This window comes from Moraxella sp. CTOTU48841 (assembly GCF_032061225.1).
Taxonomy (GTDB): domain Bacteria; phylum Pseudomonadota; class Gammaproteobacteria; order Pseudomonadales; family Moraxellaceae; genus Faucicola; species Faucicola cinerea.
In genome coordinates this window covers 227,985-343,327 of sequence record NZ_DAMBFQ010000002.1, presented here as the reverse complement: position 1 = coordinate 343,327, position 115,343 = coordinate 227,985, and the positions used below count along the sequence as shown (strand labels likewise).

Genomic DNA, 115,343 nt, shown 5'->3' with positions numbered 1-115,343 from the left:
GCAGGTGATAATAGTATCTATCGGCCTAATCGGTGTTATAATAGACAAGTAGCCCCATAGGGTGTGGTTCATCAAAAGTGAGATGAAAAAAAGCGATGAATAAAGTTCGACAAAAAAAATTAATGTGGGTGATGGCAACCTTATTTGGCGCAATCATTGCCGTCGTTCTTGTGATTTATGCGGTAGGACAACAAACCGACTATTATTTTGACCCCACAGCCATTAGTCAAGGCAAAGCACCTGAAGATACCCGTATCCGAGCAGGGGGCATGGTCGTGCGTGGTAGTGTCGAGCGAGATAGCACAGACCCGCTCAATGTCAAATTTAAAATCACCGATTTTAAATCCACCGTACCGGTATCTTATAAAGGCATCTTGCCAGATTTATTCGCCGAAGGTTCGGGCGTGGTAGCCACAGGTTCGCTTGAAGGCAATACCTTTGTAGCAAGCGAGGTACTAGCAAAGCATGATGAGAATTACATGCCGCCAGAAGTAGCAAAATCATTAAAAACCCAGCATCAAGCCAACGGCACGGATATCAATCAAGCGCAGTTTATGCCAGCTACCCCTGTTAAACAATAAAGTGAATTAACTAAAAAGTCACTTAGCTAAAAAATTAATTAGTTAAAAAATCAGCTGGCTAACAAAGCCAGGTAGCTGAAAAAGTGGGCAATTGACCCACTTTTTTAGTGTCTAGATGATGTTAAAAAATAATGTGAAAAATTTTGTGCCATACAAAATCTTTAACCATAAAATCTTTAAACATAAAAAAAGGAAACCGCTCGGGTTTCCTTTTTGTTCAGTTTAAAAAACTGATTATTTTGCAGCAGATGCAGAAGCGTCAGCAACAGTTGCAGCAGCAGAAGCGGCAGCATCAGCAACTTGGTTGGCAGCGTCAGCAACAGCAGAAGCTGGTGCAGCAGCAGATGCAGTGTCTACAACAACAGTAGAAGCGTTAACAGTTGCAGCAGATGCAGTTACTGCAGGTGCAGAAGCTTCAACAGTGGTAGTAGTAGTTGTTGATGAAGCAACAGTAGTTGAGGCAGTGGTAGAGGCAGCAGCTGGTGCAGCTTCTTCTTTTTTGCTACATGCAGTCATAGCTAAAGATGCAGCAACTAAACTTGATACAGCGATTAATTTAACGTTCATTACGTGTTCTCCTAAAGAAAATAACCCCGTATTCACTCGACGATACTCTAAATAAACGGTTTATTTAGAATTAAAGACACACGGGACATGAAACTGGCAATATTGTAGCGGAAACTTAGTCAAGATAGAATAACTTTCGCATAAAAAAATATAATAAATCTGATAAAAGGTTGTAACAAAATAACACCGCAATCACAAATACAACTTTTTAGATTTATTGATATCGCACGAAAAAGATATCTTTTTTAGCTTTTCGCGGAAAATGACGTATTATACGCATAAAAATATGGCAAAGATATCTTTATTTTTGTAAATTTACAAATTTTTTTTGTTTTAGCGGTCTATTGGATATAGTTAAGAAATAATTTTTTATGGTGATAATTGCTTAATCTTAATGAGATTTCTAAAGCTTTGATGGGTAGATAAGTTACATTAGTTGCATATTATTAGGGTTTATTTTCAAAAATCTGTATAAAACTACGATTTCACACAGTAATTTTTAGACAAAATGCTACAATGCCAAAATAAGCATACGATATATAAAAGCAAGACGAGATTTGAGGAGGTAGTGGTATGAAGTGGGAAGATCGTGGTGGTAGTTCGAATGTATTGGTCAGCGGCGGTAAAGCCGTGGGCGGCGGTATCGGTAGTATTATCATTGGTTTGATTTTGTGGCTAGTGTTTGGTATGAACCCTATGACTGCCATGCAAACAGGTTCTGCAATCACAGGTGGAAATAGTAGTGGGCAACAAACCCTTGACCAGCAAACGGCTGACCGCGACCAAAAATTTGTCTCAGTGGTGTTAAAAGACACGGAAGAAGTTTGGGGTCAAATTTTTAGTGAAAACAATATGCAATACCAACAGCCTAAATTAGTATTATTTAATGGCATGGTGCGTTCGGGTTGTGGTAACGCTTCTTCAGCGACAGGGCCTTTCTATTGTCCTGCTGACCAACGCGTCTATCTTGATACCAGTTTTTTCCAAGAAATGCGCCAAAAATTGGGTATTACAGGTGATCAAAATGGCTCAGGTGATGCACAAAACCAAGGTAAAGCAGGTGACTTTGCACAAGCTTATGTGATTGCTCACGAGGTGGGTCATCATGTGCAAAATCAATTGGGTATTAGCCAAAAAGTAGATGAAGCCAGTCGCCGTGCCACTGAAGCACAAGCCAACAACTTATCAGTGCGACAAGAACTACAAGCGGACTGTTTTGCCGGTGTTTGGGCAAACCGTAACCAACAACGTGTTCAATTTTTAGAGCAAGGCGATATTGAAGAAGCGATTAATGCGGCGGAGCAAATCGGTGATGACCGTTTGGCCCAAGCTAGTGGTCGAGCAGCGGTGCCTGATAGTTTCACCCATGGTACCAGTCAACAACGTATGACGTGGTTTTCACGCGGTCTAAAATCGGGTGATATCAACCAATGCGATACTTTTAGTGGTGCAATTTAAGTAGCGGTGTGATTTAAGCCCAAAGCACGCCAATAAAAAAGATGCCAACAAAGAGCTCAACATCAGGTTGAGCTTTTTTATTTTTATAAGTCAGCTAATTAACAGGATTAAGCGATAACACGATTAAGATTTATCTTTACGCGTCATTTGCTCAAAGAATTCATCATTGGTTTTTGAGTCTTTAAGTTTTTCTAGCAAAAACTCAGTGGCTTGTAGTTCATCCATGGGGTGCAGCAGTTTGCGTAGAATCCATACTTTGCGTAGCATCGCCTCATCCATCAACCGTTCTTCGCGGCGAGTGCCCGATTTTTTGATATTGATGGCAGGGAATACCCGTTTTTCAGCAATGTCACGCTCAAGGGTAATTTCTTGGTTACCTGTCCCCTTAAACTCCTCATAAATTACCTTATCCATGGTACTGCCTGTGTCAATCAAGGCGGTTGAAATAATGGTCAAGCTACCGCCTTCTTCGACATTACGCGCGGCACCAAAAAAGCGTTTTGGGCGTTCTAGGGCATTGGCATCCACCCCACCAGTCAATACTTTACCCGATGAGGGCAATACAGTATTGTAAGCGCGGGCAAGGCGTGTGATGGAGTCAAGTAAAATCACCACGTCTTGTTTGTGCTCAACCAAGCGTTTGGCTTTTTCAATCACCATTTCGGCGACTTGTACGTGACGGGTTGGCGGCTCATCAAAGGTCGATGCGACCACTTCACCACGCACCGTACGCTGCATCTCGGTCACTTCTTCAGGACGCTCGTCAATGAGCAGCACGATGAGATAACATTCTGGGTTATTTTTGGTGATGGATTGCGCGATAGATTGTAGCAATACGGTTTTACCCGCTTTTGGTGGAGCGACGATAATCGAGCGTTGTCCTTTACCAATCGGGGCAATCAAGTCAATGATACGGCCGGTTAAGTCTTCTGTGGTACCGTTACCAAGTTCTAAGCGAAGCTGCTGGGTAGGAAAAAGAGGGGTTAAATTTTCAAAAATCAGTTTGTGGCGAGAGCGGTCTGGGGTGTCGAAGTTGATTTCGTTAACTTTTAATAGGGCAAAATAGCGCTCAGAATCCTTGGGTGGGCGAATCGTCCCTGCGATGGAGTCACCCGTCTTGAGATTGAAACGGCGAATTTGGCTCGGACTCACATAGATATCATCGGGACCCGCTAGGTAAGAGCCTTCCGACGATCGTAAAAAACCAAAGCCATCGGGCAAAATCTCAAGCACGCCATCCCCATAGATAGCTTCACCGTTTCGGGCGTGGGTTTTTAAAATGGCAAAAATGATATCTTGTTTGCGACTACGGGCCATGTTTTCTAGACCCATTTGCTCGCTAATCAACAACAATTCAGCAATCGATTTTTTTTTGAGTTCAGTCAAATTCATAGGTAAATCATCAATAACTAATTTTGAACCACCTCAAAACGTGAGTCGAGTAAAGGCGCTGCATCGTTTTAAGACAGTAGGGTGTGAAGAGAATATAAAGAGAAAAACTAGAAACGTTTGAAATGATTAACTGAGCGTTGCAAACAGACAATACCAAATACTAGACTAAATAATAGTAGATGCCTGCTAACGTGACGTTAAGCATATCGATAAGATAGTTATTTTGTGAAACACACTATACGACTTGACATATTCATTTGTCAATGTATGGGAATAAAAAACCGCGATTTTTTTACTGATTAAGTATCAAAATCGCGGCGAATCTTATTGGTAACTATCAAAAAAGACACCGTTACCAATATAAAAATTCAATTTAACCTACGCTAGTGATTCTTACCCTAGCGATTATAAGTGTTTGTTGATAAGGGCAGTCAATTGGGCTTTTGGTTGCATGCCCATAGTGGCATCCACTTTTTCACCGTTTTTGAACATAAATAAGGTAGGGATACTACGGATACCATATTGTGCGGCTAGGTTTGGATTTTGGTCAACGTCGATTTTAACGATTCGCGCTTTACCCTCAAATTCTGAGGAAAGCTCGTCTAATACAGGGGCGATGGCTTTACATGGACCACACCATGTTGCCCAAAAATCGACCAATACTGGGGTGTCTGATTGTAATACTGCTTTTTCAAACGTACCTTCATCGGCATGAATAACTGAAGACATAGTAACTCCTACATGTTTACGTGTTGATGTTGTTAACTGTTAGGTTGTGGATCATGCTTAAGTAATGACCCAAACGCTTGTTTTTGCCCAGTGCTTGTTTTTGCCTAATAAAAAAATCTTAATATTGGATACAATCAAACAGTGATAGAAACAATGATAGGATAATGAAATCTATTAAACAGACACCCAACGGCAAATTACTTTATAGTGATTATCATGATAGGGTCATCTTAGCATAACACAACCCCAAAACAGGGTATGGCTATGGTTAATTGTTTTGATAGTTATGATAAGAAACATTAATGGTATCTAATTAATTGTATCTAAATGATTGTAACGATAGAAGTTTTTAGAAAATATTACAGTTAATTTTTTTCAATGATGGACAGGCATGGGGGGAGGCGAAAATGGCAGTTGCAATAAAATGGCTTTTACTCAGGGGTGAAAATGCGTAAAATGGTGTCTAATTGAATTATTGACTTTAACCAACACTAAGTGAAATATGCCTGACTTACTTGCTAACAATGAACTTATGGCCGCCATTGATATTGGCTCAAATAGCTTTCATCTTGCCATCGCGCGGTTGGACCATGGGGAAGTACGAAAATTAGCATCAATGTCAGAAAAAGTGCAGCTTGCCGCTGGACTTGATGAAAATAACTATTTGTCGCTTGAGGCACAAAAACGCGGGCTGGATTGTTTGACCCGTTTTGTCGGACGACTAGACGCTGTTTCACCACAGCGGTTACGGATTGTAGCTACCAATGCCCTGCGCCAAGCCAAGAATGCGGATGAATTTATTCGACAAGCCAATTTAATTTTACCCAAACCCTTAGAAGTCATTGCTGGGCGAGAAGAAGCCCGTCTAATTTATTTGGGAGTTTCTCATACCAATGCCAGTACCGATAAACGCTTGGTGATTGATATTGGGGGTGGTTCGACGGAGTTTATTATTGGCAAAGGCTTTGACCCGATTTTGACCGAAAGCTTACAGATGGGCTGTGTTGCTTTTACCAAATCCTATTTTGCCGATGGTGCTATCACCGAAAAAGCGTTTGAAAAAGCGATTGCTGCGGCGAGAAAAGAAGTGCTGGGTATTAGTCGTTTGTACCAAAAAACGGGTTGGGACAGTGTCACGGGCTCAAGCGGCACGATTAAAGCGGTCAATCAAATTTTGCTGCAACTTGGGCTTGCCGATGAAAATGCTCGGGTGACCTACAGCGGTGTCAAAGAAATTCAAAAATTACTGATTAAAGCAAAACATATCGACAATATTGATTTTGCCGATATTAAAGACACTCGTAAAGCAGTGTTGCCGGCTGGTGTCGCGGTGCTGTTGGCAGCGATGAATGTTTTGGGCATTGATACGATTTCTTATTCAGATGGTGCGCTGCGTGAAGGCGTCATGTACGACATGCTCGGGCGTTTTGCCAGTGAAGATGTGCGTGATCGCAGTGTACAAGCCTTGATGACACGTTATTCGGTCGATAGAAAACAAGCAAAACGTGTGGTACGTACCGCGCAGCAGCTGTTTGACCAAGTGAGAAATCGCTTGGGGCTTGATGAAGAGGACGCGGATTTACTTCGCCGTGGTGCCTATCTATATGAAATTGGTCTTGCCATCAGCCATAGTAGCTATCACAGGCACAGTGCCTATTTGCTAGAAAATTCTGATATTGACGGTTTTTCACAAGTGGATAAAACACGCTTGTCGCAGCTAGTTATGCACCATCGCCGTAAATTAAAACCTGATAGTTTTGATGAAGTCAAAATGGTGGGCGGTGATAATCTGGTGTATTTAACTTTGATTTTACGCCTAGCGGTACTGGTGCATCACAGCCGTAGCAAACATGATACCCTACCGATTCACCTATCGGCTAAAGATAACCATACTTGGGAAGTTTCGGTAAATTTAGCGGATGATAATGCAAGTCTTGTGCTATCAGATTTGCAAGATGAAATTGATATTTGGCAAAAGTGGGGCATGAGCTTATCCATTACCACTTATGAGCTAGCTATTGGGTAAGCAAATTGCTAAGTAAATAGCTAAGCAAATTTTTAAATAAAGTTAAGCGTTTAGGTCTGTCATACGATATTGAGATGACAACAGTTGTAATAAAACAAGGGAATAACGACAATGAGTGTTTGGGAAAAAGTACAGCTTGCACGTCATGCAAAACGACCATTATTTTTGGATTATGCCAACCAGCTGTTCACGGAATTTGATGTGCTGCAAGGGGATCGCGCGTATGCCGATGACAAAGCGATTTTGGGGGGTATGGCGATGTTTAACGACCAGCCTGTCATGCTGATTGGTCAACATCGCGGTCGCAGTACCCGTGAGCGTATTGAATACAATTTTGGTATGGCGAACCCAGAAGGCTACCGCAAAGTAGTTAGACTGGTGCAAATGGCAGAACGGTTTAAATTGCCGGTGTTTACTTTTATTGATACCCAAGGCGCATATCCTGGCGTAGGTGCAGAAGAGCGTGGTCAAGCCCAAGCGATTGCCCAAAGTATTGCGGTATTTTCATCATTGAATGTGCCTGTGATTGCCACGGTAATCGGTGAAGGGGGGTCAGGTGGTGCACTGGCGATTGGCGTCGCTGATCGTATCAATATGCTAGAAAACAGCATTTATTCGGTGATTTCGCCTGAAGGTTGTGCATCGATTTTGTGGAAAACGGCTGAAAAAGCGCCCCAAGCCAGTGAGGCGCTGAAACTCAGTGCAGCAAATTTAAAATCTCTTGGCTTGATTGATGAAGTCATTGGGGAAGGCGAGGGCGCGCATATCAACAGTGATGTCGCTATGACCAACCTTAAAGCCACGCTCGAACAGCAACTAGGACAGCTTGAAAAGCTTGATGAACAAACACGTCTGCAACAACGCTATGAAAAATTGATGAGCTTTAATTCTACGGTGTCCTTACCAAAAGCCTCTGCTTGATTGTCAGTGATTTAACCCATTTTAATGACCCATGGGCGTTTATTGAGGCGCCCATTATTTTATCTCATTTGTTTTATCCCACTGTTTTTCTCTTGCCGCATGAGCTTGAGCACTGTGTCTTCTATCCCTATGTCATCTGTCCATATGTCACCTGTCATTGAAGCGATTAAACAAAGTTATCAAACCCATATCAACCCGCACCCCAAGGCTGCCACTAAAATTTATATTGCGTGCAGTGGCGGGCGAGACTCGATGGCATTACTGTTCGCCTGTCAGCAGCTACAACTACCGATTCATGTGATTCATATCAATCATAAATTGCAAAAAGTCAGTGATGACTGGCAACAACTCGTAGAAGCCTATTGCCACAAGCACCACATCGACTATGACAGCGTTTGCATCGATTGGCAATCGCAGCAAGTTTATGCCGCCAATAGCACAATCAGCCCAGAACAACAAGCGAGCACACAACAAGTCAATGAACAGCAAGCCAGAACCGCCCGCTATCATGCTATCATACAGATTGCAGGCGAAAATGCCATTGTTGCCTTGGCGCATCACGCTAACGATCAGGTGGAAACCTTGTTGATGAACCTATGCCAAGGGACAGGATTGGCAGGGCTGACAGGCATGACGGCGTTTGGGGTGCAACACGAATTTGGCACACCCATTTGGTTATGGCGTCCGTTGCTTGGGGTAACGCGTGATGAGATTAGCGACTTTGTAGCGGCGCAACATATCCCTTATGTCGATGATCCTACCAATTTTGGCGTAGCTAATCAGCGCGCTTTTTTACGTAATCAGATTTTGCCACTCCTTGATCAGCGCTTTCATAAAGTAGTGCAAAATATTACCCGCACCCAGCAAAACCTAACCGAAGCGCAGCATATAGTCGAGGAGCAATATCAACAAGATTTGGCGCTATGCCAGTGGTCAAATGGCTGGACAAGTCATCAGCAATGTTTGCATATCCCCAATCTAAAATCATTGAGCCAAGCAAGACGCTTTAACCTATTGCATCATTGGGTCAAAGGCTCAGAAAAATTTGCCCCAACTCGGCAATGGATTGCACAAATTGAGCAGTTACTACAATCAGCGCAAACAGACCAGCAAGCGATTTTGCAGTGGCAGGGGATTGAAATTAGAAAATACCGCGATACGTTGTACCGCCTTGATGCCGATTATGTAAAGGCGATTCATAGCAAGTCAGATAGCAAGATATTAGCCAATTTGGCTGTTGATGTGGAATTATCTGTTGGATTATCTGTTGGATTATCTGTGGGGCTATCTCTAGAATTGGCGCTTGCTAGCAGAGCCGTGTTGCCAAATGAGTCTTTTCAATTATTGTCACAATCTTTTCACCAATCGTTTAAAAAACTGTGCCAACGATTTGATATTCCTAGCTGGGAGCGACAATTTGCCAAAGTGGTCATCCTGGATGACAACAAAGAAAAGGTGATCACGGCATCTCAAACTCAGCCACGGTTCGCTTTATTATTGCCGAATACCAGTGTTTGGCTGGCAGATGCCGGTGAGCTGAATTTGGCTACCCAAGCGCCTTGTCCATGGCAATTGGTTTGGACAGACAGTCTTGATAGTGAATCTCATTGATTTAAGACTGTCATGGACTAAGACTATCATGGATTAAGGTTATCAAACTGCCATGAATCCCTTGAATTTGCGCCATGCACACCAATTTACGCTGTAAATTTGTCATCAAAACTTGCAGTAGGTATGGTAGACTTATTTGCGAATAATAGCGAGGGCGAACCCTTTAACTACTTTCTTCTAACTGCTTTCGTCACCCCACAAAAAATGACTACAAAGGACATCTATGGCAACCACAACTTCTCTTAACATCGCTTTTATTGGTGGCGGTAATATGGCATCGGCACTTATCGCAGGGCTATTAGCAAAAGGTCAGCCAACTAGCTTACTGCATGTGGTTGAAACCGATGCCGAGAAGTTAGCGGATTTTCAAGCCCAAGGGTTAAATACCTACGATGCGAGCAATGTCGACAACACCAAACGCGCCATCGAAAAAGCTGATGTAGTCGTGCTCGCCGTCAAACCGCAGGTCATGAAAGATGTGCTACTACCAGTCAAAGACAGCTGGGGCGAGCAAGTGGTTATTTCAATTGCCGCAGGGATTGGTACCGATAGTTTAGCCGAATGGTTGGGGCCGCAAGTCAAGCTAGTGCGGGCGATGCCAAATACCCCTGCGATGATTCAAATGGGTGCCACAGGCTTGTATGCAACAGTCGGGGTGAGCGAGGCGCAGCAGCAACTCGCGCAGCAAGTGATGTCCGCAGCAGGACTGGTGTTATGGGTAGATGACGAAGAGCTACTGCACGCCGTGACCGCTATCTCAGGGTCAGCGCCTGCGTATTTCTTTTATATGTTAGAGAACATGATTGCCACGGGTGAAAAATTGGGGCTGACTCAAACCCAAGCAACGGCTTTGGCGATGCAAACGGCATTGGGCTCAGCGCAAATGGCATTGACCAGTCATGATACGCCAGCTGAGCTGCGTCGCAAAGTAACCTCGCCCAATGGGACTACCCAAGCGGCAATTGAAGTGATGGATGACAAAAAAATGCATCAAATTATTGCCGATGCCATGCTAGCGTGTGAGCAGCGCTCGCGTGAGCTCAGCCAAGCGTTTGGCAAATAACTCGATTTGGCTACAACAGCAAATTTTAATTAACTATCTTAACGGCTTATCGTTAACAAGTGTGTAAGCAGCAAATAAGGATAAACACAGGGCATGACTAATCTTTTGGCAGGGTTGTTTGATATCGTCGTCGCGGCGGCGATGATACTGGTTTTCTTTCGATTTATGCTGCAGTTTGCTGGCATTACTGCAAAAGATGCGTTTGCCAAACCTATTTATCGTATGACACGCATTGTCGATGTGTTTGGACGTATTTTCCCAACCATAGGCGATGGCAGAATCAATACCGCAAGTTTGGTGCTGCTGTTTTTGCTGCGGATGATTTTTATTTGGGGCGTGCTTGGCATGATGCGCATTGATAGTCAAAATATTGGACTGTTCTATATGCCAGAAGTGAACTTAGCCATGGTTGATTATCTATCGCGGCATTTTTCACCTGTCATGATGTTTTTTGTGGCGGCCGTGACCTTGCTGATTGATTTTTTAAGAATGTGTCAGTACATCATCATTGGCTCGTTTATCGGTGGTTGGGTGATGCTTTTTACCCAAAAAATGCCAGCGATTTTTGGACTGCTCACCCTGCTTAGTGAGCCAATTATTCAGCCATTTCGCAAAGTCTTACCTGCCACAGGTATGCTTGATTTGGCACCTATGCTGGGTTTTTTCTTGATTATTTTGCTAGAAACCTTGGTGCAAACCGTAGGTGTTTATCTATTAACCCTCTAGTCTTTCCCAAACGACGATTAAATGGTTAAGCTTTAAAGCAGTGGGCTAAACAGGCGAATAGCGTTGTCCAAGAATTTTGCCCCAAAGCTACGCTGCTGCCATCCATCGCGCTGTAATGGCTCACTTTGTTGCAGATATTCATGCTGGCAAGTGAGCATTTGCTGGGTCATGGTACGATTATAAATTGCCATACTCACCTCCATATTCAGATAAAAACTGCGCATATCCATATTGACGGTACCAAATAAGCAATAATCGTCATCCACGCACAAAATCTTGGCATGTAGCAAGCCTGCATTGAACAAATAAATCTGCACCCCTGCTGACAACAGCGGCTCAAAATAAGCCTGTGAAGCAAACCGTACCAATAGCGAATCTACTTTTTTGGGTACATTTAAAATCACCTTGACTCCACGCTTGGCAGCGGTAGTGATAGCGAGCAGCAGCGCATCATCTGGCACGAAGTAAGGCGTGGTAATAACCACTTGTTTTTTGGCAGCAAAAATCGCACACACCAAGGTTTCGTAGATGACATGCCCCGTTAATTCTGGCGCCGATGGAATCAGCTGCAAGCTGACTTGACTTACCGACGGGTAAGCTTGTAGGTTGCTTTGCAGCGACAAAATGTTTAACAAGGGCGGCTGGGTGACACGCGTGTTAGCTTTTTTAAGTACCCCGCTAGTGTTAGTCTCGTGTTGTAATTTGTGGTGATGCAGCTTTGAGGTGCCAATATACAGCGACTTGGTAAAGCGATTAACGATTTTCTCAAGGCCGGAAAAATTGGCGTTGGTTTCTGCGCTGATATCCGTGGTCGTGACAAGTGACATGGCTTTCACCGAATTGACGTTATCATGACCTTCCACCCGTATCATGACATCAATCCATTTGCCCACATGCTCGTTTTGTTTGAAAAAATCGGGGTCGATTAAATTAAAACTTCCCGTATAGCCATAGCAATTGTCAAAAATAGCCAGCTTACGATGATTGCGGATATCAATGCGTTTGACAATAGTCTTGAACAAACCCACGGGCAACGACTCATGCACAAAGACATCAGCATCTTTGAGTTTTTTCACCCACGAACTGCGAAAAAACGCATGACTGCCAACGCTATCAGCGAGCAAATGCACGGATACGCCGCGCTGGCTAGCCTCTATCAAAGCTTCTAATAACTCAATCACCCGGCCTTGTGGCGAGACAATATAAAACTCTAGCAAAATCATCGTGTTTGCCGCACGGATATCGGCTAATAAACTGGCAAAAATATGGTCAGCGTCTGTCATCAGCGTCAGCGTATGATGGTCATACACGCCAAGCCCAGTTTTTAGTAGGGCGATATTGCTCAGTTGCCGTGCTTCGGTGTCTAAATTTTTGGAAATTTCATTAAAATCAATCTGCTGAGCGTTGGCAAAGTCACGCAGTAATTTTTGCGCCATCAAACTCCGCTTACGGTACTGGTGTCCAATATTGATTTCACCAAATAACATATAACCGATGATGCCAACAACAGGCAGGGCAAATAACACCGCAATCCAAGCAATTGCCACGCTTTGGTGGCGCTGCTGTTGAATAACTCGCACCACTAGCCAAAGCGTGATGAGAAAATGGGCGATAACACCTAGCCGCAATAGCAACGTCTTAACAATCGACCACTCCAATAATAACCCCATACTAGCTTGCCTAACCCAGCATTGAGGTGTAATGAAAGCGCTTGGGAATTCGTTGACCATGAGGGTGGGCAATGTCAGCGACTTTGAGCACGTGTTGTATCCAAATATCTGCGCATTGTACCGCTGTCACAAGCTCATCACCCAGTGCCAAACGACCTGCGATATAACTTGCTAGACTACAGCCTGAGCCATGATATTCACCCGCCAGTCTTGGCAAAATCGCTTGGTATGCCAGTCGGCAGGTTTGGTTGTCATTAACGTATAAATACTGCTCGATACCAGAGGCTTGGCTATCGTGAGATGTCTTGACTAGCACTGCTTTGGCACCTTGTTGACACAAATCTTTGGCGGCAGCGTGTAGATTGTCGATGCCTGTCAAATCCCGCAGTTCAATGCTGTTAGGGGTCATTAGGGTCGCAAAAGGGGTCAACTGGGCAAAGGCAGCCACCAAAGTGTCTTTGTCACCTAAAGCACCGCCACTATTGGCCACCAATACCGGGTCAAGCACATACGGCGTACCTGTTGCAATACTGCCATCGGTAAAAAGCTGCGCGAGCATTGCAATATTGTCAGTGGTGCCAAGCATCCCTGACTTGATGGCTTTGACAGGCAAATCATTGAGCACTGCTAGTGCTTGCGCCCTTACCAGCTCACTTGCGCATGCCTCAAACCCAAAAACTTGCTGTGAACTTTGAACGGTCACTGCGGTACAAGCAATCGCTGCATGACTCCCTGCTTGTCCAATCGACTCAATATCCGCTTGCAAGCCTGCACCGCCTGATGGATCTAACCCCGAAAAACACAATACAGTGGGGCGCAGTGTCATGCTGGGTGCTAAAATAGGGGCAAGGGTAGCAGGGGTTGACATAAGATTCTCACAGGCTGGTTATCAATCCTTGTAAAGGATTGTTTAAATGGTTTTTTTAATCATTACTTTCAAACAGATTATCACATAACGACTGAGCCATAAACAGCGACTGGGTTATAGGTAGGCACGGTGTCGCTGCCAAGGTGCTGCAATTATTCTCACATAATTTTTTTAAAAAGTCTTGCAAATTTGGATTGGTTTGTTATAATGCCCACCCACAATACTTGAGGTTAATGGCGACATTGACTAAAATTATTGTACGGTGTTATAGATAAGTAAGACCAATTCGGTGACGTGGGTGAGTGGCTGAAACCACAGCCCTGCTAAGGCTGCATACGGGAAACTGTATCGAGGGTTCGAATCCCTCCGTCACCGCCATTTATTGAAGCAAAATTAGTTTTAAAATTATTTAAAATAAAGTTTGACAAAATAAATATTCTAACTTATAATAGCGCCCACTTCAAACGAAGACATTAGTTAAGCGCTTGTAGCTCAGTTGGATAGAGCATCAGGCTACGAACTTGAGGGTCGGGGGTTCGACTCCCTCCAAGCGCACCACTAATTACTTTGTTAAAATTAATCGCCACTCTTTGAGTTTAGGCGATTTTTTTTATGTCTTATTTTTTTATACCTCATATTACTCGGCGGGTTATTTTGCCGTTAGCTCTCCCTTGTTTGCCAAGGTTGCCTGTTGCCTAAGGCATTTTCATCCCATTTATGTTTATCTGAGCCATGCGCTGATGGGTCTCGAGTGAGTGTTTGAGTCATAGCCTTTTGGTTGTATTTAGGCTACAATTTCGTTTAATTACTACTATCATTCGCCCGCCATACCTATGCTTAAGACCAAAACCCCAATGTTAAAAACAGCTAAAACCAACAGCCAGCCGCAATCCATGCAATCAGTGCCATTGCAAGAAGAACCTGTGATGGCAAAAGCGGCTACTCGGCTGATTGCTATGCTGTATGATGGTATGTTGATTTTGGCGATGCTATTCTTTGTGCAGATGCTGCTTATTGTATTGGGGACTAAAATGCTAGGTTTGGCAGGAACGGATATGAAGCAAGCGGCGACATTACCGCTATGGTATCGTAATATTGTGCAAATCCCTGCGTTCGTGATTATCTTGGTCGGGTTTTATGGGGTATTTTGGCGTAAGGCAGGGCAGACGCTTGGCATGCAGACCTGGCGGCTTAAAACCATGAACCGTGATGGCTCATTGCTAAGTTGGCGTCAATCGATGATGCGGATATTAGCCGCCTGTTTATTGCCGGTGGTCTGCGGGATGATAGGCTATCTTATCCATCAGTCGGTGGGTGCGCTGTATTTTAGTATGTTTATCGGGCTATTGTTTAATTATTGGTTCGCATGGGTCAATAAGCAAGGACTGGCGCTACATGATTTGCTGTCAAACACCCTGACCATGAAAATGCCAAAAATTAACCACGAAGGCTTGTTTGCTGGGTTTAGAAAGAAATAATTACTTGTCTCTCGCCCACAACCAATCCGCTAAATCGAGCAAATAGTTATCATCGCCAAATTCAGCAATCACCGCATTTTTAGCGGTATCAAATAAGCTTTGCGCGTAGGTTTTGGCAGCACCCACACCGAGCATTTTTACATAAGTGGATTTATCTAATTTTTCATCACTACCCGCAGGTTTGCCAAGCTGCTTGGTATCGGCAGTCACATCCAAAATATCATCTTGTACCTGAAAAGCCAAGCCAATCTGCTCGGCAAAGCTATTGAGTGCTTGGCGCTCGCTGTCAGTCGCGTTGGCACAGATGGCACCCATCAATACTGACGCTTCAATGAGCGCGCCTGTTTTATCACGGTGGATGGCTTCAAGCTCAGTTTGGCTAAGCTGTTGGTGCTCGCCATTTAAATCCAGCATTTGCCCCATGACCATCCGCCGGGCTCGCGGCGCAAACGTGGCAGAAAGCGGAGTAGCAAACTCACTGTTTTCACCAAAATGCGTATGGGTCAGGGCTTCAAAAGCTAGGGTCTGTAGCACGTCACCGGCAAGCATCGCAGCGGCTTCACCATAGGCGATATGGGTGGTAGGGCGACCTCGGCGCAGCGCATCATCATCCATACAAGGCAAGTCATCATGCACTAGCGAATAGCCGTGTAGACACTCCACCGCCATCATGGCACGGCGCACGTCATTAGATAATTGATGGGATGGGTTGGCAAGATTGTTGCCGGTTTTTACCGTGGCAAAAGTTGCGGCAACCAGTAAAGGACGTACCCGTTTGCCGCCATTGGTCATCGCGTATAGACTTGCTTCATGCAGCGGCGACGGTAACTTGCAGGCTTGGAGGTAAGCGGGGATATCCGATTCTAGTTGATCAATGACTTGGCGAGAAAAAGCAGTAAATTCCATAATCAATTCTTTTGTATGTGTTAAAATTTTGAGCAATAAAAAAGCTGCCCCCATTAAGGTTGAGCAGCCCTTTTGCAAAATGGCGCAACAAGTTTAACCGATTAGTCTAGGAAATTAAAGCTATCTAAATCCATCGCCATTAACTCGCTTGGTGCCAACATGCTCTCTGAGTGACCTGATGCACGTGGCAATAGTTTTTCAAAATAAAACTCAGCGGTTTTGATTTTCGCTTCATAGAATTCTTTGGTTTCGCTGCCGCCATTTTTGAGTTTATCATACGCTACCGCTGCCATACGTGCCCAGTGATAGCCCATGATGACGTAGCCTGAATACATTAAGTAATCATCGGATGCCGCTGAGACGATTTCACGGTCTTTACGCGCTGTGAGCATGATACGTGTGGTAAGGGTATTCCACTCTGCACAGTATTTGGTCAATTCCCAAACGAATTTACGCATGCCTTTGTCTAGTGCGTACTCACTACACCATTTCATGATATTGGCGGTGTAATCAAGTAGCACTTTGCCTTTTGATTGGATTAACACTTTACGACCTAGTAGGTCAAGCGCTTGTACGCCTGTGGTGCCTTCATACAAGGTTGAGATACGCGCGTCACGAGCGATTTGTTCCATGCCCCATTCTTTGATGTAGCCATGACCACCGTAGATTTGCATACCATGTTTGGCACATTCAATGCTCAGTTCAGTTAAGAATCCTTTGAGTATTGGGGTATAAAAGCCCAATTTATCATCCCATTTGTGGAACTCAGCATCGTCACCGAGCATCGCTCCTTCAAACATTTTATCAGCATAGCGTGATGCATGATAAATCATTGAGCGCGCGCCTTCTGAGAAGGCTTTTTGGGTGAGTAGCATGCGCGCAACATCGGCATGATGGATAATCGCATCAGCCACTTGATTTGGCTCTTTGGTACCTGATAGGGTACGCATTGAGCGGCGTTCTTTGGCGTAGGGCAATGAGTTTTGGAAAGCCAATTCCATATGCGCTAAGCCTTGCATACCTGTGCCTAGGCGGGCAGTATTCATAAAGGTAAACATGGCTTTTAAGCCTTTATGCGGCTCACCGATTAAATAGCCTGTCGCATTATCAAAGTTGAGTACCGCAGTTGCTGATGCTTTGATACCCATTTTGTGCTCAATTGAGCCACAGTTAACCATATTACGCTCACCAATGTCGCCGTTTTCTGTGACCAAGAATTTTGGCACGATAAATAACGAAATACCCTTGGTACCTTCAGGCGCATCGGGTAGGCGTGCTAATACGATATGCACGATATTTTCCGTTAGGTCATGTTCACCGGCTGAAATAAAGATTTTGGTACCACTAATCTTATAAGTACCGTCTTCTTGTGGGATTGCTTTGGTTTTAACTTGACCCAAGTCGGTACCACATTGTGGCTCAGTCAAACACATGGTGCCCGACCAACGACCTTCTACCAAGCCTGGCATATAAGTGGCTTTTTGCTCGGGGGTGCCGTATTGCATGATGGTATTCATACAGCCCACCGACAGCCCTGGATACATGGCAAATGCCCAGTTTGCCGTGCCCATCATTTCACTTTTGATGAGATTGACTGACATTGGCATATTTAAGCCACCAAATTCTTCAGGAAACGGTATGGCTTGATACCCAGCTTCAACGAACATATCATAAGCTTCTTTAAAGCCTTTTGGCGTGGTGACAACACCCTTGTCAAAATGGCAACCTTCAGCATCGCCTGATTGATACAGTGGCATCAAGACATTGCTACAATAATCCGCAAAGCTCTCAAGCATCATATCCACGGTTTCAGGATCGGCATTTTCACCAGATTTTAAGGTTTTATAGTGTTCGGGGTAATTAAATACTTCATTGGTTAAAAAGCGAATATCACGCAGAGGGGCTTTATATGATAATGGCATATGCTGAAATCCTTTTAATAGGCTATTAACTAAGATAAAAAGGGAAAGGTAAAAATAAGTCCGCTCAGTATAAAGGTATTTGCCCCTAAAAGCTTCAAATAATAATAAATATTCATAAATAATACTAATTATCATAAAATTATTTTATGATTTTGTAGTGCAAAGCTTTGTATAGACAAGAATGCAACAATTACCAACTACCTTAAACGCACTCGTTTTATTTACACTTTGCCAAAGCTATTAAAAAACCAAACGTATTGAAAAATCATTTGTGAGCCACTCTTGCCAAATATTCCCAATCCGTCCCCTAATCCATCGCTCCCTAACACGTCGACACTGCCAGCCAAACCTGCACCGACATCACTCAACAAACGCGAACGCGGCGCCGTGCTGTGGTTAATTATCAAAAAATTATCCGTTTTTGCAAAACCTTATCACTCATTAATCATAGCGACGCTGCTACTTACGGTGATTGGTTCATTCGCGGCACAGGTTAATGCTTTTGTACTGCGTTACACGGTCGATCATTTGACCGAGATTCTCAAACTCAGCGAGCCGTGGCATGAAGGTGCAAAACTGCTCACGACTATCAGCATCGTGCTATTGCTCAAAGAATTGTTGTACGCGGCAATCAGCTTTGGACAGCGCTATTTTGGTGAAAAAATCCGTATTAATTTATCCCGAGATTTATCGCAAAAAGTCGTGGCGCGTATTTTAAGTTATCGCATGGGGTTTTATACCCACCCTGATAACGACAGTGGTAAGCTGCAGACACGCATTGATTTGGGTGTCAGTAGTCTGACGCGCTTGGTGCAAAACTTTTTTATTGATATGTTGCCGTTATTTGCCAATGCGATGGTAGCACTGGTAGTGATGTTTAGCGCCAATGTGTGGGTGGGAATGGTAGGGCTGGTTATTGTGCCGATTTATTTTTATATCAGTCAAAAACAAGCCACGCGCTTGCAAGGCTTTCGTCGGCAGATGCGCTACTATCGGGAGAGCAAAAGCGAGCAAATCATTTCGCTGATTAACGCTATTACCGTGATCAAATCCTTTGTCCGCGAGCCGATTGAAGCGCAAAAACATTTTGCCATTCAAAAAGAGATGACCGATAACCAACTCAAAACGCGCGGTATTGGCTTTGGCTATGATGCACTCAAAAGCTTTATCGAGCAGATTGGTGTGGTGGCGATTATTATTTTAACGGCGTATTTTGTGCTTGATGGGCAGATGACCATTGGCATGATTATGTTTCATGTATTGTTATTTCAAAATGTAGCATCCCCGATTCGCCAGTTGCATCGTATCTACGATGAGGTCAATGATGCGCTGACTTATGCCGAAGGGTTTTTTGATATTTTAGAAGATGATAGCCAAATCGAAGTGGTAGGCGGTGTCAATCCTGCGACGGTGCAGGGCGATATCGAACTTCAGCACGTGGATTTTGTCTATCCCAACGGCAACCAAGCCTTGCAAGATGTCAGCTTTCGCATTCGGCGCAACCGAATTACTGCATTAGTCGGGCTGAGTGGCGCAGGTAAAAGTACCATTATCAATCTGTTGGTAAAATTTTATCAGCCCACGCAGGGGCGAATTTTGCTCGATGGCAAGGATTTGCAAGATTATGATACCCATGAACTACGCCAACAAATCGGTTTGGTGTTGCAAAAAAACCATATTTTTGGCGGGACTATTGAAGAAAATATTCGTTATGGCGATTTAACTGCCAGCCAAGCTCAGATTGAGCAGGCAGCAATACAAGCCTCCATTCATGAACAAATCACCCAGCTGCCCAAAGGCTACCAAAGCGAAGCCAAATCCTTGTCAGGTGGACAGCAGCAGCGTATTGCACTGGCACGTATGTTTCTCAAAAATCCGCCGATTGTCTTTTTGGACGAGCCGACCGCAAGTCTAGATGCCATTGCCAGCCAGCAAATCAAGCGCAGTTTGGATTTAATCAAACAAAATCGCACGGTGATTATCGTGTCGCACAATATCGCGCAGATTATTGACGCTGATGATTTGGTGGTCATCGAGCAAGGGCGCGTGGTGGAGACAGGCACGCATGATGAACTGTATCGCAAGCAAGGTAAATATTATGAGATTTTTAATGCCATGTCCGATAGTTTAAATCTTGATAAAATCACCCAAACGTTAGACAGCCATTAATTTAGCGTTCATCATGCAGGCTTATCATGCGCACTGGTAGCGCTAAGCGGATTAACGCCGTAACCCTGCTGACTTAAATTTATGCTACCATAACTGCTTTGTCATATTCACCCAACTTCACCCAACAAGTTAGTCAATACTCATGGAATCTCAAGTCTTAAAAATATTTTTGGCACTGGTGGTACTGGTCAATCCCTTTGCCGCGTTATCGTTATTTATTGATATCACCAAAGACGCCAATCGACAACAAACTCGCAAAGTTGCACTGATTTCAGCCATTACTGTGTTTGTGACCATTGCGATATTTTCGTTGGCAGGCGAGCCTATCTTAAAGGTGCTGGGGATTTCGCTTGGGTCATTTCGTATCGCAGGCGGTATCTTGGTATTGATTATTGCCATTGGCATGATGAATGGCGCTGGTAATGTTGCCAAACCGCATGTCGGCAAATCCGGGGATTTAAATGGCGTGGCGTTTCAAGGGGCAGCATCTGCCGTGGTGCCATTGACGATTCCGATGGTGATTGGTCCAGGTGGAATTTCTACCGTGATTATTTATGCCGCGAGCGGGCATAGTTATTTTAATATGCTAGCGATTATCACCGCAGGTTTGATTATCAGTATTATCACTTATCTAAGCTTCATGGCAGCGGGGCAGGTGAGTCGTTTTTTAGGTGATACCGGGCTTAACGTGCTCAATCGTATCATGGGGATGCTACTTGCGGCCGTTGCGGTAGAGATTTTTGTTGGCGGCTTAAAAAGTGTATTTCCGCAGTTGTTGTAAGTTCACCGGGTCGCTAAATCGGGTCGCTAAATAATTTATCACAGCAACCCTTAAGCATTATGCATTGTAGTCGCTGTGTTAATATCATAAATTATGCTTGATTTTTACCGTGAAAGTCGCCATTTTAATAATCATGCAAGATGCCAAAACCTGTTAATAAGCTGTCAACAAGCTTTTAAAAAGATGCAAGCGTTAAACCATGCTAAGTTGATTAAAGCGATATGATAGGGTGACTAACAGGTTGCTTACCCTAGTTCATAAGGTAGTAACCAAAGTAGTCACTGGGGCGGATAAAAGATTGAGGAGCGACGATGCAAAAAGATACAAAATCAGATTACCAACGCCTACTGCAAGCGGCAAAGGATGCCAAAGCAGAAGCGATGATGCTAGAGTTTATCGAGCAAGCTGACGGCAAAATGGTACTACGTACCTCGAATGACGAATCAGAAAACTTGGTAAGTATTGAATTTTCTGACAAAGTGAAAGAACTGTTGGGGGAGGATACCCAGCTGATTGGTCAAAGTATGATTCATGCTGCCATTCAAACCTTAATGCAAAAGCAGCTCTCACAGTGGCATGCCAATGTGTATGACGAAGAACCCGTGCATTATAGTTAATGCGTAAAGCCTATTCATTGGTTTGTTGAACCTATAAGACTAAAGCCTTATGGGTTTTTTTGTGCTTGGATTTTTTATTTGTGGGCAAATCCTTTATAATTAGCCATAATTTTTCTTCTGTGTTTCACTTATCAAAAAGAGCCGCCACCATGCCTATGCAAACCGCCAATTTTTATACCATCAATCATTCCAATTATCCTGTCAAAACCATTGGGATTTTAGGTGGCGGACAGCTAGGTATGATGTTGGCGCAAGCAGCATTGCCACTGGGTATCCGCTGCGTGTTTTTGGAGGATAGTGCCAATTGCCCGGCACGCTTACTGGGCAAAGTGTTTAGTAGCGAGCAATTTGAAGATTTTGCCCAAAGCAGTGATATTTTTACCTTAGAATTTGAAAACACCCCGCTCAAACCTGCCCAGTTTTTGGAATCGACCAAAACCTTGTACCCATCGGCATTTGCGCTATCGGTGGCACAAGATCGGTTAAATGAAAAAAACTTGTTTAACCAATTAGATATCGCCACCGTGCCTTTTATGGCAGTGCATAACAAAGCCGATATCCAAGCCGCCGCCGATAAATTGGGGCTACCCTTGGTACTCAAAACCACACGCGGGGGCTATGATGGCAAAGGGCAGTTTGTGGTCAAATCCGCTGACCAAATCGACACCGCGTGGGCAGAACTTGGTGACGCAACCAAAACAGCGCCGCTCATTGCCGAAGGCTTTATTCACTTTGAGCGTGAAGTATCTATCATTGCAGTGCGCGCCCAAAACGGTGAAATCCGCTATTATCCGCTCGTGCAAAATGAACATAGCAATGGTATTTTAGCCAAATCAACTGCACCAGCACCGAACGTCGAGCAATTGACCGAACAAGCCCAAAGTAATATCAAAAAATTGCTCGAACATTTAAACTATGTGGGTGTGTTGACGTTAGAATTATTTGTGACTTCTGAAGGCGGCGCTGAAAAATTGCTTGCCAATGAAATCGCACCCCGCGTACACAACTCAGGGCACTGGAGTATTGAAGGGGCGGTAACCAGTCAATTTGAAAATCACATGCGCGCGGTGGCTGGATTACCACTTGGCGATACGTCCATTGTTAAACCATCAGTTATGTTAAATGTCATCGGCAAATACCCAAAACTGGACGAAGTCCTAGCCATCGCTGGCGTACATGTCCATAACTATGACAAAGAAGAGCGCGAAGGTCGCAAAATTGGTCATATCACTGTCATGCCAAGCGATAGCAGTCAACTGGATAACACGGTCGCGCAAGTGTTAGCAAAATTACCCAATAAATTGTCTGACTAAAGCCATGTGACTAAAGCTATGTGTCAGCAAAAACACCGCACTCATGGCGGTGTTTTTTTAGCCTAAAAAATACCTTATTTTTCAAAAACTTTGCTTTGCAAGAGTAGTCTTCACCAACTGACACTTTGATAGTTTTTGCTTGTTAGTTGTCATCAATTATCCTTTTATTATTACTGATAAAAGATAGTGATAAACAATAAAAGCCGCAATCATTCGTGAGGTTGCTCATAGTCAAATCAAACGGGGATTAAAGTTTGACATTACCCAATTTCTCCTCATCAATTTGCAGCTCGTTGGCAACCTCACTCACCGTTTGGCGATTGGTGCGGTCAAGGTAGGTTTGCGCGCGGTCAACTTCTTGGGTAAGTACATTGAGCGTTTGCTGCATATTGCCCAGTGCTTTAACTTTAAAGGCGTCAATGGCATGCATGGTCTCATAGATGTGATTAAAGGATTTTTGCAGTTTTTCCAAGTCCAGTGAGCTGCCGCTGGCTTGCTCATGCACTTGCGCGGTTTGGCGTTTGAGCATGACTGACGTTGATTCAATCAAGCTACTGGTCGTTGAGTTAAGCGCATTGATTTGGTCAAGCACCAGTTTTTGACTGCTCAGCGCTTGTGACACCATCACCGCAGTACGTAGCGCAGCAATCGTTGTCGTCGTGGCACGGTCAACGCCTTTGATAAGCTCTAAGTTGTTTTTGCGAATCATATCAAGCGCCAAATACCCTTGGATGTTCACCGCCAGTTGGGTCAAAAAATCCATGTTTTTTTGGCGGACATAAAACAGCAATTCTTCTTTGACCACGCGTGCTTTTTCAGGGTCAGTGGCTTCAAGCTCAACGATTTTTTGCTCTAGACGTTCATCAATTTTTTGACCGACATAAATATATTGACGGAGCGACTGCATGAGTGCCCACATATTGACCTTTTCTTGCTCAATGCTGGCATTGTCTTTCATCAGTTCATCTTTACCGTGATACAGGCTTTCGATGATGGCATTGATATGGGTTTGCGAAGATTGGTATTTACGAAAATAATCTTGTACGGATTTGCCCATCGGGATGATGCCCAAAAATTTGCGTGGACTTGACAGCGAACCTTGTCGGGTTGGATCTAGGTCTTCGACCACGCTGCGTAGCTCAGTCAAGGATTTGGCAATGGGGGAGTTGTCAAATAAGGCTTTATCCATGCTTTTGGCAGGACGATCAAGCATGCGATTTGCAATCTGCGCGGAAGCGCGAATTTCGGCACTACCCAGCTGATGAATGGCGTTGACTTTCTCATCGAATACAGACGTGTTGACAGGGGTTTGTAATACATGCATCACAAAATCGTTCACTTTGGCATCAAGCTCAGGCACTTTGGTTAGGTCAAGTTTGACCAGTTGGTCGGCTTCGTCTTGTGGCACAACGGCAACGGGTTGCGGCGCTTCAAGGGTGATGACAGGGCTGGTTTCTGGCGGGGTGAGTTCTGGCATGATATATCCTTGAGTTGTCTATATTGGTGTTTGTATGTTAACTTGCCTTTTAATTTGTGTTTGTATTTTAGCGGTTTGAGCTAACGCTAGTTTGATTATCTTGGTGAATTATTTCATTTGTTGTTCTATTTGGGTAATCATTTTTTCCATGCGCGTTTGACGAATGATTTTTATGATTTATCGCATGATGCGACGTCACTATGATAGCGTGACAAAAAATTTTCCAATCACCTGTTAAAAAAATAAAAGCCCAACAGTTAGTTGGGCTTTTATTTTTTCAAAATTCTTGGTAATAAAATATATTATTGTACCCGTGATAGATATTCACCAGTGCGGGTATCGACTTTGATTTTTTCGCCTTGTTGGACAAATAATGGCACACGTACTACTGCGCCTGTTTCAAGGGTTGCAGGTTTGCCGCCACCACCTGATGTATCGCCTTTTAGACCTGGGTCAGTTTCAGTAATGACTAACTCAACAAAGTTTGGTGCAGCAACGCTTAAAGGCACACCATTGAATAGGGTAATAGTACATTCTTCGTTGCTATTTTCTTTTAACCATTTTGCCGCATCGCCCATGGCGTTTTTGTCGGCTTGTAGCTGCTCAAAGCTTTCTGGGTGCATAAAGTGCCAGAATTCGCCGTCGTTGTATAGGTAGTTCATTTCAGTATCGACAACGTCAGCGCCTTCAAGGCTATCGCCAGATTTAAAGGTGTTTTCTAATACTTTACCTGTTCTTAGGTTACGCATTTTGACGCGGTTGAATGCTTGACCTTTACCTGGTTTAACGTATTCATTTTCTAAAATTGCAAAGGGGTTGCCTTCGTGCATGACTTTTAAGCCAGCTTTAAATTCATTGGTTGAGTAAGTTGCCATAAAATTTCCTAATAAGGTGTTGCGACTAAAAAATAACCGAGGTAAATCAAATCTTTGTATAATAGCCAATTTGCATAAATGCGCTGCCTACACTGTAACCCTATCCGCAACAGGCGTTATCAGCAAGCGGCATTGACAATTGGATAAACACTATATGATAAACTATTTGGCGACACAAAAAAACTGGCAAAATGCGTTTTCTGACACCATCACGAGCTTTGCTGAATTAGCGCAAGCGTTAGATTTGCCGATAGATAGTTTTGACAGTCAGGTTGGTCAATTTCCCCTAAAAGTGCCACGCCGCTTTGTGCAAAAAATGGTGAAAGGCGATATTCATGATCCGCTACTTAAGCAAGTGTTGCCGACGTTTCAAGAAACGGTACAAGTCACTGGTTTTGTCACCGACCCACTCGATGAACAACACGCCAATCCGGTCAAAGGCATCATCCATAAATACGCATCACGGGTGCTGATTCCTGTCACCGGGGCTTGCGTGGTCAATTGTCGCTATTGTTTTCGCCAGCACTTTGACTACCACGAGAATCTACCAACCCACAATGATTGGCAAGCCATCAGTGCCTACATAACAGCGCACCCTGCCATCAATGAAGTGATTTTAAGCGGCGGCGACCCGTTATCGCTGAGCAATCGTCGATTATTGGAGATTTTCACCACCCTTGAAGCACTACCCCAAGTGCAGACTATTCGTATCCATACCCGCGTACCTGTGATGATTCCTGAACGCTTAGATGAGCCGTTACTTGCGCGATTTGCCGACAGCCGCTGTCATATCGTCATGGTCATTCATGCCAATCACCCCAATGAAATCGATCAAGAAACACAAATATTTTTGGGTAAGGCAAAAAAAGCGGGTGTTACGTTACTTAACCAAACCGTGCTACTCAAGTCGATTAATGACGATGCAAATACGCTTGCAAGCTTGAACGAAAAATTATGGCAAGCGGGCGTCTTACCCTATTATTTGCATGTGCTTGATAAAGTTGCCGGAGCGAGCCACTTTTATATTTCAGATGAGCAAGCAGTCGCTCTGTACTGGGAATTACTCGCCAAATGTGCTGGCTACTTGGTGCCAAAATTGGTGCGAGAGTTACCTAATAAGCCATTTAAAACACCGATTGACTTGTATAACCACTAACATATTTTGAAACACAACAACTAAAATAACGGGTTATCTGTTACTTATCTGATAAATAGTACAATTATCTTAAATATCTAGCTAAAACCTGGCTTTTGTGTTATTTGTTGTTGTTAAATAAGTCGAAAAATGTTGTGCATTTTGGTGCAAAAAAATGGTTACGGATCTCACACTAGACGATTTCTTACAGCACATAAACGATATACCGACCAGTCCTATTGAACTCAAAGTTACTCAGGATTCGTTGCAGGATACGACCGATTGGCAGATACAATTTAATCGTATGTCGGCGTGTGAGATGTATAACGAATATAAGTTCGTGATAAACCAGTTGATGTTTGCCGATATTGATGATGTCAAACGCTTTGCATTATTTGATGAGGTTAATAAAGCCGTCAGCGTATTACTTGGCAAATTACGGGTGAATTACCAAACCCAGCCGGGGATTTTGGATGAAGAAAAACAGCAAGGCTTAGATACCGTGCTATCAGTACTTTATCTAGGCATCATGTTTTACCATGTCATCTGGCAACGGGCGGCGGCTCGACCTGAAGTGGCTGAGAAAAAAGGCATTATTGGCCTATTTCGCCAAACACCTCAATCACTTACCTCCACTCAAGTCATTCAGCGCTCCCTCTACAGTACCATGCTATTACTGCGCCAATCGCTGTTTGAAAAATATATCGGCTATCGTAAAGATACACAGGTGATTTGGCAATATCTGAATGCCTGCTATCGATTTGCGGTCACCAATGATTGGCAGTCTATCTCCTTGCCAATCAAACTGCATTCTGCCAATGAGTATAGCAAACAAGGTGCACCGCTATCGATTGAGGAAATATATTTTCATTGCTTGACGGTAGCGGTCACCAATCCGTATGCTTGCCGGCGTGCGGATATGTTAGCCATTCAAAAAGTAAGTACCCAGTTGATGGAAGAGCTCATTATTAGTAAAGATTTGGTTGAAAAACCTTACCTGTATATTGATTTAGAAGGTAAGCAGCCGCCCAAACTGCTAGAAATCGATGATACATTCAATCCCTTTGCAGCAGCCAGCAATTGCCTGTTTGTCATGTTTAGCCGATTATTTAAACACTTACATCAAACCATTAGCCAAGGTCAAAACAATAGCGAGGCTGAGATAAAAAATAATGCGCGTCAGGCCAAATTGGTATTGAATAATATCCAAGATGGGTTAAAACCAGCGGCAGACTATCATCAGAACCATTCAAAATGTGAAGTGGTACTTGGATTTAATAATATCCATTACATGCTTGCGAATAAAACCAGTTTGGGCAATCTCATTCATGCCAATGAGTTGCCTGAGCGGTTAAAACCCAAAACTCAACATACGGCGTATCTTAAAAAATCTACCGTTGTGGAGCTGAACAAAGAAAATCCCCAATCCATGTGCCTGTCGCACGTGTTTAACTACGCCAATCAAATCGTTGACCCATATCCAAGCAGCAGCCGTGGCGATAGCTATCATCCGCTGAGGCAATTGCAAGTCAATTGCTTAATTGCGCTGCGAAAGGTTAATGGCGCAAAAACTTGGCAGCTCGGCTACATTAAAGATAACCGTCAAGGTTTTATCGATACGCCAACCGGTCAACCCACCAACAAGACCTACTTAGAAATTGAGGCACAAGTGCGAGTGCATTGTCAAAATGCCATTCCCTGTGGCGTGCGCTTTCAAAATGCGGGTGGCCGTCAGCCACATTTTGTTGCGGCATTTATTATCCCTAGCGATCCAAACAACGCTGATACCCAGCCCCGTTTGCTGATGGCACGCTTTGGCTACCAAGTGGCAGACAAGCTAGTGGTGCGTATTGAGAGCAAGGAAATTAACGTGCGTCTGACTGAGCTACTTGATATGACGGATGATATCGAAGAATACGCTTTTGTAAGAATTCCGTAAACTTAACCGCTAAGAAATGGCAACAAAATCTGCCATTTTAACTCTAACTCATTAAAAATAAATGATTTTCATATCCTTGTAGCCGTTTTGAAAGATTAATCATATAATAAGAAATTGAATCTAATATTATAAATAATTTATCAAACAGTTCGCTTATAATAGCTTGCACATGGCTCTATAAACCAAGCGTTAATGGGCAAGCGTTTAATGGGATAGTGAATCGATGCAAAAACACAACCAACTCAATCTGTTAATCATTGATGATAACCAGCTGTATGCCGAGCAGTTGGTTGGGTTATTAGAAAAACATTATTATAGACAGGTTAATTTAGGATTTTTGGATGCCAAAGACGAGCTGATTAAGTTATTGCGCCAGTCTTGGGACATTGTTTTGGTGGGAAATGCGTATGATTTATCGTTTAAAGACGTCAAAGAGATTTTAAAAGCCCACCATGCTCACATCCCCGTCATTGCTCTGTTGCCTGATGACGCGACTGCTTACCCAGGCGCATTAACTGCCAATGAGCAAGCCCAGACCCAGCTTGTTAGCGACAATGATAAAACCCATGTTTTATTACCTTTATATACCTATTGGGGCGCAGCGGATGCTTTGCCCAAAAGTAGGTTATTGCGCATGGCTATTCGTATCTGCCATGAACACGAGCATCATAAACTAGGGCGCGAGCTTGAGCGGCTAAAAATGGTGTTGAGTGATGCCGAACAGCGTGCCAATATTCTTATCACCAACTCCAAGAGTGCGGTGGCTTATATTGAAGATGGTTTACATATTTATGCCAATGAGCCCTATCTTGAAATGTTTGGGTTTAAAACGCTCGATGAACTGATGGGGGTGCCGGTCGTTGACTTGATTGCGAGCAATAATATCCAAGATTTCAAAACGTTTTTAAAAGACTTTGAAAAAGGCAACCGTACAAACGTCGAATTTGAATTTGAAAGTGTTAGAAAAGATAATACCACCTTCGCCGCTAAGCTGCAGTTAGCGGCTGCTACCTATGACGGTCAGCCGTGTCTACAAGTCATTATCCAGCCCAATGAACAAGCCAATAGTGCTGAGCTTGCCAAAAAACTTGAGGCCATGGAACGCATTGACTCAATCACCGGGCTATTTAATCGTCATGGTTTTGAAAGCCTGTTTCACCGACTGCGTGACGCGATTGTTGAGAAAAATCTATCGGTGGGTTTGATGGCGTTACGCGTCGATAATATTGGTAAAATCCATGCCAGTGTGGGGATTGAAGGGATTGATGGGGTGGTGGTGGCCGTTGCCAATATTCTTGAGCAACATCTCATTGAGATTATTGGGGAAAAGCGGGTGAAAAATGGCTATTTGAGCCGCTTTAATGATAGCATGTTTATGATAATTATCCCTAATATGCAACAACAAGATTTGACAGCATTGGGACAAAAATTGGTTGCCGATATAAATAGCACCATTATTGAAATTGGTCATCGTACGGTTAAGATTACGGTAACCATTGGTGCAACCTTAGTCAACGCCAGTGCACCTGATACCAATAGTATTATTAACCGTGTCATCCAAGCCGTCGGCATGGCAGCCAAAGCCAATAAAGACAGCAACGACGATAAAGATTCATTCTATCTATATGACCCAAGTAGTTTTGCCAGCAGTGATGACAGCGCGCTGTACGAATCGCTACGTGATGCGCTGGAACACAGCAAATTTAAATTATTATATCAGCCGATTTATGACGTGGAAAACGATGTCAGTAACATGTTTGAGGTGTTTTTACGCCTGCCGCTAGCAGATGGCAGCTTAATGGCACCTGATAAATTCTTAGAAGTGGCCACCCGACATCAGTTGATGGATAAAATCGACCGTTGGATGTTGATTCAAGCCTGTAAAGACTTAAAACGTTACCGTCATGAGGTCGATGCCAGTGCCCGACTATTAGTGCATTTAAGCCCGATATCACTAGCCGATGCCACCTTGCCAAGCTTTATGAGTCGATTGATGCAAGCGTTAGAGACCAGCGAGCCGGGGGTGTTGACGTTGCAGTTTAATGAAACCATGGTAATTGATTATCTAGCGGTGGCAGCCAAACAAAGCAATGAGCTTAACCAAATGGGTTGTCACCTAGGTATCTATAATTTTGGCTCGGCGGTCAATGCGATGGAAGTATTGGAATTTGTCAAACCGCAACTGGTACGACTCGATCGCAGCTATATCAAAGATTTGAGCAACAATGACAATGTCAATACCGTGGCAACGGTGGTGCGCGAAATCACTGAGCGCGGCTCCAGTTGTTTGATGCCTTTTATTGAAGACCCTGCCGCCATGTCAGCGGCGTGGACAGTCGGTGCGCGTTATTTGCAAGGGGCCTATTTGCAAAAAGCCAGTGACACCATGCACATCGAGAATGAAACCAGCTAAATCCAAGCGCTGAATTTATAAAGTAAAAAAGAGTTAGCCAACATGCAGCAAACAATCATTCATAAATCATACCGATTGCCTATGCTAGGATTGGGTATTTGTATCGTCATTGCGACAGGTTGTCAACATCAGCCACCCGCTCAGCGCCCAGCAGTCACCTTGCCCGTTTATAGCCAAGGGGATGCCGATAACGGTAAAAAGCAATACGAAGAAGCCTGTCTCAAATGCCACAAGCTGCAGCCCGGAAATAACGAGAAAGGCCCGCAATTACTGCGTATTTATGGGGCAAAATCCGCCTTATTAACCGATTATCAATACACAGACGCACTAAAAAACAGCAATATGACGTGGACAGCGGAAAATTTGGATAAATATATCGCCCATCCGAAACAAACCATCCCAGGAACGCGTATGCGTTCTGACCCGATTGCTGATGCCAAAGTCCGCCAAGACATTATTGCCTATATTTCGACGCTTCGTTAAATCGCTTTGTGGCTATACCTTTAAGCGATATTTTTAGTGAACATGATTGATAAACAAAATTTAAACCTTTAAAGGACAGACCACATGGTGATGGGTAACTTAGACAATCAGCCGTTACAACAACGATTGCAAGCCATGCTGGTAAGTATAAATGATATCGTCTTGGATAAACCTGAGGTGGTGAAGCTGGCGGTCGCTTGTTTGTTAGCCAATGGTCATTTACTGCTGCAAGATTTACCAGGAATGGGTAAAACCACGCTGGCGCACGCGATTGCCAACCATTTGGGGTTATCATTTAATAGGGTGCAATTTACCAGCGATATGCTACCTGCCGATATTCTAGGGATTTCGCTGTATAAAACCGATACTGGCACATTTGAATTTAAGCCAGGCCCGATATTTTGCCAGTTGTTACTTGCCGATGAAATCAATCGCTCAAGCCCAAAAACCCAATCTGCGCTGTTAGAGGCGATGGAAGAGCGGCAAGTGTCGCAAGATGGGGTAACACGAAAACTCCCTGAACCTTTTTTTGTGATTGCCACCCAAAACCCGATGCAGCAATCGGGTGTGTTTATTTTACCTGAGTCACAGCTGGATCGGTTTTTGATGTGTTTATCGCTGGGTTATCCCTCGGTTAATGCCGAACGAGAGTTGCTACTGGGTAAAGATAGACGTCAAATGCTCAGCCAAATTACCCCCATGTTAGATACCCAATCATTGCAGCAGGCACAAGCGCAAGCCAAAGACATATATATCGCAGATGTTGTGATTGACTACTTGCAGCGATTGGTAGCAAAAACGCGTGAAAGCCGAGACTATCATGGTCTATCTACCCGTGGTGTGTTGGCATTAAAGCAAGCGGCACAAGCCTTTGCTTATTTAGGTGGGTACAATGAAGTGACGCCAGAAGATATCCAAGCGGTATTTGCTGCCGTCGTCGATCATCGCTTGGGGCAAGCTTTTATCCCATTTAATCATTTGGGCGGTGAGCAGCCCCAATCGATTGCGACCCAATTGTTACGCCAAGTGCCGGTACTGGTGTAAACCATGATATATAACGTGTTTTAGCGTTAAAAACTTTCTCATTGCTGTATTTTTGTTATCCGATTAAATTATCCCAATTAAGAGCCCGCGCCTATCATGTTTGCCATTCGCCAGCGACTTGAAAACTACTTGCAAACATGGTTTAAGCGTCGAGCGCCGATCAGCCGCGACATCACTCTGAACCTGCGCAACGTATATATTTTTTTGAGTAAAGAAGGGATGCTGTACGCTTTTTTACTCATCATTCTCTTTGTCGCAGGGATTAATTACGCCAATAATTTGGTGTTGGGTTTGTGCTTTTTGTTGGGTAGTCTACTCGTGGTGGCTATCCATTATACCTTTTCCCACTTGGCAGGTTTACAAATCAAACTGGTGGATATCAGCGACACGCAAGTGGGTGACAAAGTGCAAGTGCGACTGCAAATTAGTAGTGAATCAAGGCAACCGCATCGGCAAATTCGGTTAAGTTTTGCCAACAATGCCTTTGATTTTAAACAGCCGATACACCGCAAACCCAATGCACCGTCCGAACCAAATGATTGGCTGTTGGTCAGTCAAATACAAGCGCCGCAACAGGTGAGCTTATGGTTAACAGCCGACAAACGCGGCAAATTTGTGTTACCCAGACTTACGGTGAGTACTGTATATCCCTTAGGGATTCTGCAAGCTTGGTCGTATGTGTTTTTTGAAGGACACGCGTGGGTGTATCCTGCGCCACTGCGCTATGAGATGAAAGCCAGTCAGTTTGTGCCATCTGATGATGAACAAACCGCTGCCTTACACACCCAAGCAGGGCAGGAAGATTTTGACCAGTTGGATAAATATGTCCCAGGGGAATCATTGGCGCGTATTTCGTGGGCGCATGTCGCGCGCGGGCAAGGACTCATGTCAAAACGTTTTGTGGAGAGTGTGGGGCAGCAGCAATTACTTGATTACTATCAAATGCCTGCGGTGACGCATGAAGAAAAACTCAGCCAGCTGCGCTATGGTGTGGATAGTTTGACCCAAAGCCAAATCGCTTTTCAATTGCGACTGCCTGATGGTGAAGGCGCAATAGGTGAAGGACAAGCATTTCGTCAGCAATGTTTGCTAAGATTGGCAAAAACGCCATGAGTCGCCCCAACCCAAATCCCCCTAGCTTAACCTTATCTCAGCGCCTAAACCAAATCTCGGCGACTCAGTGGATATTGCTATCTCAACTGTTGATTGTGGCTTTTCACGTCAAAAATTTACCCATTTGGCTATCGGTGTATGCCTTTTTTATTATCCTCTTTCAATTGCAACCGCTGCGACGTTGGTTGCCCAACGCTTTGTATCGTCCGCGCTCATTACAGTTGATACAGTACACAGGATTTATTGCAAGTTTGGTGGGGCTGTATTTGACCTACCGTACTGCCTTTGGATTGGATGTCGGTATCGCGTTTTTGCTATTGTGTGCCGTCAGTAAGCTACTTGAATTGCATACCAGGCGTGATGGCTATGTGGTGCTGAGTTTATCACTGTTCGTATTGGCAGGGCTGTTGTTAATTAACCAAGATTTGATTACAACGCTACAAGTGGCGATTGGCACGATGGTCGTGCTGTTTGCCATGATTGCGCAAAATGATGATGGTACAGGACGCTACCGCACGCTTGGCTTATTGGTCGGTCAAGCCATTCCTCTGACCATTATTCTGTTTTTATTTTTTCCCCGATTGCCGCCGCTGTGGTCGGTGCATTTGAGCGGCGCGCAAGCAAAGACCGGCATGTCAGATAGTATGTCACCGGGCGATTTTGCCAACCTCAGTCAATCGACTGAATTGGCGTTTCGGGTGGAATTTGGCAATCAGCAGCCAAGCCAACAAAATTTATATTGGCGCGGTTTGGTGTTTTCTGATTTTGATGGCACCACCTGGCGAGCCAATCCTAGCACCTCGCTTTGGACGCCCGAGCAGCCGTTTGCTGATTGGTTGTTGCCGACGTTAAAGCTGAGTAAACGCTTTACCTTAGCCGTTATCCCTGACTATCGGGTAATTTTGGAGCAGACGGGACAAAATTGGTTGTTTGGGCTTGATTATCCGATAACTAACCAAAAAGGCATTGGGCTGACGTCGGATTTTACCCTGCGGTATTGGGACACTGTCAATCAGCGTTTCACTTATCAAGTGCATTGGTTAGATGATGCGCCTATCAATTTAGCCTTATCTACTCAGCAACGTCAGGTCAATTTGGCATTGCCAGTAGGCGGTAATCCGCAAAGTCGCCAATTTGCGCAGCGACTCTACCACCAAGCAGGCGATGACCCAATTGCCTATAGCAACGCCATCGCCCAGTGGATGCGTAGCCAGCAGTTTCGCTACACCTTATCACCCCCTATCTTGGGTAGTAATCGCATCGATGATTTTTTATTTGCTACCCGTGCAGGGTTTTGTGAGCATTATGCGTCAAGTTTTACTTACCTCATGCGAGCGGCAGGTGTGCCTGCTCGGGTGGTAGCCGGGTATCAAGGTGGGCAGTTAGGTCGTGATGGCAAAAGCTGGGAAGTACGCCAAATGGATGCCCATGCATGGAGCGAGATTTGGGTGCAAGGGCGCGGCTGGGTGCGTGTAGATCCTACGGGTTTTGTCGCACCCAATCGGGTCGAGCAGGGTATGGACACTGTCACCCAAGACGCTGGGGCAAAAATGTTTGGTGAGGGCGTGGCAGGGCAAATTAGCTATCAGCAGTTTCAAATGCTGCAGCAAGCGCGCCGTTTGTTTGACCAAGCTAGCTATTATTGGCAACGCGATGTGGTCGGCTATGACCAAGACCGCCAGCGGTCATCGCTGTTTAAATGGCTCAATATCCAATCTGTCTATCAGCAAGTGATGGTGATGTTTGTGACCCTTGTGAGCGTCCTTGCGCTATTGGGATTGTGGCTGTGGTGGCGTCGCCGCCGGGTGTGGGATAGGCATGATTGGATTATGGTACAGTTATCCAATCGCTTGGCAAAAAAAGACAAAATGCTCGCAAGGCAGGATAGTGAAGGGGTGCTGGCTTGGCTTACTCGACTTGAGCCAAAAGTCACTGATAGGGCAGCCCTTCAAGCACTTGCCGCGCTATATCGACAAATCCGCTATCAGCAGCCTACGGATAACAAACAACCCATACGGCAATTAGACAATTTGGCGAAAACCATCGCGCTAAAAAAACATTAATATTCAATATTTGTTTGCTATACTCTATAGGATATAAATAGATATAGGGCTCACTAAATATGAGTAATTTACGTACGCCACCGCTACAAACCGATAATAAAAACTCATTACCGCTGATTATCTTTGGTATTATCTTGGCACTCGGTCTCATCGCTGCGGCATTTGTACTGGGCACGCAGTTTAAGAATCTAAAACAGTCCGGCACGATTACCGTCAAAGGCTTGGCGGAAGCCCCTTACAAAGCCAATCTTGCCCAAATCCAAATGGGTGTCAGCGCTTGGGGACAGGACTATGCAGGGGCGCTCGCCAATGGTAAAAATGACTTTAAAGCGCTGCAGCAGTTTGTGGCAAGTAAAGGCTTTAGCGTATCTAGTCAAAATGTCACGCCCATAAGCGTTGAGCCGTATAATGAAGATTATGTGGATGAGCAGGGACAAACCCGCACCCGCCAAAATGGCTATAAAGCTACCCAAACGCTGTCAATTAGCAGTCAAGAACTCAATAAAATCACCAATATGCTCGCTCAAGTGCAAAATTATCGTATCAGCCATGAATCAGTGACGTTTGAAAAGCCGCAATATCTGCTCAATGACCTTGAGAAAATCAAGCATGATTTGATTGCCAAAGCCACCGATGATGCCAACAAACGCGCCGAAGAATTTGCCAAAACCGGTCATGCCAAAGTGGGGGTGATGCGCTCCGCGTCGCAAGGGTCATTTAATATCTTAGATGCCCATAATCCTGATACCGATGATTCGGATTATGGCGGCACGTATGATAAAGATGGCGTGGATAAATTGGTGCGGCTCGTTGTCACCATTGATTATGCGATTGAGCAATAATTATAGCGTGTATGAAGGCAGTTTTTATGAATAGCTTTGCTAAAATTATGGCATGAGGGTGTTTAATACTTTATCGTCCGCGAGTTTCGCCCATGACAATGCTAACAAAAAAGAGCGTTGTTATCTGTTTTACGATAATAAGTTGAAAATCACGCAAAGTTGGATTGTTCATACAGGTGGCGGTGCAAGGGTCACTTATACCACAATGATTTTGGGTAAAAACACACAGCCTAATGCCAACAATATGTTTTGGTGTGACAAGAGTAAAGATAACAAATGAGATATATGCGCTAATTAACACCAAGCGATAAAAAAACGACAACTCTACATTGTCGTTTTTTTAGCTTTAACTTTAACTTATAAATTCGGATTTAGCCACTTTTCTGCGGTAGCTTTATCCCAGCCTTTACGCGCTGCATAATCTTCAAGCTGGTCTTGACTGATTTTACCCACATTAAAATACTCACTCTCTGGGTGCGAGTAGTAAAACCCACTCACGCTAGACGCAGGGTACATGGCATAGCTTTCCGTCAAATAGGTGCCAATGGCGTTGGTGGTGTCGAGCCAGTCAAACAACTTGCCTTTTTCGGTATGGTCAGGGCAGGCAGGATAACCCGGCGCAGGGCGAATACCCACGTATTTTTCTTTAATTAGCTCTTCATTGGTTAGGCTTTCATTTGCTTGATAGCCCCAATACTGTTTACGAATCAACTCATGCAAATGCTCAGCAAATGCCTCAGCAAAGCGGTCGCAAAGCGCCTGTACCATGATGGCACTATAATCATCGCCTTTGGCTTTATAGTCATTGGCAAGTGATTCTGCGCCAAACAATGACACGGTAAAACCACCGAGATAATCGGTTTTTTCAGGGCTGATAAAATCCGCTAGGCTGTAATTAGGTTTACCACTGGCTTTATCAGACTGCTGGCGTAAATGCTCAAAGGTATGCATGACATTGCCTTGCTCATCGAGTACCTGCACCGTGTCTGAGCTTGGGCGTTGGGCAGGGCTCAGTTTAAACACCGCTTTAGCTGTGACCAATTTTTCCTTGATTAGTTTATCAATCATGGCTTGGGCATTGGCAAATAAGTCTTTGGCTTCTTCCCCGACGATGTTATCATCAAAGATTTTGGGATATTTGCCGACCAATCCCCAAGAGATAAAGAAAGGTGTCCAGTCGATATAAGGCAATAAATTTTGTAACGGATAATCCTCTAAAATGACTTGTCCCAATTGGTTGGGCTTAGGCGGCGTGTAGTTCGCCCAGTCGTATTGGAAACCTTGTTCAATCGATTCCGCATAAGATAGCTTCGCGGCTTTGGGTTGGCGATTGGCAAGACGTTCACGGACTTCGCCATACTCTTGACGTAGCTCACTGATAAAATCGACGCGTTTTTCTTTGGATAGTAAAGTCGTCGCTACGCCCACTGCGCGGCTGGCATCAGCAACATAGACAACCGCATCGTTTTGATAGTTGGGCTCGATTTTTACCGCGGTATGGGCTTTTGAAGTCGTCGCACCCCCAATCAGTAGGGGCAGATTAAAGCCTTGCTCCTGCATTTGTTTGGCGACGTACACCATTTCATCAAGGCTTGGGGTAATCAAGCCTGACAAGCCGATGATATCGACGTTTTCATCTTTGGCGACTTGTAGGATTTTTTCACAAGGCACCATCACGCCTAAGTCGATGATGTCATAGCCATTACAGCCGAGCACCACGCCGACGATGTTTTTGCCGATGTCATGCACATCGCCTTTCACCGTTGCCATGAGCACTTTGCCTTTGGTTTCGCCTGCAACTTTTTCTTTTTCGATATACGGATTAAGCCATGCCACCGCTTGCTTCATCACACGGGCGGATTTTACCACTTGCGGTAGGAACATTTTGCCTGCCCCAAACAAGTCACCGACAACATTCATACCGTCCATCAAAGGTCCTTCGATGACGTCTAGGGGACGGGGGAATTTTAGCCGTGCTTCTTCGGTGTCTTCATTGATATAGGTGGTTACCCCTTTGACTAGCGCGTGTTCAATGCGTTTTTCTACAGGCAATTCACGCCATGACAAATCGACGGTGCTGTCTTTTTTCTTACCGCTTAAATAGTTTTCTGCCACTTGCATCAAATGGTCGGTGGCGTCTTGACCGGACTCGCCTTGGTTACGGTTCAAAATCACGTCTTCAATAGCGTTTCTAGCGTCTGGCTCGATATCGTCATACAGCTCTAGCATGGCTGGGTTGACAATCCCCATGGTCATGCCGTTTTTGATAGCGTGGTACAAGAACACGGCGTGAATGGCTTCACGAATGGGATTGCCACGAAATGAGAACGACACATTGGACACACCGCCTGAGACCATGGCGTTGGGCAAATTGTCGGTAATCCATCGGGTGGCGTTGATAAAGTCTAAGCCGTAGTTGTTATGCTCTTCAATCCCCGTGGCGACGGCAAAAATATTGGGGTCAAAGATGATGTCTTCACTCGGAAAACCGATTTCATCAACCAAAATATCGTATGAGCGTTTGCAGATTTGGATTTTACGCTCAAAGCTGTCTGCCTGTCCGTCTTCATCAAACGCCATGACGATAATTGCCGCCCCATAACGCTGACATAGCTTGGCTTTTTGCACAAACTCTGTCTTGCCTTCTTTTAACGATATCGAATTGACCACAGCTTTGCCTTGCGTGCATTTAAGACCCGCTTCGATGATGTCCCATTTTGACGAATCAATCATCAGGGGTACACGGCTGATATCTGGCTCACTGGCAACCAAATTGACAAAGTGAATCATCGCCGCCTTACTATCTAGCATGGCTTCATCCATGTTGATATCAACGACTTGGGCACCGCCTTCGACTTGGTCACGAGCCACGTCTAACGCTTCGGTGTATTCTTCGTTTTTGATGAGACGCAAAAATTTCTTTGAGCCTGTGACATTGGTACGTTCACCGACATTGACAAACAGGCTGTCACGGGTGATGTTGAACGCTTCGAGTCCCGACAATCGGCAAGCTGGTTTGTAGTCTGGCAGTTGGCGTGGGGCAAAGGGTGACGTCATCTCGACAATTTTGGCGATATGTTTGGGCGTGGTACCACAGCAGCCGCCCACAATATTGACCAAGCCAGATTTGGCATAGTCGGCAACCATGGTGGCAGTTTGTTCAGGGGTTTCGTCATATTCCCCAAACTCGTTGGGCAAGCCTGCATTGGGGTGAGCGGAGACAAAAGTTTCGCACACATCCGACAAGGTTTTGATATGCGGCTTTAACGCATCTGCGCCCAGCGCACAGTTAAACCCAATCGAAATCGGCTTGGCGTGGCGGATTGAGTTATAAAACGCCTCGGCAGTTTGTCCCGACAGCGTACGTCCCGACGCATCGGTAATGGTGCCCGAAATCATAATAGGCAATTCAAACCCAATGGTCTCGAACACGCCCGTCACCGCAAAAATCGCTGCTTTGGCGTTTAGGGTATCAAACACGGTTTCTATCAAGATGATATCGGCACCGCCTTCAATCAAAGCATAAGTCGCCTCGGTATAGTTATCAACAAGTTCATCAAAGGTGACGTTACGAAAGGCGGGATCATTGACATCGGGTGAAATCGAGCAAGTGCGAGAGGTGGGACCAATCACGCCTGCGACAAACCGAGGTTTGTCTGGGGTTGTCGCAGTGACTTCATCACACACTTGGCGGGCAAGGGCGGCGGCGGATTTGTTAATCTCATAGACGAGATTTTCCATGCCGTAATCTGCCATCGAAATTTGCGTGCCATTAAAACTGTTGGTTTCAATGATATCTGCGCCTGCCTCAAGATACGAGCGGTGAATATCACGGATAATATGCGGCTGGGTCAGTACCAATAAGTCATTGTTGCCTTTGACATCACGTCCAAAGCCTGCAAATCGCTCACCACGGTAGTCTGCCTCGATGAGTTTATAGTTTTGGATTTCTGTCCCCATCGCCCCGTCAAGGAACAAAATCCGCTGCTTTAACAGGTCAGCTAAACGCGCTTTATTCGTGGCTTGACGGTCTTGATACGGAAAGCTGGCAGGGGGCGTGAGTTGAAAATTGGCTGGGTCGTGGGGTTTGTGACTGGTAGGTGCGTTACTGGTGCTGATACTCATCGAAAGGCTTGTCCTGATTCAAATTGTCATAGGTATCTGTTAATAAGTCGATTATAGCATTTTGTGAGCAGGCAATCGTGAGATTTGTGGAATAAGCGGTTGAAGTGAAAGTTTACAAAAAATTTAACTTGAGCCGGACGGCCTATTGTGGAAGGATAAAGCAAACCCAAATTTAGTTAGTGATATGTCCAATAACTTATACCCAATACTGGTCACGATTGCCAGGCTTTATAATGTCGCAGCCGTCATCATCGCTTTTTATGTTGCGCCCAATTACTTATTGGCCGTTGGTATCATTGCCGTAATCACATTTTCTATGGTGGTTGGCTATGCTGCAAAATCGCCCAAAGACCTGCCAAGCTTAAGGGTGTTTTTCACCAGCCATGCCGTTATTGCCTTGATGGCCATCGCTATTGCCCATTTTTTCTCCATCACTGACACGCCACTTGAACAAAAAGACTGGCAAACCATCACTGCTACACTGCCCAAACAACCCAGCGAATTGGTATTTGCCCAGAGCAAATCGGGCAGCAGCCGTGATGAGTTTTTGGTGTTAAATGGCAAGCGCTTTCGCTGTTTGGAAACCGACGGTTATCATTCGAGTTGCCCAAAAGCCTACCCGTTGGCTGGACATACGGCCAGCATTCACTATGCTGAGGACTACCCGTATGGGTTTATTGTCTATGAGATGAGGGTGGCCGACCAAGCGCTTTATAGCATTGCTGATTATGATAAAGGCGTTCAAGCCATCGCGGCCAGGCGTCGCAAAGGTGATCAATGGTTATTGATTCTGTTTGTGTTACCTGCTGTTATAATGTATTTATTAAATAAAATAAATAGATTAATAAAGCATAAATCAAGCGCGGGCTAGTCACCAGTCAAACACTCATTGATACTGGTAGATGCAGCAATCCATAATCAATAAGCGAACTAGCCCTAAAAATACAAAAACCAACGCTAGGCCAAATGTAAAACGGACAACGTATCATCGTTGTCCGCTTTGTGTTGGGCACTTTTTATCTTAACAATTATTTGATGGCAATTTGTTCGTCAGTCGCATCAAGCTGATTGGCGATTGGACGTTTTTTATTAAATAAATTTTCATCAAACTTAAAGCGTAGGCGCAAATAAGGTCCTTGGGTGGTGGTATCACCATCAATTAAGTCTTTGTCTGAATAGCCAGAGAAATTATAGCCAGCTGATAACCACAGGTTTTGCGCTAATAGATACCCCACTTCACCGCCTAATAGCCAGCGTTTACCATCGCTATTATTACCCCATAATACGCCTGCACTTACGCTAGCATCCCAACGATGGTTTATATCATAACTAGCTCTACCGCTTAATAATTGAACAATGCCGCTAGATTCAAGCTTGTTAAAATCGACATTGAGTTTTTTGATGGCGTATTGACCAGAAAAATGCCAGTCTTGATCAGGGTGATAGTTAGCCCCTGTAGAGACGATATAAGCCTCACGTTTGACAGGGCTATCCAGTTCAGTTTCATCATTTTCATACCGATACTCAAACTTGCCTAACGCGTCAAAGCGATTTTGATCGGCATCACGGTAAGCAGCGCCAAGTTGAAAACGATCCAAAGTACGATCGCCGGTGTCTTTAGTATTGCTACTAACCTGGCTAAAAATATTTTTGGTGAGCAAAGTCACATCATCATTGATTTTATAGGCAAAGCCAAACGCGCTAACGGTATTATCTGACTGTGTTGCCCACCGTTTTTCTAAGCGTCCAGTGGCTTTCCAGTTTGGGTTGGCAAGATACTCAAAGCCTAAAGAAGCAGCCGTAGCATCTTGTGAGGTATTGTCCTCACCTTCTAGGACCTGCACTTTTTCTAAGCTGGTATTAACAAAAACCCCTTTGTTGATTTCCCAACGATTGCGTAAACCCAATGCCGCTTCAGCTTCACGCGCAGAAATACCATCACGTACCCGATATTCACTAAAGACGCTTGCATCTTTGCCATACTTGCTATCGATACCCACTACCGTACTATTACGCTGCTGGGTGTCATTAAGCTCATAATTGCCGCCTAAACTTGAGATAAGCTCATGTCGTGCGTAAAGTCTTGCTTTATCATTGAGTTGGTAGTTACCACCCAATGCCAAAACTTTGCGGTCACTCTCTTTGATATCTTGCTCATATTCTACAAAGGCATTGGATCCTTTAGGTAACTGGGCGGTAACTTTAGCGCGAGCAGTGGTGCCACTATAAGGTGTGGCTGAAGCACTGGTTACACTGGCTGGTTGGTCGGTTTCACGGTAATAGCGCATTCCCAGCTCAAGTGCTATGATACGGTTCAGTGCGCGTTCAATACTTGCTGATACACCATCACGCACGCCACCATTGTTGGTATCCTCAGTGCGGATCGCCTCAGCCTTAATAAAGCCTAGCTTATCAACGCGACTTTGTAGTTTTAGTCCACTTTCTTTGCGACCCGCGGTAATCACTGCATCGGTGTTGTAAAACCCTGTATCTGCTTGCTGGTGATAAGCACGCAATTGGGTATTGTTGATGCTATGCTCAAGCTCTAAGCGATATGCAGCACCAGAGGTTTCACCCGATGCATTGGCAGTGGTATTATCCTCTGGGTTGGTAGTGCGATCGCTATGCGCGGCTTCAGCCACAAATTTCGAGGTGGGCGATAGTTTGACCACGATATTGGCACTAGCCAGTGATGTCTTATTCAATGGGTCATTACTATTTACGTAGGTACCGCCTACTTTAACTTTGTCATTGAGTTTATGACTACCGGCAATGCCCGCTACTGTGTATTCTTCACCGCCCTGATCGGTCTCTGTAGTCACACGCAGATACACAGGATTAAGGTCACTATCGACACTTGGGATTGCGGTTTTTAAAAAGATGCTGTTACTGTCAGTGTCAACCTCATAGTCACTAAAACGGGAAAGTAGTGTCCGCGAGATAATCAACCCTGGGTTATTACGATCACGGACGATAACTTCAACCTTTTCACTATTACGCAGCACGCTATCGGTATCAACTTTGCCTAAGCTATAAGGCCCTGTGATCCCCAAGCCACGCTGTTCATTGGTTACTTGCGTGGCAGTGGTCTTGGCGGCAAATGCTGTGACTTTATTTTGGTCATTTTCAACATTGACACTGAGTCCTGTTAATGAGCGATTGTATTGACCCAGTGAGATACCTTCATCGTGCTCAATGCGTGTGGCGTAATCCCCGTATAGGGCATACGAACGACCTTTATCTACGCGTACATAGAGTTTACTGGTAGATTGCGCATCAAAACCTTTAGCCGCTGCATCCCCATATACTGGGTAGTATTCATCTGGCCGGATATCACGGAATAGTCGTTGGCCTTTACTTTTATCCGAGTCATAGCTTAAGGTTAATAGATACTCCCCCTTGACCTTGCCTTTTAAAAACAAAGCCACGCGTCCATGGGCACTTTGCTTATGATTATCAGCATCTGCAATTTCATATAACTCTTCTTCGAACCCATCACGGCTATCAACTCGGCTTAAGTTTTTTGGATCAAAGGTTTTAAAATTAATGCGACCTTCGACAATACCGGCAACTAGTAAAGGACGTAGGTCAGGTAAAAATTGTACGCGCTGATTAGCATGATAACTGCCGCTTTCAACCTCTAACACCCCTTCACCTGGTTGACTTGGGCTTTGAATCGGTACCAACAAGCTACCGCCTTCAATAAAGGTTTGTATGCCCGTTTGGTCAGGGTTGACATCTTTAATTTGAATAGTGCCAATAGTGCTATTAAGCGTGACCGGGGTACGGCTAGAGACGGGTGTGCCAAACTGATCAACAACCTTAACCACTGCTTGATAGACATCGCTACCATTGGCAGGCACATCCTGTTTGGGTGAATCAACGCTGATTTTACTTAAATTATCAGGCGCAATAACAGTGATGGCACGGGTAGCGCGGATATTGCCCATCATATCAAGCTGACGCACTTCAATTTGATTTTTACCAATCGCTAACGGCACGCCGATATAGTCAAAACCTGCAACTTGAGAGTCGGCCAATACGGCTTTTTTACCAATACGACTCTCTGGGACTTCTTGACCATTGACCCATAACTGCAACTGGGCACCTGCCATCCCTTTGATTTGAATGGTGGCTTGGTTGATTGGTAGAATTTGACCATCAGTTAAATTTAAAATTTGCAGCGAGTTATTGGTTGCTTCTTCTAGCGTTTGTTCAAGGTTCAAGGTTTTAATTGCAGCAACGGGTTCAATGCTAATACGGCTTAACGGGTTTTGTGCTGTTTTAGTAAGTTCAACATTACAATTACTGCTAATACCTTCAGCAGTGATACAGCCACTGGCTGGTTGTCCACGTACATCGCTAACACGGTAATTGAGTGGATCAGTTGTTAAGTCAGCACGGATTACTTGCTCAAGACTAATGTTATCTTGTTCGATTTTTTTCTTGCGTTCAGCAATTTGCTCAAGTAGAGATTGGTTGCAGGATTCGCTGTTATTGTCATCTGTATCGACGATGGCAAAATCTGCGCGATGCAGTTCACCACGACGTAAGTCTACAAAGCGGCTGCCTGCATCACCGGCTTGACGATTACTGATAAGGCGCAGTTTACTTTGAGCAGGAAGGGTAGTGCGGTCAAGTTTTAATACATGCGTCTTAGCAGTAATACCATAAAAATCATATTTACCTTCACGATCGGTGATGATAAAACTGCCGTCTTCCAAATATAGGCGCACACCCGGTACACCTTGTTCACCGTTATCTTGGACACCGTTTTTGTTGCAGTCGACGAACACTTTACCAATGATGAAACCGTCTTGAATTAATGGACCAGGGCGTACGTCAATTTTGGCTGATGCCTCATTGGATGTTTGTCCACCTTCATCTTTTGCCTGTACGCGGTTGATACCATCGCCATTTAGTGCATTGGGTCCAATCTGTACTCGATATTGGACTTTAATTTCAGTATTAGGCTTTAAGCTGCCCACACCGAGCTTGAGATAAGGTCCTTTACCGCCAGCCGGATCTGCTACTTTGATACCGTTAACACGCATACTGCCAACCGTGTAGATAAACCCGCGAGGCAGTGTATCTGTCATCGATACATTATCAGCATTATTATTGCTACGATTGGCTACGGTAATCGTATAATCTGCAAAATCACCAATTTCTGCACTACTGACACTGGCTGATTTTTTGACAAATAACACACTTTTTTTAGGAATAACTACTTGAACGAGATTAGTCGCTTGAGCATTAACAGATGAATTAGGTGATTCAATAATATATGCACTAATAGGTAAATTTAGTTGCTGGTTATCTGTCAAATCTGAGGCTGTTGTAGCAACTACCCAGATTCCTACCTTTTGTCCAGGCTGCAATAAAATAGTTTGGTCAATAATTTGATCGTTATTATCAAATTCGCCATTTTGATTGGTATCAAGATAAACCTTGACGTTGTTTAAACCATCTATTTCTGAGGGGTTTATCTTAATATGTACAGGTGCATTACTGCTATTGGTTAACTCATTTGACCACACCACCTGTTTGCCTATTTCCACAGTTTGAAGTGGGGCAGAGGTTAAGTTAACGGCATATAACGCAGCAATATTAATATCAACAGTATTAGACGATGTAGATTGGGGATTATGGTCAAAATTATTATAAGTTGCAGAAGCTGTATTATTGATTTTGGTATCTATTTCTGGTGCCATAGCATAGCTATAGTGACTTGCCAATATCGAAGCAGTCAATGTTGAGAGCAAAAATGTTGCTTTAGCGCAACCATCTTTTCTTACAATTTGCACCACAGACATTCACCTATATAAAAGTATATAAAACGAATAAAAATAGAAAAAATTAAGAAGTTAAAAAAATAATACAGTGGATAGGCATATAGCCACTAATGACTATATGCCGATGAAAACAAGATAAAGAACTGATTACTCGTCAATTTTTACAGTGAACTGTAATTGCGCACTTGTGTTACCGCTAAGCGTGGCAACCCTATTAGTGATCGCAACACCGTTAACAGTTACAGTACCAGAGGTATTGTTATTGCTTTCAGAACCTGATACTAACGTCGTATAGGTTGGTACGTTATCGTTAATTTCCACAGTTGTTACAGGTACATTGCCTTCGTTCGTTGCAGTAATGCGATAAATCACACAGGTACCTGGCTTGGCCGATAAATTGTTTTGAGTAAAGCTACCATCAGCAGTGCCATCACAAGCAGCGTCAAGTGCTTGTTTCTTGACTAAACGAACTTGACCATCATTCACAGTTGTCAAATCAGTGTTAGTTAATGGAGACTGTTGCGTACCTGCAGCAGTAGCAGTTGGGCTGACTGTTAAGGTAGCAGTATCTTGTGTACCTGCTCCTGCATTTGAAGGTGCTTCAACCTTAACAATTAACTTAACTGACTGTCCTTGCTCTAAGCCTTTAATGCCATTGTTGTCCGGATCATAATTTTTCAAGACTGTAGCTAGGTCATTACCTGTAACAATCTCATCGGCATCAACAACGCCGAAATTATGAAAGTCTATATAAACGGTCGTTTTCCAGCCAGTCCCACTATTGGTTAAAGTAAATGGTAAGTCACCATCCTTACCACCTTCAACAAGATTACCATTATTGGTTAAGGTATGAGTGTAAGTTACAGTGCCGCCTGGCGCAACTTGACCACTATTATCACTGACCAAAGTCAATTGACGTGTTTCTTTAACTTTCACCTCATCAGTTAAGCTATCAGACAAGCCTGTAACTGGTGAAGTAACTGTGAATACGACAGGTGTAGTCGATACAGGTGCATTTGCAGGCGGAGTAACCACGGCCACTAAATTAACAGTTGCTCCCGGCGCGATATTACCTGTATTAGTCAAAGCTGAGCCAGTCGGTTTACCAGTACCATCATCTTTGAAGTACTGAACAGTCCAACCACTTGGCAAAGTGCTGTTGGTTAAGTTAAAGTTATCTGGTGTCGCACCGCTATTTTTAACATCAATTTGGAAGTAAGCAGGTTGACCACCAGCAACAGATATACTTTCAACTGGAGAACCTGTATCTAACCCAGTCGCACCTGGCGTTTTGGTGCCGGTTGTGGTATCGGTATTGTCATCTTTGAACAAGTCAACTGTAGCAGGCGTTACATCGACAATGCTCAAAGTAATGGTATCAGCTTTGGCAGTGCTGTCGCTAATCGGCTTAATTTTAACAATTACATCATCACTTGTTGCAGGATCAACAGGAGTGCTATAACCAGTCGGCAATGTCACTTTAACTCGAATTTGTGCCGTACTACCCGCTGCGATAGGACCGGTATCTACAATGCCATCGCCATTAGTATCAGTTAATGGTGTAGCGCCATCAGCTTTAAATAGCTGAACAATACTACCTACTTCCAAGTCCGATTTATCATAAGTAACATTATAAGTTTCAGTGGCATTACCTGTGTTATGGATAACAATTTTATCAGGGCCACCATCAGTAGAGCCATTATCATCACCAAAGACTACCGGTGTACCTTGCGTCGTGCTCGATTTGATGGTGTCATCCGTGGTCGGTGTATCACCTTTAGGATCTGGGTCAGCATAGGCATCAGTTAAACTATCATTGACAGTACCGGTAAATACTTTATTGGTTACAATCGTGGTATTTGACGGTGACGGTGTCAATGTCGCAGGCAATGGTGTAGATGGATCGGTATCTACAGAGTCATCATTTTCCGGCAGGTCGATAATGGTAGCAGTGTTAGTAATAATAGCACTATTATTAGGCTTAGGTTGTACTTTGAACGTTACCGTACCGGTAGTGTTTTTGGCAACCTTATCTAAAACAAATGCAATTTTACCTGTTGCAGGGTCTGCATAGTAGTTAATGCCTGTAGGGTCGCCACCTACGGCATCGGTTAATGCAGTTGCCGCATTCCATTTGGCAGAACCAGAAACATAAGTGACTTTAGTTAAATCTAACGCATCGTCAATTTCAACATTAGTCGCATCAGCATTACCTGTATTCCGGTAGGTTAAGGTATAAGTAATATCGCCATTAGACGCTACACTTGCTGACTTTATTAGGCTTAATGCCGCACCAGCAGTTACAGTAACAGTGTCGGTGTTAGAGCCTTTAACTGTTGTATCAAAACCAGCGGTAGCATTCAAGGTATATTGGGCTTTTTGACCATCAGTTTGGGTAACAGGCACCGTTGATACCACAATGATACCCACTGATTGACCCGCATTTAATGTCACTGTAGAGAGGTCTGTATTGTTGTCAGGTACGCCATCTTGATTGCTGTCCAAATAAATATGGACGTTGGTCAGATCAAAGTTGTCGCCGCCCAATTGTGACACATTTAAAGTAAAGGTGTCTGTACCATTACCAGTATTGGTCAATGTATGTGATAACGTCGCTGTGCCATTTGGATTGATAGTGGCATTACGGTCAGCCACTAGCGTGAAGCTAGATACTTGTAATACTGTGGTTTTGATTTCATTTGAAGTAACGGTTTTGCTAGCGCCATTACCATCAGTATAGCTTGCAGTCGCGATGTTACTAATGTCAGAACCTGCAGTTGGTGCAGCTGCTTGTGCAGTTGGCATCAACGCAGCGCCACCAGCAGCTAGCGCAATCGAAGCAGCTAATTGATTAAGACGCGGTAAAATTTTTTGCATTAATATAGACCTCTAAAATGATGGATGTTTATGTGCCTTAAGGGGTAATGCTATTAACACGAGTTTGTGCTGAAACGCTCACTGATTTACCAGCAGGTACTTCAGCAATTGTCCATCGCAATGCACGATAGTCTTGTAAGGGTACATTAACGACTTGGTTGCCTACCTTGCGTTTTAGTGGCATAGCAGCAAAGTTCACGCCGTCCGTGCTAGCTAACGTTGCGCTTGGGGTAGATTTGGCTAAGAACTGAGTGGCTGGCGGTATAGGTAAGGTGGCTGTTAAGTTTTTTATGGCTTTACCTGTGTTATTGGTATAGACCGCGCGATATTCGATAATGTCATTGGGTTTTACCTTAGTGACTGGCTGTGCCACGATTATCCCTTGAGCATTTTGGGTAAGTTTATTGGCAGTAAGCGCAACACTTACAGGCTCTTTTTGTGGTGTCACTGCGACTGATACACCTGTAATGCCAACGATGGCTGCTGTAACTAATAATGTATTAAATGCACGCACTAGACTAACTCCTTTTTTCGATAATACAAATCATCAAAACTGTACTGATATTGAGTATATCGATATAGTATTTTTTAGATAATGGAAGATAGCTATGGGCAGTAATCATAAGTTGTGGTCATTTCAGACTTAGCTTGCCCAGTTATTACCTAACAAAATAATGTTGACCTATTCATATGCCAGTATCATAAATGATGACTAATGCTAAATCCACAGTAACAAGAATTAACCTTAGAAAACATGATTAAATGAATGTTTTATCGAATAAGCGGTAAATTTTTATTTAAATAAGCTCATCTTTTTAACTATTTTGCCCCAGTGAAATACCGTTTATGCGGATGAATGGTGATGGACAAAAAAATCAAATAACACACATAAAAAATACAATAATTTAATTTGTTTTCATGAAAAAATTAAAAAGTCAAGATTTATTTTGATGTTATTGTTTTTTTTAAATGTAAAAATCTGAACAGCTTATATTCATATTGGTTCTTACAGCATAGAGCCGCGCATATACTCTTACTATGTTTATCCAAAATCTCTGATTCATTACATATTGTTAAAGCTTGCAAATATGAAAAGGCACCTTTCTAAAGATGCCTTCCGTGATTTTATTAATAATATTTGATAACTATAGTCAATACTTTAACAAACTTATAAGCCTTGAAACCTATTTTTAAGGTATTGCCACACAATATCTAACAGTACCACTAGTCGCAGGTGGTAACTTACCAGCCATTGACCATTTGAGTGAATTATCTAGTTGCGTAGGGGTACAGGTTATTCCTGTTGGCGTTGTGTTACAAGTTTGACTTTTAAATACCATACCCGTTGGTACGCTATCTTTTATCATGACATCAACCAAATTTTTAGTGCTGTTATTGCGATAAGTAATTTCATATTCTAAAAAGTTACCATTGCGGGCTTGGTTGGCAGTGACAAAAGCATTGGTATCGTTAACAGTTGATGGACAACTCGACACAACACGCACGCCTTTTTTCATATCTAAGCCTGCACTACCTACCAGCGTGGTATCTGTCACAGTGTTGCTAGTTACAGGTTTATTACCTGAGGTTGCAGTGCCATTAGCTTGCAAGCTTACGATTTGTTGTGCACCCGCGCTGGCATTAATGGGTACGTTGACACGGTGAACCACACAAATCGACTGAACCGGGTTAAGGGTGCTTGTACCTGTTAATGTGGTTTCACCCACGTCGACTTTACCATTGCAGTTACTGTCTAGATATATAACAGATTGCCAGGGTTGGTCAGCACTATTGGCAGGCTGCTGGCCAGCGATACTATTCACCGAATTCATAGTAATGACTGCAAGGCTACTAATTTTATGTGGATAATCAACCACGCCGCCAGCGATAGTGGTTTGTTGGTTATTCGGTGTTATCACCAATGCCAACTTAGCATCGCCAAAATTGTTATTGAGGTAATTAAAATTGTTGGTTTTACTTAATGTGATAGTGTCAGTTGATAAATTGTAGCTGCCACCTGAGCCCGAAGTGCCACTGACTGAGGTATAGCCTGCGGCATTTGTGGCTACAATAGTAAACTTACTGGTCAATTTTTCTGAGGATACATTAAACGTATAATCACCTGTGGCATCGGTCACAACTTCGGCAATAACTGCACCTGCGCTATCCTTTAATTGAACTTTACTACCTGCTATTCCCGTTTCACCGGCATCTTGTACACCATTGTAGGCATTATTATTGACAGCTGTGGTGCCACTATTGTCTTCAAATACACGACCGCTAACGGTAATTTGTTGAAGTGAATTGGTAAAACTACAAATAAAATTTGCCCCAGGTTTTAAATAAGTAGGGTCAATGGTCAAGGTTGCAGCAGAAAGACTGCCAATGGGATTGGTAGTATTACCAGAGATACTGGCATTATTGTCTATACAACTGGCACTTGAAAGCGTAAAACCCGTGGTGGTCAACTCATTGATAACCAAGCTATTGCTGATGGTTTCCACATGATGGATAACGTTACTGGTAACAGCCGTGCCAGCTGTCGTTGTTGTTACGCTATCAGAACTTGTTGAGGCATTAGTCACATTAAAGTTAAATGTACCGACATTGCCAATCGAGGTTTTAGCGATTTGAACCCGTGGTCGTACTTTATCCGTATCTGATGTAGTACACGTTTGTGATGCGGCATCAAAGCTACGAGTAATATTGCTTGATGTATCACTCACACAGGCAGTACCCAATGCCGTAACACTGGTTGGCGTCTTCACACTGGCATTATTTGTCACTGAGCTGACGGTAAGTGCATTTAAGGTGACTGGTACAGTAAGAATGTATTTTTGCCCACTGGTTAGCCTTGGCAAAGTAACACCGGCACCTTCAAGTTGGGCGGCAGTGGGGGAAGTAGTACATTGATTGCCATCAATGGTGCTACAAACAGGTGTGCCTTTGGTCATATTAGTAGCCACTGGGTCTTTTAGTATAGCGCCTGTGACATCACTGGGTCCTTGATTTTCCACAGTTAAAGTATAAGTGGTTTGACCGATTGCATTGACCGAATCGGTATAATTGGTTTTGGTGATGACCAACGCTGCTGCATCAATAATATTGACGCGAGCGTTCTCACCTTTATTTGCTTCAGCTTGAAGTGATGTTGGGTCACAGTTACCGGCAACAGTAAGCCCAATGGTACTAAAACCGCCGGCACTGTCTTCATATGCATCAGCAGTTGCACCATTACGGTTGGCAATACGATAACTGATGACGTTGTAGCCGGGCTGCAATGTCAGTGGAACGTTATACACGCTCCTGTCGTAAGTATCACGAGTAGGTGACAATACCTGCCCATTGAGCATGATATAAGCACTGTCATCCAAGAAGAAACTGCTGGTTCCTATACAAGCATTGACTGTTGTGGTTGTGGTACCTGCTGGTACTAAAATACCAGTTCTAAGTTCCCAAGCACGGCGATTATCGGCAAAGCTATCAAATGAACTGGGTAGGCTGGCAGAAATCGGTTTCAAATTGGTAATCAACTGCTGAAAGGTCGCCGGTGCATTGGTCTGACTAGCAAAATAAGTCGAGTTACCACTGCCTTTGAGCGACGTTTTAAGATAACCGCCGGTAGGACTGGCTTGGTTGGCTGGCCATGCTAAGGTCATTGCTGAACCTTCACTAGAGCCAGGCCCATAAGTTTGATTATTACTGCTACCGACCTGTGTATCGGTGCTTCGGTTAAATCCGACCATAAACGCGCTGTACTGTGGTGGATTAGTGGTGTTTTGACCCTCTGCACCCCAGATACGATAGGCACTTTCACCCACACCACTGCCGGGATTGAGTTCATCACTACCGGCTCGTACCACGCCTTTAACTTGTAAATCACCCAAATTTGCAGTAGAGGTAGTACTATAGTTCACCAAAAATTTGGCACTACTGCCATTGGCAAGATAACCTAATGGGCACTTCCAAGTTTTTGGCGAAGTTTGGGTCACGTTACACGCTGTACCATTGGCATCGGATAATGTTACGCTGGTAATGGTCACTCCTGAAATCGGCTGCTCGGTATAGGTAGCAAACGTATTGTTTGCGTTATTTGGTCCTTTATTGGTAATCGTAATGGTCTGCTGCCCACCTGCGCCGCGCCAAATGGTCGGTATATCTGGATTAATGGCTAAAACTGCCTCATTAATATTTGAATCGAAATTCATCGCAGTTGAGGGCAGTACCGTATCGGTATCGGTAGAGGTACAGATATTGTTGGCAAAGCTACGAGTATAGCCGTTATTGCTAGTACAACTGGCACCGCTGTTGACATAGTTATTGCCAACAGCAACTGATGCACTGTTGGTTATCGAACCACCGCTAGCTATCACATTTGCTGTTACAATTATTTCATAAAAACCGCCATTGCCAGGAATGCTCGGCAACGCGTGGCCGGCTTCTAGCTGGGCATTGGTCGGAACCGAGCCGCTGACACAACTATTACCGCTGGTTTCAGTACAGGTCGGCGCACCTACTTTAGACAGTCCGGTTGCTGCCGGGTCTCTAATGATTGCACCCCCTACAGTGTTGGGACCGTCATTACGCACCCGTAAGGTATAAGTAATGGTTGCGCCTGACGCAACCTGGTCAAATCCATCAGTTTTACTAATCCGTACGTCTGTTGCCGGTGAGCCGCTACCGAGACTTGTCTCAACCGATGCACTGTTATTATTAGTGACTAAATCCGTCATCCCACTGGGTGGGGATACAGTCGCAGTGTTGGTAACATCGGCATTGGCTGTGGCAGTAGCTTGAATGGTCACGACACAACTTGCACCTGATGCACCAGTAAAGGTACCTTTTAACGTATTACCACTAAAGGTTGCACTTGCACAAGTGCTACTGGAAACCGTTGGGTTACTTAATCCTGTGGGTAACACGTCAGTAAAGGGTGCGCCGTTGACATAACTGCCATTATTATTAATAGTTAGTTGATATTGCACCACACTGTTTAATGGTACTGTAACTTTGGTGGTACCAAATGTGCCGCTGGTGCCGACTCGTTGAGTTTTAGTAATGCTCAAATCGGTAGCTGCATCGGTTGATAATGGCGATATGATAAAAGCATCACCTGACTGAGAGCTATTATTATCCCAATAGCTATTACTACAAAAGAAAACTAAAAACGAACATCCGCCTCCTTTACCATCGCCCCGCAGATAAACATCAAAGGTAAGCGTAGTTACTGGTCCGCCTTTAACCTGTATACTACCACTGGCAGCGCCCGAACCGGTGGTACCAGATATCGTGCTAGCGTTATTTAAGATTTGGTTGGATTTGACCGTCAACTCACCACTACCAGAGAGTTGGCTTAAAGTATATCCTGGTGTGGTTAAATCAAATTCGGTTGAAAACCCCAATCCACTAGGAGAAGTGCCACCTAAAGCAGAAAGATGAATGACTGGATTGATGATTGGACTGCTGTAGTTAATCGTCATAGTACCCATCAAATGCCGTCCGTTGATGGATTTATCGGCAGCTTGTAGTCCTTGAGTTGCGATAAATACCTGAGTCCCATAGTTATTGGTGGCGCTTATACCGCGTCCCGTGGGCGTGGTTGCCGTGGCAGTAAATACACTGCTACTTGTATTGCCGAATGCATTGAGCGGTGCCCATGAAGAATATCCTGTAATAGTATCTCCACTCCCGCTATTGGCACCAAACATCATGGCATTGCCGTTTGGTGCGCCGCCTGTAACATTGGTATATTGTTGATTACTAAAGGCTACGGTCGCAGTAATCGACGGTGAAAACGCTGTATTGTCATCGTCAGTAGGGTTATTGGCATTAAGGCGTACGGTTGAGGTCTGCGCAGCAACAGTTGGACTGCTGCTACTGGTAGCACTGCCACTGAACATTTCCAGTGATGGGGGTGCAGCATACGCAAAGCCACTTAAGATGAGCATAAAAACTAAACTCATTAAGGTGATTATATTATGCAAGATAGTAGGGTATTTGTTTTCTATAGTTATCATCATAATTTTATTCCTATCATTTACCCACATAACGCACCCCAAATTCAAAGTTGTAACTGGTATTTGGTGCAACGCTGGGCAGCTGACCACTTAGTGTACCGGATGCCCCTTTAGCAGGAGCAACAATGCTGCCACTAGTACAGCTAGCACAAGTTGGCGCAAATTCCATGACGGTTGCTGCAGGTGTTGCATCGTGGAAGTTAAATTGTCCGATCGCTGATGCGCCTTCGTTTTTAACCGTGACACGATACAGTACGCATTGCCCCGTGCCATTCGTGTTTCGACCGATGGTTAAGCCACTGGTGGTATAGCTACTGTCAGCTTGACCATTGCAGTCATCATCTTTGGCTTGAAATTTATACAAACGTAGTTGAGTGGTGGTGACGCGTGTAATGTCAGTGGCAGTATCTAGTACGGTGCCTGTGCTGGTTTTAAACTGTATGCTGGCGGTATCGACCATACCAACTGGTGCATTGACCGGGCTTTGTACCTTGGCAAATATACGTACCTGACTATTGGCAGGGAATAAACTACCGCTAATATTGGTTGGGTCAAGCAAAGTGTCTGTGCTATCAAACTGACCATTGGCATTACTATCGAGATAATAGGTGCTAGTAAAACCGGGTTGGTCATGCTGAGTTACTAATTGATAACTCCCTGTTAAAGCAGTTTTGGTGTAGTTATACAGCGTATGGGTGTAGACAATGGTACCCCCAGGGGTGATTTGTCCTCGCAAATCTGGATCAAAACTTACCGTACCGACTGCATTTAACGTATTGATATTAATCGCGTTTTTTAAGGTATCAAAGCCAGCCGTATTGGTATCTTGATAAGTTGCTGAACTGACTTTGAAATAGATAGGTACATTGGTCAGTGTAGCCGTGTCATTTTTTAGTTTGACCACTGCACAATAAGCTTGGCTTTCACCGTTTTTAAGTAGCCGAGTTTGGCCAATTTCATTGCCCAGTGTGCTACAGTCAGCTGCTGTGCTGTCAAAATAGCGTACACTAGCGATGCCAGTAGGTAACTCGAGCTTGCTAAAATCACCATCGCCATCAGCAGCGAACTGATAAGCAGTAGCAGCGCCCGTATGTTTGACGGTTAGAGGGAAAACCACTTGACCATTTGACTTACCGGTTAGTGTTTTCCAAGCATTACCATTGTTGGTCGTTGCGCCATTGCCTGTACCATTGTTGCTAGTCTCTGGGCCATTGGTAAGATCCACTGAGATATTGGTAGCAGCAATGCTAGTGTTATTAGTAACGGTGTCTGACTGGGTGCTATCCCCCAATGACTGGGCTTTTGGCACCACTGTATAAACGGTGCCGGTGGCTCCCTCATTGGTGGTTGGCAAACGAACCTTAACCACAATAGGCAACATGCCTCCAGCAGGCAAATTGCCTGTATCAGGAATACCATCGCCATTGCTATCGAGCAGCGGTGTCACACCATCGGCACGGTAGAACTCGACTTGATGCAGGGTAGGGAAGTTGTCGCTATTGATAGTCAGGTTAAAGCGATCTTCCGTGTTACCTGTATTCCAAACATAGTTGGTAAAGCTTACCTCATCACCCGCGGTGATACTCGCGGCTGTAACCTGATCATCGCTGCCGCTGTTATTGGTATTGCTGGCATTGGCATTGAGCACCACCCGATAAATTGGCGCAATATTCCAACTAGCAGTGTTGGAAGTAGTGGAAATATTAGCGGTGCTAGTATTATTATCATGATCGTAGCTGACATTGACAGTATTGAAAATAGCACCAGCCGTGGTCTGTACAACATTGACAGCAAATTGGATATTGCCTGTACCGCTGGCAGGGATACTGGTTAAAGTAGCCTTGACAGTGCGGCCATCTGTATCAAGATAATAATCAATACCGCTGGGGTCATTACTACCAGACGCAGGATTAAGCGCGGTACCGAGCCAAGTTTCTTTGCCCGACAGATAAGACAGACTGGCAGGTAAGGTGTCTGTGAGTATCACTTGACCACTATCGATGGAGCTTTGATTGGCGTAATCAAAGCGCACGTAGGTAGTATCATTTTGGACAAAAAACGATTTGGTAACTATAACATTGGCGCTATTGGACAAAGTCACAGTGTCAGTGTTATTAAGTGATAGGGTATTATTGTTGGCCGAGTTAGCGACTATGCGTAATTGAGCACTGTTGCCTAGTACCACTCCTGTCGTGCCTGTTACGGGAACTTGGGCTTCAACGATAAGGCCTGTAGATTGACCGGGTGCCAGGGTGATGCTGCTTAAATTATTGATATTATCAGCTACGCCGTCTTGGTTGGCATCGGCATAGATTTTAATATTATTTAGGTCAAAGCCATCATCAGTGAGGTTTTGGGTTGATAGATTATAGGTATCTGTGATATTACCAGTATTGGTGAGGACATGGGGAAATTGAATGGTTTGGCTGGTCTGGGCATTTTGACTGCGACTAGCCACTAAAGTCGCCGCATAGACAGGTAAAATCGTGGTTTGTACCAGATTAGAGCGGCTGGTTTGGACAACGTTTGAGCCTTCTTCCTTATACTCCCCAACTGCCATATTACTAATAATGTCTCCGGCCAGCACACCCGCGCTGGCTTGATGAGTCCACAAAATAGCCACTGTCAAACCAGCTAATTTTAGCCATTTACGGCAAGCTGTCCCCCCACTTGGTTGGACAAAAGAGGAAAGCTTGTGACGAAAATCAGTCATAGTATTGTCCTATTAGGTTAGGGGTTCACTAAAATTAAAAAATATAAATCCGCTTTCTGACTGGCATCGAGTGTGCCAACATCTGCTTTGATGCTACTTTGACTTACTGTGACCGTGCCCTGTGTCACGCTTGGTGCTGGTGAGGTTTTTAATGTGGTAAATGCCGGAGCACTGTCAGCGATCGTCACGCTTTTAGCTTGAGTTGCGCTGTCATTGTTGACCGTTAAGCGATAGGCTACACACTGGTTTGGTTTAACCTGTACGGCTGATACGCTATAATTTAACGTGGTTAAATCACTGATACCACAAGGTGTGCTGGCTTGCGATTTTACCAAGCGCAGCTGGTTGATACCCACGGTAGTGACATCGGTATTTTGCACTGAAGTGGCACTCAAGCCTTGTAACGTACCGACTGGTTCAACCACGAGGGTCACTTGACTGGTCATACCTTGCTTGGCAGTGGGTGGCGCTTGCACTTTAAGTAATAACTGAATGGTTTGATTAGAGGCAAGACCTGCATTGTTAGTGATGGTTGCTAAATCACTGGCAATAGGGTCTGTGCTATCTAACAAACCGTTATTATTAGCATCATAGTATAAGGTATAGTTAAAATTATCTTGGTTATTCATCGGCGTCACCTTTAATAGCACTTGACCCATGCTTGTGCCTTCGGTCAGGCTGCCGATGTTTTTTAGGCTGTGTAAATATACCACGGTGCCTGCGACATCTACTTGTCCTTGTTGGTCATTTTGCAGGGTAAAGCCACGATAGGGTTCGACGTTTACTTGATTTTTTATAACATCGCCTTGTCCATTAATGGCGGATTTGACCGCAAACCAAATCGGTAAGCTAGTGTTGGTAATGGTACTGCTAGCTTGTACCACGGCGCAGTAAGTCTTGCTTGTCCCTGCTGCTACACTGCCTGTTTGCGTAATCTGCTTGCCTAACGTGGTACAGCTGGCATCGCCTTCATAAAAATCAACTTGCCACCCATCGGGTAAGCCATTAACTGGGTTGTTCAAATTAATAGCTTGATTGGATGCATACAAGGTGTAGTTATTAGCGATAGGCGCGCTATTATTAACGATTAACGGAAAGACGGCCTTGCCTTGCTGAAGAACTTTACTAAGTAATGCCGCGCCATTATTATCAATGTTGCCTACGCCATATCCTGATTTATCGCTATTGTTATTGTATAAATCAGTAGTACCAATGATTATAGCGCTAATTTCATTACGAACGGCATTGAATTTTGTGGTGTCAGTGACCGAAGTCGCTGTTAAATCGGCATAAATAGCTTGACTGGCGCTACAGTTGGCAGTGGTGCTGATACCTAACTTAATAGCGCGACTAGCCCCAGCTGCCAAGATGCCAGTATCGACAATCCCATCATTATTGCTATCAACTAGCGGTGTGCGGCCATCACTGGCATATAGCTTTACACTCGCACATGCGGGCAATCCTGCTGAGCTAACCGTTAAATTAAAGCTGTCCGTCGTGCTGCCAGTGTTCCAAATATAATCATCAAACAACAACTCTTGTCCAGCGTTGATAGCGGGTTTAGTAGTTAAATTGTCGGGTGCTTGATTGGGGATGCCATTATCACTACTACCGGTTGACGTGACATTTGCAATGACGCCATAAGTATACTGATTGCGATAAATAACTGTATTAGTCTTAGTGGTTCTGATGGCTGTAGTACCATTGACCGCATATTGACTATAATCTGCAGTATTTGCAATGGTTGCCAGCTTGACATCATTCACTGTTGCTTTAAAACTGACGGCGCCTGTAGTTAAAGCGGGAATGTTGGCCAATTCAAACTGTATTTGATTACCGACGACCTTGTATTTGATACCCGTATTGGCAGAGCTTTCGTTATCATCAGTCTCGGTTAAAGTACCACTACCATTGCTCCAGCGAGCGCTGCTAGCTACATACTGTAAGCCCGAATCTAAAATATCTGTCACAATAAGCTTACCCGGCGCACTGCCATTATTGGTGTAGCTTAATGTGTATGTCACATCTTGAATACTATTGCCACTGCTTACACTTTGTGATTTAGTCACTAAAATTACCGCATCGTCAATGATTTGTGCGATGTCATTGACGCTTTGGGTGACGCTACTTAAGGTTTTACTCGTTGCTGTTAAAGTAAAGTTTGCTTGATTGGTCTTGCTAGCTGTCGTGGGTATCGTACCAGCAACAACAATCGATATTGATTCGCCAGCATCTAAAGATAAAGTAGAACCGGTGTTTAGTAAGTTAATGTTATCATCGGGAATACCATTCTGGTCACGGTCAGCAAACACAGCCGCATTAGTTAAATCAAAGTTATCATTCGAGGCTTGCACCAGGTTAAGCGTGTAGCTATCAGCCACATTACCGGTATTAGTAAGAACGTGGGGAAAGTTTAACTTAGCACCAATGAGTCCTACTTGGTTTTGATTATTGGTAAAGCTCAGCGCGCGGACTTCCTGAATCGTTAACGATACTGGATTAGAATCAATGACTAAGGTATTGCCTTGCTCATCGATATAATCACCGCTGGCAATATTGATAATCTGACTACCAGGCAACGGCAGTCCTGCCCAAGCTGACGAGAGCGTGGTAAATAGCACCATTAACAGCACATATTTACTGAACACACGACAAAATTTATCTTGCGTAGATGGGCAATAACGCTGCATATGTGATTTTACCTTGTAGCAATGTTTGTCAAAAAAATTGACTATTTTTATCGCAAAAATAATCCATCATTGATATGTAACAGATAATCCATGTATTAAACTAAGTTTGTAAACTAAAGTATATATCTTTACGATAAATTGCTCTATTTTGACAGTCAAGTGGTAATTAATTACCAACCAACAGTCTATAAACCATTGATGCCTATCATCATACCTTCATAATTTTGTCATATTATCAGCATTTTTAATGCTCATTAGAGAGTCTAACTATGCCAAATAATCAGCCCACTGCTAATAGCAACCTCACTATCAGCAATCATATCACCGATATGCTTGATGACTTACCCCAATCACAGTTTTTAAATGATGAAACCCTCAAAAACAATGATAGACTGCGCCAACAAATGCATGATGACTTGATTGACAGCTATGATGAAGAGATTGAGTCCGAAATGGACGACTACATCCAAGATTTACGGTATGACGGGCAGCCGTTAACCGACAGCCAAAAAATCGCTCGCCATATTTATTTCAATGAATTGATTCGTCTGCAAAAAGAATTGATCAAATTGCAAGATTGGGTAGTAGCAACCGGTGAGCGCATCGTTGTCATTTTTGAAGGTCGCGACTCAGCAGGTAAAGGTGGCGCCATCAAACGTATCACCCAACGGCTCAATCCGCGTGTCTGCCGTGTGGCCGCCCTGCCTGCACCCAATGACCGAGAGAAGACCCAATGGTATTTTCAGCGCTATGTCGCACACCTGCCAGCCGCGGGCGAGATTGTGCTATTTGACCGCAGTTGGTACAACCGTGCTGGGGTTGAGCGAGTGATGGGATTTTGTACTGACGCGCAATACGAAGAGTTTTTTGAGTCGGTGCCAGAATTTGAGCGTATGTTGGTGCGCTCAGGGATTCGCTTAATCAAATATTGGTTTTCTATTTCAGATGACGAGCAAGAGTCACGCTTTATGAGCCGTATTTATGACCCGCTCAAACAGTGGAAACTCTCACCGATGGATTTAGAATCGCGTCGCCGCTGGGAAGATTATACCAAAGCCAAGGAAGTGATGTTTGAACGCACCCATATTCCAGAAGCCCGTTGGTGGGTGGTTGAGGGTGATGATAAGAAAAAAGCGCGGCTAAACTGCATCAACCATCTGCTCTCACAAATTCCCTACCAAGAAATACAACGGGATAATGTGGTATTGCCAGAACGCGAGCATCACGACAATTACCAACGTGAGCCTATCGCTGAAGATATGTATGTGCCTAACGTGTACTAATTTTTTAGTTTACTCCCACAAAAAGGATACGCTATGTAGCCTTTTTTAAATGCCCGCTGTTGTTGGTGAGTTAAGCTTCAGCAGTGGGCAAATCAGCGCTTGAAAAGACTGACTTGAAAACCGCAAATCTGCCCATTGTGTTCTAGGTTCTGCATGGTAATTTGCAAACCATGCAGCTCAGCGATACGGCGCACAATCGACAGACCCAAGCCACTACCAATCTCAGCTTGACCTGCGGGACGAAAAAACCGCTCTGACAGCCGAGCAAGGTCGATAGGTGCAACCCCGTTGCCATTGTCAATAACTGTAATCACCTCGCTATCTAACACTAACCGAATCGTGGTATGGTCAGGGCTATAGCGAATGGCATTGTCCAATAGGTTACGCAGCAAAATGCCGATTAAAGTGGCGTTACCTGTCAAAGGCAAGATAGCTTTGGCATCCACTAACACGTCACGGCGCAATTGGCTGTTTTTTTCGCGGGCACGGCGGTTGACTTCTGAGAGGATGTCATTGGATAGGGCTATCCAATCAATCGGTGCAAAGGTCTGCGGGTCGAGCCCTTGCTGCGGTGCTAGTTTTGCCAAAATCAGCAACTGTTCGACCAGTCGATTGGCGCGCTCATTACTGTGACTGATTTGAAAGCAGTGACTCAGGAGAGCATCGGTTTGGCTATCGGTTAAATTGGCTTGCAAGATGGTTTGTTGTAGCACATCGGTCTGTAGCTTGATGGCGGTGAGCGGGCTGCGCAATTCATGAGAGGCATCTGCGGTAAAGCGTTTTTCACGCTCAAGGGTATCCGCGACTTTATCAAATAATCCATTGAGCGCGTTTAGCAAGGGTTGAATTTCCAACGGTGTATCAACCGATAAAGGGGTTTTATCTTCAGGGCTGCGAGTGCTCAACAAGTCACTAATCCGTTTGAGCGGAACAAACCCTCGTCGCACTGACAGCCATGTCAGCATAATCAATAGCAGCACCCCAATCAGCGAGGGAACGAGTTGAATGGTTAATGATTTATAGATAATCTCTTGACGTGAATTAAGGTTTTGCCCGATGGCAATGAGATGGTTGGTTGCGTCATCGTGCGCATAAAACAGGCGCCACGAGTGACTAAAGGGATTGAGCTCTTGATAGGCACTGGTGTTTTCCAAAAACCCATGTTGTTTGGGCAAAAAAGTAAAATGCTGACCGTCTTTATCAGCCATCAGTAATTTACCGTTTTGATCCCAAATCGCAAAACCCATGTAATCTTCTTCGGCATCCCCTAAATCGCCTGATAGCAAGCCATTTTCAAGATTTAAAATTTTAGGCGCATTGGCAGGGTTGGCGAGATGAAGTTTACCGTCTTGAGAAATACCAATCAGATAGCGGGCTAATTGGGTGATTTGGGTGTCATTGATTTCGTTGATTTCATGCGAAAGCCGCCATACCGATATGAGGGTGATCGATAGCCAAATAATCGGTAATCCGATGAGCAGGGAGTTGAGCAGCTGCCTTTGGATACTATAAGCTTTTTGGGTAGCAGGCGTCATAATGGTAACAGCTTAAAGCGGGATATCGGGGGAATCATTCAGGACGCTGCAATGCAGGATTAAGATAATAGCCAATACCACGCCGAGTGAGGATAAAATCATTGCCGAGTTTTTTTCGCAGGTTATGAATATGTACTTCAATCGCGTTGCTTTCGATATCTTGCTGCCAACCGTATAGCTTATCCTCAAGGCTGGCGCGGCTATGCACCAAATTGGGATAGCTGATAAACTGTTCAAGAACGGTGATTTCTTTGGCAGTCAAATCCACCCATTTACCTTGATAAAAAATTTGCTGCTGCTGTGGCAAGTAGCTGACATCCCCATAGCGGATTTCAGTTTGACTGCGCCCTTGGCTACGGCGAATCAAAGCCTGCAAACGGGCAACCACTTCATCTAAAGCAAACGGCTTGACCAAATAATCGTCTGCGCCAGCATTGAGACCTGCCACGCGGTTGGCAATGGCATCGCGCGCCGTAATAATCAAAACAGGCGTGTCAATCTTTTGCTGTCGCCAATTGGCTAAAATGGTCATCCCATCGCCACGCGGCAAGGTCAAATCCAATAACACGGCATCAAACACCCCTTCATGAATTGCCATTTCACCGAGTTTGGCATCAGCAAACCAATCCACCATCATGTTTTGTTGGCTCAAGCCTTTGACAATGCCATCGGCAATGGTGGCATCATCTTCAATCAGTAAAATTCGGGTCATGAGGGTCTTCCGTGGGTTTTATTTTATTTTTTAGCAAAGGTATTTATTGAACGGTTTTTTCACCCGTTATCATCGATTTTACCAAGTTTTGTTGTTGTAGTCTTCCCATTATAATCGCGGCTGCCACATGTAAAGGGACTAGCACCCAAAGACTATTGGCTAAAAATTCGTGAATCGCTTGGATGCTACCGTCTCCCCAAAATTGGTCGGTGGTTTGCAGATAGCCTGTGACACCCAGCGCGATAATGACGCCCCACAGCGCAAACATCATCAGCGCACCCAACGGATTGTGACCCAGATGGCCTTGAAACTTATGCTGCTTGATGTCGATTATATGCTCGCGAATGTGGGTTGGGGTAGGGAAAAAATTACTAAATCTGGCGTATTGACTACCCACCAACCCCCAAATCAAACGAGAAACTACCAATGCCACGACGGCATAGCCCATGTACTCATGCACATCACTACCACCTTCAGTGACGATAAGGTTGGCAAAAATACCCGCAGCGACTGCCCAATGAGTGATGCGCACCCAAATATCCCAGACTTTGACGGTTTGTGCAGATTGTGGTTGTGGTAACATTGCTATTTTCCATTGTCTAAAATATCAACACGGCTAAGTTAGCCGTGTCAAGGCATAACATTGGCAAACCTACCTCAAATTGCGTTGGTTGGACGGTTTACTTATCCTATCATTAGTCGATTTCTGATTTAACGATTTTGCCGTCTTTGGTATCAAAGTACATTTCGACTTTTTTCCCACCTTTGCTTTTGCCATACATCTCAAAGCAGTTGCCATCAGTTTTGAATTTTTTGATAGTAAAGCCATGTTTTTCTAGTGCTTTTTGAAAATCGGCTTGCGGGATTTGTTCGTTTTTTGGGTGTGCTTGGCAGTTGGCTTCGGCAAATGCGCTGCTGGCTGATAACATAGCGAGTGCCAATAAGCCTGAGGTGATTAATGATTTTTTCATAATGCCATCCTAAGTTTTTGATAAAGTTGTCAGGTCACGGGATAAAGTCGATACTGAGGTATATCCGAGTGGCTGAGTGTATTAAAACAACGTAACCTTAACGAAAACTTAGCTGAAGATGGCGCAATAAAAATTGAAGCGAAAAATTAAAACCACTTGCAAAAGCAAAATTTTTTGGTAAAATGGCACTCCTACTTACGCAAGTAGGTTGTTAGACCCTTTTAGGCATATAGCTCAGTTGGTTAGAGCACCACCTTGACATGGTGGGGGTCGTCTGTTCGAGTCAGATTATGCCTACCAAATACGAAACCCCACAGCCATAGCGGTTGTGGGGTTTTTCTTTGTTTTTGGGGTCAAAAATCGTTACGCTTAATTAGTTTTATTTTGTGCATTTTAGGCAAAAAATGCGTAAAATGCGTATTAATTTACGCCATAATTACGCCAATATTTTGCCAATGAAACTACCCACGCCACGCAAACGCGGTGATGCCTACCGCATTGAGATCATGATTGACGGCAAACGTATGTCTGCCACGCGCGATACGATCAAAGAGTGCCACGCCTGGGCCAGTAAAAAATTACTCGAAGCCAAAGCTGGTCAGCTGCCCACGGCTGACACACGCTCACCGCTTACGCTGGGCGAATTGATGACGATACAGTATGAGTCAGCGCGTCGTCAATCCAAGGGCAAGCGCACGGACCTCGACTACCAGCGCATGATAACACGTGATTATAGCTGGCTTACATCGATGCGTGTCGTCGATATCACCGCTCAAGACTTGACCAGGTACCGTGATATGCGGCTGCAAAAAGTGGCACCCTCTACTGTACTGCGTGATTTTAGTTATCTGTCATCTGTTTTTAGTTATGCAGTCAAAAATCTATTTATCATTGATAAAAACCCATGCTTGGACGTACATAAGCCAAGTAAAAATAAAGACCGCTATCGGCGTATCACTCAAGATGAGATTGATGCGCTACTTATAGCCTGTGATTATCAAGTTAGGCAAACGCCAACGCTGGGTAAACATTATGTTGGTTGGTGTCTTATCTGGGCAATTGAGTCAGCCATGCGACGAGGTGAGATTTTTGGTATGACGTGGGGCGATGTGCATAAAAATCATGTGCATTTGCCCGTGACAAAGACGGATGATCCGCGCGACGTGCCTTTATCACCTATCATGCGTGAGCTGCTTGCTTGTTTACCCAGTTATAATAAGCATGATAAAAAAGATAATTTGTTTGTCGTTAATGTCGAGTCATTTAAAACCGCGTTTGACCGTGCATGTGTTAAAGCCGGCATCAAAGATTTGCAGTTTAGAGATACCAGGCATGAGGCAATCAGTCGATTTGTTAAAACGCAAAAATTGCCCGTTGAGCTTGTAGCAAAAATCACAGGTCATAAAAAGATTGAGACGCTATTAAACGTATATTACAATCCAACTGCGGACGAATTATATAATGCAATGTATGGAGGCAGTGATGACGATTGATGAGATTAAAGAGACAGCATTTGGGCATGGCTTTGCGTTTGGCAAGTACACTGAGCAAATCATTATTGATGACAAACTAAAAGAAGTACTTGATACAAACCATGATGCGATAAAAGCTTATATGGCGTCATATAACGAAGGGTTTAATCTTGGCTTTGCTGATACGCTACGCTATGAGCGCTTTGATGATGTAGAGATAAAATAAAACCCGCTCAATGCGGGTCTTTTTAACTTGCGCGGCGTCTGCCTCGTTTGGGTGCGGATGTAGTGAGCAGGGCAACTGCTTGCTCACGGTTGTAAAGATGTTTGCCATTTGTGCCGATATTGATATTGATGCAGCGATTGACGATGGTTGATTTGCTCAGTGTCAGTTTATCGGCAAGCCAAGCTGCGCTTACGATATCAGGCTCATCATTGGCGCAGTTGATGCCGACAATCTGTCCACCCGCAATCACATCGCCAAGGCATAATCTTGGCGGGGCATCGGCGATAATTTCAATTGTGTAGCGATTAGACATTTTGCACCTCGCTTAGCGGCTCAATCAGATGTAGTGCTAGAATTTTTGATTCATCAATATAAGATTCAGGTTTCGTTAAACTTAGCCAAGCCGTACTATTCTCATTTTTTCGATAAAGCCCAACATCATAAATAACAGGGTACTCATCGGAGTTATTTTGCATTATTAGTATACAAGTCTGATTATCTTGTAGCTGTGTATCGCTTGATAGGTTTTGCCAATCGCTATGCCGCTTAACGATATCAATAGCCGCTTGAAACCCTAAATCCCAATTGTTGAGACGGCAATTTCTAGCTAACTCTTTTTCCAATTTATCAACTAAGACTGTCATTACTATTTTTCCTTCTTACCAGATTGCCAAATTCGTGGTCAATCGCTTGACCTTGCTTGTCCCAAGTTGCATAGCCTGGTACGGGCAACCAATTGCCTTCACCATCTTCAATTACCCGTCCAGAGTAACCATCCGTCTTGCGTTTAAAACCGCAAACATAGTGCCCGTTATCAGTGATACGGTGGTTGGGATGACGCAATCGCCGCCTCATGCGCGTATCTCGACATACGATTTATCAAAATCAAACAAATAGCCGTCTTGCTCAGCAATGCTACGCACCAAGCTAGCGACTTGTAGCTGCAAATCAGTCATCGACTTGGGGTTATAAATTTTTTGCGTATCGATCTCGTACTCAGTACCCACGATATCTGTCATAAAAGAGTCAATGTGATAGCAGCGTTTGACCCCGTCATCGGTAAACTCATCCGGAATAATCTCATCAAGCTTCGTGCTTGGGCACCAATCACCATAAAACTGCATCGCTTTAATGCGGTTGAGCATGTACTCATTGCCTTTACGTCCACAAGCCGATATTTTTACCCAGCCACAGTATTTGCAGCCAACGCGTTTGTTAAGTACGCCGGGGTGAGCATGATGGGTCTTAACGTACTGACTGACGCGCTGCAATTCCACCTCAAACTCACGCTGTTCTGGTGTCATTGCTGCCATTTCGTACACATCCATAATGGCTTGTGCTTTATGCGTTTTTAACCGTGATTTGCGCTTGGCGGCAGCAGTTGACTTTGATATTTTGCGTTTAGTCATGTCGAGCGCTCACAAGTAATTGCTTAATTTGAGCAATACGTTCATCGATTGACTTGGCGTTGCTTGCAGTTGGCGGTTGCTTGCACTCCGCTATCACTTCACCCAGCCATTTGTGTATCTGTTCAGCTTGCTCAATTGATACATCGGTTAGGACAGCAAAGTCTTTTTTATCACTAAACTTGTTTTGTTTATATAACTTAAAAAATAACTTACCGTCCCTAATAAATAAATGAGTCCGGCGATTAAGTGACAGCGTGAGTTGCATAGCGATGCTCCATTACTTTGTTGATGAGGCGCAACATGTCAGCACATGCCGACAAGTGACCATAGTCACCTTCGACGCTCACCCGGTGATGATTGTCTGTACCAAATATGGCAGCCGCCGCATCTGAGTAACCGTTGATAATCGCAAAAGTTTTGTTGTTAGTATTGCCAACGCGTTTACGGTACGTTTGATAGTGACAACACAACACAAAGCTGATATCTGGACAAATGCTATCATCCGTAAACAAGCTATTTTTAAGCTGCTTATTGATGACGCTGGTGACGTTTGAGTGTCTGTCCATGATGACGATGTCATAGGCATCGTATTTTTTAGCCAAATAAGCAAGCTCAAAGTTATACACGTCACGATACATTGCCAAAGATACGATTTTGATTTTGTATTTGTGCTTGAGCGCATGATAAAGACGCTGACAAGCTGATGTGACACCAATGCCAGCCGCGCCATTGACTGCAACAATTAAAGGTCCCATCACGCAGCCTCCGCATCATTACTATCATCATTGGCAGCGTCATCGTCCAATGGCTCAAGGATTGTGCCATTGTCTGCGCTGTCTTTGATGAGACAAAAGAGGGTACAAAAGCTATGCCATTGCGTCGGCTCAATCTTGCATAAACCCCAGTGGATTTGGTTGTTGACAATCACTAGCTTGGCAAACACGTCTTTGACGTCTTGAGCGTTACGCTTTGATGTCACTGTGTTGACGTAATCAGACCAAATTTGCTGCGCTTGGATAAACGCATCCGCGCTTACTTGATTGCTCAAATTTGCCTTTTTGGTGAGCTGGCGAAATAGCTGTGACGGGGTTTTTTGACTAGCCATATACTGCCTCCATTGCTTTGCGAAATTCCACGGCTTCAAGTTCGGTGATGGTGCGAAAGTTGTATTCACGACTTTTAAACTGCTCATTTGCATATAAAGTCCATTTAACTTTGTCCTCAAACACCATGTAATTACTAAGGGTTATCCTGCCGGTTGGAGTTAATGTTGAAGTTAAAACTATGGCGTATGATTTTGATTGATTGATGTCATCAAATGTAATGACATCAAACGGCTCAAAAAACGTGATAATGTCATCGTCATCTGAAAAAGACTGTGTATGAGCCATCCGCGCAAGCAATAAATCAACATACGCAGTGATAAAGGGCGTTTTGCCGGTAAAATAATCAGATAGATTTTGTGGAATATCGCGGTCTTGGAAAGGTCGCACTGTGAGCGTGTCGCGCCAGTTGTCTAGCGCAGCGGCTTGGTCTAAAACAGGGCAATCGTTATCAGCAATGGTCAAGCTACAACCTGCTGCCCAAAAATCGCGGCTTGGCGCAGGGCGCTTGTTGTACCAAAATCCACAGCCGTCGCTATCGCGCGCGTGCCAGTTGGCATCGGTAGGGGCTTTTGACCAGTCAGGGGTATAGGTTTGTTGAGTCATGTCACTATCCCCAAACCATTGCGACAGCAATGACCGCAAATACGAGTAGTGAGGCGATTAGCGCAAGAATAACGCGGTCCGACTGGCTTAATAGGTCTTGTAAGTCGTTGATTTGAGTCTTGAGGTCAGCGTTTTGCTGTTCGACGTGTTTGATGTAAGCGTCACGGACATTAAGATGTGGGTTGTAAAGGTCGATATCATCATCAATCAGCGATTGGTAGATTTCGTTAAGTTTTTCGAGCGGGGTATTACCTGGGATGTTGACAATGGTTTTGGCAAGCCGAGACTTGCCAGGACAGCGCGGCACTTCGATAATTCTTTTTAGCTTGGTTTGGGTGTTGCTTGGATCAGCGGTGGTGATAGTGAGCATAACGATATATCCATGTTGTTGAGCATGGATATATAATTACATTTGTAATTTATAATGTCAATTACTTTTGTAGTTAATATGGCTTAATTTAATTACATTTGAATTATTTTTATAAAATCTCTTTCTGTAATTATTTGTATTTCGACGCCTTGGGCGATTAAATCCTCCGCTTTTCGGTGTTTGCTACTCTTGTCATGCCCTGCAAGTAGGCTGACTTCATGTGTACCAACTACTAGATAATGTAATTTTTTGGAGACACCTGCTTTAACATCAAAGCCATGTTTGGCTGCTAAATTGGCAATCTGCTCACGGCTCATGCTCAGCTCACCAGTAAAGCAAATCGCCATGCCATAAAAACGGCCATCAGTATTGCCTTGTTTTGAGCGAGCAGAATTAGGGTAGGGCTTTATTGATTTTACGGCTTTGGTCAATGGCTTATCAAGCCAATCATGAATAGATGACTGCTTTTCACGCAAAATCGTATTGACGATAAAACCACATGCCTTGGCATCCTCTAGCGCGTTATGGTGCTCAAATTGATAACCCCAGGCTTGGCATACATTTGCAAGGCTATAACCACTATTTGCCCATTTCTCAACTGCTGAGCGCACCATCACGCTACTATCCGCCCATTGCCAGTTGGGTAACGGTAAGTTGGCATTGGTCAAACAAGTGATAATCGCTTTTTGGTCAAAATTGGTATGACTTACCACTACATCATCACCTACAAATTGTAGGATTTTGCCATAGATATCAAATATGTTGGGTGCATCCTTGACGGTACTGGCTGTAATACCGTGTATGTCGATGTTTTTTTGACTAAACGAACATCTTGGATTTATCAAACTCTCAAACGTATCAATGAGTTTGCCTTGTCGATACTTCGCAATCCCAATCTGGCAAATTGACCCAATGTCAAAGTTTGCCGTCTCTACATCCAATGCGACAAAATCCATAACTGCCTCACATCTTGTTAAAGGTATACCGTACACGCCCAAAAATATCAAAATGATTAAACTTGTCCTTATCAACAATTTGGTCGGGATAACGGGTTTTATCCGTATTGTCTGATACCAGCGTGATTGAACCGTCCAAATTTTTAAAGGCGCGCTTACAAATCATCTCACCATCGGCGTTGAAAGTATAGACTTCTTTGCTAATCATGTTCTCAAAATGACACTCTTTGCGATTGACCAGCATCATTGTCTCATCTGGGATGGTATAACCCATACTATCGCCACATGCGTGCATTAGCACTAAGCCATCACCGTCAATTGGTAATTTATTTTCACGCAAAAATTCAACCGTAAAGGCTATTTGTCCTTTTTTCTCTTCATATTCACCATTGACATAACCGCCGCCACAGCTTGCTTTTTTGTCCAGGTAATCAACCAAAACAAGTGGGTAATCCGTGCTACCACCAATGACAACATAGTCAAATGCTGATTCTTCAGACACAACATCTTTTTTTGGCTCATCACGCACTGGCATCTGTACAGGTTCGCCTTCGCCAGTCGCAAGCCATTCCATGCTCACACCCAATGCCTTTGCAAGCCCTGCTGTATGTTGGCTTTTTTTACTGTCTCTATTTTCGATATTACCAATCACAGACGGATCAATCGGTCGCAGCTCACCGGTGTTTTTATCTTTGGCCAAAACCATATTAGCAAGTTGGGCTTGGCTTAATTTTTTTTGCTCACGAAAATATTTTACCCGTTTCCCTAATGTGTCTAATTCAGCGTACATGCGAACTCCAGTAACTTTGAGTGTCAATTTTCCGCGATAATAATTACAAATGTAATAATTTACCAGTTTCAAAAGTAATTGACATATTCAATTACAAATGTAATTATATGCCTAAGTTTTAAATACAAAGGTAATTACAATGTCAAATGCTCATGAGTCATCAATGCTAGATGCTCTAAAAAAAGCCATAACTATTGCAGGCGGTAACGCAGAACTGTCCGAAAAAATCGGTCTTTCACGCACCTCATCAAATGTCAATGTCATGGTTGCTCGCGATAAAAAAGCCTCAGCAAGGTATGTTGTAAAAATCAGCGAAGTAACTGGGGTGCCATGCTATGAATTGCGTCCTGACATTTTTCCAGCCCCCGCTAACGAGTGTGATGCTCAATCAACACAATCAGCATAGCAACAAAACAGCAATAATCACACGACGAAAACGAGGGGAATATGTCGAACCAATACTACACAGCAAAACAGCGCGCGGATAAATGCGTATTGCCACTCGACTTGGCAGTGTATCAAACCACCAAGCGCGAGCGCGGATTGGTGCATTTTATCTGTGGCAAATATGGGCTTAATTACAACACCGTATCTGCGCAAATCAACCCAAACAATGACAGCCATACCTTATCACCTGACATTATTGAGTACGTACTTACACATGCGGAAAATAAGACACTGATTATGGATGCTATGTGTTGCGCTCACGGCAATGCTGGTTGGTTTGAGTTACCGACAGCGGATGATGGCGAAATGATTGACGATATCGTCGAGCTAGGTCAAAAGTTTGTGGATATGAATAGCACGACGCTTGCTGCAATTGCCGACAAGCGCATTACAGGCGATGAGTACAAAGCTATGCAAAAAGTTGGCTTAGCGCTAATCGGGCAAATCCAAAAGATATTAGCAACAGCGCAAACGGTTATGGATGGTGAAAAATGATGATATCAGGCTACGCAAAAACTAATCTTGATGAGCAAGAGCGCATCATTGCCGAATGGAAAAAAGAAAACGGCTATGTTGCAGATACACCCATCACCAATAACGCGCTTAAACTGACCCGCAAACAAACAAACACATTTTTGTTTGACCATAGCCCAGAACACATAGAGCGTCAAAAAAAGCTGCGCGAAGAGCAAGCGGCACGTCGCGCATCCGACAATACAGCTACTGAAAGCAAAAAAGGTCGTAAACCCAGAATCCCACAAACTGAGCTAATGGCAAAGTATGAAGCGCAAAAACGTGGCGATATTGACCCAAATTATTATTACAGTCTGTTTGATGGGCGCGTAAAACGCAAATCGCGCAATGCCCCGCTACCATGATTGACCCTGCCAAGCATAAGCCGTTTAAGGGTCAATACGGCAAGCTACAAGAGGGCAATCTATCGCAAAAAATCATTGGTCTATTGGTCGAACATGAGGTGATTGACATCAATGCGCTTATCAATGAGCACAATCTCAATCGCAACACGTTTTTACAGACCGCTAAAAAACTCGAAAAAGCTGAATTATTGCGCATCGTCAAAGCCAACGGCCGCGGCAAAACGGCTAAATTTTTGGAGCGTGTTGCATGACTACCAAACGTCCACCCCTAGACTTCGATGCAATTAAAATCGCCGCCAATGGCAAATGGATTGATACCATTTTTCCCGCGGTTGGCATCCAGTTTGATAAAGCCCCAAAACAACACCAACCTTGCCCAGTCTGTGACGGTACTGACCGCTTTAGATGCGACAATAAAAAAGGCGACGGCACTTGGATATGCTCAAACTGTGGCGCTGGTGACGGGCTTAAGCTCGTTGAGATTTACACCAACACCAGCGGCTATGACTTGATGGCAATGGTCGGCGGTATCTTGGGCGTTGGTGCGACATCAACGATTACACCTGAGCAACGAGCAAAATGGAAAGCCGAGCAAGCCGCAAAAGAGCAAGCTGAAATCCAAGCCAAACTACAAACGCAAAACACCACCGCCAATCAAGCATCTGAGCGTTGGAATAATGCCAATATGACGGGTCAAAGCGACTATTTGACACGTAAGCAAGTCATGCCATTTACTGCGCGTTTTGACGGCAACAATCTACTTATCCCAATCATTGCATTGATTGACAATCAGCAAGTTATACGCAACATCCAAACTATCGCCAATGACGGTAGCAAGATGTTTATGACTGGCGGTCAAGTCAAGGGTTGTTATTGTCCTGTCGGCATGGACTCGCAATTTGTCAATCCTGCGGTAGTTTTAGTATGCGAAGGCTGGGCGACGGGTGTCAGCATTTATTTAGCAGTCAATCAGTCAATCCCAGTGTTTGTAGCGTTTAACGCGGGTAATTTATTGGATGTGGGTCAAGTGGTGCGTCAGCGTTATCCAAATACACGAATTTTATTTTGTGCTGATGATGACACAGCGACCGCTACGCAAATGCGCCAAGCTGATATCGATAAGGGCAATAAACCCAAAGATTTGCTTGAGTACAATGCAGGGATTAGTAAAGCAATTAAGGCAGCTCAGGCAGTTGGCGGCGAGGTGATTATTCCAAACTTTGATAGCGTAAATAAGGCGGTGGCGTAAGTGAGCGGTTTAACAGATTTTAACGATTTAGCCGTTGCTTGCGGACTTGGCGAAGTTGCCCGTCAAATTATGGCAGTCGTCAATGCTGCACCGCAACAACCCGCAGTCAATGACGACATTGCACCCGCTGACAAAGCCATTGCTGATCAGCAACAAAAAGACCTAAATGCTATGTTGCAGCGTTATGCCAAAATCATGGCACCGGGACGTGCGACAAACAAAGTCTATGACTTACAGCAAAAGGTTGAGTACACCAAGACTCAATTTAACGACCATATTGGCAATAAGGCAATTGCCAAACTTTGGTTTGAGGCATCTACTAAGACAATCACGCAAGACGAAGTTATCCGCGACCGCAATGAGCTGATTAGCAAAGACGACGCCAAAGGATTTTTTAATCGCTATTTACTCATCTATGGCACCAAAGAAGTTTGGGATATCCAAAAACACCGCCGCATTGAAGCCAAAGCAGTGGAGCTGTCTGACAAAGAAGCGTTTGACAGCTGGATAAAATCCCCGCGCAAAAAGATGGTTGATGTTGATAATATTTGGTTTGACCCATCACGCACTCGCAAAGCACCCAATGACGAGCCGTTTGTTAATACCTTTGTGGGATTGCCACTCAAGCCACTCGATATCGACGGCAAAACCGCGACAGAAAAATGCCGACCTATCCTTGAACTATTGCATCATCTCTGTGAGTACAATAATGATTTGTATTTGTGGGTGTTGCGGTGGCTTGCCATCCCGCTGCAAAAGCCTGGCACCAAATTAGATACGGCACTGATTTTTCATGGCCACATCCAAGGCGCAGGTAAATCATTGTTTTTTGACCGCATCATGCGCCGTGTGTATGGCGAGTATGCCGTCACATTGGGACAAGGTCAGCTTGAGTCATCATACAATGACTGGGTAGCAGGCAAACTTTACACCGTGTTTGAAGAGATATTTACCGGGCAAGACCGCTATAAGCACATGGGCTTTGTCAAACAGCTAGTCACAGGCGACCAGATTTATATCAGCAAAAAGTTTGTGAGCGGTTGGAAAGAAGACAACTATGTCAACACGGTTTTTTTATCCAATGACATGATGCCATTGTCATTGGAGGTTAACGACCGCCGCCACGTTGTCAGTTATCCTAAGGCAAAAATCCCTGCGACCCTGTTAAAACGGGTAGAGGTGTCAGTCAATGACCCCAGTAGTGACATGGTGCAAGCATTTTACACATACTTACTCAAAGTGGACTTAGCCGGGCAAAACGAACATACGCCTGCTATTATGACGAAAGCCAAACAGCAGTTAATTAAATTATCACAGCCCAGTTGGGAATCGTTTTATGATGAGTGGGCAGCGGGTGAGTTGGCGGTGCCGTACTCATCTTGTTTGTCCCAAGATTTATTTAAGTTTTATCTGACATGGTGCAAACAAAACAATGAGCGCAGTACCACGGCTACAAAGTTTTTATCGTTTATTGGCACCCGTGAAGACAAGCGTTTGCTATGGTATAAAACACCAACTATGTCAACACGCAAGAAATCTACAATTATTTGTGTTAATATACCAACCGAATGCCCCAATCAGGAAGCTTATCTGGGCGATGAGATTAGCAAATGGCGCATTGCGTTAGATGACTTTAATGAGCTAAACAATCCCAATCCCCAGAAATTCCATTCGCCTTATGCCAAAACCTAACTGGGTAAGACGTTGGGTAACACCTTGGGAAAGGGTTAAAAGACAAACCCTTACCCAACCAAGACCGCCGCTATGGCGGTTTTCGTGTATCTGGGTAAGGGTGTTAAGGGTTTTTGCGCCTATTGCTATAAGAGAAATTTATTTATAAGACTTAATGACGACAGACAAATAAAAATATTTTTCTCTATAGGATTAAAAATAACCCTTTCCACCCTTGGCACCCTTACCCAACACTATCCAAATGCAGATATATCAAGGCTTTGAGTTGGGTAAGGGTTTGGGTAAGAGTTGCATACAACCCTTACCATACGATAGATTTATCAGCCAAGGAGGATAAACTATGCGTAAACAATTTGACCGAGCCGCTGCCGAAGCCTTTGCTTGCTTGACGCCCATCCAATCAGCTTGCTATCACTACATGACAGACGGCTTTAGCGCTCACAATAAATCAGCACTGCGCCAGCATTTTATCAATGAGTTGACCGCTAAAGACATAAAGCCAAAGTACATCGAGCGGGTTGTTGATACCGCATTGGGTGAGCTGACCTATCCAGTCGCAACAAACGGTGACAAATACACATGGTCAGGCTGTCAGCGTTCAGCGTTTTGTGGCATCCCACAAAAGTCTTGGAGTCGTAACGAGCTGTGCAAATATACTAATTTTATCATTGATAAAATACGCTCAAACACAGACGCAGTAAGCCGTGCGATACAATTACAGATGACAGTTTGATTTGAGTTATATTGCCAAATGACTTAAAAAATACTATGATTTTCTCATAATCAAAAACTCTATCAAAGCTACCGCATCCTCCCGGTAGCTTTTTTATGGCTCATAGTTAACCGCTATGAGTCTTTTTTATTTGGGGCAAAGTATGCCAACTGCACCAGCTAAGTTATGCAGTCATCCCGGCTGCAATGCCAAAGCAACCGCCAATGGCAAATGCCCTGCGCATCAACCAAGACCCACTGATGCACCCATCAAACGTGAGCGAACCAAAGACAAACGACCATCCGCACACAAACGCGGATATGACTATCGGTGGAATCAAGCGCGCTTGGCGTTTTTGGATGAGCATCCACTTTGCAAACATTGCCAGGATAAAGACATGATTGTCGCTGCCACAGTCGTTGACCATATCATCCCACACCGCGGCGACCAAAGCCGCTTTTGGGATCAAGACAACTGGCAGCCGCTATGCAAGTCATGCCATGACATCAAGACAGCAACCATCGACCGCAAATTGACGACCGCGCTTTTACCCAACGGCAAAGCGGGTGGGGCGGTTTTAAAGTAAACGGCTTCACCGATAAAGACCGTCGCCCCCGTCTTTTTTACGCATGGTCAAAACCCCATAGGGGGTATACCCAATAAAATCAACAAATTAGGTGAAAAAATGGCACGTCCACGTCAACCAACACAGCTAAAAGTGCTGCAAGGCGGCCGTATTCGTGACGACCGCGACGCACTCAAGCAACAAGCGCAACCAGAACTGGGAATGCCAAACTGCCCAGAGTGGCTAGATGCCAAAATGCGCAAAAAATGGCACAAAATCGGACCAGAGCTGGTCAATCTTGGATTATTGACTGTCATCGATGGCGACATCTTTGGCAGCTACGTCGAGACCGCCACCCGCTATGGTGAGGTATGCGAAAAACTAGACAGCATTGAGGCTTGTATGGCAACCACACCAAACGGCTTTGAAGTGCAGTCCGTTTTATTTCAGCTACGCAACTCACTGCAAAAGCAAATGGTCGCCTTGGGTCGCGAGTTTGGCATGACGCCAGCTGCGCGCTCATCAATTAAAGTCAATACCGAGCAAGGCGACTTGTTTGGTAGTGACTTTGAGCAATTTACAGGTACATAAATTTTGACATGACAGACATCATCGCATACGCCAATATCGCCAGTGAGTACGCTCACGATGTGGTAAGTGGCAGGGTAGATGCGTGTGTATATGTCCGTCAAGCGTGTCAGCGATTTATTGATGACTTAGCAAAAACGCAAAAGTCCGGTTATGAGTTTGAGTTTGATATCAAGCGCGTCGAAAAAGCTTGCCGATTTATCGAGCTAATGCCACACATCAAGGGCGAATTGGCGAATAAAAAAGAGCTGATATTGCTTGAGCCGTGGCAGATTTTTATTGTTGCCAACTTGTTTGGCTGGGTGGATTTTGATGGATATCGTCGCTTTCGTTTCGCATATATTGAGGTGCCTCGTAAAAATGCCAAGTCTACGTTGGCGGCGGGCATCGCCCTCTACATGGCATTTGCAGATGGCGAGCAGGGCGCAGAAGTTTATAGTGCCGCGACAACCCGCGACCAAGCACGCATTGTATTTGAAACGGCACAAGGCATGGTACGTAAACGTCCCGACATGCAAAAAGCGATGGGCATTGAAGTATCAAGTCATGCAGTAAGTCAGCAAAAAAGCATGTCGACATTTAAGCCAGTCAGTCGTGATTATGGCGGCAACTTGGACGGGCTTAACGTGCATTGCGGCGTTATCGATGAATTACACGCGCATAAGTCCAATGACACTTACGAGGTCATTGCAACGGGTATGGGGGCACGCACCCAACCGCTGTTATTTGCCATCACTACCGCGGGCTTTAACCTTGACGGCGTTTGCTATCAGCAGCGCACATTGGTGATTAAAGTATTGTCAGGCGTTGAAAGTCATGACCGTTACTTTGGCATTATCTTTACCATGGATGATGGCGACGACTGGACAGACCCAAAAACGTGGCGAAAAGCCAACCCCAACTACGGCATATCTGTCAGTAAAGACGCGCTTGAAGCAGCTTGTATCCGTGCCCAGATTGACCCTGAAGCGTTAACCGACTTTTTAACCAAGCATCTTTGTGTTTGGGTGGCCGCGCGAAGTGGCTGGTTAAACATGGATTTGTGGGCAAAAGCGGGTGATAGCAGCTTAAAAGAGTCTGATTTTGTCAATGACCCATGCTTTATGGGGCTGGACTTGGCATCCAAGCAAGACTTGGCAGCCAAAAATAAAATCTTTGTGCGCACGATTGATGGTGAGCAGCATTACTATTGGTTTAGTGACAATTACATCAATCGCGCGCGCTTGGATGCCCAGCACCGCAACCAAAAGCTGTACCAAATGTGGGAGCGGCAAGGTTGGCTTACCGTCACCGATGGCAACATCACCGACTTTGAGCGTATCGAGCGTGATTTGTACGATGACAATCAAAACTATGACATCGTTGAGTGCGGTTATGACCCATTTAACGCGGTGTATTTTGCGATGCGTGCCATCGAAAACAACGTCAACATGGTCGAAGTACCCCAAAACGTCAAGCATTTATCTGAACCTATGAAGTGGGTGTCTGCAATGTTGACAGCGGGGCGACTGCATCACCCAAATAATCCAGTGCTGACGTGGGGTATGGGTAATGTGACGGTCAAGGCCGACGCCAATGGCAACATATTCCCTCGCAAAGAGTCTGACGATAGCAAAATTGACCCCGCGTTGGCTGGGATTATCGCATCCAACCGAGCATATCATTTTGCTGAAACCGGCAATTTACCGAGTAACGATTTTAGCAGTCAACTTGACGATTATTTATCTGATTTTGTGAGTGTAAGAGCATGAGTGTATATAGCACACTTGGGAGCATATCAATAAACGCCCCAAGCGACCCTGCAAAGGGTAGCCAGTTTGCCATGCCTATCACAGGCAATAGCAAAACAAGTAAAAACGTCACGTTTGCCAGCGCAATGACCGTATCTGCCGTATTTGCCAGTATTAGACTCTTGGCAGAGACAGTGGCAAGCCTACCGCTTGAGATGTACGCCATCGATAAAGATGGTAATCGCACTATAGCAGATCATGATGTGATGAATTTGATACGTTTTAAGCCCAATGCACGGCAAACCCGTATAGAGTTTTTTGAGCAGCTGATGCTCAATCTGGTGAGTAGCGGCAATGCGTATGTCATCAAAGGCAAAATAAGCAAGTCAAGCGATAATATTGTCAGTCTTGATATTGTCAACTCGGCCAACATGGACGTGATTGTTGATAAAAATAAAATCATTTATCGACGTACTTTGACCGATGATGTTGGTATCAAGACCGCCAAGGACTATACGCCCGACGAAATTTGGCACGTTAAGTTATTTGGCACAGGTTTTATCGGCATGTCACCCTTGGCGCATGCACGCAAAGCGATTGCAGTTGCCGATAGCGCCGATGATAAAGTTACCAGTTTGATGGTCAATGGCGCCAAGCCGTCAGGTGTTTTGATGACTAAAGGCGCACCGACCAAAGACCAGCGCGATGATTTACGCAAAGAAATTGGCGAATTAACCAGCGGTGCAGAGACGTTTATTCCAGTTTTACCACTTGATATGCGCTTTGAGCCGATTAGTTTGACGCCAAGCGATATCGAATTGTTGAGCACACGGCGTTATAGCATCGAAGAGATTGGGCGTATCTTTGGCGTGCCATCGATTTTGATTAATGACAGCTCCCAGTCGAGCAACTGGGGCACGGGTATCCAGTCGATTATTGACGCATTTTATAAGTTTAACTTGCGCCCGTACCTTGAAAAAATCGAGTTATCGATGCTTATCAGTTTGCTACCACGTAAAGACTGGGGCAAATACGAGTTTGCATTTAATGCCGATGCGGTATTGCGGGCATCACTTAAAGAGCGTGTTGAAACGTATCGCGGCGCTATCGCCAGCGGGCAGATAACACCAAACGAAGTGCGACGCAATGAAGGCTTGCCACCTCAGGTGGGCGGCGACCATCTATTTATGCAAATCAACATGGGCACCCTTGAAGTTATCAGCGAATCAAACAGAGAAATTAATAATGTCAAAACCGACTCAACTCAAAACACGCAATCGACCTAACCGCGATATGCCGGTGCGACTGCTACCGATTGAGAGTAGCAATATCCGCTTTTCGTCTGGCAAAAGTCCAAAAGCGGCGTATCAATTTACGGGTTACGCGGTCAAATGGGACAGCGTCAATACCTATGGCGAACAGTTTGCCCGTGGCGCATTTACTGACCTGGTGACTGCGGTTAACGCCGGTACCAAATCAGTCTATATGTACTATAACCACGGGTGGCGCGAATTTATCGACACACCCATCCGCCGCCGTGTGGGTAAATGGGTCAAACTTGAAGAAGATGACACGGGACTAAAAGTCACCGGTGAGTTGACCGCAGGGTTAAGTATCGCTGAAGACTTAAAAGCAATGATGGCGCATGGCACCGTTGATGGGCTATCCATCTGCTTTTATCCCGTCTCACCGATGGATTATGAAGAGCAAGCGGATCGCATCATCATCAAACGCGCTGACCTTTACGAAATCAGCGTTGTCGATGAGCCAAGTGACCGTGATGCCCGTACAGATACGCAGAACATTGAGCAAATGGAAAGCGAAGCGGACGCCACGCGGATGCTACACAGTTTGGGCTTGAGCGAAGAGCAAGCGCGGTCATTTATCGGCAAATTGGATGATGTGCTACACCCAACGCCACAGGCAGATGTTGAAGCCATGCGCAGTGTGGCGGATATCTTGGATTTTGGAGTTTAAGTATGACTTTATCTGAGCAAATCATCGCAACATTAGTACGCTATCAAGCTGATTTTGGCAAAGACCCAGACATTATAGTTTTAAGCGAAAATGAATATAAAGAGTTATCTTCATTAGCGACTGGATCGCCAAATAAACCTATGCCATTTTCTGCTTTTATGGGCATTAAAGTAATAGCCAGTAAGTGGACGGATAAATTTTTCATGACTGATCGTCCAAAAGACCCGCCGTTATTTGGCAAAGATTTTATTTTTGATGATAATTTGCATAAGCCCAGACCAATTCGATTACCTTCACTAGCCTAATCACTCATTTCAAAATTCAAAAAGCCCTATCACATGATGGGGCTTTTTTATTACCCAAACCTCACCATTTGACAAGGAAACTTTATGAAAAACACTCATTTATCCGCCATCGCCGTTGGCGTTACCACTGCTGGCATCACCAGTAAAGCGTTACAACACAAATTCCCGTTGGCAACCCGTGACGACAAAACGCCAAACGAACTTGAAGACATCGCCAAAAAACTCAAAACCCGTTTGGCTGAAGTTGACAAACTGGTTGAAACTCACCAAAAAGCCATCGACGAATACGGCACAGCCGACAAAGAAACCCGCGACGCGCTCAAAAAACTGACTGAAGAAGTCGAAAAAGCCAACGACCTATCCAGTCGCTTGACTGACATTGAGCAAAAACTGGTCGAAGGTGTGCTTGAAGGCCGTAACGATGCCAACGATATCGGCGCATTGCTTGCGCGCAATGAAGATGTACTGAACCAAGCCAAGGCAATCACCAAAGCACGCGGTAAAATGGTACTTGACGGTGAGTTTAACACCCGTAACACCATCGGACTCGGCACCATCTCAGGCAATGCCGCGCACCTTAACGACACAGCGTTACGTTTGCAGGAAGTCGTTGCTCAGCCGCTGACAATCGTTGAGCTGATCAACTGGACGCCAGTGACTGAGTCACTTATCCCACTGCTTAAAGAGTCTGCCCATAACTTTATGGCGGATGTGGTACCAGAGGGTGAAACTAAACCTGAATCAGAGCTTAACTTTAAAGTTGAAGAGCTGACTATCAGTGTCATCGCGCATTGGGTGCGTGTGACCAATCAGCTCCTTAATGATATGCCCGCATTGGTGGCGTATATCCGCGGTCGTATGGCGTATGGCATCCGCTTAAAACTTGAGTATCTGGTTATCAACGGCAACACCACGTCATTTAGCGGTTTGCTAAAAACAGGCAACTCAATCGTTTTGCCAGCGTTGAATAACCCAATCGATACCGTATCAGCGGCAAAAGCCAAGGCATTTGCAAGCTATGTACCACCTGATGCGGTCATCATGAACCCAGAAGACTGGTCTGTGATTGAACGCACCAAAGGCACCGACGGTCACTATATCTTTGGCTCACCAGGTGCGACGGTAACGCCTGTACTATGGGGCGTCCGCGTCATCCAATCAGCCGGTATGCCAAAAGGTAAATACTGGATTGGTAACGTGGTCATGGCGACTGAAGGCTATATCCGCGAAGATGTCGCAGTCGAGCTATCCACTGAAGACCGTGACAACTTTATCAAAAACTTGGTAACTATCCGTGCCGAAATGCGCGCCGCGTTTGGTGTGATTATGCCTGATGCGTGTGTGACTGGCGACCTAGATGCCACACCAGCCGTTTTAACCGACTAACCAAAAGACTGGTCTAAATCAGTCCCTTACCCAAAAAAGCCTGTCAGATTGATAGGCTTTTTTTATTAAATCTATATGTTGTGTCTTTTATGAGCAGCTTAACCACTAGATATAGTAATTGAGAATCTAATCATGATTAACCCAGAAATCACCCTTGCTGAAGTCAAAAAACATTTGGCAATCACTCATACGGTTAATGATGATTATATTTCCAGTTTGATACCAACGGCGATTACCAACGTCGAGGACACTATTGACCGCTCACTTGATGACGTCAAATGTATCAATGAAAACGGCGAGCTTAAAGCGCCGCTACGACAAGCCATTTTACTGATGATTGGCTCACTGTATGACTACCGTGGCAGCCAACAAGCAGAGCAAATTTATGATAATCCCGCGTTTGAGCGGCTTATCAGCAAATACCGACGGATGGGAGTGTAAATGCTAGAGCTTATCTTTTATCTACTGGTAGCCGTTGGTTTTATTGGGCTGATTGCGATCGTTATGTTTGTCACTGTCGCAATACCGTTTTGGCGGATGGCATACAAGCAGCAAAAACAGATGCGCCAACGATTTGACCAGCAGCGCCAATCACATGGCAGTTTAACCAAACACAAAATTAAATTGGATTAATTATGGCGCGTCTTAGTCGAAATCAACTTAAAACGCCCATCGAGATTTTGCGCTCAATTGCTACCACCAATGACTATGGCGAACCGGTTGATGGTGAACCGTCAGTCGTTTCTACCGTATTTTGCGAGTGGCTGCCAATCTCGGCCAATGCGGCTATCACAGGCAAAGTGCAAGGCGTCAACATCACTGCCAAACTTTATGTTGATATAGAAACCGATATTCAATCCACGGACAAAATCCGGCTGATTGAGACCAGCCAAACCTACACAGTGGCCAGTGTGATGCCGGTACCCGCTGACAAAAAAATTATGGTGTTATGTGAGCAAAAATAATGGATATGGCATTTGAAATCCAAGGACTTGACGAGCTGGACGACAAACTTGCTGAGCTGACCGACGTCATGAAGCGCAAAGTCATTGAGCAGTCGTTGATGGCGGCATCTTTGCCCATGATGAAAAAAGCAAAAGAAAATGCAGCGGTGTCTGAAGCTGCGCATAATTTACGCAACAGCAAGACGGGCGAATACATGCTTATCCAACCCGGTACTATGAAAAACAGCGTCAAGCGCCAACGACTCAAAGACCGTCTTGACCCAACTGTCACTATCCGAGTCGGCAAAAAAAACCGCGCTGCACCATACCCCTATTATTGGCATTTTGTCGAGCATGGCAACTCAAACATGGCAGCAATACCATTTTTACGACCCGCCTTTGAGCAGACTTGGCAGCAAGTAGTTGAGCGCTTTAAAGACGAGATGCACAAGCGCATTGATAAATTAACAGGCAGCCCATGAACGCAAGCAAATTGATTTTTCAGACATTAAATCCGCTTGTTGCTGGGCGTGTCTATCCTGTCATTGTCCCTGAAAGCCAATCCAAAACCATTGCTGGGCAAAGCTATATTGTCTATACGTTAGTATCTAGCAACCCAGAAAATAGTAATGATGGCTTTGAAGGGCATGAATACGCATTGATGCAAATTGATGTGTATAGCCCATCGTATAGCGATACTGACGTGTTGATGCTACAAGTCATCAATGCGCTCAACAACATTAAAGCCGAGATTGGCAGCCGTCAATCTCTGCCTGACCCCAACCCAAAGATTTTCCGCCAATCCTTAGACATCCATGTCTGGGGTACAACCTTTTAGGAGCTAACACATGGCAAAAGAAAATTTAGTTGATAGTTTTTATACCCTTGGTCTCGACACTGTCGGCGATAAAACGGGTTATAAAAAAATCCCTCACTTGCAAAAATGTGCGCCTATTTCGCAAGAGAAAGTTAAAGACGAAATCACCGATACCGATGACACGCAAGAAGAGTTTGCAATCGTTAACTTTAAGAAAAACGGTGATGTTGAATTTGAAATCGTCTACGACCCAAAAGACCCAACGCACATGAAGCTTGACAAAATGTTTGAAGACAACAGCTATGGGTACTTTGAGTATTTTCTTACGCAAGCAAAACAAGGCAAAACCTTTGACGCGCAGCTTATGAAATGGGAAGAAGTGACCGAAACCAAAACCCAAAAACTGCGTAAAAAAGGCACGCTTACCATCTCAAATGTGACACCAATCACCACATCATTGACCCAGCCATAACGCTGGGTTTTTGGCCTTTCATTATTTCAACCTTTTAACCCACTAAATACCTATAAACCAAGGATATAATCATGGCTCTATTATCAAAAGCTGCTATCGCATCGGCAATCGCTGCCGCCTCTCAAGTATCATTCAAGTCTGTGTATGTACCCGCATTGGGCGGTGACGTCAATGTCAAAATCCAAACCGTCGCCGAGCGCGAAGCAATGGAAGATGCAAGTTTTGGTAAAAACAAAAACAAGCAGCCATTTCGCGCAGTGATTTTTGCCAATGCCGTGGTCGATGAAAAAGGCGAGCGCCTGTATAAAGACGAAGACATCGCTGCCATCGCCAACTATCCAGCAAGTATCGTCATGCCTGTATTCAACGCGTACAACGAATACAACGGCATCACGGTTGAAAAAGTGGATGAAGCCGAAAAAAACTCCTAAACCGCCCTAATCGGCGGTTTTTGTTTAAGTTAGCCATGCAATTGGGCAAGACGGTCAATGAGCTATCCAATGAGCTATCAAACGATGAATTGATAGAGTGGATAGCGTATGACCGTATTGACCCATTCGGCAATTATCGGATGGATGCCCAGTTTGCAAAACTATTGCAATTGGCAACGCACTGGATGGGCGGCGAGTCAATGCCGTTAAAAGACTATCTGTTTGTTGACCCGCATCCAGTATCGCCTGAGGTCGCTGCTGAACGTGAGCGCGAAGCTGAGATTGAACGGCTAAGAGCTGAAACCGAGGCAATGACTAAAATGTTGTTTGATGAAAGTTGATTTTTGTTTTATGCTGTAATCTTACACAATTGTTGCTAAAAAGGATTACAGCATGAAAAGATTAGTTTTATTAGCTTTACCTGTAATGATGATGGTTGGCTGTGCTACAGTACCCACCAGCGAGCCTATGACAAGCTATCAGCGCATTGTAGATGTGCCTAATGTTAAACAAGATATGGTTTATGAAGGCGCTCGCCAATGGGTTGCAAAAAACTTTAAATCTGCCAACTCAGTTATCCAATATCAAGATAAAACAGTTGGCAGCATCATTGGTAAAGGTAATATGCCTTATCAATGTAGTGGAATAAATTGCGCGTCAGGTATCAAACCCTCGTTGGAGTTTACTTTTAAAGTTGACGCCAAAGATAACAGAGCAAGAGTTACTTTTGATGATTTAAATGTGCATTATCCAGCGGGATATAGTGCTTTGATGGGGCCAGTTGCTGAGTCAAATTATCAAATTTACAAAGATGAAGATAAAGCAAAAGCTAAATCTGTCTTGGATGCAACTATCAACAGCCTGTCTAACGATATTGTGAAGTCTGGCACCATTGATAAAAACTGGTAATACAATCAAATAAAATAAATAAACCCCGTCATCCGATGGGGTTTTTTATTGCCAAAATTTAAGGAGTTGAAAATGGCTGTCTTATCACGTCTAGACATTGAAATTAGCGCTAACTCTGCCCGTTTTCAACAGGAAATCCAAGAGGTTAGTGCGGTTAGTCGCCGAGCAGCGGCACAATTACAGCGTGAACAGCAACAACAAGCCCAGTCACGTCTACAGATTGAGCGGCAATATGCGTCTGAGCACCGCCGCATCGAGATGTCATTGACTGACGAGGTTGAGCGTATCCGTGCCGCGCGATTTAACAGTGCCGATGAGCAACGATATTTGGCTCAAGCACGTGAACGTGCACAAGCGCAAGTTGATGCTATCGCAGATCAAGAGCGAGCAACAACCAACTATGGCGAAAAAGCAAAAGTCGCATTTGGTTATGCTGCCGCTGGCGCAGGTATTGCCGCGGCAGCCATTGGCGCATTGATTAAAGAGCAAATAGAATTAGCAAGCCAACTTAATCAAGTCGCGCTGAAATCAAATACATCTGCCGAAGCTATCCAAAAATATACTATCGGTGCTACTGCCACTGGTATCGAGATGGATAAACTTGGCGATATCTTTAAAGATACGCAGGATAAAGTCGGTGATTTTTTGAGCACTGGCGGCGGTGAGATGCAAGAATTTTTTGACAATGTCGCGCCTAAAGTCGGTGTAACTGCTGACGAATTTCGTAAATTGTCAGGTCCCGACGCGCTTCAACTGTATTACAACAGCCTCGAAAAAGCCAATCTCAGTCAAAATGAAATGGTTTTCTATATGGAAGCCGTGGCAGATGAGGCATCAGCGCTTATCCCTCTGTTACAGGACAATGCTGCAGGCTTTAAGGCATGGGAAAAAGCCGCTGAAAACGTGGGTGCCAAAATGGATGAAAAAACCATCCGTGCCACGCAAGACCTGCAAACATCAACCAAATTATTAGGCATGTCTTATCAAGGTGTGAAAAACCAAATTGCTGCGCAGTTTATGCCAGTCTTAAGTGATCTAGCAGCTAACATGGTTAAAGACACCACACTAAAAGAGCAAGCAGCAGCAGCAGGCAAAACTTTAGCAGAAGGTTTTAAGTTTATTGTTGCTACTGGCTATGGCGTGGTAGGTATATTTAAGCTTATTGGCAGCTATGCTGGTGCTATGGGCGCTGCTATCTTACATCCACTTGATGCATTTAACATCATGAAATCAGCATGGGAAGACGCCAAAAGTATCGTCGCTGATGTCAATAAGTCAATGGAAGCCACTTTTAATCTGGGTGCAAGCGGTCGAGCCAATAGTCAGGTGACTCAGCTAACAAACTATACCATCGCCACTGAAAAATATAAAAATATGCTTGGTGAAACTGGTAAACAAATCCAAGATAACAAGGAGAAAGAAAAAGAGCTTGCTAAAGAGCGTGAAAAAATAGCTAAAGAGCAGGCAAGCGGCAAGTATGCGCCATTACCAGTTAATAGCACTGTCTTGGCGCATGCAAGCAGATACAGCTACAGCGAGCTTGAAAAACGCTATGGGCTGCCAGCTGGCTTACTGTCTGCTATCAGTATGCAAGAGAGCCGAGGCAATCCAAATGCGACTAGCTACGTCGGTGCGAAAGGCGAATTTCAGTTTATGCCAGCAACTGCAAGACGATTTGGCATTGCAGGACAGGAGCGTAACACTGCCGTCGCCTCCGAAGCTGCCGCCAAGTATCTCTCTCAGCATCTACGCATGTTTGGCGACTTAGACAAAGCCATCGCTGCATATAATGCAGGTGAGGGTAATGTCCAAAAAGTTAAGTGGGATACCATCATGTCAAATCGGTTTGCCAAAGGGCAGACGTTTGGCTATGTCAAAAATGTGCGCAGCTACTTGTCATTTATGAATGGGGGTAAGGCAATTGACGGCGGCTATGATATCGCTAGTGCAATGGCAAACGAAGCCCAAAATCAGCAAAAACTCGAAGAGCAAAAACTTGCCCTACAAGCCAAATACTCTGTCGAGTCTGAAAGACGCGCTGCCGAACACGCAAAAAACGTCGCAGAGATTAAAAAGACGTACACCAATCCAAACGACCCAGAGCGCAAACGATTGCTAGATCAAGAGGCGGCGGACTACGCGCATGACGTCAATGAGTACGAGCTTGCACAAGCCAGAAAAGTGGCAGCGTTTACCGACTTTAAAAAGTCAGAACGTGAGCTAGTTATCCAAAATGCCAACTTTGAAGCCCGCGCCGCTGCAAATGACAGCAAAGCAACGCTTGAGCAAAAAATATTGGCGATGGATAGTATTGCCGAGCAACGCGACCTGAAGCTAAAAGCAATTGACCTGCAAGAGGCTAAAGAGCGCCAAGCTGCCAATGCTGGGCATTAAACGGCGATTGAAAACATCAAAGCGGAGGCTCAGTTACAGCGTGACGAGTTAGCCCTCAACATCACGATGGACGCCAATTTGCGCCAAGCCAAAATTGACGCGATTAATCAAGCTGAGCAAGTGGCACTTGATAAAGCACGACGTGATTTTGAGTCTGAACTATCAAGCATCACATCATACGCCAAGTCAGAGGTGCAAAAAATCCGCGATGATTTTACTGCGCGCCGCAGTGCGATTGATATGCGTACTGATATCAATGATGCCCAAAAATCAGACTTGCGTAATGCCTTAGCTGGTCAGCAAAACGATGCAATCCGCATTGCCCGTAAAAGCGCTGCCGACCCATACAACAGTATGATGGCAGAGTTTAACGGCACGACTGAGCTGTTAAATTTAAAAAATCAGCTTGATCAGCGAATTGAAATCATCAAAAAAGCCAAAGCTGAGGAGGTGGCCACCGTTGAGCAAGCGGAAAGAGCCAAAGCCAAAGCTGAGCAAAACTATTGGTACGCGAGTTATCAGCTGCAAGCGACACAGTCAGCAAACATTATCGATAGTGTCGCCAACATGGGCAAAATCATGCTTGGCGAAACATCGAGCAGCTACAAGCGTCTGTTTGCCTTGTCGCAATCGTTTGTCATGGCGCAAGCGGGCTTAAATATGTACAAAGCCATCTCAGACGGCTGGGCACAGGGCGCAACCTTGCCCCAGAAGTTAGCCGCTGCATCTGTGGCTGGCGCTGAAATGCTAAAAATCATTACAGCTGCCCAGCAAATCAAAATGCAAGGCTTTATGGACGGCGGCTACACAGGCAACATCCCCACCAATGCCCGAGCTGGGTACGTGCATGGTCAAGAGTACGTCTTTGATGCCCCATCCACCAAAGCGATTGGCGTCAAAAATCTTGACCGTATCCGCAAGGGTGAAAGCATCGGCGGTGATACTAACATCAATGTCAACGTCACTGTCAACAGCGACGGCACCAGCAGTGTCGAGTCACAACAGCAGCTCGGCAAAAATATGGGTGATGCAATGGCGGCAGTGGCGCTTAAAGTCGTGAAAACCGAACTTGGACAAAATGGAATGATTTACAAAGAAATCCGGAGACGATAATGGCGTTACAAGTGTTTAATTGGCGCATGGATATGGGTGCCGGTAGCGACACCCAGTTTGCCGTCAATAAAGTGCAGTTTGGTGATGGCTATACGCAATACTCGACACACGGCATCAACAACAAACGCAAATCATGGTCAGGCACAAAGACAGGCGACTTGGCAACGGTGATACAGCCAATCATGGACTTTATCGATGCTCACCAGGGCGCACTACCGTTTTTGTGGACTGACCCACACGGACAAACCAAGCAATACACCTGTGGCGGTTACTCAACACCACAGCGTAAGGGCAATTTTTGGCAAATCTCACTTAAATTTGAGCCATTTTTTGGCTAAGGATAACATATGGCAATTCAAATGGTAAAAGTAGGCGAATCGGAAAATGATGGCACTGGCGACCCAGCACGTACTTGTTTTACTAAGATTAACCAAAACTTTGCGGATAATGCAAATGCAGCCAGCCGTTTAGTAGGTACAGCTACGGGCAATGTAATCGAAGTAGGTGCATACAATATCGGCGTACCAATTAATCAAATTACACTGACTAACAGCAATGTTGATGTATCGCCATCGCAGCTTGCATCATGGTACGAAACATGGAACGCCGTACACTTTAAAAACGCAGACTGGGCAGGTACTGGGGAGCCGCATTGGACGCAATTGCTAGTAGGGCGGTTTGCTAACAAAGGGGTCATGGTGCGAGCAGCGTATAATGGTGCAATTGCAACTTATAAGCTTTATGGAGATCATAATACAACAACTGACAGCAACGGCTTTATTAAAGCAGCATCACCCATTGTCAAACTCTTTGCTGACAAAATCGAATTAAACGATGAAGCACAACAGCAAAATATCACGTTTGAAAAACTAGGCGTTGGTGATTATCTGGTCAAAGGTAGTACAGGTTTTGCACAAGAAGGCTGGTATATCGAGATGCCAAAAGATGCAAATGGTAACGTGCTTGTCGCTGTTGTTTATGAGCAGCTTGCAAACAACGATATCAGCGTCAAAACGTATGCAAAAATGTTTGATGAAGAAACAGGTGATATCGTAGCAAACATCGCAAAGCCGCGTGATATCCCATCAACTCGTTGGATTGATTTACGTTTACAAGCTTTGCCGCAATCTGATATCGAGCCTTTTGCCACTGAAGAAAATACGGTAACCACCAATGCTGAATAGCGATTTTCAAAAACTCAGTGTGGCTGGTATTGTCACACTGTATCAACTAGACGCTACACGCTTAGGCGGTGGCGTTTTTTATTGGCATGGGCATATCACATGGGAAGATTGGCAGCGTATCTATGACTTGACGGCTGATAGCAATAAATGGCGAGCCGATAGCAATAAATTCAAAGCAGACCATGTTTATACGGTTGGCACAGATAAAGTTGTCATGCGCGACATTATTTGGCAGGGGCAAGTTTACTCACCGATTGCCATACAATCGGACGGCTTAGAGTTACGCGGTGATGGCAAAGCATCAACACCGAGCCTTGTACTAGCCAACACAATCAATGGCATCAATCGTGCTGTGTCTGCGCTGTGTCTGCATTTTAATGATTTTGCAGGGGCAAAACTAACCGTCATCACCACCCTTGCTAAATACTTAGACGCAGCTAATTTTGCCAGTGGCAACCCATCGGCAGCCAATGAGTACAAGCGGCAAATTTGGTATGTCGAGCAAAAAACATCCGAAAATCACAGTCAAGTCAGCTTTGAATTATCAAACCCAGTCGATTTTGAAGGCGCGAAAATCCCATGCCGAGAAATCACAAATTACTGCCACTGGTGCGTTACAGGGCGGTATCGTGGTGAGGAGTGCTCTTACATGGGGAGTGCCATGTTCACCGAGAAAAACGAGCCTACCAACAACCCATCCCTTGATAAATGTGGCGGCACAATCCAATCCTGCAAAATCAGATTTGGTGAAAACAATCCACTGCCTTTTGGCGGCTTCCCAAGTAGTAGTTTGAGTTAAGTGGTATAATAATCAAAACAATTAAAAGGAGGTAATGATGAAAGCTGAATTTAAAAATTTTGATTTAAATAGCACCCTACTATCTGCTGATAAGGCGATTAATGATATTTTTTTGACAATCGCTAAAACAAGCAATACTGACAACATTAAGTTAATACAAACTGACTTTAGCAAAAACGACGTACAACTTAGTGAGCATTTAGCTAATATAACCGAAATCTGTGATTACAACGCTAAGGTACTGGGTTTGCAGTACGAAAAACCGCAAATCGTCATAGGCAGTCTAACATTGGAAGAGCATTTAGCTTGTAGAAATATCGGTAAAGTTTACGATGCAATACATCAAGCTTTTGATTTATATTTATCGCGTTAGCAAACAAATCAACTCATAAACCACCGTCACTGGTGGTTTTTTTATGGGCGAAAAATGAAACTTACTAAAAAACTCAAGACAGCGATATTAAAACACGCAGAGTCCGAATATCCGCGAGAGTGTTGCGGCTTGATTGTCGGTGGTAACTATATCCCCTGCACCAATCAATCTACCCTTGATAGCCAATTTGCCATTAGTCCGCAAGACTATGTAGCAGCCAGTGAACAAGGCGAGATTACCGCTATCGTGCATAGTCATCCCGATGGCTCAAGCGCGGCTAGCGAAGTCGATAAAGCGCAAATGGCATTGCATGGCGTACCGTGGGTGATTGTCGGTTATCCGCAGGGCGATTTTGCTATCCATCAACCCACTGACTACACAGCCCCATTGCTAGGACGAGAGTATTATCATGGACTACAAGACTGCTATAGTTTGTGCCGCGATTATTATCATCGTGAGTGTGGCATTGGACTTAGCGATTATGCACGCGATGATTTATGGTGGGAGTTAAAAGACAATCCTAGCCTGTATCTTGATAACTTCAAAAATGAGGGATTTATCGAGTTTGACCCTACCATCACACCACTACAAAAACATGACGGCATTTTATGCTGCTTAGGTCGCACTGAACACGTTAATCATGCAGTTATTTATCTAGGTGATGGGCAGCTTACCAGCGAGCAAACGCATAGCGTAGTTGGTGATAATATCATTTTACATCACCCTTATGGTCGCTTGTCTGTACGCGAAATATGGGGCGAAATGTGGGCTAAACGTGCTGTCGTGTATTTGCGACATAAGGATTATTTGTGAAAACGATTAAGCTTCACGGCATCTTAGCTAAAAAGTTTGGGCAGTTTTTCAAACTTGACGTGCAAACCGCGCGCGAAGCCACCCATGCGATTGCCTGTCAAAACGCAGAATTTAAACGCTTCATGTTAGAGAGCGACAAGCTAGGATTAAAGTTTGCCGTGTTTTTAGGGCGAAAAAATATCACTGAAAATGATATTGATAACGTAACCGATACCGATGTCATCCATATTGTGCCGCGCATTGTGGGTAGCGGTGGCAGTACTTTTAACTGGCTGCAAGTGATGGCGGGTGCGGTATTGGTGGGTGTAGGTGTGGTGATGGGATTTAACCCTGCACTCATCGGCGCGGGCGCAGGTCTGCTTATGGGTGGTGTGGCTGGGCTACTGATGCCAACGGTTGATATGAGCAATCAAGACCCCGATGGCAATAAAGCAAATAAAGGGTTTGGTAGTGCAGTCACTACCGTGGCGCAGGGCAATCCAGTGCCAATACTCTATGGTGAGCGTGAGATTGGCGGTTTCTATGCTTCAGGCGGTATCTACGCAGAAGACTCAATGTAAGGGTAAGAGATGATTAAAGGCGCATATAAAGGTATTAAGTGGCGAAATGATGGCACAGGCTTGGGTGACGCTGACTACTTGCCAGACGGTGTTGTCATGCACGACATGGTAAACCGCCTGCCGATTAAAGGCGCAAAAGCAGGACAACAACAACAACGGCAACCAGTTATCGCTAAAGACAGTGCCGCATCTATCAGCTATCTTAAAATCCTGTACGGCTTGTCTGAAGGTGAAATTAGCGGTTTAGCCGATGGCGCGAAATCTATCTATCTTGATGATACGCCATTGATTGATGATAGCGGCAATCCTAATTTTAAAGATGACAAAGGCAATAATGCCGTTGTATGGGATTTTCGCAGTGGCACAAATGACCAAGAGTATATCAAAGGCTTCCCGTCTGTTGAAAATGAAACTAATATCAATGTCGAGTTAAAAGGTGGTACGCCATACGTTAAAACCGTTACCAACAGCCAACTATCGGCTGTACGTTTGCGCCTGTCATGGGCTGCATTGCGTAAGCAAGAAACCAATGGCGATGTAAACGGTATAACCATCGAATACGCTATTGATTTATCAACTAACGGCGGTGCGTATCAGCAAGTTTTGCTAACTAAAGTCAGTGATAAAACATCCGCTAAATATGAGCGCAGCCACCGCATTGACTTGCCACGCGGCAGTACTTGGAATATCCGTGTGCGCCGCCTAACTCCTAATGCGACAAGTGATTTAATCTCAGACAAAATGTATATCGATGCGATTACAGAGATTATTGACGCTAAATTGCGCTACCCAAACACGGCAATGCTTGGCTTACAGTACAATGCGGCTACCTTTAGCAATGTCGCAAAATTATCCGTGCGCTGTAAGGGAAAAATCATCTCAGTACCGAGTAATTATGACCCAGTGACGCGCACCTATACGGGCGTTTGGAATGGTACATTTAAACAGGCGTATAGCAATAACCCTGCATGGGTGTATTACGACATTTGCACCCAATGGCGGTATGGTTTAGGCAACAGACTCACAGCCGCGATGATTGATAAATGGTCATTGTATAGTCTTGCACAATATTGTGACCAACAGGTAAGCGATGGTAAAGGCGGTCAAGAGCCACGCTTTACGGTCAATGTTTACTTACAAGCACAGCAAGATGCGTTTAGCGTACTACAAAGCCTAGCATCAATCTTTCGTGCGATGAGCTATTGGCAAGGTGAGCAAATTGTACTTGACGCGGATTTGCCCAAAGATCCTGTCTATACGTTCAGCCGTGCCAATGTAGTTGGTGGTGAATTTAGCTACACAGGCACACGAGCGCGAGACCGCCACACTATTGCAAAAGTGGCATGGGATAACCCTGAGCAGAAGTTTAAAACCGAGTATGAGTTTGTGCGCGATGAAGCCGCGATTGCTAAATACGGCGTCAAAGTGCTTGATTTGTCGATTGTTGGCTGCACGTCACAAGGGCAAGCCCAACGTGCAGGATTGTGGGCATTAAAGTCTGAGCAATTAGAGACACGCACAGTCACTTTTAAAACTGGCTTGGATGGTTTTATCCCCACTGTTGGCAGTATCATTAATGTGTCGGACGAGGTACTAGCAGGTCGCGCTAATGGTGGTCGTGTGTCTGCCGTGTCGAGTGATTTTTTAACTGTCACGCTTGACCGTGATGTTACGGTTAATGCAGGTGATACGCTTGTCGTTAATGCTGATGATGGTAAGGCGCAAAGACGAATTGTATCAGCCGTTAATGGTCGCGCTGTGACGGTATCAGTGGCATTTGATGGCGTATCATCTCAAAACGTATGGGCAGTCGATAGCAGCGATTTAAAAACCATGCGCTTTAGAGTGCTATCCATCAAACAAGATGACGTGACCTTTACTATCACCGCATTGCAACACGAGCCGCAAAAGTATGATGCCATTGACTATGGCGCGATTGTTGAGCCGACATCGATTAGCATTATCAAACCCAACGTCATCGATGCACCTAAAAACATTGTAATCACACAGCGTAACCGTGTCGAGCAGGGGCAAAACATAACCACCATGATTGCATCGTGGGAGCAAGTAAGCGGTGCGGTAGCGTATGATGTAGAGTGGCGCAAAGACGATGGTAACTGGACAAAAGTACCGCGCACGGGTAACAACTCGATAGAAATTGATGGCGTTTACAGTGGTAACTATCTAGCGCGCGTTGCGTCTGTATCAGCATTTGATTTGGTATCAAACTTTGCCGCATCTATGCTCACCGCAGTGACTGGTAAAATCGGTGCGCCACCTACCCTTGCTAATCTAAAAGCCACAGGCATTTTGTTTGGTATGCAGTTGGATTGGCTATTTGCTCAAGGCTCAAGCGACACTAACTACACTGAGATACAAGTAGCAAGTGCGCCCGATACCAATGTGGCGTTGCTAGGTACTTATGCCTACCCAACTAATACAGCGACAATTAACGGTTTACAAGGCAATTTAACGCAGTATTATCGTGGTCGCATCGTTGATAAATTGGGCAATGCGTCACCGTGGACAAACTGGGTAAAAGGTGTCACCAGTGCTGACGCTCAAAAAGTGCTTGATTTATTAAACGGTCAAATCACTGAGTCACAGCTTTATCAAGACTTGGGCGCAAAGATTGCTAAAATCACCACGATTGAGACAGGCTTGTCACAAGAAATCCAAGACCGTGTTGAAGCATTAGCACAAGAAGCTACCAACCGCAGTAACGCGATTAATCAAGAGACGCAAAATCGTATTACTGCGGTTAAATCTGTCAGCGATGGCTTGACGCAGGAAATCAAAGACAGACAAAGTGGTGATAGCAAAACACTTGAGGTTATCACCACTTATAAAACCTCTAACGACAATGCACTAGCAGCCGTGCAGTCAGATATAAAAACTGTTACTACTGCGCAATCTGCCACAGCGACAAAGCTAGATGGTGTCTATGCGATTGTGACCCCGCTTACCGCGGACAGCAATCAATGGACAGCAGACAGTGGCACCAAACAGGCAACGGCTTGGACGCTACAATCTGCGTATGCTACGGCTGATATGGCGCTATCGCAAAAGATTGATAATGTATCATCAACGTATAACGATAGCCTTGCTAGTGTGCAGCGTGAAACTAAAGCGGTTAGCGATAAATACTCAGCATTGGCAACCGATGTAAATATTATCAAAGCAGCGCAAAGTGGTAATTTAGCGCTAGTAATGGATAATTACTACACTAAAGCTACCACCGACCAAACCATTGCCCAAAAAATCAGCACGTTTAAATCTGAGGTTGTTGACCCTGCGTTAAACAAAAAAGCAGATGCGGGCGCATTGCAAGAAACGACTGCAAAAGCGGACAGGATTGACGGTCAATTACAAGCGGCATCCACCAAACTTGATGGCGTTTATGCTAGGGTTGTGCCTTTAACTGCTGATAGTAATAGCTGGACAGCAGATAGTGGCACTAAACAAGCAACGGCTTGGACGCTACAATCTGCGATAGTAGATGGTGATAGTGCGTTATCACAGCGTATCGATAGCTTGACCGCAAGTGTTAATAGTAATGCCGCGTCAATCACCAGTGAGCAAACCGCGCGTGCTAATGCAGATAGCGCATTGTCTAGCCGCATTGACACAGTGCAATCCACGGTTGGTAACAACACAGCAAGCATACAAACTCAGCAGCAATCAATCAACGGGCTTTACGCCCAATACACAGTTAAAGTTGATGTTAATGGGCGTGTCAGCGGGTTTGGTTTAGCGTCATCAAACACTGTGTCGGATTTTGCTATCCGTGCAGACAGGTTCTACATCGCGCCACCTGACGGTACTGGCAAAGGCGACAGCCCATTCACGGTGCTTGCAACTAGTCAGACCATCAACGGCACTGTAGTCCCCGCGGGTGCTTACATCAAGTCGGCATGGATACAAAACGGCTCAATCGATGTTGCTAAGATTAACAAGGCAAGCATTACGTCGCTGTCGGCTCTGTCGGCTAATATCGGAACGCTCACTACATCTGACAGCCGTGGTACTTTTACCTATACAGGCTCAAAGATTGAGCTACGCGACCCGCAAGGGCGTTTATTACTTGAAATGGGGCTACTATGAGTGCTGATATAAAGTGCTATGACCAAAGCACTGGAAAGCTGCTGTTCAGCGTCGCGTCACAGACCAGCCGCATTGTCGGCTATGTCACTGATAGCTCTACTAGCGGTACTATCACTGTGCCTGACTTGGGCGGCGGCAAGTTATTTTGGATGTTATTAGATGATGATATTGATTATCAAGTGCAGAATTATCAGTCTGGAAACAAAACAAGAACCGCTATATCTGAGATACAGTTTACGGTATCTGAAAACGTGCTAACTTACCGCAAACAGGCATCAACTAAATTTGCTTATGGGATTTATGTATGACAGCAGGAGTGAAAATATACAATGGCAATAGGCAGGTTTTAGTTGATGATACATACCAAAATCTTGCACTCAGTAGCGTTATAAACATGGGGGCAGATAAAGGTGCTTGGTCTTGGGATTCGTCGACCGTGGACTTTTCCTATCGAGGTGATATACCTATTCTAGTGTACGAAATAGGAGGAATTAACAATAGGTTATATGTAGCGAAAACAAAGCAACAAAGCGATGGCAGCTATGCTGTAAGGTATGTACAAGCACCCGCCGATAAAGTGAACAAGCCCTGTGTGTTTTATGTGTTTGACAATCCACAAAACGCTATTATTAACGGTCAAGCAGCATTGAAAATATATAACCCGAATACAGGACAACTTACATTTGACAGTCGTTTAAAACATCTGCAAATATTGGGTGAGATTTATGACGGTATGCCCATAGACCCAAGCCGTAAGTATGGTGTTTTGTTACGCTCTAAACTTGGCTTCAAGTACGAATGGCTCAGCAAAGTAAGCGGTGGGAAGTGGTATGTGGATGAATACTGGCGTAGCGATTTGATTTGGATTGAGGGCAGTGCGATTCGAGTAGACAGGGTGCTGATCAGGGAAAGGCACAACTGGTACTATCTTTCCACTGGTAATCCATCACCCACCGAAATATTTGACTACCCACAATTAGCAACACCGTTACTGGTTGACCTAACATTAATATAGGTGAGATATGCAAAAATTATGTGCGATTTTATCATCAATCTTTATGGCTGGATGTACGCTGCAAGTTAAGCCCATCGACATCTGCCACAATCCCATCACTAACAAGCCGCATGACATACAATATGTAAATTGCTTACAACCCACTCACCCGAGTGGGTTTTTTATTTAAGGGGGCGTAAATGCCGCAAAACATCATCGCAATAAAAATTGCGCAGTCTGCTGTATTAGCTGCGGCTAGTACAGTGGTAAGCGGCGTTAGCATAGCGATACAGCTATCAACGCCGCACGAATACTTGGGACTGCAAATCGAGTACAAGTATTTTTTGATAGCATCAATCGTGCTTTGTTTTATGGGCGCATTGCTATCGCTACGCGTCGATTTTGTTAAAAAGTTGGACAGTAGTCAGTGGTCAAAAGTCGCAACTGCCATGCTTGCCGGGCTTGTCATCACATTTTTGATTTTGCCGGTAGCAGTGAGCACACCGAGCGTACTTTTTTTGATGATAACAGCGTTCTTTGGCGGATTAGCGGGTACGATTTTGCTGCATTTAATCTTCGAGCTACTTGGTGATAAAGAGTTGTTAGATGCGGTTAAAGACACGGTTAAGCAGTTTTTAATCAGTAAGTTTAAAAGCATTGCAGCCTTTTTCGGGGGTGCTAAATGATGGACTTTATCAATGACGCTGTGCCGTTTGTCGGTTTGGTTATTTGCACTTACGCACTGCTATCACACAAAGTTTGCACTGCAACGCGCATCAATGTACTTAACTTTGTTTTATTTGTTGCAATTTATCTGCTACTCGCGCTGGCGGATTTTACAGGTTTTGAGCCAGTAATTTGGACAGTGATTGTACGATGTCTGATACTCATCATTACCATCAACATCATTATCAAAAACCACACCGCCAAATAAGGCGGTTTTATTTTATAAGGATAAAGTATGACAAAAACAGTAACAATCACAGCGGGTCACGGCGGCGGTGACCCAGGCGCAGTCAACGGCAACATCACCGAGGCGTACATCGCAACTGACATGCGTAACATGCTCAAACTCTATCTTGAGCGCGCTGGACTCAAAGTACGTACCGATGGCGATGGCAACGATAACCAATCTTTGCGCCAAGCGCTGCGGTTAATCCCCGGCAGCGACTTGGCGATTGAAATCCACTGTAATGCGGCATCAACCAGCCAAGCGGGTGGCGTCGAGGCACTGGCACAGCCAAAAGACAAGGCAATTTGCCAAAAACTTTGCAGTGCAATCAGTGATGTGATGAGCATTCCCGTCCGCGGCAACGCGGGTGGGTGGAAAGACCAATCGAGTGGGCAGCATAGTCGATTGGCGTATGTGAGTGGTGGCGGCATTATCTTGGAGCTGTTTTTTATCAGCAATCCAAAAGAGCTGGCAATCTATCAAAGCAAAAAATGGTTGGTTGCACGTGAGTTAGCCGATGTGATTGCCGAGCATTTTGGCTTACCGTGCGCGGCTTAATTTACGCCAAAATTACGCCAAATTAATGCAAATAATTGTTTTAAAAAAATTTAAACAACCTTGACATGGTGGGGGTCGTCTGTTCGAGTCAGATTATGCCTACCATATTCCAAAAGCCCCAGTCGATTGATTGGGGCTTTTTATTGCAGTGATATCAAGTCTTCACGTGGTTTTTCGAGAGTTGAAATTTTGACCACTTTTGTGATTTTGGGCACCTTTTTTACTACAGAAATTGAATGGTGACCAAAAGGTGACCACGCATTTTTTTAAGACTTTTAATTTCACACCCACTTGTTTTTGGTCACTTTAGTAAAAATAAATAAACTTCACTGTTTTACTAATTAAGACTCAGTCGCCTGTGTGGCGGTGAATATACCAAAACCCTAACGAATCGCACCTCGTTATTTCTAAGCCGCCTGAACCACCCCGAATTTATCGGAGACAGGTTTACTTGAGTCAGGCAGCATAGCCTGACGGAATTAATGAATAATAGTAGATATTCTCCGCATCCACTACGAGCATAGCTCTCCGTCTTGCACGCGTGCAAGACGAAGGCTATGCTTGAATGACTGATTAAAAAGCACCAAACCAAGCTCACCCCCGAGATGAGTGTGCCCATCACACGGTGTAATCAGGTATGGCGTACGGATATCACCTACGTTCGCCTAGTCAGGGGCTTTGTATACTTGATGGCGGTAATTGATGGGTCTAGACATTGGGGAGCACCTTAAAGTACTGCTTTGCAGCATGCACTAATAGCAAAATGTTTATTGACTATTTTTAAACGTTCGTTTAAATTGTTTTTATTATGATTATTAAAGAGCTAAATGGACATCGTTAACGAGTTAATATGCTAATTGAACAACCTAACCGCAAATATTGGACATATACCAGCTTAAAATGGTTGGTATGGTTTAATATTTTCACCACGATTTTGCACTATGTGGACAATATTTTGTTTTTTGCGCATTATCCCGAACCTACCTGGCTCAATCCCGCGTTGGTGGATGCATTTTGGTTTTTGATGACCCCATTTGCCCTTTTGGCACTTTGGCTGATTAGACATCAGCACTTGTATTGGGGCTTGGTGAGTATGGTGCTGTATTGCCTAATGAGTTTATTGGTATTGGGTCACTACCTCATCCCCAGTGAGCACATTAGCCTTAAGATTCATGCGTTTATTTGGCTAGAGGCACTTGCGGCGATTGGGCTATTAGCGTATGTCATGGGCTATGTACAGATGACAAAGCCCTTCACCTTAAAGAATGGAGCGTAGCCAAGATGCGACCACAAAAGCTCAGTCGAGAGCAGCTGTTACAGTATTGTATGCCTGTTTTTAAACAACATGGCTATCAAGGCACCAGTATGGCGATGTTGGCAAGTGCCTGTGATTTGACCAAAGGAGCGTTTTATTATGAGTACCAAGACAAAGAAAGCTTAGTAGCAGATATGCTCAGCTACGTGCACCAATTGGTTGACCATAAATTATTTAGTTTGGTGTATGAGGCAGGCACCGCCCAAATGCGTTATCAACGGCTACATGAGCAAGCGGTCAAGTTTTTTAGCCAAGGCGGTATGGGCTGCTTGATGGCGGTAATTGGCGGTGAGGCAAGGTATTTATCGCCATCGCTACTGGCATTAACTCGGCAGTTTTTAAGCCGTTGGCAACAAACCATGCAGGTGTTATTTGATGAGGTCTATTCTAAAGCACAGGCGGATGCCTTAGCCAAGCAAAGTGTGGCGGATTATGAAGGGGCGATTTTACTGGGGCGAATTTATGATGACCCCAGTTACTTACAAGCCGTTTATGAACGCATCGATGCTCAATTAGCCAGTAAGCCAGTTTTAGCCAACTAATACAAGGAGTCAGAGATGACATCTAATAACCAAGATAAAGCCAGTTTCCAGACCGATTATGTCCGTCTAAATGTAGAACAAAAAGATAGCGTGTTACTCATTGAGCTCAATCGCCCAGAAAAATATAACGCCTTTGATAGCTTGATGATTCAAGAGCTATCAAAGGCGCTTACTGAGTATGAGCAGCGGGATGAATTACGCTGTGCCTTGCTGTATGCGCGTGGGGAGAATTTCACCACAGGGCTTGATTTGATTGAGCTGCAAGACAAGGTACTGTCAGGTATTTTTGATTATCCGAACGACTGTATAGACCCTTGGGGTGTGTCAGGTATGCAACGCACTAAACCTTATATTGTTGCGGTACAAGGGCTTTGTTTTACTGCGGGTATCGAGCTGATGCTCAATGCCGACATTGTGATTGCCAGTGATGACAGCTGCTTTGCCCAAATGGAGGTGCAACGAGGCTTGATGCCGTTTGGTGGGGCAACCATCCGTTTTGTACAAACGGCAGGTTGGCAAAAAGCCATGCCTTATTTGCTTACTGGCGATCGCTTTGATGCCGCCACGGCAGATGCGATGGGATTGGTCAGCCAAGTAGTGCCTAAAGGCGAGCAGTTTGCCGTCGCACTTAAGATTGCCACACAGATTAGCAGTCATTCTGCCCCTCTAGCCGTCAAACGTTTATTACAATCTGCCAAACAAGGGACTGAGCAAGATCCTAAAACTGCCTTTGCCAATGTCCTTGGTTACTTACCAGATTTGTTTTTATCCCAAGACTTTGCAGAAGGTGTCGCATCCTTAAGAGAGAAGCGATCAGCCCAGTTTCAAGGCAAGTAAATAGATGACTAAGGTCAATGCCTAGTTTATTGACGCATTTTATCAACCCATTTTATCACCCAATGAATTGTGACTTATGACACCTACTTTTGAACACTTCACCCAAAGAGATTTTACCATTGTAGCAGCCGATGGCTTTGCATTGGCAGCCACAAGCTATGAGCCTGAAAAGTATAAAGCCACGATTGTGATCGCAGGGGCAACGGGTGTGCCACAAAAATTTTACCAAAGATTTTCTAAGTTTGCCGCAGACAATGGCTATCGCACAGTGACGTTTGATTATAGGGGCATTGCTCGATCTAAGGTAGCGAAGCTTAAAGGCTTTAAAGCAAGTTTTCTTGATTGGGCTAGGTTAGATTTGGCGGCAGTGATTGATGAAATTGCCACAGGTGAAACCCCAACCTTTATCGTTGGACACTCATTTGGTGGTCATGCCTTTGGACTTCTACCCAACCATTATAAAATTTCGGGTATGTATGTCTTTGCTACGGGTGCAGGGTGGCGTGGATGGATGACACGCCGAGAATCGATGCGCGTTAATTTGTTGTGGAATGCTATCTTACCTGCTTTAACGTTCTTTAAAGGTTATACCCCGATGTCAATGTTGGGAATGGGTGAAGATTTGCCTTATGGTGTCTATAAGCAGTGGCGACAATGGTGCAAATATCCGCATTATTTTTTTGATGACCCAATTGTATCAGAAAAAATGCAAGAAAAATTTGCCCAAATAAAGGTGCCTATCGTGGCGGCAAACGCGGTGGATGATTTGTGGGCATTACCAAAATCGCGGGATGCCTTTATGCAAGGCTATACAAACGCAGACTTAACCTTGCTAGACATTCCCTTAACCGCATCACTGCCCAAGATTGGGCACATGGGCTATTTTAGAGCCAGCGCCCAGCCATTATGGGAAAATGTCTTATCATGGATTGAAACAACGATGACGCCATCGTTGGATGTAACTCTCCTCTAAAATAAAACAGCTCAGACATAGCCTTAATTGGCTAAGACCACATTCAGCTTTGAAGGGAAAAAAACCCATGGAGAGGTATTTTGAATTAAGCGAGGAAACGCCTTTAATTTAATTCCAATGCACCAATTACCGCTTTGCCCCAACTTGGTAACTCTTGACTAATCGAATACCAAATCCAAGTGCCTTTACGCTCACTTTCTAAAATACCGATTTGCTTTAATTGGTTTAAATGCCGTGAGATAGTTGGCTGTGGTTGGCCTAACTCGCTGATGATGTCACACACGCATAACGCTTGCTTCTGATTAAGTAGTCGCACAATTTTTAATCTAGTGGGGTCGCTTAACGCCTTGAGAAAGTCTGTTTTATTCATATATTTACATATCCAAATATATAGATTATAGTATAGCTCAATTTTAACAGGTTTCTATAGGCAGTCAATGATTACCGCATTACTCATTTTTCTAGTGACTTTGATATTTGTAATATGGCAACCTAAAGGCTTGGGTATCGGCTGGACTGCCAGTATTGGGGCTGGGATAGCTTTGCTATTAGGGGTAATAACGGTTGCCGATATTCCTGTAGTGTGGAATATTGTTTGGAACGCTACCTTTGCCTTTATTGCTATTATCATTATTAGTCTGTTACTTGATGAAGCAGGCTTTTTCCGCTATATCGCCTTGCACGTTGCAAGATTAGCAAAAGGTAGCGGTAATCGGTTGTTTGCGTTTATTGTGCTACTTGGGGCGGTGGTATCGGCATTGTTTGCCAATGATGGTGTGGCTTTGATATTAACACCCATTGTGATTGCGATTTTAACCACGTTACGCTTTTCCCCTGCGACTACCCTTGCTTTTATTATGACAGCAGGGTTTATCGCTGATACCGCCAGTATTCCGCTCGTGGTGTCTAATTTGGTAAATATTGTGTCGGCTGACTTTTTTAAAATCCCTTTTACCGATTATGCCAAAGTGATGATACCAGTAAACGTGGTAGCGGTTGTCACCTCATTATTGGTATTGTATGGGTTTTATCATAAAGACATTCCTACGGTTTATGCGTTGGATTTAATCGAAAACTCACAATCGGCTATCGTGGATAAAAATACCTTTATCATGGGTTGGGTGGTATTGGCGTTACTTTTGTTGGGTTTTTTTGTGCTTGAGCCTATAGGTGTACCCATTAGCTTCATTGCAGGGGTTGGAGCGTTGGTGTTGCTTGTGGTAGCGAAAATGGGTAAAAAAATAACGGTATTGCCGATTGTCAAAAATGCCCCGTGGCAAGTGGTGATATTTTCATTGGGTATGTATTTGGTGGTGTATGGTTTAAAAAATGCAGGGCTGACCGATTATTTAGCTCATGAGTTAAGCCAACTCGCTAATCATGGCATGATGACAGCTACAGTAGCAACAGGGTTATTATCGGCAGGGCTTTCATCTGTCATGAATAATATGCCAACGGTGCTAATTCAAGCTTTAGCGATTGATGAGGCGACTATCCATGACCCCATGATAAAGCAAGCCATGATTTATGCCAATGTAATAGGCTGTGATTTAGGCACGAAAATTACCCCGATTGGCTCACTCGCTACTTTATTATGGTTGCACGTTTTAGCCAGTAAAAATATTACGGTGAGTTGGGGTTATTATATTAAAGTCGGTATTATTTTAACCTTGCCTGTATTGGTGGCTACATTGGTTGCATTGGCAATTTGGTTGCCAATAATTCAATAATTTTAAAACTTAAAAAGGAACAAGTATGCAAAATATCACAATTTACCACAACCCTAACTGTGGCACATCACGCAACACGCTTGCTCTTATCAAACATCAAGGCATTAAGCCTTCTGTTATTCATTATTTGGATAACCCACCTGATGAAACAACCCTGCGTGATTTAATTACCAAAATGGGTATTACCCCAAGACAATTACTGCGTGTAAATGTGCCGCCTTACGCTGAACGTAAACTAGATAACCTTAGTTTGACTGATGATGACCTTATTCAAGCTATGTTAGCTGACCCACTTCTAATCAATCGTCCAATCGTTGTGAGTGATAAAGGCGTTAAGCTGTGCCGTCCTTCCGAAGTTGTATTAGATTTGATTGATACGCCCTTAACCAAAACCTTTATCAAAGAAGATGGGGAAAAGATTGAGCCGACAATTTAGTCAAAACACCTGTTTTTATTGAACTTGTAAGCCGTTACTGGGACTCCCCATTAACGGCTTTCTCATTTCAGCAATAAACTATCGTATTGATTTAAATCATAACTTGTATATTAGGACTTACGCAAAAATTTATGCTTTTGCGTAAGTCCTATATCTAATGGATTTTGCTAACATGCAATTTAGGGTAATTTAACTTAAAGGTTTTCGTCTGTTCGAGTCAGATTATGCCTACCATATTCCAAAAGCCCCAGTCGATTGATTGGGGCTTTTTTATTGCAGTGATATCAAGGGTTTAAGTGATTTTTCGAGGGTTGAAAGGTAAACATCTGACCATTCTTTGGGCTGACACCATTATTTACTATTTTTCTCAAGTAATCGCAGTTCAGTTTTTTGAATTTTGCCAACCGCGGTTTTGGGTAATTGCTCAATAAACGTATATTGACGTGGCCGTTTATACCCGGTTAATTGCTCATGACTAAAGGCTTTAAGCTCATCTATCGTCAAACTGTCATCTGATTTGACAATATAGGCTTTAACCGATTGTCCTTGAAGCGCATCTTCAACGCCAATCACGGCACATTCTTGGACTTTCGGGTGATTTAACAGCACCGCTTCAATTTCGGTTGGATAGACATTAAAGCCACTGACGATCAGCATATCTTTTTTGCGATCCATTAATTTGATATGCCCGTTTTGCATCATCATCCCAATGTCGCCTGTCTTTAAATGACCTTCAGGTAAGAAATAATCGGTGTTGTCAATGTTATGATAACCTATAGTCACATTATCACCTTTGATACAAATCTCACCCACTTCGCCTAACGCCACTTCGTTGCCCACATCATCACAGATTTTGATATCGATACTCGGTAAAGGTAGGCCAATATCGCCAGTGTACTCATGGTTGGTGAGGGGGTTACACGTGCCTGCACCGATAGTTTCGGACATGCCCCATCCTTCTATTAATGGGCAGCCAGTGAGCTCAAGCCAAGCCTTGGCCGTGGCGGGGGTGGCTGCCATACCGCCGGCGATTGATAATTTTAGTTGACGGGTATCGACATTTTTAAAATCGGGGTGGTTAACTAATGCCTGAAACAAGGTATTCACCCCAGGAAGAATGTGAAACGGCTTAGCAGATAATATTTTGATAAAACTGGCAGTGTCTTTAGGGTTAGTCACCAAGGTCATGCGCATGCCAGATTTCATGCCTAACATGGAAAAGATAAACGCAAAGATATGATATAGCGGCAACGCTAGGATACTATGGAATACTTGTTCGGCATTTTTTTGTTGGTTGAGTACCGGCAAAAACCACTGATAGTATTGTTCAACTGCTGTCAAAATATTTCGATGGGTCAGCAAGATGCCTTTGGGTCTGCCAGTGGTGCCGCCGGTGTATTGGATAAAGGCAACATCATCAAGTGATTTGGATGGCTGTTGGTAAGGCATGGATTTAGCGATTTTCATCACTTGACCCAATCGTAATGGCTGATACTTTTGGTCAATTTGGTAAGGCGCTACCATTTTCTTGACATATTTTACAGCGATATCGACTATTTTACCCTTTAATCCTAACAAGTCCCCTAAACGGATAATCACGACTTTTTTCACTGGGGTTTTATCAATGATTTTTTGTAAAGTGTGAGCAAAATTTTCTAAAATAAAAATAACTTCGGTATTGGCATCAATCAACTGAAACTCTAATTCACGAGCTGTATGTAGCGGATTAATCGGCGTCAAAACATACCCTGAGCGAATCGCACCTATCATGACCGGTAAATACGCTTGTACGTTAGGCAGCATGATAGCGACACTGGCATTTGCGCTTAAGGATTGGGCTTGTAGCCAGCGGCTGACAAGGCGTGCGACGTTATCCGCCTGTTGATAGCTGATAGCTCGCTCCATATTGCTGGTGAATTCTCGTGAGGCAAAGGCCGTTAAACGATCATCAAAAAATTCTATTAACGATTGATCTGTTAAAGCGGGAATGCGTGCGGCGGTGGCAGGGTCATAAAATTTTGTCCAAAAATTTTCCATGTTGTTATCCTTTTTCTGTCCTTAGAAAATAGGCTAATAGGCCCTTGAAAAGGTTTTTTCCATGGGCCTATTAGGGTGCGCGTATTGCCGCGCTTTTTGATTACTATCAATTACTGTGCCTTGAGTTGATAGTGACGCAAATGAATAGCCTAGTTGCAATCATTATCACACCAAGGCTTAACATTACCATACTCATCTTGATTAGCAAATAGTTCATGACAGGCGGCTTCTGCCAAGGTTAAAATAGGCGTCACGCACACATCAAATTGGGTAAAGTAGTGCTGCCAGTGGCTAAGTGGCTGCGATGCAAATTTTTGGGCAATCGCTTGGGCAGCGGCTTGGCTCTGCGGATGAGTAGGCAGTACGCCCATTTGCCAATGGCTAGCCGCATGTTCATTAACATCTAACGCTTGACACAAGCCTTGCCAAAACTTTAGCTCAAGCGAGCCGACTGCCATATAACGACCGTCTTGTGTCTGATATAGCCGGTAACATGGCAGCACGCCGCCTAAAAAATCCTGCTCAGGCGTCGGTGTTACCTGGGTTAATGCTTTGACAAATTTCCCCGTCGCTTTTGGCATCACCAAATGGTTGTATAAACTATGGGTCATGCTGATGATGATATGGCGACCTTTGCCAGTTAGCTTGGCATTGACAACGGCCGCTAATAAAGCGATAACCGCTGTGTCACTCCCGCCAGCCAAGTCGGCAAATTGAACATTGGGCATGGCTTGTTCACCCGATGCGGTTTTGAGTTGGTCAAGTACGCCACTCATTGCCATAAAGTTGATATCGTGTCCGGCTTTATCCGCCCAGTTGGGCGTCGTACCATAGCCAGTGATGGAAACAATCACCAGCTTTGGGTTTTCCGCAAGCAGTGCCTGTGGCGAAAGTCCCATGCCTTCTAATACGTTGGGGCGGAAACTATCAATCATCACATCAGCAGTGGCAATGTCGCTTTTGAGCTTAGCAATATCATCGGGATGTTTGAAGTCCATTTTGTGACAAGCTTTGCCATGATTTAAAGCATCAAACAAATTGCCCAACGCCCGTGCAGGGTCACCTGGCTTAGGTTCATATTTGATCACATCTGCCCCCAAATCAGCGAGCAGTCGTGTGGCAAATGGACCCGGCAAGTTGCGTGATAAGTCAATAACTTTTAGCCCTGTTAAGCAGTCAGCTATACCCAGTGCAGCTATGGCGTCATTCATTAACAAACTCCTTATGCGCCTTTGCCATAGTTACTAAAACTTGGGCAGGGGCAAAGCGCTCACCATAACGCTCGGCAAGTTGTTGACTGCGTGCGACAAAATTATCAACGCCATAGGCATTAATAAACTGCAAGGTACCCCCATGATGCGGGGCAAATCCCCAACCAAAGATAGAGCCGATATTGGCATCTGCGATTGAATTAATCACGTTTTCTTCATAACAACGGGCGGTCTCATTGGCTTGGATAAACATAAAGCGGTCAATAAGCTCTTGCTGAGTAGGCTGCGTGTCTGCGACAGGGAATAAGTTTGATAGCCCGGGCCACAGTTGTTTTTCACCTCCCTCTGGGTAGTCATAAAACCCTTTACCGACTTTTTTACCCAAACGCCCGTGGGTTTTGCCCATCAGTTCGACCACGCTATCGGCGGGGTGATGCGGCATTTCTTTGCCTTCTTTTTGTAAGTCTTTTTTGGTTTGCTCATTAATATGCAGCATCAGACCTAAAGACACCTCGTCTTGCAGTGCCAGCGGTCCGACTGGCATACCCGATTTGATACCAGCTACCTCAATCAGACGGGGATGGACGCCCTCAGAGAGCATGGCAGAGCCTTCGGTGATATAGGTGGCAAACACACGAGACGTATAAAAACCACGGCTATCATTGACCACAATCGGCGTTTTGCCAATTTGTAATACATAGTCAAAGGCTTTGGCTAACGTAGTTTCATCGGTTTGCTCGCCCATAATGATTTCCACAAGCGGCATTTTATCGACAGGTGAGAAAAAGTGTAAGCCGATAAATTGCTTAGGACGGCCACTCGCTTTGGCTAAACCGGTAATTGGCAAGGTTGAGGTATTTGACGCAAAAATCGCATCGCTAGCGGTGACTGCTTCTGTTTGCTGGGTACACTTGGCTTTAATATCACGGTCTTCAAACACCGCTTCAATCACCAAGTCACAATCCGCTAAATCTGCATAATCCGTGGTGGTTTGAATTTTGTCCAGCAAGGATTGTTTTTTGCTATCATTGCTTCTGCCTTTGGCAATCGCTTTATTCAGCAAGTTTTCTGAATACATTTTGCCTTTATCCGCATTTTCCATCGTGGTATCTAGCAATACCACGTCAATGCCTGCCTTAGCAGAGACATAGGCAATACCAGCACCCATCATCCCTGCACCCAACACACCGACTTTTTTGGTTTGGTATGGCGGGATAGATTTTGGACGAGATTGGCCCTTGTTGATGCTGTTGAGTTGGTGCCAAAGCGTGCCAATCATGTTTTTTGACACTTGTGACATGGCACAGGCGACAAAATAGCGGGATTCAAGCGCCAGCGCTGTATCGATATCCACTAAGCTACCTTCAAACACACATGATAAAATGTGGGTAATGGCAGGGTAGTTGCCATGCGATTTTTGATTTGCCATCGCAGGGGCAATGCTCAGCATTTGGGCATTTTGCGGGGTTAAGGCGTTACCTTGAGGGATTTTAAAGCCTTTGGCATCCCAAGGCTGCTGAGCGGTTGGATGCTCATGAATCCACTGTTTGGCTTGTTCAATCAGTGATGTTTTATCAGTAACTACCGCATCGATAATGCCAAGCTGATGAGCGGCTTGGGTGGTAAGCTTAGTGCCTTGGGTCATCAACTCTAACGCTTTTTGCATACCGACAAGACGCATTAAACGCTGCGTACCACCGCCCCCAGGTAATAAGCCCAATTTGACTTCAGGCAGGCCATATTTGGCATTCGGTTGGTCAACGGCAATGCGATAATGACAGCCCAACGCTACTTCAAGCCCGCCACCTAAGGCAGTGCCGGTTAATGCAGCGACGACAGGTTTACCGCAGGTTTCAAGGCTGCGGAACACCTTTTTGAAATGTTCAACAAAATCAAAAGCTTGCTTGGGGGATTGGATATTGGCAAATTGGTCGATATCGGCACCCACGATAAAGCTATCTTTATCGCTGGTGATGATAAGCCCTTTGCTGTCTTTGTCTTCCATAAAACTTTGAGCGATTTTTTCTAAATCATTGCTAAAATGCTCATCAAGCACATTCATTTTGCGAGATTGTTGAATGGTCAAAATGACAATATTATCGTCGTCAGTGGCAGAAAAATTGGCCAATTGATTCGCCGCTTGGCTGGTAAGACTGGTCATAGAAACATCCTTTTTTCTTCAGTTTTTTAATTCAATTAAATAGGCGACTTAAACACGTTCAATAATCGTGGCAATACCCATACCGCCACCGACACATAAGGTCGCAAGTCCAGTGGTCAAATCTCGGCGCTCCAATTCATCTAACAAGGTGTTAATCAAAATTGCCCCTGTTGCCCCTAATGGATGTCCCATAGCAATCGCACCACCGTTGACATTCACGATATCCATATTAAGCCCTAGGTCTTTTGCCGTTTTCATTGGCACCGCTGCAAACGCTTCGTTAATTTCCCATAGGTCAATATCGGACACCTGCATATTCGCCCGAGCTAAGGCTTTTCTTGCGGCTAATGTCGGACCTGTTAGCATAATCGTCGGTTCTGACCCCACCACTGCCGCCATCGTGACTTTGGCACGGGGCTTTAAATTCGCCGCTTGTCCCGCTGATTGACTACCAAGCAGACATAACGCGGCCCCGTCAACGATACCTGATGAGTTGCCGGCATGGTGCACATGGTTAATTTTTTCAATCGTGGCATATTTATCTAAGACTACTTTATCAAAGCCCATTTTTCCTGGCATGGCAAACGAGGGCTTTAATTCTGCCAAGCGTTCAACGCTGGTATCAGCGCGAATGGTTTCGTCATGGTCTAAAATCATCAGACCATTGATATCTTTAACAGGAATAATCGATTTAGCAAAATACCCTTGCTCAGAAGCCTGCTGGGCTCTGCGATGAGACTCGGTGGCATATGCATCAACATCACTGCGACTAAACCCTTCTAACGTCGCAATCGTATCAGCACCGATGCCTTGTGGGGCAAAGCCGGTGGCGGTATTGACACGTGGGTCCATGTACCAAGCCCCGCCGTCTAACCCCATTTTGACACGGCTCATAGACTCCACGCCACCTGCCACCACCATATCTTCCATGCCTGACATGATTTTACTCGCGGCTAAATTAATCGACTCTAGCCCTGATGCACAAAACCGTGATAGGGTAACGCCTGCCACCGATTCTGCCCAACCGGCATCAATTACCGCAATTCGGGCGATATCCGAGCCTTGCTCACCAACAGGGGTGACACAACCTAGTACCACATCATCCACCAACTGTGTGTCCAACTGATTGCGCGACTGTAAATTTGTCAGCAGTTCTCTGATTAACCAAATTGGGGCGACTTGGTGCAAGCTGCCATCGGATTTGCCTTTGCCACGCGGCGTGCGGATAGCATCATAAATATAAGCGGTATTACTCATTTGATTTTCCTTAATCATGATTAAAATTTGTCAATTGCTAATGGCTAATCCTAATATCTGATACCAATATCTAGGCTAGCTAAAAAGTGGCGCAGCCATATAAAACGATGAGTTACATAAAACGAGACGCCAACTCTTTCATGATTTCATTGGTACCGCCATAGATTTTTTGCACTCGGGCATCGGCGTATAATCGGGCAATCGGATACTCCAGCATATAACCATAGCCACCAAATAGCTGTAAGCATTCATCCGTGACTTTGGCTTGTTTATCCGTGGTAAAGGCTTTTAATAGAGCGGCATGTTGTACGGTCAGTTTTTTGTTAAGATGGGCCTCGAGTGCCGCATCACACATCGCCCTGACGGCAAGGTAGTCCGCATTACATTCGGCAAGTTTAAATCGGGTATTTTGGAATGACCACACAGGCTTGTTAAAGGCGTGGCGTTCTTTGGTATATTCGATGGTAAGTTCAATCGATTTCTTAATCGCCCCGGCCGCCGCCAAAGCAATGATTAAGCGTTCTTGTGGCAACTCTTGCATCAACTGAATAAAACCCATGCCCTCCACACTGCCCAATAAGTTTTTTTGTGGGACACGCACATTATTGAAGAACAACTCTGAGGTATCTTGTGATGATAAACCGATTTTCTCTAAGTTGCGACCCCGCTCAAAGCCTGCTAAACCATCGGTTTCTAACACCAAGAGAGATACCCCTTGAGCGCCTTTTTCGCGGTCGGTTTTACAAGCGACGATAATTAGGTTGGCTAACTGACCATTGGTAATAAAGGTTTTAGAACCATTTAAAATGTAGTCATCACCGTCTTTAACGGCATAGGTTTTGATAGCTTGCAAATCTGACCCCGTCCCTGGCTCGGTCATCGCAATCGCACCAACCAATTCGCCCGTTGCCATTTTTGGTAACCAACGCTGTTTTTGCTGTTCACTGCCATGATGCAAGATATAAGGTGCCACAATACCTGAATGCAAAAAGCCACCAAATCCGCTCAAGGCCGCATCGGCTTGGGCATAAATCAATGCCGCTTCATGACGAAAGTCGCCACCGGCACCGCCATACTCTTCAGGCATCGATGCACATAAAAAGCCCATCGAGCCTGCTTCAAGCCATGATTCTTTATCCATCATGCCGTTTTTTCGCCACTCGATGTCTTTGTCAATCCAAGTTTGAAAAAACTTCTTGGCAGTATCTTCTAGCATGGCGACTTCTTCGTTCATCCAGCTTGATTCAAAATGGTTGATCATCCTTGATTCCTCGTTCGTTATTGAGAGATTAATTGAACCGTTATAATAGTAATATTAATTACTACCTTAAAAAATTGCTCGGCTATTTATAGTCATTTATCCTTAAATTATATTACAAAGGTAATTTATATTACCATTGTAATACCAACTAAAAACCCTAAGATTATGATTAAATAGCCAAATAATGCCGTCATCATAACAAAGATAAAAAATGAGAACAATATTGTCTGTGGATATGGTAACCTATATTACTATTTTTTAAATATCTAAATAGAGAATGTTATGACTGCGTTGAAAAAGCCAATGACGCTTGGACGTCCTAGTAATGCAGTGGGTGATTTAACCTTACTTGCGCAGATACGACCTGCAACCTTAGATAAAATCGAAAAAAGTGTGATTACGCTGTATGCCAGTGATGAGAGCGAGGTCGCTGCGGATAGTGTGACTATGCAGTCAATTGCAAAACACGCGAACGTGTCACTGCAGACCTTGTATAAATATTTTGGCGATAAAAACACGCTGATTTATGTGATTTTAGATCGAGTGCTTAGTCGCCTAGCCGCTCGAATGATTGACCATTTGAGCGGTATTGATAGTGTCAAAGACCGGCTGCGTAAGACGCTATGGGTGATGTTTGATTTTGTTGACCACAATCCTGATGCGGTATTGTTTTTTTCTACAGCGATTCCTGTCTCCCACTATCAACATATTGCCATTTATGAAAACAAGGATTTGATGGAAGCTTTTTTGCAAGTGTTGTCGGATGGGCAGCAGCGTGGGGAGCTTAATCAAAATGTCTCGCTTA

General features: G+C 44.4%; 106 protein-coding genes and 3 tRNA genes (2 of these 109 cut by a window edge). 72 read left to right on the top strand and 37 right to left on the bottom strand.

The features are described 5' to 3' along the window. Together ccmD and ccmE are read left to right on the top strand one after the other, a co-directional pair. Positions 1-8: the end of a heme exporter protein CcmD gene (gene ccmD / locus RT034_RS04355; RefSeq protein ID WP_313014073.1), read on the top strand. It extends 199 nt beyond the left edge of the window; the window shows 8 of its 207 coding nt (coding positions 200-207); its start codon lies off the left edge, out of view; it ends in the stop codon at positions 6-8. Between the two features lie 87 nt (positions 9-95). Further along, positions 96-581, top strand: a complete 486-nt coding sequence (ccmE, locus tag RT034_RS04350) for a cytochrome c maturation protein CcmE (RefSeq protein WP_203172363.1) — start codon at positions 96-98, stop codon at positions 579-581. A gap of 234 nt (positions 582-815) precedes the next feature. On the opposite strand, the gene RT034_RS04345 is transcribed toward ccmE, so the two are convergent. Next, positions 816-1,148, bottom strand: a complete 333-nt coding sequence (locus RT034_RS04345) for a hypothetical protein (protein ID WP_313014070.1) — start codon at positions 1,146-1,148, stop codon at positions 816-818. Between the two features lie 573 nt (positions 1,149-1,721). Here RT034_RS04345 and ypfJ point away from each other — a divergent pair. Beyond that, a complete protein-coding gene (ypfJ, locus tag RT034_RS04340; RefSeq protein WP_313014068.1) occupies positions 1,722-2,606 on the top strand; it encodes a KPN_02809 family neutral zinc metallopeptidase in 885 nt (294 codons plus the stop codon). 123 nt (positions 2,607-2,729) lie between these two features. Here the strand turns inward: ypfJ and rho are convergent, their stop codons facing one another. Both rho and trxA read right to left on the bottom strand, forming a co-directional pair. After that, positions 2,730-3,998: a transcription termination factor Rho gene (rho, locus tag RT034_RS04335; protein WP_060994528.1), complete on the bottom strand. Its 1,269-nt coding sequence runs from the start codon at positions 3,996-3,998 to the stop codon at positions 2,730-2,732. A gap of 405 nt (positions 3,999-4,403) precedes the next feature. After that, positions 4,404-4,727, bottom strand: a complete 324-nt coding sequence (gene trxA, locus RT034_RS04330) for a thioredoxin (RefSeq protein WP_007117153.1) — start codon at positions 4,725-4,727, stop codon at positions 4,404-4,406. Between the two features lie 502 nt (positions 4,728-5,229). On the opposite strand from trxA, the gene RT034_RS04325 reads away from it, so the two are divergent. From RT034_RS04325 to RT034_RS04305, 5 genes are all read left to right on the top strand, one after another. Continuing rightward, the gene (locus tag RT034_RS04325; RefSeq protein ID WP_313014063.1) at positions 5,230-6,753 is read left to right on the top strand and encodes a Ppx/GppA phosphatase family protein; all 1,524 of its coding nucleotides are present in this window, start codon (positions 5,230-5,232) and stop codon (positions 6,751-6,753) included. A 111-nt stretch (positions 6,754-6,864) separates the two neighbouring features. Further along, entirely contained in the window at positions 6,865-7,674 is an 810-nt protein-coding gene (locus RT034_RS04320; RefSeq protein ID WP_313014061.1) for an acetyl-CoA carboxylase carboxyltransferase subunit alpha, read from the top strand. Positions 7,675-7,803: 129 nt separating this feature from the next. Then, on the top strand, positions 7,804-9,285 hold the full coding sequence (gene tilS, locus RT034_RS04315) for a tRNA lysidine(34) synthetase TilS (protein WP_313014059.1): 1,482 nt from the start codon (positions 7,804-7,806) through the stop codon (positions 9,283-9,285). A 223-nt stretch (positions 9,286-9,508) separates the two neighbouring features. Continuing rightward, the gene (gene proC / locus RT034_RS04310) at positions 9,509-10,348 is read left to right on the top strand and encodes a pyrroline-5-carboxylate reductase (protein ID WP_313014057.1); all 840 of its coding nucleotides are present in this window, start codon (positions 9,509-9,511) and stop codon (positions 10,346-10,348) included. Positions 10,349-10,441: 93 nt separating this feature from the next. Continuing rightward, a complete protein-coding gene (locus RT034_RS04305) occupies positions 10,442-11,074 on the top strand; it encodes a YggT family protein (RefSeq protein WP_284034794.1) in 633 nt (210 codons plus the stop codon). 32 nt (positions 11,075-11,106) lie between these two features. Here RT034_RS04305 and RT034_RS04300 read toward each other — a convergent pair whose 3' ends face one another. Then, entirely contained in the window at positions 11,107-12,744 is a 1,638-nt protein-coding gene (locus tag RT034_RS04300) for a phospholipase D-like domain-containing protein (protein ID WP_313014049.1), read from the bottom strand. Positions 12,745-12,754: 10 nt separating this feature from the next. Beyond that, positions 12,755-13,564, bottom strand: coding sequence for a hydroxymethylpyrimidine/phosphomethylpyrimidine kinase (locus RT034_RS04295; protein WP_313014152.1), 810 nt, complete (start codon positions 13,562-13,564; stop codon positions 12,755-12,757). Positions 13,565-13,900: 336 nt separating this feature from the next. Between RT034_RS04295 and RT034_RS04290 the strand changes: the two genes are divergently transcribed. From RT034_RS04290 to RT034_RS04280, 3 genes are all read left to right on the top strand, one after another. Continuing rightward, positions 13,901-13,990, top strand: a tRNA-Ser gene (locus RT034_RS04290). Positions 13,991-14,093: 103 nt separating this feature from the next. Next, positions 14,094-14,170 (top strand) — tRNA-Arg (locus RT034_RS04285). A 296-nt stretch (positions 14,171-14,466) separates the two neighbouring features. Beyond that, positions 14,467-15,090, top strand: coding sequence for an RDD family protein (locus RT034_RS04280; protein ID WP_313014045.1), 624 nt, complete (start codon positions 14,467-14,469; stop codon positions 15,088-15,090). On the opposite strand, the gene RT034_RS04275 is transcribed toward RT034_RS04280, so the two are convergent. After that, the gene (locus RT034_RS04275; RefSeq protein ID WP_313014042.1) at positions 15,091-15,996 is read right to left on the bottom strand and encodes a polyprenyl synthetase family protein; all 906 of its coding nucleotides are present in this window, start codon (positions 15,994-15,996) and stop codon (positions 15,091-15,093) included. It lies immediately after the preceding gene. 101 nt (positions 15,997-16,097) lie between these two features. Next, entirely contained in the window at positions 16,098-17,918 is a 1,821-nt protein-coding gene (locus tag RT034_RS04270; RefSeq protein WP_313014040.1) for an acyl-CoA dehydrogenase C-terminal domain-containing protein, read from the bottom strand. Positions 17,919-18,305: 387 nt separating this feature from the next. On the opposite strand from RT034_RS04270, the gene RT034_RS04265 reads away from it, so the two are divergent. The 4 genes from RT034_RS04265 (at position 18,306) to RT034_RS04250 (ending at position 22,798) form a co-directional block, all read left to right on the top strand. After that, positions 18,306-20,087 carry an ABC transporter ATP-binding protein gene (locus tag RT034_RS04265; RefSeq protein WP_313014149.1) on the top strand — a complete coding sequence of 594 codons (1,782 nt, stop codon included), beginning with the start codon at positions 18,306-18,308 and terminating at the stop codon, positions 20,085-20,087. A 142-nt stretch (positions 20,088-20,229) separates the two neighbouring features. Beyond that, positions 20,230-20,868, top strand: a complete 639-nt coding sequence (locus RT034_RS04260) for a MarC family protein (protein ID WP_007117140.1) — start codon at positions 20,230-20,232, stop codon at positions 20,866-20,868. Positions 20,869-21,179: 311 nt separating this feature from the next. Further along, positions 21,180-21,485 (top strand): hypothetical protein, encoded by a 306-nt coding sequence (locus RT034_RS04255; RefSeq protein ID WP_313014036.1) that lies wholly within the window; start codon positions 21,180-21,182, stop codon positions 21,483-21,485. Positions 21,486-21,640: 155 nt separating this feature from the next. After that, the gene (locus tag RT034_RS04250; RefSeq protein WP_313014146.1) at positions 21,641-22,798 is read left to right on the top strand and encodes a 5-(carboxyamino)imidazole ribonucleotide synthase; all 1,158 of its coding nucleotides are present in this window, start codon (positions 21,641-21,643) and stop codon (positions 22,796-22,798) included. Positions 22,799-23,045: 247 nt separating this feature from the next. On the opposite strand, the gene RT034_RS04245 is transcribed toward RT034_RS04250, so the two are convergent. Beyond that, positions 23,046-24,275, bottom strand: a complete 1,230-nt coding sequence (locus RT034_RS04245; RefSeq protein WP_313014033.1) for a toxic anion resistance protein — start codon at positions 24,273-24,275, stop codon at positions 23,046-23,048. Positions 24,276-24,577: 302 nt separating this feature from the next. After that, positions 24,578-25,150 carry an elongation factor P gene (gene efp / locus RT034_RS04240; RefSeq protein ID WP_065253446.1) on the bottom strand — a complete coding sequence of 191 codons (573 nt, stop codon included), beginning with the start codon at positions 25,148-25,150 and terminating at the stop codon, positions 24,578-24,580. A 154-nt stretch (positions 25,151-25,304) separates the two neighbouring features. On the opposite strand from efp, the gene epmB reads away from it, so the two are divergent. The 8 genes from epmB (at position 25,305) to RT034_RS04200 (ending at position 36,182) form a co-directional block, all read left to right on the top strand. Next, positions 25,305-26,306: an EF-P beta-lysylation protein EpmB gene (gene epmB, locus RT034_RS04235; RefSeq protein WP_313014030.1), complete on the top strand. Its 1,002-nt coding sequence runs from the start codon at positions 25,305-25,307 to the stop codon at positions 26,304-26,306. Positions 26,307-26,460: 154 nt separating this feature from the next. Beyond that, the gene (locus RT034_RS04230) at positions 26,461-28,224 is read left to right on the top strand and encodes a hypothetical protein (protein WP_313014026.1); all 1,764 of its coding nucleotides are present in this window, start codon (positions 26,461-26,463) and stop codon (positions 28,222-28,224) included. A gap of 223 nt (positions 28,225-28,447) precedes the next feature. After that, positions 28,448-30,637 carry a GGDEF/EAL domain-containing response regulator gene (locus RT034_RS04225; RefSeq protein ID WP_313014024.1) on the top strand — a complete coding sequence of 730 codons (2,190 nt, stop codon included), beginning with the start codon at positions 28,448-28,450 and terminating at the stop codon, positions 30,635-30,637. A 42-nt stretch (positions 30,638-30,679) separates the two neighbouring features. Then, positions 30,680-31,120: a c-type cytochrome gene (locus RT034_RS04220; protein WP_313014022.1), complete on the top strand. Its 441-nt coding sequence runs from the start codon at positions 30,680-30,682 to the stop codon at positions 31,118-31,120. An 84-nt stretch (positions 31,121-31,204) separates the two neighbouring features. Further along, complete coding sequence (locus tag RT034_RS04215) at positions 31,205-32,164, top strand: AAA family ATPase (protein ID WP_313014020.1); 960 nt, start codon at positions 31,205-31,207, stop codon at positions 32,162-32,164. A gap of 96 nt (positions 32,165-32,260) precedes the next feature. Then, positions 32,261-33,277 carry a DUF58 domain-containing protein gene (locus RT034_RS04210; protein WP_313014017.1) on the top strand — a complete coding sequence of 339 codons (1,017 nt, stop codon included), beginning with the start codon at positions 32,261-32,263 and terminating at the stop codon, positions 33,275-33,277. Continuing rightward, on the top strand, positions 33,247-35,340 hold the full coding sequence (locus tag RT034_RS04205) for a transglutaminase TgpA family protein (protein WP_313014014.1): 2,094 nt from the start codon (positions 33,247-33,249) through the stop codon (positions 35,338-35,340). The genes RT034_RS04210 and RT034_RS04205 overlap by 31 nt, the downstream gene beginning before the upstream one ends. Positions 35,341-35,399: 59 nt before the next feature. Next, the gene (locus RT034_RS04200; protein ID WP_313014011.1) at positions 35,400-36,182 is read left to right on the top strand and encodes an SIMPL domain-containing protein; all 783 of its coding nucleotides are present in this window, start codon (positions 35,400-35,402) and stop codon (positions 36,180-36,182) included. A gap of 357 nt (positions 36,183-36,539) precedes the next feature. Here RT034_RS04200 and metH read toward each other — a convergent pair whose 3' ends face one another. Further along, positions 36,540-40,307: a methionine synthase gene (metH, locus tag RT034_RS04195; protein WP_313014008.1), complete on the bottom strand. Its 3,768-nt coding sequence runs from the start codon at positions 40,305-40,307 to the stop codon at positions 36,540-36,542. A 184-nt stretch (positions 40,308-40,491) separates the two neighbouring features. Here metH and RT034_RS04190 point away from each other — a divergent pair, with 184 nt between their 5' ends. Continuing rightward, positions 40,492-41,178 (top strand): hypothetical protein, encoded by a 687-nt coding sequence (locus RT034_RS04190; protein WP_313014006.1) that lies wholly within the window; start codon positions 40,492-40,494, stop codon positions 41,176-41,178. Between the two features lie 157 nt (positions 41,179-41,335). On the opposite strand, the gene RT034_RS04185 is transcribed toward RT034_RS04190, so the two are convergent. The 6 genes from RT034_RS04185 to RT034_RS04160 form a co-directional block, all read right to left on the bottom strand. Continuing rightward, positions 41,336-46,021 carry an SdrD B-like domain-containing protein gene (locus RT034_RS04185; protein ID WP_313014004.1) on the bottom strand — a complete coding sequence of 1,562 codons (4,686 nt, stop codon included), beginning with the start codon at positions 46,019-46,021 and terminating at the stop codon, positions 41,336-41,338. 228 nt (positions 46,022-46,249) lie between these two features. Continuing rightward, positions 46,250-48,979 carry a beta strand repeat-containing protein gene (locus tag RT034_RS04180; RefSeq protein ID WP_313014002.1) on the bottom strand — a complete coding sequence of 910 codons (2,730 nt, stop codon included), beginning with the start codon at positions 48,977-48,979 and terminating at the stop codon, positions 46,250-46,252. A gap of 37 nt (positions 48,980-49,016) precedes the next feature. Further along, the gene (locus RT034_RS04175; RefSeq protein ID WP_409566297.1) at positions 49,017-49,493 is read right to left on the bottom strand and encodes a hypothetical protein; all 477 of its coding nucleotides are present in this window, start codon (positions 49,491-49,493) and stop codon (positions 49,017-49,019) included. Between the two features lie 676 nt (positions 49,494-50,169). Next, positions 50,170-54,927: a beta strand repeat-containing protein gene (locus RT034_RS04170; RefSeq protein WP_313014000.1), complete on the bottom strand. Its 4,758-nt coding sequence runs from the start codon at positions 54,925-54,927 to the stop codon at positions 50,170-50,172. 85 nt (positions 54,928-55,012) lie between these two features. After that, positions 55,013-57,709: a hypothetical protein gene (locus RT034_RS04165; protein ID WP_313013998.1), complete on the bottom strand. Its 2,697-nt coding sequence runs from the start codon at positions 57,707-57,709 to the stop codon at positions 55,013-55,015. 17 nt (positions 57,710-57,726) lie between these two features. After that, on the bottom strand, positions 57,727-60,399 hold the full coding sequence (locus RT034_RS04160; RefSeq protein WP_313013995.1) for an autotransporter outer membrane beta-barrel domain-containing protein: 2,673 nt from the start codon (positions 60,397-60,399) through the stop codon (positions 57,727-57,729). A 269-nt stretch (positions 60,400-60,668) separates the two neighbouring features. On the opposite strand from RT034_RS04160, the gene ppk2 reads away from it, so the two are divergent. After that, on the top strand, positions 60,669-61,682 hold the full coding sequence (gene ppk2, locus RT034_RS04155; RefSeq protein ID WP_313013992.1) for a polyphosphate kinase 2: 1,014 nt from the start codon (positions 60,669-60,671) through the stop codon (positions 61,680-61,682). A gap of 92 nt (positions 61,683-61,774) precedes the next feature. On the opposite strand, the gene RT034_RS04150 is transcribed toward ppk2, so the two are convergent. The 4 genes from RT034_RS04150 to RT034_RS04135 form a co-directional block, all read right to left on the bottom strand. Continuing rightward, a complete protein-coding gene (locus tag RT034_RS04150) occupies positions 61,775-63,217 on the bottom strand; it encodes an ATP-binding protein (protein WP_313013989.1) in 1,443 nt (480 codons plus the stop codon). Positions 63,218-63,251: 34 nt separating this feature from the next. Further along, a complete protein-coding gene (locus RT034_RS04145) occupies positions 63,252-63,929 on the bottom strand; it encodes a response regulator (protein ID WP_313013986.1) in 678 nt (225 codons plus the stop codon). Between the two features lie 43 nt (positions 63,930-63,972). After that, a complete protein-coding gene (locus RT034_RS04140; RefSeq protein WP_313013984.1) occupies positions 63,973-64,512 on the bottom strand; it encodes a cytochrome b/b6 domain-containing protein in 540 nt (179 codons plus the stop codon). Between the two features lie 112 nt (positions 64,513-64,624). Next, positions 64,625-64,900 (bottom strand): PepSY domain-containing protein, encoded by a 276-nt coding sequence (locus tag RT034_RS04135; protein ID WP_007117114.1) that lies wholly within the window; start codon positions 64,898-64,900, stop codon positions 64,625-64,627. A gap of 223 nt (positions 64,901-65,123) precedes the next feature. On the opposite strand from RT034_RS04135, the gene RT034_RS04130 reads away from it, so the two are divergent. From RT034_RS04130 to RT034_RS04120, 3 genes are all read left to right on the top strand, one after another. After that, positions 65,124-65,200 (top strand) — tRNA-Val (locus RT034_RS04130). Positions 65,201-65,304: 104 nt separating this feature from the next. Beyond that, positions 65,305-66,393: a tyrosine-type recombinase/integrase gene (locus RT034_RS04125; protein ID WP_313013981.1), complete on the top strand. Its 1,089-nt coding sequence runs from the start codon at positions 65,305-65,307 to the stop codon at positions 66,391-66,393. After that, on the top strand, positions 66,383-66,598 hold the full coding sequence (locus RT034_RS04120) for a hypothetical protein (protein ID WP_313013979.1): 216 nt from the start codon (positions 66,383-66,385) through the stop codon (positions 66,596-66,598). The genes RT034_RS04125 and RT034_RS04120 overlap by 11 nt, the downstream gene beginning before the upstream one ends. Before the next feature lie 22 nt (positions 66,599-66,620). On the opposite strand, the gene RT034_RS04115 is transcribed toward RT034_RS04120, so the two are convergent. The 11 genes from RT034_RS04115 to RT034_RS04065 form a co-directional block, all read right to left on the bottom strand. Further along, positions 66,621-66,911, bottom strand: coding sequence for a hypothetical protein (locus tag RT034_RS04115; protein ID WP_313013976.1), 291 nt, complete (start codon positions 66,909-66,911; stop codon positions 66,621-66,623). Further along, positions 66,904-67,242: a hypothetical protein gene (locus tag RT034_RS04110; protein ID WP_313013973.1), complete on the bottom strand. Its 339-nt coding sequence runs from the start codon at positions 67,240-67,242 to the stop codon at positions 66,904-66,906. Before RT034_RS04110 ends, RT034_RS04115 begins: the two co-directional genes overlap by 8 nt. Continuing rightward, the gene (locus RT034_RS04105) at positions 67,226-67,453 is read right to left on the bottom strand and encodes a hypothetical protein (RefSeq protein ID WP_313013971.1); all 228 of its coding nucleotides are present in this window, start codon (positions 67,451-67,453) and stop codon (positions 67,226-67,228) included. Before RT034_RS04105 ends, RT034_RS04110 begins: the two co-directional genes overlap by 17 nt. Next, positions 67,450-68,007: a hypothetical protein gene (locus tag RT034_RS04100; protein WP_313013969.1), complete on the bottom strand. Its 558-nt coding sequence runs from the start codon at positions 68,005-68,007 to the stop codon at positions 67,450-67,452. Before RT034_RS04100 ends, RT034_RS04105 begins: the two co-directional genes overlap by 4 nt. Then, a complete protein-coding gene (locus RT034_RS04095; protein WP_313013967.1) occupies positions 68,000-68,272 on the bottom strand; it encodes a hypothetical protein in 273 nt (90 codons plus the stop codon). The genes RT034_RS04100 and RT034_RS04095 overlap by 8 nt, the downstream gene beginning before the upstream one ends. Further along, entirely contained in the window at positions 68,250-68,762 is a 513-nt protein-coding gene (locus RT034_RS04090) for a hypothetical protein (RefSeq protein ID WP_313013966.1), read from the bottom strand. The genes RT034_RS04095 and RT034_RS04090 overlap by 23 nt, the downstream gene beginning before the upstream one ends. Beyond that, on the bottom strand, positions 68,762-69,112 hold the full coding sequence (locus tag RT034_RS04085) for a hypothetical protein (RefSeq protein ID WP_313013963.1): 351 nt from the start codon (positions 69,110-69,112) through the stop codon (positions 68,762-68,764). The genes RT034_RS04090 and RT034_RS04085 overlap by 1 nt, the downstream gene beginning before the upstream one ends. Further along, a complete protein-coding gene (locus tag RT034_RS04080) occupies positions 69,105-69,716 on the bottom strand; it encodes a hypothetical protein (protein ID WP_313013961.1) in 612 nt (203 codons plus the stop codon). Before RT034_RS04080 ends, RT034_RS04085 begins: the two co-directional genes overlap by 8 nt. A gap of 4 nt (positions 69,717-69,720) precedes the next feature. Then, complete coding sequence (locus tag RT034_RS04075; protein ID WP_313013959.1) at positions 69,721-70,086, bottom strand: hypothetical protein; 366 nt, start codon at positions 70,084-70,086, stop codon at positions 69,721-69,723. A 92-nt stretch (positions 70,087-70,178) separates the two neighbouring features. Beyond that, a complete protein-coding gene (locus RT034_RS04070; RefSeq protein ID WP_313013957.1) occupies positions 70,179-71,042 on the bottom strand; it encodes an exonuclease domain-containing protein in 864 nt (287 codons plus the stop codon). A 7-nt stretch (positions 71,043-71,049) separates the two neighbouring features. Beyond that, positions 71,050-71,832 carry an XRE family transcriptional regulator gene (locus tag RT034_RS04065; protein ID WP_313013955.1) on the bottom strand — a complete coding sequence of 261 codons (783 nt, stop codon included), beginning with the start codon at positions 71,830-71,832 and terminating at the stop codon, positions 71,050-71,052. A 139-nt stretch (positions 71,833-71,971) separates the two neighbouring features. Between RT034_RS04065 and RT034_RS04060 the strand changes: the two genes are divergently transcribed. From RT034_RS04060 to RT034_RS03860, 41 genes are all read left to right on the top strand, one after another. Continuing rightward, positions 71,972-72,238 carry a transcriptional regulator gene (locus RT034_RS04060; RefSeq protein WP_313013953.1) on the top strand — a complete coding sequence of 89 codons (267 nt, stop codon included), beginning with the start codon at positions 71,972-71,974 and terminating at the stop codon, positions 72,236-72,238. Between the two features lie 41 nt (positions 72,239-72,279). Then, complete coding sequence (locus RT034_RS04055; RefSeq protein ID WP_313013950.1) at positions 72,280-72,774, top strand: phage regulatory CII family protein; 495 nt, start codon at positions 72,280-72,282, stop codon at positions 72,772-72,774. Next, a complete protein-coding gene (locus tag RT034_RS04050; protein WP_313013947.1) occupies positions 72,771-73,157 on the top strand; it encodes a hypothetical protein in 387 nt (128 codons plus the stop codon). The genes RT034_RS04055 and RT034_RS04050 overlap by 4 nt, the downstream gene beginning before the upstream one ends. Then, entirely contained in the window at positions 73,154-73,408 is a 255-nt protein-coding gene (locus RT034_RS04045; RefSeq protein ID WP_313013946.1) for a hypothetical protein, read from the top strand. The genes RT034_RS04050 and RT034_RS04045 overlap by 4 nt, the downstream gene beginning before the upstream one ends. After that, entirely contained in the window at positions 73,405-74,406 is a 1,002-nt protein-coding gene (locus RT034_RS04040; RefSeq protein ID WP_313013943.1) for a primase-helicase zinc-binding domain-containing protein, read from the top strand. The genes RT034_RS04045 and RT034_RS04040 overlap by 4 nt, the downstream gene beginning before the upstream one ends. Then, the gene (locus tag RT034_RS04035) at positions 74,407-76,098 is read left to right on the top strand and encodes a DUF5906 domain-containing protein (RefSeq protein WP_313013942.1); all 1,692 of its coding nucleotides are present in this window, start codon (positions 74,407-74,409) and stop codon (positions 76,096-76,098) included. A gap of 340 nt (positions 76,099-76,438) precedes the next feature. After that, positions 76,439-76,831, top strand: coding sequence for a hypothetical protein (locus RT034_RS04030; protein WP_313013940.1), 393 nt, complete (start codon positions 76,439-76,441; stop codon positions 76,829-76,831). A 142-nt stretch (positions 76,832-76,973) separates the two neighbouring features. Further along, positions 76,974-77,396, top strand: a complete 423-nt coding sequence (locus RT034_RS04025; protein ID WP_313013939.1) for an HNH endonuclease — start codon at positions 76,974-76,976, stop codon at positions 77,394-77,396. 99 nt (positions 77,397-77,495) lie between these two features. Then, positions 77,496-77,966 (top strand): phage terminase small subunit P27 family, encoded by a 471-nt coding sequence (locus RT034_RS04020; protein ID WP_313013937.1) that lies wholly within the window; start codon positions 77,496-77,498, stop codon positions 77,964-77,966. 8 nt (positions 77,967-77,974) lie between these two features. Next, entirely contained in the window at positions 77,975-79,714 is a 1,740-nt protein-coding gene (locus RT034_RS04015) for a terminase large subunit (RefSeq protein WP_313013934.1), read from the top strand. Continuing rightward, positions 79,711-80,979, top strand: a complete 1,269-nt coding sequence (locus tag RT034_RS04010) for a phage portal protein (protein ID WP_313013931.1) — start codon at positions 79,711-79,713, stop codon at positions 80,977-80,979. Before RT034_RS04015 ends, RT034_RS04010 begins: the two co-directional genes overlap by 4 nt. Continuing rightward, positions 80,939-81,670, top strand: a complete 732-nt coding sequence (locus RT034_RS04005) for an HK97 family phage prohead protease (protein WP_313013929.1) — start codon at positions 80,939-80,941, stop codon at positions 81,668-81,670. The genes RT034_RS04010 and RT034_RS04005 overlap by 41 nt, the downstream gene beginning before the upstream one ends. 2 nt (positions 81,671-81,672) lie before the next feature. After that, complete coding sequence (locus RT034_RS04000) at positions 81,673-81,975, top strand: hypothetical protein (protein ID WP_313013927.1); 303 nt, start codon at positions 81,673-81,675, stop codon at positions 81,973-81,975. Between the two features lie 84 nt (positions 81,976-82,059). Continuing rightward, positions 82,060-83,361: a phage major capsid protein gene (locus RT034_RS03995; RefSeq protein WP_313013925.1), complete on the top strand. Its 1,302-nt coding sequence runs from the start codon at positions 82,060-82,062 to the stop codon at positions 83,359-83,361. A gap of 132 nt (positions 83,362-83,493) precedes the next feature. Continuing rightward, complete coding sequence (locus RT034_RS03990) at positions 83,494-83,802, top strand: head-tail connector protein (protein ID WP_313013923.1); 309 nt, start codon at positions 83,494-83,496, stop codon at positions 83,800-83,802. Then, the gene (locus RT034_RS03985) at positions 83,803-83,994 is read left to right on the top strand and encodes a hypothetical protein (RefSeq protein ID WP_313013920.1); all 192 of its coding nucleotides are present in this window, start codon (positions 83,803-83,805) and stop codon (positions 83,992-83,994) included. It abuts the gene before it with no gap. A gap of 2 nt (positions 83,995-83,996) precedes the next feature. Then, positions 83,997-84,326 (top strand): phage head completion protein, encoded by a 330-nt coding sequence (locus tag RT034_RS03980; protein WP_313013917.1) that lies wholly within the window; start codon positions 83,997-83,999, stop codon positions 84,324-84,326. Further along, positions 84,326-84,787 carry an HK97-gp10 family putative phage morphogenesis protein gene (locus tag RT034_RS03975; protein ID WP_313013915.1) on the top strand — a complete coding sequence of 154 codons (462 nt, stop codon included), beginning with the start codon at positions 84,326-84,328 and terminating at the stop codon, positions 84,785-84,787. Before RT034_RS03980 ends, RT034_RS03975 begins: the two co-directional genes overlap by 1 nt. Continuing rightward, positions 84,784-85,143: a hypothetical protein gene (locus RT034_RS03970; protein WP_313013912.1), complete on the top strand. Its 360-nt coding sequence runs from the start codon at positions 84,784-84,786 to the stop codon at positions 85,141-85,143. Before RT034_RS03975 ends, RT034_RS03970 begins: the two co-directional genes overlap by 4 nt. A gap of 10 nt (positions 85,144-85,153) precedes the next feature. Continuing rightward, a complete protein-coding gene (locus RT034_RS03965; RefSeq protein ID WP_313013911.1) occupies positions 85,154-85,594 on the top strand; it encodes a hypothetical protein in 441 nt (146 codons plus the stop codon). A gap of 71 nt (positions 85,595-85,665) precedes the next feature. Beyond that, positions 85,666-86,025, top strand: coding sequence for a hypothetical protein (locus tag RT034_RS03960; RefSeq protein WP_312385247.1), 360 nt, complete (start codon positions 85,666-85,668; stop codon positions 86,023-86,025). 35 nt (positions 86,026-86,060) lie between these two features. Continuing rightward, positions 86,061-86,366, top strand: coding sequence for a phage tail assembly protein T (locus tag RT034_RS03955; RefSeq protein ID WP_313013910.1), 306 nt, complete (start codon positions 86,061-86,063; stop codon positions 86,364-86,366). A gap of 52 nt (positions 86,367-86,418) precedes the next feature. After that, positions 86,419-86,934: a DUF4468 domain-containing protein gene (locus tag RT034_RS03950; RefSeq protein WP_313013907.1), complete on the top strand. Its 516-nt coding sequence runs from the start codon at positions 86,419-86,421 to the stop codon at positions 86,932-86,934. Between the two features lie 72 nt (positions 86,935-87,006). Beyond that, positions 87,007-89,328, top strand: coding sequence for a lytic transglycosylase domain-containing protein (locus RT034_RS03945; RefSeq protein WP_313013905.1), 2,322 nt, complete (start codon positions 87,007-87,009; stop codon positions 89,326-89,328). A gap of 66 nt (positions 89,329-89,394) precedes the next feature. After that, positions 89,395-90,441 carry a hypothetical protein gene (locus RT034_RS03940; protein ID WP_313013902.1) on the top strand — a complete coding sequence of 349 codons (1,047 nt, stop codon included), beginning with the start codon at positions 89,395-89,397 and terminating at the stop codon, positions 90,439-90,441. Next, positions 90,441-90,779 carry a phage tail protein gene (locus RT034_RS03935; RefSeq protein ID WP_313013900.1) on the top strand — a complete coding sequence of 113 codons (339 nt, stop codon included), beginning with the start codon at positions 90,441-90,443 and terminating at the stop codon, positions 90,777-90,779. The genes RT034_RS03940 and RT034_RS03935 overlap by 1 nt, the downstream gene beginning before the upstream one ends. Positions 90,780-90,788: 9 nt before the next feature. Further along, the gene (locus RT034_RS03930; RefSeq protein WP_313013898.1) at positions 90,789-91,625 is read left to right on the top strand and encodes a phage tail fiber protein; all 837 of its coding nucleotides are present in this window, start codon (positions 90,789-90,791) and stop codon (positions 91,623-91,625) included. Further along, positions 91,615-92,424, top strand: coding sequence for a phage minor tail protein L (locus RT034_RS03925; RefSeq protein WP_313013897.1), 810 nt, complete (start codon positions 91,615-91,617; stop codon positions 92,422-92,424). The genes RT034_RS03930 and RT034_RS03925 overlap by 11 nt, the downstream gene beginning before the upstream one ends. A gap of 34 nt (positions 92,425-92,458) precedes the next feature. Continuing rightward, positions 92,459-92,797, top strand: a complete 339-nt coding sequence (locus RT034_RS03920; protein ID WP_313013895.1) for a hypothetical protein — start codon at positions 92,459-92,461, stop codon at positions 92,795-92,797. 54 nt (positions 92,798-92,851) lie between these two features. Then, on the top strand, positions 92,852-93,610 hold the full coding sequence (locus RT034_RS03915; protein ID WP_313013892.1) for a C40 family peptidase: 759 nt from the start codon (positions 92,852-92,854) through the stop codon (positions 93,608-93,610). Beyond that, positions 93,607-94,170 (top strand): tail assembly protein, encoded by a 564-nt coding sequence (locus RT034_RS03910; RefSeq protein WP_313013891.1) that lies wholly within the window; start codon positions 93,607-93,609, stop codon positions 94,168-94,170. The genes RT034_RS03915 and RT034_RS03910 overlap by 4 nt, the downstream gene beginning before the upstream one ends. A gap of 9 nt (positions 94,171-94,179) precedes the next feature. Then, positions 94,180-98,274, top strand: a complete 4,095-nt coding sequence (locus RT034_RS03905; RefSeq protein ID WP_313013888.1) for a TipJ family phage tail tip protein — start codon at positions 94,180-94,182, stop codon at positions 98,272-98,274. Then, positions 98,271-98,582 carry a hypothetical protein gene (locus RT034_RS03900; RefSeq protein ID WP_313013886.1) on the top strand — a complete coding sequence of 104 codons (312 nt, stop codon included), beginning with the start codon at positions 98,271-98,273 and terminating at the stop codon, positions 98,580-98,582. The genes RT034_RS03905 and RT034_RS03900 overlap by 4 nt, the downstream gene beginning before the upstream one ends. Further along, the gene (locus tag RT034_RS03895; RefSeq protein WP_313013885.1) at positions 98,579-99,289 is read left to right on the top strand and encodes a hypothetical protein; all 711 of its coding nucleotides are present in this window, start codon (positions 98,579-98,581) and stop codon (positions 99,287-99,289) included. Before RT034_RS03900 ends, RT034_RS03895 begins: the two co-directional genes overlap by 4 nt. Before the next feature lie 179 nt (positions 99,290-99,468). Then, positions 99,469-99,954, top strand: a complete 486-nt coding sequence (locus RT034_RS03890; RefSeq protein WP_313013883.1) for a hypothetical protein — start codon at positions 99,469-99,471, stop codon at positions 99,952-99,954. Beyond that, the gene (locus tag RT034_RS03885) at positions 99,951-100,202 is read left to right on the top strand and encodes a hypothetical protein (protein WP_313013881.1); all 252 of its coding nucleotides are present in this window, start codon (positions 99,951-99,953) and stop codon (positions 100,200-100,202) included. Before RT034_RS03890 ends, RT034_RS03885 begins: the two co-directional genes overlap by 4 nt. A gap of 27 nt (positions 100,203-100,229) precedes the next feature. Further along, the gene (locus RT034_RS03880) at positions 100,230-100,778 is read left to right on the top strand and encodes an N-acetylmuramoyl-L-alanine amidase (RefSeq protein ID WP_313013879.1); all 549 of its coding nucleotides are present in this window, start codon (positions 100,230-100,232) and stop codon (positions 100,776-100,778) included. Between the two features lie 850 nt (positions 100,779-101,628). Further along, positions 101,629-102,054, top strand: coding sequence for a hypothetical protein (locus RT034_RS03875; protein WP_313013878.1), 426 nt, complete (start codon positions 101,629-101,631; stop codon positions 102,052-102,054). 5 nt (positions 102,055-102,059) lie between these two features. Continuing rightward, positions 102,060-102,635 (top strand): TetR/AcrR family transcriptional regulator, encoded by a 576-nt coding sequence (locus tag RT034_RS03870; RefSeq protein WP_313013876.1) that lies wholly within the window; start codon positions 102,060-102,062, stop codon positions 102,633-102,635. A gap of 15 nt (positions 102,636-102,650) precedes the next feature. Further along, complete coding sequence (locus RT034_RS03865; RefSeq protein ID WP_313013875.1) at positions 102,651-103,472, top strand: crotonase/enoyl-CoA hydratase family protein; 822 nt, start codon at positions 102,651-102,653, stop codon at positions 103,470-103,472. Between the two features lie 76 nt (positions 103,473-103,548). Continuing rightward, positions 103,549-104,445, top strand: a complete 897-nt coding sequence (locus tag RT034_RS03860) for an alpha/beta hydrolase family protein (RefSeq protein ID WP_409566295.1) — start codon at positions 103,549-103,551, stop codon at positions 104,443-104,445. A 103-nt stretch (positions 104,446-104,548) separates the two neighbouring features. Here RT034_RS03860 and RT034_RS03850 read toward each other — a convergent pair whose 3' ends face one another. Further along, positions 104,549-104,815, bottom strand: a complete 267-nt coding sequence (locus RT034_RS03850; RefSeq protein WP_313013874.1) for an ArsR/SmtB family transcription factor — start codon at positions 104,813-104,815, stop codon at positions 104,549-104,551. 67 nt (positions 104,816-104,882) lie between these two features. On the opposite strand from RT034_RS03850, the gene RT034_RS03845 reads away from it, so the two are divergent. Further along, positions 104,883-106,175 (top strand): arsenic transporter, encoded by a 1,293-nt coding sequence (locus tag RT034_RS03845; protein ID WP_313013869.1) that lies wholly within the window; start codon positions 104,883-104,885, stop codon positions 106,173-106,175. Between the two features lie 25 nt (positions 106,176-106,200). Next, a complete protein-coding gene (arsC, locus tag RT034_RS03840; protein ID WP_313013868.1) occupies positions 106,201-106,611 on the top strand; it encodes an arsenate reductase (glutaredoxin) in 411 nt (136 codons plus the stop codon). 351 nt (positions 106,612-106,962) lie between these two features. Here arsC and RT034_RS03835 read toward each other — a convergent pair whose 3' ends face one another. The 5 genes from RT034_RS03835 to RT034_RS03815 form a co-directional block, all read right to left on the bottom strand. Beyond that, positions 106,963-108,648 carry an AMP-binding protein gene (locus RT034_RS03835; RefSeq protein ID WP_313013865.1) on the bottom strand — a complete coding sequence of 562 codons (1,686 nt, stop codon included), beginning with the start codon at positions 108,646-108,648 and terminating at the stop codon, positions 106,963-106,965. Positions 108,649-108,797: 149 nt separating this feature from the next. Next, positions 108,798-109,859 carry a CaiB/BaiF CoA transferase family protein gene (locus RT034_RS03830; protein ID WP_313013862.1) on the bottom strand — a complete coding sequence of 354 codons (1,062 nt, stop codon included), beginning with the start codon at positions 109,857-109,859 and terminating at the stop codon, positions 108,798-108,800. Further along, a complete protein-coding gene (locus RT034_RS03825; protein WP_313013860.1) occupies positions 109,852-112,020 on the bottom strand; it encodes a 3-hydroxyacyl-CoA dehydrogenase NAD-binding domain-containing protein in 2,169 nt (722 codons plus the stop codon). Before RT034_RS03825 ends, RT034_RS03830 begins: the two co-directional genes overlap by 8 nt. Before the next feature lie 48 nt (positions 112,021-112,068). Then, entirely contained in the window at positions 112,069-113,277 is a 1,209-nt protein-coding gene (locus RT034_RS03820; RefSeq protein ID WP_007117086.1) for an acetyl-CoA C-acetyltransferase, read from the bottom strand. Between the two features lie 112 nt (positions 113,278-113,389). Continuing rightward, entirely contained in the window at positions 113,390-114,538 is a 1,149-nt protein-coding gene (locus RT034_RS03815) for an acyl-CoA dehydrogenase family protein (protein WP_313013858.1), read from the bottom strand. Between the two features lie 282 nt (positions 114,539-114,820). Here RT034_RS03815 and RT034_RS03810 point away from each other — a divergent pair, with 282 nt between their 5' ends. Continuing rightward, a protein-coding gene (locus RT034_RS03810; protein ID WP_313013856.1) for a TetR/AcrR family transcriptional regulator crosses the window boundary here: on the top strand, positions 114,821-115,343 show its 5' portion. It continues 140 nt past the right edge of the window; the window shows 523 of its 663 coding nt (coding positions 1-523); it begins with the start codon at positions 114,821-114,823; the stop codon falls past the right edge of the window.

Coding starts and splice junctions, on each gene's coding strand:
- RT034_RS03885 (WP_313013881.1), top strand. CDS start 99,951: ATGATGGACTTTATCAATGACGCTGTGCCGTTTGTCGGTTTGGTTATT.
- RT034_RS04090 (WP_313013966.1), bottom strand. CDS start 68,762: ATGGGACCTTTAATTGTTGCAGTCAATGGCGCGGCTGGCATTGGTGTC.
- tilS (WP_313014059.1), top strand. CDS start 7,804: ATGTCATCTGTCCATATGTCACCTGTCATTGAAGCGATTAAACAAAGT.
- RT034_RS03825 (WP_313013860.1), bottom strand. CDS start 112,020: ATGACCAGTCTTACCAGCCAAGCGGCGAATCAATTGGCCAATTTTTCT.
- metH (WP_313014008.1), bottom strand. CDS start 40,307: ATGAGTATCAGCACCAGTAACGCACCTACCAGTCACAAACCCCACGAC.
- RT034_RS03950 (WP_313013907.1), top strand. CDS start 86,419: ATGAAAAGATTAGTTTTATTAGCTTTACCTGTAATGATGATGGTTGGC.
- RT034_RS03845 (WP_313013869.1), top strand. CDS start 104,883: ATGATTACCGCATTACTCATTTTTCTAGTGACTTTGATATTTGTAATA.
- RT034_RS03905 (WP_313013888.1), top strand. CDS start 94,180: ATGATTAAAGGCGCATATAAAGGTATTAAGTGGCGAAATGATGGCACA.
- arsC (WP_313013868.1), top strand. CDS start 106,201: ATGCAAAATATCACAATTTACCACAACCCTAACTGTGGCACATCACGC.
- RT034_RS03870 (WP_313013876.1), top strand. CDS start 102,060: ATGCGACCACAAAAGCTCAGTCGAGAGCAGCTGTTACAGTATTGTATG.
- RT034_RS04220 (WP_313014022.1), top strand. CDS start 30,680: ATGCAGCAAACAATCATTCATAAATCATACCGATTGCCTATGCTAGGA.
- RT034_RS03935 (WP_313013900.1), top strand. CDS start 90,441: ATGGCGTTACAAGTGTTTAATTGGCGCATGGATATGGGTGCCGGTAGC.
- ypfJ (WP_313014068.1), top strand. CDS start 1,722: ATGAAGTGGGAAGATCGTGGTGGTAGTTCGAATGTATTGGTCAGCGGC.
- RT034_RS03945 (WP_313013905.1), top strand. CDS start 87,007: ATGGCTGTCTTATCACGTCTAGACATTGAAATTAGCGCTAACTCTGCC.
- RT034_RS04020 (WP_313013937.1), top strand. CDS start 77,496: ATGGCACGTCCACGTCAACCAACACAGCTAAAAGTGCTGCAAGGCGGC.
- RT034_RS04160 (WP_313013995.1), bottom strand. CDS start 60,399: ATGCAGCGTTATTGCCCATCTACGCAAGATAAATTTTGTCGTGTGTTC.
- RT034_RS03835 (WP_313013865.1), bottom strand. CDS start 108,648: ATGGAAAATTTTTGGACAAAATTTTATGACCCTGCCACCGCCGCACGC.
- RT034_RS04280 (WP_313014045.1), top strand. CDS start 14,467: ATGTTAAAAACAGCTAAAACCAACAGCCAGCCGCAATCCATGCAATCA.
- RT034_RS03985 (WP_313013920.1), top strand. CDS start 83,803: ATGCTAGAGCTTATCTTTTATCTACTGGTAGCCGTTGGTTTTATTGGG.
- RT034_RS03955 (WP_313013910.1), top strand. CDS start 86,061: ATGCAATTGGGCAAGACGGTCAATGAGCTATCCAATGAGCTATCAAAC.
- RT034_RS03865 (WP_313013875.1), top strand. CDS start 102,651: ATGACATCTAATAACCAAGATAAAGCCAGTTTCCAGACCGATTATGTC.
- RT034_RS04045 (WP_313013946.1), top strand. CDS start 73,154: ATGATTGACCCTGCCAAGCATAAGCCGTTTAAGGGTCAATACGGCAAG.
- RT034_RS03995 (WP_313013925.1), top strand. CDS start 82,060: ATGAAAAACACTCATTTATCCGCCATCGCCGTTGGCGTTACCACTGCT.
- RT034_RS03850 (WP_313013874.1), bottom strand. CDS start 104,815: ATGAATAAAACAGACTTTCTCAAGGCGTTAAGCGACCCCACTAGATTA.
- RT034_RS04050 (WP_313013947.1), top strand. CDS start 72,771: ATGATGATATCAGGCTACGCAAAAACTAATCTTGATGAGCAAGAGCGC.
- RT034_RS04345 (WP_313014070.1), bottom strand. CDS start 1,148: ATGAACGTTAAATTAATCGCTGTATCAAGTTTAGTTGCTGCATCTTTA.
- RT034_RS03980 (WP_313013917.1), top strand. CDS start 83,997: ATGGCGCGTCTTAGTCGAAATCAACTTAAAACGCCCATCGAGATTTTG.
- trxA (WP_007117153.1), bottom strand. CDS start 4,727: ATGTCTTCAGTTATTCATGCCGATGAAGGTACGTTTGAAAAAGCAGTA.
- RT034_RS03830 (WP_313013862.1), bottom strand. CDS start 109,859: ATGAATGACGCCATAGCTGCACTGGGTATAGCTGACTGCTTAACAGGG.
- RT034_RS03975 (WP_313013915.1), top strand. CDS start 84,326: ATGGATATGGCATTTGAAATCCAAGGACTTGACGAGCTGGACGACAAA.
- RT034_RS04190 (WP_313014006.1), top strand. CDS start 40,492: ATGTCCAATAACTTATACCCAATACTGGTCACGATTGCCAGGCTTTAT.
- RT034_RS04040 (WP_313013943.1), top strand. CDS start 73,405: ATGACTACCAAACGTCCACCCCTAGACTTCGATGCAATTAAAATCGCC.
- RT034_RS04165 (WP_313013998.1), bottom strand. CDS start 57,709: ATGACTGATTTTCGTCACAAGCTTTCCTCTTTTGTCCAACCAAGTGGG.
- RT034_RS04325 (WP_313014063.1), top strand. CDS start 5,230: ATGCCTGACTTACTTGCTAACAATGAACTTATGGCCGCCATTGATATT.
- RT034_RS04135 (WP_007117114.1), bottom strand. CDS start 64,900: ATGAAAAAATCATTAATCACCTCAGGCTTATTGGCACTCGCTATGTTA.
- RT034_RS04095 (WP_313013967.1), bottom strand. CDS start 68,272: ATGCAACTCACGCTGTCACTTAATCGCCGGACTCATTTATTTATTAGG.
- RT034_RS04255 (WP_313014036.1), top strand. CDS start 21,180: ATGCAAAAAGATACAAAATCAGATTACCAACGCCTACTGCAAGCGGCA.
- RT034_RS04055 (WP_313013950.1), top strand. CDS start 72,280: ATGTCGAACCAATACTACACAGCAAAACAGCGCGCGGATAAATGCGTA.
- RT034_RS04025 (WP_313013939.1), top strand. CDS start 76,974: ATGCCAACTGCACCAGCTAAGTTATGCAGTCATCCCGGCTGCAATGCC.
- RT034_RS04105 (WP_313013971.1), bottom strand. CDS start 67,453: ATGAGGCGGCGATTGCGTCATCCCAACCACCGTATCACTGATAACGGG.
- RT034_RS04070 (WP_313013957.1), bottom strand. CDS start 71,042: ATGGATTTTGTCGCATTGGATGTAGAGACGGCAAACTTTGACATTGGG.
- RT034_RS03820 (WP_007117086.1), bottom strand. CDS start 113,277: ATGAGTAATACCGCTTATATTTATGATGCTATCCGCACGCCGCGTGGC.
- RT034_RS03940 (WP_313013902.1), top strand. CDS start 89,395: ATGGACGCCAATTTGCGCCAAGCCAAAATTGACGCGATTAATCAAGCT.
- RT034_RS04080 (WP_313013961.1), bottom strand. CDS start 69,716: ATGACTCAACAAACCTATACCCCTGACTGGTCAAAAGCCCCTACCGAT.
- RT034_RS03890 (WP_313013883.1), top strand. CDS start 99,469: ATGCCGCAAAACATCATCGCAATAAAAATTGCGCAGTCTGCTGTATTA.
- RT034_RS04210 (WP_313014017.1), top strand. CDS start 32,261: ATGTTTGCCATTCGCCAGCGACTTGAAAACTACTTGCAAACATGGTTT.
- RT034_RS04115 (WP_313013976.1), bottom strand. CDS start 66,911: ATGTCTAATCGCTACACAATTGAAATTATCGCCGATGCCCCGCCAAGA.
- RT034_RS03900 (WP_313013886.1), top strand. CDS start 98,271: ATGAGTGCTGATATAAAGTGCTATGACCAAAGCACTGGAAAGCTGCTG.
- RT034_RS04300 (WP_313014049.1), bottom strand. CDS start 12,744: ATGGGGTTATTATTGGAGTGGTCGATTGTTAAGACGTTGCTATTGCGG.
- RT034_RS03880 (WP_313013879.1), top strand. CDS start 100,230: ATGACAAAAACAGTAACAATCACAGCGGGTCACGGCGGCGGTGACCCA.
- ppk2 (WP_313013992.1), top strand. CDS start 60,669: ATGCCAAATAATCAGCCCACTGCTAATAGCAACCTCACTATCAGCAAT.
- RT034_RS04205 (WP_313014014.1), top strand. CDS start 33,247: ATGTTTGCTAAGATTGGCAAAAACGCCATGAGTCGCCCCAACCCAAAT.
- rho (WP_060994528.1), bottom strand. CDS start 3,998: ATGAATTTGACTGAACTCAAAAAAAAATCGATTGCTGAATTGTTGTTG.
- RT034_RS04030 (WP_313013940.1), top strand. CDS start 76,439: ATGCGTAAACAATTTGACCGAGCCGCTGCCGAAGCCTTTGCTTGCTTG.
- RT034_RS03895 (WP_313013885.1), top strand. CDS start 98,579: ATGACAGCAGGAGTGAAAATATACAATGGCAATAGGCAGGTTTTAGTT.
- RT034_RS03990 (WP_313013923.1), top strand. CDS start 83,494: ATGATTAACCCAGAAATCACCCTTGCTGAAGTCAAAAAACATTTGGCA.
- RT034_RS04100 (WP_313013969.1), bottom strand. CDS start 68,007: ATGACTAAACGCAAAATATCAAAGTCAACTGCTGCCGCCAAGCGCAAA.
- RT034_RS04275 (WP_313014042.1), bottom strand. CDS start 15,996: ATGGAATTTACTGCTTTTTCTCGCCAAGTCATTGATCAACTAGAATCG.
- RT034_RS04140 (WP_313013984.1), bottom strand. CDS start 64,512: ATGTTACCACAACCACAATCTGCACAAACCGTCAAAGTCTGGGATATT.
- RT034_RS04110 (WP_313013973.1), bottom strand. CDS start 67,242: ATGACAGTCTTAGTTGATAAATTGGAAAAAGAGTTAGCTAGAAATTGC.
- RT034_RS04225 (WP_313014024.1), top strand. CDS start 28,448: ATGCAAAAACACAACCAACTCAATCTGTTAATCATTGATGATAACCAG.
- RT034_RS04065 (WP_313013955.1), bottom strand. CDS start 71,832: ATGTACGCTGAATTAGACACATTAGGGAAACGGGTAAAATATTTTCGT.
- proC (WP_313014057.1), top strand. CDS start 9,509: ATGGCAACCACAACTTCTCTTAACATCGCTTTTATTGGTGGCGGTAAT.
- RT034_RS04215 (WP_313014020.1), top strand. CDS start 31,205: ATGGTGATGGGTAACTTAGACAATCAGCCGTTACAACAACGATTGCAA.
- RT034_RS04150 (WP_313013989.1), bottom strand. CDS start 63,217: ATGACGCCTGCTACCCAAAAAGCTTATAGTATCCAAAGGCAGCTGCTC.
- RT034_RS03930 (WP_313013898.1), top strand. CDS start 90,789: ATGGCAATTCAAATGGTAAAAGTAGGCGAATCGGAAAATGATGGCACT.
- RT034_RS03960 (WP_312385247.1), top strand. CDS start 85,666: ATGGCTCTATTATCAAAAGCTGCTATCGCATCGGCAATCGCTGCCGCC.
- RT034_RS04245 (WP_313014033.1), bottom strand. CDS start 24,275: ATGCCAGAACTCACCCCGCCAGAAACCAGCCCTGTCATCACCCTTGAA.
- efp (WP_065253446.1), bottom strand. CDS start 25,150: ATGGCAACTTACTCAACCAATGAATTTAAAGCTGGCTTAAAAGTCATG.
- RT034_RS04270 (WP_313014040.1), bottom strand. CDS start 17,918: ATGCCATTATCATATAAAGCCCCTCTGCGTGATATTCGCTTTTTAACC.
- RT034_RS04200 (WP_313014011.1), top strand. CDS start 35,400: ATGAGTAATTTACGTACGCCACCGCTACAAACCGATAATAAAAACTCA.
- RT034_RS03860 (WP_409566295.1), top strand. CDS start 103,549: ATGACACCTACTTTTGAACACTTCACCCAAAGAGATTTTACCATTGTA.
- RT034_RS04120 (WP_313013979.1), top strand. CDS start 66,383: ATGACGATTGATGAGATTAAAGAGACAGCATTTGGGCATGGCTTTGCG.
- RT034_RS04085 (WP_313013963.1), bottom strand. CDS start 69,112: ATGGCTAGTCAAAAAACCCCGTCACAGCTATTTCGCCAGCTCACCAAA.
- RT034_RS04145 (WP_313013986.1), bottom strand. CDS start 63,929: ATGACCCGAATTTTACTGATTGAAGATGATGCCACCATTGCCGATGGC.
- epmB (WP_313014030.1), top strand. CDS start 25,305: ATGATAAACTATTTGGCGACACAAAAAAACTGGCAAAATGCGTTTTCT.
- RT034_RS04125 (WP_313013981.1), top strand. CDS start 65,305: ATGCGTAAAATGCGTATTAATTTACGCCATAATTACGCCAATATTTTG.
- RT034_RS04185 (WP_313014004.1), bottom strand. CDS start 46,021: ATGGCACCAGAAATAGATACCAAAATCAATAATACAGCTTCTGCAACT.
- RT034_RS04250 (WP_313014146.1), top strand. CDS start 21,641: ATGCAAACCGCCAATTTTTATACCATCAATCATTCCAATTATCCTGTC.
- RT034_RS04230 (WP_313014026.1), top strand. CDS start 26,461: ATGGTTACGGATCTCACACTAGACGATTTCTTACAGCACATAAACGAT.
- RT034_RS03915 (WP_313013892.1), top strand. CDS start 92,852: ATGAAACTTACTAAAAAACTCAAGACAGCGATATTAAAACACGCAGAG.
- RT034_RS04260 (WP_007117140.1), top strand. CDS start 20,230: ATGGAATCTCAAGTCTTAAAAATATTTTTGGCACTGGTGGTACTGGTC.
- RT034_RS04015 (WP_313013934.1), top strand. CDS start 77,975: ATGACAGACATCATCGCATACGCCAATATCGCCAGTGAGTACGCTCAC.
- ccmE (WP_203172363.1), top strand. CDS start 96: ATGAATAAAGTTCGACAAAAAAAATTAATGTGGGTGATGGCAACCTTA.
- RT034_RS04075 (WP_313013959.1), bottom strand. CDS start 70,086: ATGCTCACTATCACCACCGCTGATCCAAGCAACACCCAAACCAAGCTA.
- RT034_RS04305 (WP_284034794.1), top strand. CDS start 10,442: ATGACTAATCTTTTGGCAGGGTTGTTTGATATCGTCGTCGCGGCGGCG.
- RT034_RS04180 (WP_313014002.1), bottom strand. CDS start 48,979: ATGCAAAAAATTTTACCGCGTCTTAATCAATTAGCTGCTTCGATTGCG.
- RT034_RS03925 (WP_313013897.1), top strand. CDS start 91,615: ATGCTGAATAGCGATTTTCAAAAACTCAGTGTGGCTGGTATTGTCACA.
- RT034_RS04000 (WP_313013927.1), top strand. CDS start 81,673: ATGACTTTATCTGAGCAAATCATCGCAACATTAGTACGCTATCAAGCT.
- RT034_RS03875 (WP_313013878.1), top strand. CDS start 101,629: ATGCTAATTGAACAACCTAACCGCAAATATTGGACATATACCAGCTTA.
- RT034_RS04005 (WP_313013929.1), top strand. CDS start 80,939: ATGTCAAAACCGACTCAACTCAAAACACGCAATCGACCTAACCGCGAT.
- RT034_RS03965 (WP_313013911.1), top strand. CDS start 85,154: ATGGCAAAAGAAAATTTAGTTGATAGTTTTTATACCCTTGGTCTCGAC.
- RT034_RS03815 (WP_313013858.1), bottom strand. CDS start 114,538: ATGATCAACCATTTTGAATCAAGCTGGATGAACGAAGAAGTCGCCATG.
- RT034_RS03920 (WP_313013895.1), top strand. CDS start 92,459: ATGATGAAAGCTGAATTTAAAAATTTTGATTTAAATAGCACCCTACTA.
- RT034_RS04320 (WP_313014061.1), top strand. CDS start 6,865: ATGAGTGTTTGGGAAAAAGTACAGCTTGCACGTCATGCAAAACGACCA.
- RT034_RS03970 (WP_313013912.1), top strand. CDS start 84,784: ATGAACGCAAGCAAATTGATTTTTCAGACATTAAATCCGCTTGTTGCT.
- RT034_RS04010 (WP_313013931.1), top strand. CDS start 79,711: ATGAGTGTATATAGCACACTTGGGAGCATATCAATAAACGCCCCAAGC.
- RT034_RS04170 (WP_313014000.1), bottom strand. CDS start 54,927: ATGCTCATCTTAAGTGGCTTTGCGTATGCTGCACCCCCATCACTGGAA.
- RT034_RS04060 (WP_313013953.1), top strand. CDS start 71,972: ATGTCAAATGCTCATGAGTCATCAATGCTAGATGCTCTAAAAAAAGCC.